This window comes from Capnocytophaga sp. oral taxon 338 str. F0234 (assembly GCF_000192225.1).
Lineage (GTDB): Bacteria > Bacteroidota > Bacteroidia > Flavobacteriales > Flavobacteriaceae > Capnocytophaga.
The window spans coordinates 515,455-615,677 of the sequence record NZ_GL872413.1 but is presented as its reverse complement, the minus strand read 5'-3'; the positions used below and the strand labels follow the sequence as shown (position 1 = coordinate 615,677).

The following is a 100,223-nucleotide window of genomic DNA, read 5'->3' as shown; positions in this document are numbered from 1 at the left end:
AGGAGACCTCAGAGGTGGGCTTTGCCCGAAAGGTGGTGGACTTCACCCCCATCCGCCAGATAGCGGAAGTAACCGCCCGTGCAGGTATTGGTATGATTATCGTACAACATACTACCCTTCTGGGGATCAAGGGGAATATAGATACCCTTAACAAGGAGGACATCATTACCTTAGTACTCACACGCTTTTCCTTTCTCTCCCTTGAGGAACTCTATAAGGCTTTTCAGCTGGAGCGTTACAGTGCCCTGGGGGTGCCTACCCCTCATTACAACCTGATCAATGCCCCTTACATTAGTCAGGTACTACAGAAATATTGCCAATGGTTACAACAGATACGTATGACTCACCAACTACCTATTCACAAGGAGAAGCCTACAGAAGAGAAAGCGCCCTTGAGTGATGAACATTTCCTAAACTGTGTTAAAGAGGCACGGGAGCAGTACTTAAAGGAAGGTACGCTCCCCTTCTTTTCCGCATGGCTTTTTGAAGGTTTGCAAAAAAGAGGCTATGTAGAGGAGTTCTCCCCTGAGGAGAAAGCACTCCTTAAAAAGCGCTTTTGTGAGGAGCGCCTCCGGCAACATGCCTACAAGTACCGCTTTGTCTTCTCCACCCCACAGACCCAAGAGCTCTCCCTTAAGCAGGAAGTCGCTCTAAAATATCTCTTTGAGAAAAAAACTTTCTTAAACAATGAAGGGGAAAAAGTGAAAAGTGAATAGTGAAAAGTGAAAAGTGAAAAGTGAAAAATAGAGTTATTCATCTTTAAAAATTAATCATTAACTATGTTTGTAACTACTGAGATCGCTGCTGTGGTAGCACAAGCCACCGGTCTATCTTTTGAGGCTTATCAGGCAGATAAGCGCTCACTTAAGCATGTTCATGCACGATTGCTCTTTGTATACTTATGCAAAGAGAAAGGGCTTACTCGTAAAGAGATAGCCTTGTTGCTACATCGTTCCCCAAGAAGTATCACTCGCCTGATTGCCACCTGTCGGAGTGAAATCAAATACAATGCCCCTTTCCGTAAATTACTGTCAAAAGTGAAAAATAAAGTCGCATGAGCGAGCAAGAAAATGAAAAATATAGCCAGCGAGTGCCCACAGCTGGGTATGTGGGTGAAAAATGAAAAGTGAAAAACGAAAAATAGTTATTCATCATTAAAAATTAATCATTAGTTATTTTTTATCTTTTTACTTTTTTTTCTTAATTTTGCCCCAAAGTAAGAAGCAGTTATGAGTACACGGCGTTTTAAGTCTTTCATGGATAGAGGTCTGTATTGGAAGGACAATGCGGGCAGGCTTAAGGTGCCTTTGCTGTACTGTTTTAGTAGGCTTTTTCCTTACGGGGTTCTACTTTTTTCTTTTCACCTGTCTTTTTCACAGTCTTTACCCATTTGGGAACATCGGGTATTGCCTTACAACCGCTATACCATAGGTCAGGACTTCTATGAGATGAATGCTCCTATAGAGGTGGACACCGATGGTGCTGTGCTCTTCTCTGCCGAGAAAGACCAGCTCTGTGCTCTGCATAACCTTGAGGTAGAAGAGCTTTTCAAAGGGGAGAATGTGGGTACTTTCCAGAGGAAATACTCAGTGGGAGGGCAGTTGTTCTATGGTTTTGACCGAAGCCTATACACGGGAGGTGATCGGCAATCCCTACAATCCACGCAAGTGGGCTTTACAGGGGCACACTATACGCAGTTTTTCCTTATCAATAAGAAGGTTTACTTCACTGCCATTTCTCCTTCTGGGCAGCAGTATAAGCTCATCCGCTGGGATGGTCACCACTTTCATGAGGAGCTCAAGAGCAGTACCCCCCTGTACACGGTGGAGGTGAAGGGCAAGGCATATCTGCTCTCCTATCACAGTACGGGCACCTCTCTGAAGCCTTTGGAGGATAAGGCACCTCAGAGGGATTATCCTTTCTTTTTCACTGCCCAATATTTCAACTCCTTAGATGATTTCTACTTCACCGATGAGGAACATGAGGGGCTTTTCCATTACAGCTATGGGAAGACCTCCCGCCTGCTTCCACCGAGCAAAACCGAGGTTAGGAATCCGGGACGTTACTACCTCTACACGGATGGTAATGGGCTTACTGTATATGATTTGGCTCAAGAGGGGAAACCTATAGGACGGACTTCTGAACTGAAATCAGCTTATTATAAGGCTTTTTCAGCAGAATCCCAGAGCCTATACTTAGCAGGCAACGGTCAGCTCTCAAGGCTCTTTACCTTTTTGCGCTGCTATCCCCGCCTATACAATGGTACCAATAGCGATGGGCTGCGTACCATTGTCCAGACCCCAGAGGGGAAAATATGGGTAGGTTCCGCTAATGGTGGCTTCTCCACTGTAGATGACAAAGGTACCCATGAGAGTTCTCTTAGAAGCCTACAGATAAACTATGGGGGAACCGTCATAGGCAAAAAGGTGCTGCTCAACACTTATCATAAGGGGTTATACCTCTTTGAAAATGAACATAAGTTTGTAAGGGTCAATGATACCCTACTCTCCCTCCATAACTATGTAAGCCAAAAGGACATTCTCTACAGTTGTGCTCAAGGATATGGCATCGCTTACAAGGCGGTGCAAGACCTTCAGGACAGACGAATTCCCTGGAAGCTCATTGACCATCGGCAAGGCTTGACCTTAACCCAATGCCAGAGTATCTGCGAGGATCCCTTTGGAAACCTCTGGACGATATCCATGCAAGGGGTGGGCATCTATGCTCCTGAGCAGGACAAAGCCTATACACTCCACTACGACAAGGATAATTTTCCCATTAGGGGGGCTTGCTTATTCATGGATAAGGAGAAAACCCTCTGGTTCGGCAGTGAAAAGGGACAGCTCTACTTCTGGAAGGGAAAGGGCAATCCGCTGGAGGCAACCGCGGGTGATTTTGCCTTGCTACGCCATCCCTTGCTCTTGGGTAACAATCGCCCTATCATCTTTTTGCACCAATGGCAGGATTACTTAGTGGTAGGGGTTACTAACAAAATTTTCTTGGTAGACCTTAAGAGTTTCCACCAAGGACAACCGGCTAAGGTCAAGTACTTACCTCCCCTTGTCATGGGCTTGGAGACTCCTCTGGAGCGTGCTTGTGTACTGACCGATGAGCGGGATAACAGCCTTTGGTTTGCCTCCTCCAATATGCTTTTCCAGTGGGATATTGCCAAGTGGCTTACCCTACCCACCTTTCCAGTGGAACCCTCTATCTCCATCAGTACGGGCAAAGCCGAAGTAAAGGGTCGTGCCGATGATCCCATTGTGCTGGAAGCCAACCAGAATTCCTTTGATATCCACCTGCACTATCAGAGCAAGGATAACCTTCCCCGCTTTCTGGTAGCGACCCTTAAGGACAAAAACGAGAAAGCTCCTATAGAGCAAGGAGTTCTCCTCTCGGATACTGAATATCGCTTTCAGAACCTTTCCCCTGGCAACTACACCTTTTCGGTGGTGATGTGCCAAGCCGACGGCTCCTATACCCGCTATGAGTTCCCACTGAACATCAAGAAATACTTCTGGCAGGATACCTACTTCTGGTTGGTAGTTGTGCTTATCCCTGCCGCTACAGGGCTATACATGATATGGAATATGCGCAAGATAGATAGGCAAGATAAGGAGATTATGCTCCTGAAACTCAATAGCCTCAACAAGCAATTCCGACCCCATTTTATGCTCAATGCACTCAATAGCTTAGGGGCAGAGCTCTATGACAAGCCTCATGCCGAGCGTATCCTCTCCTATATAGGGGAGAATATTTCCATTATACATCATTTTTCACAGGGACAAACCACCTTCATTCCTTTCTCCCAAGAGTGGAAGCTCACGGAGAACACCATTGCCATTCAGCGGGAGATATTCCTACCGAACCTACAGGTACAGGTGGAGAATGCAGGGGCTATTCCTGATGATTTCCTGCTGCCTATGGGCTTGCTCCAGGTGATTGTGGAGAACTCTCTTCTACATGGCTTGCGGCACCGTTCCACTCCTCCTCAGATTCTGCGTATTGCTTTCTGGGAACGTCCTGTTGCCTACGGGATCAGCATCAGCGATAACGGCGTAGGAGTAACTCGCTCTAAGGAATATGCAGGTTTGCAGCGACATGGTACCGGACTGAAGACCCTGCAGCGCATTCTAAATATCCTTAATAAGCACTTTGACCATGCCATTACCATTACCATGGAGGACAAGAATCCTAACGATGAACAATATCCAGGCACCATCACCATTATACAACTGAAAAAAGGCATTGATTATGAAAAAATCAACTTATAAATACCTTGTCATAGAGGACGATAGAAACATCTGGAAGAATATCACCGCTCGCATGCAACGCTACTTGCAATGGCAACCGATTCCCTTTACCGATAGTCTGCCTGAGGCAATCGCCCTAATAGATGCACAAAAGCCCGACCTCATCTTCTCTGATTGGAGTATACGCGGAGGCAATGCCTATCCTATCCTTAGCCATATCCATAAGAAGACTTACTACACGCCTTACATCATTTTCTTTACCGGATACCAAGGAGAAAATCCTGAGATTCCTCAAGTGGTCTTCAATGAATTTCCTCTGGTAAAGAAGTACTTAGTCAAGCCCATCTTCCAGAACCTCACCGAACACCTTCAGCAGTATGTCCTTGAGGCAGAAGCTCTCGCCGATGGACAACAGGAAGCCCCTGTGTTTATTGAAAACTACCTCAAACAACAAGTACGTATTCTCCCTCATGAAATCCTCTGTTTTCTGCAGGATGAGGAGAATCCTCGCCTAAAAGTGCTCCATACTTTATCCGGCGGACAAATACACCTAAAACAGACTTGGGAGGAGATACATCACTTCTGTAGTGAACACCATCTCTCCACCTTCGTGGCTCATACACGAAAAACAGTCGTCAATCGTGCTTACATCATTCGCATAAATAAACCTTTTATTTGGCTCGAAGGAGGACTGAAGATACAGGTCTCCCGAGAACAATGGCAACTCTTATAAGTGAATAGTGAACAGTGAATAGTTAAAAATTTTCACTTTTCATTTTTCGTTTTTCCCTTATTAAGGGGGGTGGACACTTCTCAATCCTTTTTTTCTTGACATAGCTACAAAAATGTTGTACCTTTGCAGCGTCAATAAAATCATTAGTGTTGTATTAATTCTTTCTTTTTAAACAAATCATTATCATGAAAGATACCATCCTTACCCTTTTGAGTGAGAAATTTCCTTCTATAGCTCCTGAGCGATTGGAAGGAGTTGCCCAAAGCCTCTCTGACCAGCATCCAGATATGCATCAGGTGCAAGCCCTAGTAAGCAAGCTCACCTTAGAACAGCTTAGCAGCTTTCTCACCCCTACCCCAGTAGCTACTGAGATTCCCTCCAAGGAGCAGCCTTCCCTTACGGAAAATTCCGAGGTACCTACCGTGGCTCCCATTCCTGTATCTTCACAGAACACAGCCTCTCTTACCCGACTTGTGGAGCAGTCCGTTCTCAAAGCCATTACTGCCTTCGAGCAGCGCCTGAGCCACTTCGAGAGACAACAGAGTGAACAACAACGGTTACAACAATTACAACAGGTGCTTTCCTCCTGTCAGGACGACACCTTTCGCCAGCAGAGCCTTAAGGATTTCTCCCGTATGCACTTTGCCTCCCCTGAGGATTTTTCTCAGTATCTCTCCGGTAAGCAATCCGATGTTCTCTCCGCTAATCAAGCCTTAAGTAACCGCTCTCTCGCCCAGAACCATGCCCCTCTCTTTGCTCGTGAGCCCAAGAGTGGCATCTCTCCTTCGGTTACCCTCTTCATTGAGCAACAACAAGCTGAAAACCTTCCTCTAAGAGGTAAAAAACTTTAATCCAGCAAAAGATTTATTATTTTTCATTTTTCACTTTTCATTTTTCATTTTTCACTAATTATGTTTTCCATTTCATTTTCTTCTGATGCGCCAATCACAGGTGCATTCTCTCATCTGCTTGCGGATATTCCCGGAGGCGTAACACTCTCTTCAGAGGTTTTAGGTGGCGCCTATCTTAAGGCTGGGACTCCTATTGGTAAAGACACTGCAGGGCGCTATGCGGTATGCAAAACTGCCCAATTATCAGCACAAGCAACCTCAGCGGCGACCTCCTTACAGGTAAGGAAAGGACATCATTTCCTCCCTGGCGATTATATTGCTTCCGATAGCTCCAACGGAAAGAAAATCAAGTCCATAGATAAGAGCAATCCTGCTTATGACCTGCTTGTACTTCAGGAAGCTATCTCTGTAGAACTGAGCAAGAACACCCCACTATTTGCCTCCAAAGGAGAAGATAAGATTCCTAAGGTAACCCCCAGTGCGTTAGTTTCTGCCACGCTCATCGTCCCTCAGAGGAGTAATCTCTTCTGTGCCGCAACGCTCATCGGTGTTGTCCGTGAGGAGCTTATCCCTCCCATCCCTGAGTCCTTCAAAGAACACCTCAGAGGAATCTTCTTTATTTAAGTAAAGAGTAAGATTTTTCACTTTCCTGTTCGCTCACACAACTTTACTGTTCACTGTTCATTTTTCATTTTTCACCCACATACCCAGCTGTGAGCACTCGCTGGCTATACTTTTCATTTTTCATTTTTCACTTTTCACTTAACTACATTTTTCATTTTTCATTAATTATGAATACTTCTCTTATGATTGGTCTGAACCAGACCGACTTACAAGCGGTAGTACGCTCTTATAGTTTGGAGAATTACTACTACCCTACTTTATTCCCTTTGCGGGAAACCTCTCTGCTTTCTTGGCGTATGCTACAAGCACAAGCAGGACTAAAAATTGCCGGAGACCTCATTGCCCGCGGCGCCTCTATTCCTAAGAAGGTACGCAAGGCAATAGCCCGTATCGGGGGCGATATTCCTAAAATTTCCATTGCTCGGGAGAAAAATGAAGATGATCTCACCGAATACGACCTTATGGTTGCGGCGGCGGCTCAGAATGCAGACCTTACTACCCTTGTGGAGTTCTGGGCAGATGATACTCAGTATTGCTGGCAAGGAATCGCTTCCCGTGCCGAATGGATTGCCTTACAACAAATCTCCTTAGGAAAGGTGGTACTCTCCCCTGAAAACAACTTTTCCGTTGTCTCCCAATATAATGTGGATTACCAAATTCCCAGTGAACAGAAAATTGGGGTAGAAGCTCCTTACAATGGCACCAATGGGAAACCTCTGAGTAAGGACATCCCTCGCGCCTTGAGGATTGGCAAGGAAAAACATGGGGTTACCTACAAGTATGCCTTCATGAATGCTGATACCTTCCTTAAGTTCTCCTCCCAAGAGGAAGTCATCAAGAAGTGTGCCTCCTACTCCCTTTCCCTTACAGGACTTTCCGATACTCCTGACCTACTCTCTGTTAATGCTTATTTAGCCAAGCATACCGAGACCTATCGCGGACTCCAGATTATCGTCATTGATCAAGAAATTACCCTTGAACAAGCCAATGGTAATGCTAAAACGTCCAATCCCTTTGCGGATAATGTGATTCTCTTCAGCGAAAGCAAGGTACTGGGAGCCACCTATTGGAAAGCCCCTATTGACCTAAAAATGCAAGGCTCCAATGCCCTGAAGGTACTCCACGGACACACCCTTATCAAGAAATATTCTGAGGAATCCCCTGTGCGTGAGGTAACCGAAGCGGTGGCTAACCTCTTCCCCGCTTGGAATCTCGCCTCTCGTTCTACTCTTATGCAAGTGGATAACACCTCTTGGAGAATCAACTAAATAGTGAACAGTGAATAGTGAATAGTGAATAGTAAAGTCGCGGGAGCGAGTATGTGGGTGAATAGTGAAAAAATTTTCGTTTTTCATTTTTCATTTTTCACTTAACTACGTTTTTCATTTAATTTGTTATGTCCAATTTAGAATATCTATCTCGTTGTTTAGCTCCCTTAGGGCTTAGCCCAGAGCAAGTAGAGCTCGTCTTGCTTAAGGCACATCTTGCCCCTCACACCTCCATTGAAATAGACCGCTGTGATCGTGCTATGTATGAGCATTTTTCGCTATTGCTTGCTCCTGCCTCCCAGAAGGTCAGCGAGGGAAGTTATTCTCAGTCATGGAACATGGAGGCGATTAAAGCCTTTTACACTGCTCTCTGCCATGAATTGGGTGAGAAAAATGTCCTATTTCCTTCCCATGCCCCCACTCTGAGAAATAAATCCTACCTGTGGTAGAAAATAAAGTGAATAGTGAATAGTGAACAGTGAATAGTATAGCCAGCGAGTGCTCACAGCTGGGTATGTGGGTGAAAAATTTTTCATTTTTCGTTTTTCATTTTTAACTTAACTATGCTTTTCCCTCATTATCTTTTTCTCTGTACCTCCTCTTTTTCTTCACAACAGGCTGACGGCACTTGGAGCGAGAGCACCCCTTCGCTTTCCTTCGTGTGTCGCTGCCGTGAGGAGGCTAATAGCAAGGGACAGGAAGTACCCATTGCCAATACCCTATATCACCATGTGCAAAGTGCCAATGCCTCTTTTCGGCGCTTTGCCTCAGTGGTATATCTCCCAAAAGGAACACCTAAAATCCCTATAGGAACCACTATTATGGTTTGTAATGATGCTCAAGGAACAGAGGTTCGTCTGCAAGCCAATGTCCAAAAATACGACCAAGGTCAGCTTCATTGCCGCCTGTGGACGTAGTCAGTGAACAGTGAATAGTGAACAGTGAATAGTGAACAGTGAACAGTGAACAGTGAATAGTGAACAGTTAAAAGTATAGCCAGCGAGTGCTCACAGCTGGGTATGTGGATAAAAAATTTTTCACTTTTCGTTTTTCGTTTTTCACTTAATTTGTTTTTCGTTTATTATGACTTTTAATATAGAAACCCATCTCTACCAGCTTCTTACACAAGCACATCTAAAGGAGCGCACACACCTCTCTGGAGGCATTTATCTGGGAAATGACCGTCCTGATGACTCCTCTTTGGAGGATATCATCCTACAGTGCCCCCAATGCCTGTATAAGCAAAAGAAAGCCACTCCACCCGCTCCTGCCCAGCCTTTCTTTACAGGAGAGGCACAGATTATCATCTATGTGCCTGATAAGCGCGTGCGAATGGGAAGACTTGGAGAGCAATACATCTCCCCACGCCTTCGCCTGCGGAACCTTTGTGAAGCCATTGCGGTCATCCTGCGCTCCTCCCACTTGGAAGGGGTTACCTTTACCCTCTCAAGGCAAACCCTTACCCCTCTCCCTCAGATAAGACAACACGCCGCTACTCTTTACCTGAACTTTTTAACTCAAGGAAAAGAATAATTTTTAATGATTAATGATTAATAACTATTTTTCATTTTTCACTCAAAACATGGCAAAGCCTCTGCAATTGTGTCTCCAGCACCTCATTGGGAAGAGATCTTTGTTGGCTTAGCTGTATAAGATGTGTAATAGCTTGCCTTAGTAGCGCTCTTGCTTGGTTTGTTTCTCCAAATTGCTTGTACAGCAGGGCTAAATTACAGCATGACTCCGTGTAAATCCTCACAAAAGGAATATGCAATCTCAAACAACCTTCTAAATGGCTGGTAAGCACCTCTGCCCTGTATAGTGCTTCCTTGCTATAAGCAAGTGCATTGGCATAATCCTGCCTTTCAAAACTCTCTTGAGAAAGAGAGGTAAGCTCCTCCCAGTACCTCTGGAGGTGGCACATACAATAATCACTCATTATTTTCTAGTTTTAAGAAGTTATCCGTTTATGAGTGCAAATATATAAAATATTTTTAGACTAACCAATAAATTTATTTTAGACAAGCCTAAATTATACTTAAAAAATAATTTTCTAAGATTTTTTTCACCCACATACTCGCTCACACGACTTCATTTTTCACTTTTCTCTGTTTACTTTTAACTATTCGCTGACTATACTTTTCATTTTTCACTTTTCACTATTCAGTTTCCTAATGCTCTCTTTTTTAGAAAAATACCGTCCTTTTGCCCTTGCCACAGAACGCAAAACAGGCATATCCCATTTGTTTATCTTAGCACAAGCTGCCTTAGAAACAGGCTGGGGGGCACATGCTCCGGGCAATATGTTCTTTGGCATCAAAGCCACTGCCACAACCCCTGCCGATGCACGTCAGTTATTAAAGACCGTAGAGATACTCCCTACCCGTAAGGCTACCTTCCCTCAGGTGCTCTCCATTACTGCCTTACCCAATGGCACTTATCGCTATGTAGTGCGCGATTGGTTCGTAAAGTACCCTACTCCAGAGGCTTCTTTCACTGCCCATGCCCAGTTATTGATGAAAAATCCCCGCTATCGCCAAGCAATGAAATACAAAAGCGACCCCTTCCGCTTAGCGCAAGAAATCGCTCGTGCTGGCTATGCCACCGACCCCAATTATGCCCAAAAACTGATCAAAATCCTTAAGACTTTCATGAGTCATTAATCATTAAATTCGTATCTTTGCTCCCTAAATTGCCCTTTGAGAAAAAAATAAAAGTGCTTTTCGTTAAAAGCACAAGAGAATTAGCATCCCAATCCTAATGAAATATCAAAACATCCTCGAAGAAGAACTCAAAAATAAAGTAGGACACGACTATTTTGCCGCCTATAACCATACCGACATCATCGAGCGCATTGATTTTGCCGTCGCTCACCCCGAAACCTTCTTCGGGCAAAAACACTATTTCCTATGGGCAGAAGCCAAACGCGCCAACTTTGATATTTATAAAGCCCTCGCTCAGCTTGTCCTTACCATCGGCAAAGCACGCACCTTCGAGCGATTATTGCCTCCCAATTACCTCGGCGTATTCAACAGCCAGCTCATCGCCTTTATCCCCTATTGGGAAGTACAAGATATATTCACTCAAAACGATTTCAATTGGAGTGTTACCCCCTCCGACCACAACACCGCCGAGTTCGAGCAAGTGTACAATCGCGTCAAAAACATCCTTGAGCGCAACGCTTATCACTTCCGCTTTGGAACCGACGACAAAGAACTACACACCTTCATCAAAGAAAATTTTGTTATAGGGAAAACAAGTACCAACAAAATACAAATCACCAAAAACAATTTCATCACCATTTATAATAAATGGCTACAAATAGTCAAACCAACCATTCAATTTACACGTTGGGAAGAAGCTAAAAAAGACCAAATTTTAGATGCCGATTTCTACCTTGCCGACCTACTCTCTTCAGAAAAACCATTCTCTAAAAGAAAATCTGAAAGTAGTGCTCGAAAACAACAAATATCGTATGGTAGTCTTCAAAGATAAATACGATGATGATGTATTCAAAACCCTCGGGTTTTCTGATAACCAAAAAGCACATCACCAATTCTGGAATCACTACCAACGTCCCCCACGCGAAGAATACTGGGAGTACATCCTCAACCGTCGCGACCTGCTCGTTTCACAAGATATGCGCGAACGACAAGGCGCCTATTTCACCCCTCCACAGTGGGTAGAACTCTCTCAGCAATACTTAGCCGAAGTCTTTGGAGACGATTGGCAAGAAAATTATTATATCTGGGACTGTGCCGCTGGCACTGGTAATCTATTGGCAGGGCTCTCTTATAAACACAACATCTGGGCAAGCACCCTTGATGATGCCGATGTAAGAGTAATGAAAGACTTTGCCCAGTCAAACACACTCCCCCTTTTGGATAACCACATCTTCCAATTTGACTTTCTAAACGACGAGTTCAACAGCGAAAAACTCCCCGCCGACCTCCTTGAAGTCCTTAACGATGAACAAGAACGCAAAAAACTTATTATCTATATCAATCCTCCTTATGCTGAAGGAGATACTTTTATAGAAAATAAAAATATAAGACGAGGAGTTGCTATTTCAAAAATTTACAGTGATTATAAGAAGGAATTAGGAGAAGTCGTAGCAGAACTCTTTATACAGTTTTTAGGACGTATTTACAAAGAAATTCCCAATTGCATTATAGCCTCATTTAGCACCTTAAAATATTTGAATTCACCTAAGTCTACTAATTTCAGAATGTTCTTTCAGGCTAAAGCAGAAAAAGGATTTATCATCAAAGGAAATACTTTTGACAATGTTAGAGGTGAATTTCCTGTAGGTTTTATTATTTGGAATCTACAAAAAAAAGAAAAAGTCCGACAAATTAATTGTGATATCTATGACGATAATGCTCACTTTATTGGGACAAAAATATTTGCTACTTATGAAAATAGAAAATATTTAAATGATTGGCTGAAACTATTTAAAGATAAAGAAGAAAGCAAAATAGGAGTACTTGGATTTGTAGCTAATGATTTTCAAAATCAAAAATTAGTCTTTATCACTACAAATGGAAGAGGACATCATCAAATCTATATAACCGAAAAAAACTTAATCCCCTTAGCTATCTATTATGCTGTACGCCACCATACGGAGCACTCTTGGATAAACCACAACGACCAATTCCTATACCCAAAAGACGGCTGGCAAACTGATACTAATTTCCAAACCAACTGCCTTACTTATACCCTCTTTCATAGTAAAAATCGCATCTCAGTATCTCAATACCCAAGCAATAAAGAAAAAGTGCCAGCGGAGGCGCTCCGCAATCATTGGATACCCTTTACCGAGCAAGAAGTCAATGCCCCTGCACGCTTCACCTCCCACTTTATGACCGATTTCATTGCAGGAAAGCTCGGTGGGCAAGCCTCTGAAGAGCACAACCTCTTCACCCTCGCAGGTGAAGAAAACCCACACCAAAATACAGCTCTTGTACCTATAGCCCCTCTCCAATTCACCCCCGAAGCACAAGCAGTGTTTGAAGCAGGAAAAGCCCTCTGGCAATACTACTTCACCCAGCCCAACGCCAATGCCAACGCCTCCCTCTACGACATCCGAGAACACTTTCAAGGACGTAATGACAAAGGCAAAATGAACAACAAAAGCGAGGACGAAACCTATAATCGCCTCATCGTTACCCTACGCCAAGCTCTTGCTCGCCTCGCCCAAGCGATAGAACCCAAAGTATACCAGTATCAATTCCTTCTATAAAGAAAAATAACTAATTTTTAATGATTAATGATTAATGATTATTAGCAATTTTTCACTTTTCATTTTTCACTTTTCACTTCCTCTAATTCCTTTCCCATGATTTTTTTCCATCGTATGGGGTATATCCCTATAGGACTTATCTTAGTCTTTTTGTTCCTTACCTCTTGTAGAACCTTGCATAGAAAACATTTGCAAGAGGTAAAGCGCAGCGAAAAGGATAGCCTCTCTGAACTTATTACCCTCAAGAGGGATACCTCTTTCTTCTCCTTTTTATGGGAGCATCTTGATATAGAATTACAAAGCCAAACAGATAGTACCGGACAAAGTAAGCCATTGTTTCTAACTACCTTACATCAGGACAATGGTACTACCCTCGTTGTACAAGGGGGGAGTCTACACCTGAAAGCCTCTCTTGGGCAGGTAAGCAAGAGAGATCACCTCTTTCATAATAACCTTGTTCGCCATCATAACCATCTCACCCAGCAGTATCGCCAAACAAAGGAAATAATCCAAAGGCGAACATTCCCCTTCGCCTGGTTATGGCTTCTTCTCTTATGCATCGGAGCAGGCACTTGGTTTGCCCTTAGAAGGCGTTTCTATTAAAGAAGAAACCGTTATTTTTTTAATTTCATTTTTGCTATATAGAACCCGTCAAAGCCTTCAGTAGCGGAAATCATCCTCTCTTCTACTAAAGAAAAATCACTTCCTTTGCTACTTTGCAAAAAGGCTTGTACCTGTAAGTGATTTTCGCTGGGTAGCACTGAGCAGGTGGCATAGACTAAGGTACCTCCTTCCCCTACAAGGGAGCTGTACTGCTGGAGGATTTCCCTTTGGGTAGTGCGTATCTGGTCAAGGAATTCAGGGGTGAGCTTCCACTTGGCATCAGGGTTACGGCGTAACACTCCCAAGCCTGAACAAGGAGCATCAATAAGTACGGCATCAAAGGCGCCACGATGACGCTTAAGGTACTTAGGCTCAATAAGGCGGGTCTCTATATTGAAAGCCCCATTGCGCTTAGCTCTGCGTGAGAGTTCTTGGAGCTTCTGTGGGTAGAGGTCCATCGCCACAAGCCTACCTTTACCTTGCATAAGAGCAGCCAAATGAAGGGTCTTCCCTCCTGCTCCCGCACAACAGTCGGCTATTTTCAGGGATTTTCCCTTATCCAAGTCCTGTAAAAGCAAGGGTGCCACACGTTGAGAAGAAGCGTCCTGTAGCTCAAAAAGCCCCTGTTTGAAAGCATCTGTAAGGAACAGATTCGCACGCTTGGCAAGAACTAAAGCATCGGGAATTCCTCTTAAGCGCTCTGTCTCATATCCCTGTGCTAAAAGAATCTTCTGGAGTTCTTCAGGGGTAGTCTTTAAGGTATTGGCACGCAGTACGACAGGAGCTATCTGGTTCAGTGCATGAAGTTCAGCACTCCAGGCTTCCTCGCCAAGTTCACTTGCCCCTAAAGTATCTAGCCAATCCGGAACTGACTCCCGATACTTACGCTCATGGGAAAGTTCATCAAAACGTCCCTTAATGCGCCGCTCAGGAGTCCCCTCAAAGTACCATTCTGGCAGAGAAATACCTCGCAATACTGCCCATACGGCGAAAACACGCCTTGAACTCTGCACCGTATAAGGAACTTTCTCTGTGGCTATCTCACTATAGAGTCGTAAGTATCGTACCAGTTCATAGAGCGTTTCAGCAATGAAAGCCCTATCCTTACTTCCCCAACGCTTATCCCGCTTGAGGAGCCGCTCAATCACCTTATCGGCATAAAGCCCTTCGTTATTTATCTGCATGAAGCCGTCCACTACGGCATCCACTAAGTTTCGGTGTAATCTCATTTAAGTGAAAAGTGAAAAATGAAAAATGAAAAATTGCTAATAATCATTAATCATTAAAAATTAATCATTAGTTATTGTTCTCTTCGCTGGTGCGAGCAGGGAAGTGAAAAACGAAAAATATAGCCAGCGAGTGCTCACAGCTGGGTATGTGGGTGAAAAAAGTCATTAATCATTAAAAATTAATCATTAATCATTAGGTTATATTCTTCTCCCAAGAGCTCCACCCAAGCACAGAGTACCCTCTGGGCAAGTCCCTTAGAACGTAGGTACTCACTATAGCTTTTGAAGAATTCCTTGGGGTAACTATCAAAAACAAAGAAGGTGCTCTCCGTCCTAAGTCCATGACGGATAGCTATTTCTCCCAGACAGATATTAGGCAGGGTATAGACAAACACCGCCGGAGAGGGGTAATACTCCTTAGGATTCTCTATAGAAGCTTGGTGCCTAAGGTCAGTATCCAAACTCGCTGAACGATTAGCAAAGAGCAAGGCAGTTGCCGATTTCTGCTCAGGAGAAAGTCCTCCTAAAAGGCATTCTACCCCCAAGAATGCCAGCTTACTGAGGTTGTCCATCTTAAAAAACTTAGGATAGTCCAGTTCCAGATGCTTATAAGCCCCTTTGGCAAAAGTGGCAAAATCAGTTCCTAATCTCTGAAAAACAAAAGAACCATTCACGATAATGGTTCCTTTATATATCTTACATTCCAAATGATTAACTATTTAAACGGTTTGAAATTCCTGCGTAAAATCAGAATAATCTTCTATCTTAAAAGCTCTGATATCTCTAACAGATAAGCAAAACTATGTTACCCTCTTAAGCGCTTCTATTGCCCTAAAAAGCACTCTTAAATCTCCTTCTGTAGCATAATACTTCCCTGTATCCACTTATCTTTCCCTGTTAATTGAGGAGATATCCATACTCGTTCTCCTATCTTAAACCTACTTTTCATAGTTTTTTACTTTTCTTTTACCCTAAAGCATCTGCTCCAGAGACAATTTCAAGGATTTCATTGGTAATAGCAGTTTGTCGGGCTTTATTATAAGTAAGAGTAAGTTCATCTCGCAGAGTGCTGGCATTATCAGTCGCCTTGTGCATAGCGGTCATACGTGCCCCGTGCTCAGCAGCAATGGAGTCACGAATTGCCTTGTATAACTGCAACTTAAGACTCTTAGGGACAAGCTCCTCTACAATCTGAGAGACAGAAGGCTCATAGATAAAGTTCGTAGGGGAAGCTGTCTCTTCCTCCTTAAGGGACAAAGGTAAAAGCACTTCCTGAGTAAGTATCTGGGTAGCTACATTCTTAAAACTATTATACACCAAGACAATACGGTCATACGCTCCACTCATATAGGCTTGTATAAGCTCACTGGCAAGAGTTGCTACCTTCTGAAAATCTAATTGGTCATAGAAACCCTCACAGAAACGCACCACCTTATCCGTTTTCTTAAGAAGATCATTTCCTTTCTTTCCTATGGTTATTAGCGAAACTTCTTTGTCCTTGTTCTCTTCCAAAAGAGAAAGTGTATGCTTGATAACTACCGAATTGAATGCTCCACATAAGCCCCTATCGGAGGTGATAGCCACAAGGAGTATCTTCTTCTCTTCTTCATGAGGCAGATATACAGAGAGGGTACCTACGGCATCCTTGAGGGACACTAAGAGCTCCTCCAAGGTTTGAGCATAAGGTTTCATCGCTGCAATTACCTCCTGTGCTTTCTTGCTCTTAGCTGCAGAGACCATCTTCATAGCACTGGTTATCTGCATAGTGGAGTTAATGGAGTTAATTCGGTTACGGATTTCTTTAAGGTTCGCCATAGCTTTTCTTACCTAAATTTTTGTGCGCACAAAAATACAAAAATAAAATAAAAGGTAAAAGGTAAAAGGTAAAAAGTTTTATAAGCCTTATATTTTTTTAGTCTCCCCAGCACATCAAAGCCAAAAGTAGTACCCTATGATGGAGATAAAGAGTATACTAATGACATTGAGCCAAAAACCTGCCTTGAGCATCACCTGCTGCGGAAGCTTTCCTGTACCAAAGGCTATTGCATTAGGAGGGGTAGCCACAGGAAGCATAAAGGCACAGGAGGCTCCTATCCCAATAATCATAGCCAGCCCTATAGGATTCATCTGTAACTCCTCTGCTATGGAAATAAAGATAGGGACAAGCAACGCCGCACTCGCCGTATTGGAAGTGAATTCGGTAAGAAAGACGATAAATGTTGCCACCAACAAGCCTATAAGGAAGTAATGTTGTCCTTCTATCAAGAACACAATAGCATCCACCATCGCCTTACTTGCGCCTGAGGAGGTCAGCACAGCGCTAAGGGTAAGCCCTCCTCCAAAAAGCAAGAGCACTCCCCAATCCGTATGCTCTTGTACCTGTCTCCACTTCACTACATCAAAGGTACATACCAAAGCGGCAGCTACCAAGGCAATGATACTATCAAAATCCCCCATCTTACCAATGCCAAAGATAGAGGCTATCAGAGGATTCAGTTGTGTAGAGAAAATCCAACAGAGTGCGGTAAGAACGAAGATAATAATGGCTCCCCATTGCTTTGCCGTTAAGGGTTGTTGTTCCTCAGCAGTTTTCTCTATCTTAATCGAAAGCTTAGGACGAAAGATGATGTACAATACAAGAATCACTAAAGGGAGCAAGCCCGCCACCACAGGCATTCCATACCATAGCCATTGCTGGAAGGTAATGCCTAAGTTGGATGAGACAATCGCATTAGGCGGACTCCCTACCAAGGTACCTATCCCTCCTATGCTGGAAGAATACGTAATCCCCAATATAACAAACCAATAGGTGCGTTTATTCTCTTGATAGGGTAAGCTCTTAAGCAAGCCTATCCCCAAGGGAATCATCATAGCTGCCGTTGCAGTATTGCTGATCCCCATGGAAAGCCCCGCCGTTACCAAGAACAAAAGTAATAGGGCTACCCAAAACTTCCCTCCCGCCAGGGAAAGTACTTTGTGGGCAATATACTTATCCAACCCCTGCACACTGAGTGCTGTGGCTAAGGCAAAGCCTCCAAAGAATAAAAAAATGGTAGGATTGGCAAAGTGTTGTAGTGCTGGCTTGGTCTCCACCAAACCCAATACAATTGCCAGAATAGGCACCATCAGAGCGGTGATGGTGATGTGTATCGCTTCGGTAAGCCATAGAATGGCTACCAATGCCAATAAGGCGATTCCCTTATTAGTCTGTGGCTCATACGGAAGCCATAGCATAAGCCCAAGAGCCACCAATACTGAAAAAAGAAGAATCCCTGCTCTTCTTGCTATAAACAAATGGTTTTTCATAAGGATGAATGTTTATTATCTTAATTAAGACCTTTATGTCCGACAAAATTACATCTTTTTCTTGAAAAACCAAAAAATTATTTATTAAAATTTTGGAGAAGAGGGTATTCTTATTCTGTTCTCTATTCTCAAAATACACCCCGTTTCTGTTTCAAAACGCTCCATTCTTTCAATATAGTTCCGATGTATTGTTTTCTTATTGGCTATATAAGCTGATTTTATATTGTAGTTAGCTGAATTATAATTCTCTCTAAAATATTCTATGGTAGTTCTAAGTTGTAATGCCGCCTTTTTTATAAAATCACTCGCATTTCTTAACTTGCTATCTTTCAGTTCTACAAAAATAACATTTGTTTCATAGCAAAGCATTCCATCACAACTATTATCCTTTGTACCCTTTTCCCGTAGGATTTCAATACAATTATCAATCGCTATAAAATTAATTCTTTTTTGCTCCTTATTTTCCACAATAGCAATCCAATTATTTTTATTTTCCTCATCAAGGTAGGAAGGGTTTTGTGTTCCTTTATCACACAATCCAAATTCTATCTTAACCGTAAACCTTAGCTTCCCACTTGGTCATGGATCACCTCTCCATCTTGGCAGTATTTTCTAAGGGTCTGTTCAATAAAGTTCTCTACTTCTTTATGGTAACTATGTGGATAAAGCAAGTGTATGTTCGCTCCTGCATCCAAAGTAAAGCATACAGGCACTTGAGTGCTCATGCGGTAGTACCATATCTGCTCTATAGCGGCTAAGGTATTAGGACGCATAAGCAAGTAATAGGGGTCGGAGGTCATCATCATAGCATGTAGGGAGAGTGCCTCACTCTCTACTAAAGAGGTAAAGGCAAGAAGGTCTCCCTCACGTAGGATATCCTTAAGTTGCGCTATATGTTGCCTTGCCTGCACAAAACGAGCCTCTGCGTAAGGATGCCCTTGCATAAGCCTGTGCCCCATAGAACTGCTCACTGGCTTTTGTCCCTTGTCAATAAGCAAAATAGCATCCTGATAGGTATCAAATACCTCATGTACATCTCCTATAGGCACTCCGTAGAAATCGGAGCTATCGGCAACCGCAGGATGTTCTCCCCAGATTACCACGCTTCCGGTAATACTCCTGCAAGCACTCCCTGAACCTAACCGCGCCAGAAAGGACGCCTTTTCATAGAAATATAGCTCACTCATCTCAGGAGAAAATAAGCGCTCTATCTTCATCAAACACATTGCTAAGGCTGCCATCCCACTCGCAGAAGAAGCAATACCACTACTATGAGGAAAGGAATTGTGAGTGCGTACGATAAAGTAATAATCCCGAAGAAAAGGCAAGTAGTTGCGAATACGCGTAAAGAAAGTCTCTATCTTAGGTAGAAAATTATCCTTAGGCGTCTCATCAAAATAAAAGTCTATCTGAAAACTCGTAGTAAAGTCCGTTCGCGGTGCTATCTCTATAACGGTCTCCGTATAGGAATGGGTCAAGGTAAAACTAATAGAAGGATTCATAGGGAGCTGCCCCTCCTTCTTGCCCCAGTACTTAACTAAGGCTATATTACTCGGTGCCCTATGTCGCACTTGGGCAACATCTACCTTTTGGGTATAAGGCTTAGGTATAAATCGGTCTACTAACAAGGTTATTTATTTTTATTGGAAAATATCTCTTTATTCTTTCAAATATACGTAAAATTTCAGGAAAAACAGGTCGCTCTCCTAATCAAATTCTCTAACAGACTACCTATTGCTGTTTTTCCTTTGCAAAGATATAAATTATTTTTCAATTATAAGAAAAGAAAAAGCGAGCAATGAAAAATTCATTGCTCGCCCTTTGGATCACTAAAATTCTTTTATCACCCTTTAGCCTTCAACGGCTAACTCTTAATAACTATAATTGTAAGTGGATTTTGAGATTTCTCTTCCATCCTGTGTTGTAGTCTCGGTTACTTTGGTAGGATACCCTTTGTCATCCACTTCATATTCATAGGTTGTTTTACTAGGTGCTATGACATGAGTCATATCTTTCATCTGATTAGTTACGCTCTTAAGAGCTTGTTGGGATTTGGCACCTACCCTTGTGGGAACCCCTATATTTGGATCAAGCGTATTATTCAAATAGTCGAACACCGTACTGCGCTCAGGTTCTTTCACTGCAGGGTCATACTCATAGGTTCTCTCTACACTGTGATTTACCTTCCCCCCGTTTCCTTTTTCCTCTAAAGTTTTCTCTACTATACCTCCTTTAAGGGTATAAGTAGTACGTGTGAAAAGAGTATTAACACTCGTATCATCGGGATTTCCTTCGGTAGCCACTACGGTATTGGCATCAGGGTAGGTATATTTTACCTCACGCAAATCCTCCTTATAAACCTCTGCGGAGAGTCTGCCTTTCTTATATTCAAAATCTACCGTCTTGGTAGTGGTGCTCCCATTGACAATCTCAACCGTTTTCTTCATGTGAGTAATCTGTCCTTCTCCATTATAGGAATACTCCATAGTAGCCTTCCCACGACTATCTTGGTAAACAATCTTGTTAGGGCGTGTCTCACCCTCTGAATAGGAAATCTCCTGAGTAATTTTCTCTGAAGGCACCTCTTGACCTGCGCGAATGGTCTTTTTCTCTACTTTAGTAACAAGTCCTTTGTCATTGGTGGTATAAAGTGTCTTCACTTGGTTGAACCTGTCCTGACCTGTGGTTTTTTCTTTAGGAGTTACCACAGAACTTTGAGGATCATCATCATTGCTTTTGCTGCAAGCCACTCCTATAAGAGCTATACTTGCACATAGAAAAAATTTCTTCATAATATGATTATTAAGTTATAAGATTACAGTATTTATTGCTTATTGCAAGATTATTCTCTTTCACGATGCAAAGATATGCTTTTTATTCTTCCCTACCATAAAAATATCCTTCTCAGGACATGAAATGTATGTTTTTATGCACAAACAGAAGAAATGTTAAAATAAAAAAGAAGTGAAAAAGTAATCTATTTTTCATTCCTTATTCTTAGAAAATATTTATCAATAATGAAAATGTTCGCTTTCGCCCATCAGTGGGTGTCTTTTCTCTATCAATGGCACCTTGGTGAGGGTAAGGAAGGTAACATAAGTGAACAGTCCAAAGAAGAACACTACGCTCCCTATCTCTCCTATGCCTATACTCCATTGGTCGCCCACAGTAGCAGGCATAATCATATTATAGAAATCCAAATAATGTCCGGCAAGGATTACCACCGACATAATACCTATCACCCATGGCTTGCGCTTGATATCTGAATCTACCAAAATAAGCAATGGCAAAAGAAAGTTAATAGCAAGCATACCCAATACCACGGGCTCAAAATCATTCAACCGTGTGATGAAATAGGTAACCTCCTCAGGAATATTGGAATACCAATACAACATATACTGGGAGAACCAAAGATATGCCCAGAAGATAGAGAACCCAAAAAGATACTTAGCTAAATCATGTAAGTGACTATCATTCACATGTTCTAAGTAACCTTGTCCTTTAAGGGTGATCGTAACCAAGATAAGCGCTGCTATAGAAGCGGTGATAAAGCTACTGAACACATACCACCCAAATAAGGTACTGAACCAATGAGGGTCTAACCCCATAATCCAGTCCCATGACATCATGGATTCAGTAACTAAGAAGAACACCAAGAAACCTGCTGACCACTTAAATGCCTTCACAAAAGGACGATTATCGCTTGCCTGGTCTTGTGCTTTAGAAAGCCTACGAGTAATTTGTCGGTAGCCTATCCATCCTAATAGATATATGGCAGTTCTTATAAGAAAAAAGGGTACATTCAGATAAGCTGTTTTGCCCTGTATCACCGTATCATGCGCTACCACTTGCGGATCCATCCAGATAAAAAGATGATTCAAATGAAGCCCTGAAAGCACCAATAGAACAAAGAAAATAAGTGCCCCCACAGGCAAATAGCCTGTGATTCCTTCCATCACCCTAAAGAGGATGGGTGCCCATCCCGCCTGTGCAGCTCGGTTAATGGCATAGAAAGCCAACACCCCTAAGCTTATAAGCATAAAGAATAAGGCTGCTACATAAAGCGCCGCCCATGGCTTATTCTTCAATAGTTGTAATACATGTTCAGCGTGGGCAGCATCTCCTCCTGCTGGTACTCCCAATGCCTCCACTGTGCTCGGCGCAGCTATAAAGCTATAGCCAATACCTAAAAGCCCCACTACCATACTGAGGATGGCTACTAATTTGATTTTTCCTGAAAACGAATACATAATTTCTTCTTCTATTAAGTGGGTTATTTATTTAAGAGTTTATTACGAAGTTCTTCTACATATAAGGCTACTTGCCAACGCTCCTTCTCAGTAATCTGAGAGGCATAAGACCCCATAGCATTACGCCCGTGATAAATCACATAGTAGATACTCCCCTGTGTGATTTCTCTATCCTTATAGTTAGGAACTCCTAAGTATTTCTCACGTTTCACTAAGATTCCTTGTCCATCTCCTTCTGAACCATGACATACCATACAATAGATGTTATATAGGGCAGCCCCTTCCTTAAGGTGATCTTTTATCGCTAAACTATCGGCAAGGAGCGGATTCTTTAGGTTTGCCTTAGCATCCTCATAGCCCTCATTGGTATTAGGATACGCAAAGGGCATCCACCCTCGCTTGATGGTATTCTCTGGAGGGAGCTGTGCCTCCATATTCCCCTTGAAGGCTGTATTGCCCTGGGGAATCTCCTGATAGGTCTCATAACCCACAGGAAAGTACATATCGGTATCTGCCATATATTGGTAGTTCGGCTTATCCTTGTGAAAACAAGAAGTAAGCGAAAGACCCCCTACCAATAGGGCAAGTATATATATCTTTTTCATATCTCAATGGCTTTTTTGTCTGCTATTTTTACCTCTATGGCACCTGTCTCTTCCAAGAACTTTACAAGCTCTTGCTCATTGCCTGTACTTTCCACTTCCATTAGAAAATGGTCATCGGTAGTACGTGGGTCAGGATTCTCTGCCTTCTTATAAGGGTATAACTTACTGCGCATATAAAAACTGATAACCATAAGGTGCGCTGCAAAGAAAATGGTCATCTCAAACATTACAGGAATAAAGGCAGGCAGGTTATCTATATAGGTGAAATTAGGCTTTCCTCCTATATTACGTGGCCAGTCATCTATCATAATGTACTTCATCATCAATACAGCCACTACAAGCCCTATACAACCATATATGAAGGAGGCTATAGCAAGGCGAGTATGCTTAAGTCCCATCGCTTCGTCCAATCCATGTACCGGAAACGGTGTATATACCTCCTCTATCTTGAGGTTCACTCCTCGTACTTTCTTTACAGCGTCCAAAAGAACGTCATCGTCATTATAGATTGCTTGTACTACTTTCTTATTCATAACTAATGGGAATTATTTGGGTTCGCTTCTCTTAATTTTTTATACTTCTCTCCAGAGGATTTCAGGATGGATTTTACTTCGGCTTGCGCTATCACTGGGAAAGTACGCGCATACAAAAGGAAAAGCACAAAGAAGAAACCTATGGTACCTGCATACACCCCTATATCAACAAAGGTAGGAGAAAACATTGTCCATGAGGAAGGTAGGTAATCCCTATGCACAGAGGTTACTATAATCACAAAACGCTCAAACCACATCCCTATATTCACTACGATGGATATACAGAAGGAGAAAAGAATACTACGACGTAACTTCTTTATCCACATGAACTGTGGTGAGAACACATTGCAGGACATCATCATCCAATATGCCCACCAGTAAGGACCTGTAGCTCGGTTAAGGAATGTATATTGCTCATATTCTACCCCAGAATACCAAGATACAAAAAGCTCTGTAATATAAGCACATCCTACAATAGAACCGGTAATCATTACCACCAAGTTCATCAGTTCAATGTGCTGAAGGGTGATATAATCCTCCAAATGGCTTACCTTACGCATGATAATAAGCAATGTATTCACCATAGAGAACCCTGAGAATATCGCCCCTGCGACAAAGTATGGCGGAAAGATCGTGGTATGCCAACCTGGGATTACTGAGGTGGCAAAGTCAAAGGATACAATGGTGTGCACTGAAAGCACCAAGGGGGTTGCCAAGCCAGCTAATACTAAGGAAACTTCCTCAAAACGCTGCCAGTCCTTCGCCCTTCCACTCCAACCAAAACTCACCAAGCTATATATCTTCTTCTGAAAAGGTTTCACCGCCCTATCTCGCAACATAGCAAAATCAGGAAGCAAACCTGTCCACCAGAATACCAAGGATACAGAAAGATAAGTGGAAATAGCAAATACGTCCCATAACAAAGGCGAATTAAAGTTTACCCACAAGGAACCAAACTGATTCGGGATGGGCATTGTCCAGTAGGCAAGCCACGGGCGACCCATGTGGATAATCGGAAAAATACCCGCCTGAACTACTGAGAAGATCGTCATCGCCTCCGCTGAACGGTTAATAGCCATCCTCCATTTCTGACGGAAAAGTAACAATACGGCGGAAATAAGTGTACCGGCGTGACCGATCCCTACCCACCATACAAAGTTGGTGATATCCCATGCCCAACCTACGGTCTTATTAAGTCCCCAAACGCCTATCCCAGTGGATACCGTATAGACAATACAGCCCAAACCCCACAAAAAGGCACTTAAGGCTACAGAGAATACTATCCACCACAGACGATTGGCTTTCCCCTCCACAGGGCGCGCAACATCCACAGTAACATCATGGTAGGTCTTATCTCCTACTATTAGCGGATTTCGTATAGGTGCTTCGTAATGCGATGCCATATTTTTTAATTATCAATTGTTAATTATTAATTATTAATCATTAATCGTTATAAATTAATCATTAATCGCTGTTTCTTACTTTTACTTGATAGAATACATTAGGACGGGTACCTATGTGCTCTAATAGGTGGTACATACGCTTATCCTCACTTAAGGCTACAATAGGATCCTCTGGATTGTTCATATCTCCAAAAGTCATCGCTCCTGTACCACAGGCGGAGGAACAAGCACAAGCATCATTGAACTCACCTACTTTTACCTCACGATTCTCACGCTTAGCACGAAGAATAACCGCTTGAGTCTCCTGAATACAGAAAGAACATTTCTCCATGACACCACGAGAACGTACCACTACATCAGGGTTGAGTACCATCTTACCATAGTCGTCATTCATGTAATAATCAAATTCATTATTATTACTATATAGGAACCAATTGAACCTACGTACCTTATAAGGACAGTTGTTCGCACAGTAGCGTGTACCTACACAACGGTTGTAAGCCATGTGATTCTGTCCCTGTACCCCATGAGAGGTTGCCCCTACAGGACATACGGTCTCACAAGGAGCATTATTACACTGCTGGCACATCACAGGCTGGAACACCACTTGCGGATTGTCCGAAGGGGTCTCCATCTCTGAAAAAGTGGTAAGAGCAGCGCCTAATCCTTTTATCCCTTCTACCTTCTGAAGGTCTCCATCGAAGGTCTCTTCTGAAGAATAATAACGATCAATACGTAACCAATGCATATCGCGGGAACGCCTTACCTCACTCTTCCCTACTACAGGCACATTATTCTCAGCATGACAGGCTATTACACAAGCGCCACACCCTGTACATGCATTCAGGTCTATCGCCAAGTTAAAGAAATGACCCGTACTGTGGTCATATTCTTTCCACAAGGTTACGGAGGTGGCTTTCACTTCCTTATGATCTAAGGAGACTTCTGGTTTCTTGTTCCATTCTTTAGCATCCTTCGTGATAAATTCCTCTAAGGTTGCCTCCTTAATGATGTCACCACGACCCATAAGGGTATTGTGAAGCTGTACGCAAGCATATTCATGAGTGCCTTCTGCTTTCCTAATAGAAGTAACGGGCTGTACGTTGTTGTAGTTGTTGTAAAGGGTGTAAGCATTCACTCCTATTTGCATCTCTTTCTTCATGCCTGCCTTTCTTCCGTAACCAAAGGCAAGCCCTACAGAACCTTTTGCCTGTCCTGGTTGGATCAGAACAGGTACCTTAAGCCTTACCTCTCCTACTTGAATCTCAGCATAGTCTCCATCCAAAGCACCATTAGCTACATGCCAATTCTTGATGCCAAGTTCTTTAGCATCACTGGCGGACATGGTAAGGTAGTTATCCCAGGTTACACGGGTAATAGGGTCTGGCAATTCCTGCAACCAAGGATTATTAGCTTGTTGTCCATCACCAAGCCCCGTATTGGTATATAGCGTGAGTTCAAATCCTTCTTGAGAAGCTGCGGTAAGGGCTGCCAGCATAGGCGCTGTATCCAAAATAAGTGATTTCTCTGACCTCTTCACTTCCTCATAAGAATAAAAACCATCATGTTGAGCTTTCTCCCAAGCATAACCATCCTTAAGTAGGTTTGTCTTCCAGTAATTCTTTAAGTATTCATAATAATTAGCATCCTTACCACTCCACTTAAGCAAAGCTTCTTGTAATTGACGGGTGTCAAAGAGTGGACGAATAGTGGGTTGCATAAGGGAATAATACCCCTCCTTCATGCAGATATCTCCCCAAGATTCCAAGTAATGAGGCGCTGCAGCAAGGTAAGTGGTCTTTAAGGCGGTCTCATCTCCACGAAGTGAAAAAGCGACTGAAGTTGCCACTTTGCTAAGACCGGTTTCAAAAGCCTTTGCATCAGATGCGGATAGGGTATATAGCGGATTCACATTAGCAGTAATAAGCACCCCTACTTTGCCCGCATTCATATCGGTTAGGAGCTGCTTGAGATCAGCAGCATTTCCTTGACGGATATACACAGGAGTTTCATAACACAAAGCAACACTATGGAGTACCTCCTCGTTGATTTCAAGCACGAGACTTTGCGCATTCACGTCCTGAATTCCAGTTACCACGACCGCCTTACCAGCGGCTTTTTGGGCTTGCTCAGCAGCTTTTTTCACGGCTGCATCAGCACGCTCAGGTAAGTTCCCCCCTACGGTCTTCCCTGTAAGATACCCATAGAACTTAGCTAAAGCGATCTTTAGCTCGGAAGGCTTTAGGGCTATACGTACATCCGCATTAGCACCAGAGAGCGACATATTACTCTCAAACTGGTAATGTTTGGACATCTTGCCTTCCTTAGTAGGAATACGTCCCTTAGCATAATCCTCTTCATACCCTCCTTGCCAATCGGCAATGAAATCTGCTCCAAAGGAAATAATCACTTCCGCCTTGGAAAAATCATAATCCGCTAAGGCACGAACGCTATATTTCTTTTCAAAAGCAAGTACCGCTGCTTCCTCTGAAACAGCATCATATTGTACGTGCTTGGTATTGGGATATTTTTCAGTAAATTCTTTAATGATTCCTTCTGTAGAGGGACTAGCAAGAGTACCGGTTAAAAGGACGATTTGCTTTCCCTGTGCTTGTGCCTCATTTAGGGCTTTCATCACAGCACTATCAAGGGTATCCCAAGTGATATTCTCTGATCCCCGCTGTGGGTTTCTGGCTCGCAGACTATCATACAAGGAAAGTACGGAAGCCTGTACACGCGCATTCCCACAACCACGATAGGTTGCTTCTCGGTTATTCTCCACTCGGATAGGGCGCCCCTCACGGGTCTTCACCAGTACAGAAGCAAAGTCAAACCCATCCGCCATAGTAGTAGCATAGTAGTCTGGAATTCCTGGACGTATCTCCTCGGGCATTACCACATAAGGAATTGCCTTATGTACAGGTCCTTCACAGGCAGCCAATGCTGCTGCTGCTGTGGTGAATCCTACATACTTGAGAAAGTCCCTACGCGTGGTGGAGGATTCCTCCATCACCTCCTTGTTGGATAAAAATTCGTGCTCGCCTGAATAGAGCGTAGGGAGCTTATCCACAAACTCATTCTGATGAATTTGCTCTACCACAGGATTCTCTGTATCCAATTCCTCTACACTTCTCCAATATTTTTTTTCTGATGACATAAATTTCAATGATTAATGGTTAATGATCAATGATTAATGATTAATGATTCCATAATTAATTATTATCGGCGTTAATCATTAAACATTATTAGTAGTGGCACTTACCACATTCTAAACCACCGAGTTCAGCGATGGTGAGTTTTTCTTTACCATATTTCTTAGCCAATTGCTCATGTATCTTTTCATAATAAGGATTGGCATCATCTACATTGGTAGTACGGTGACAGTTAATACACCAGCCCATAGTAAGGGGAGCATGTTGCTCAACCACTTCCATCGTTTGTACATCTCCATGACACTGTTGGCAAGCAATATTAGCTGCGGTAACATGTTGAGAGTGATTAAAGTACACATGGTCAGGAAGGTTATGAATACGTGTCCATTTCACAGGCTTCTGTACCCCTGTATAGCGAGCATTTTCAGCATCCCAGCCTACAGCATCATATAGCTTTTTAATTTCCCCATCATAGAACTCTTTAGTATATTCAGCCGTTACAGGTCCGGTATATTCATCAATCGTTTTATGGCAGTTCATACACACGTTAAGCGAAGGAATCCCTGCAGTCTTGGAAGTACGTGCTGCTGAGTGACAGAACTTACAATCTATCTGGTTATCTCCCGCATGGATTTTGTGGGAGTAATGAATCTCTTGAATAGGCTGGTATCCTTGGTCTATCCCCACTTGCATGAGGTAGCCAAAAGCAAAATAGGTAGAGGAGAAGAAAAGCACAACAATAAGCGTCCCTACTATAATTTTGTTCTTGACAAATATATTCCACAAAGGATAGTACTTACTCTGCTTGAGATACGCTTCACTGTTATTCTCCTTAGCTAATTTACGAATTTCTCGGTTGGACTTTATAATCACAAACACGAATACCAAGAGCAATACCACACAGCCAAGAAGCAGTACCAACATAAGGGAGCCTTTACCTTTTTCCTTAGCAACAGGAGCCGGCGTATCACCACCGGAAGTAGCCGTGCCTGCGGTAGCTTGGTCTGTAGCTGGAGCCGCTGGAGTAGCTGCAGCCTCTGCCTTGCTGGGGTCTGTTACATAAGCAAGTACATTGTCTATATCTTGATCGGAAAGGATCGTCTCATAAGCGAGCATAGGTACCTTATTATACTCCTCAAAAACGGCTACAGCGTCCTTATCACCTGCATCAATTAAGGTTTTACTATTCTTAATCCATTTGTGCAACCATTCAGCAGACCTCTTTTCAGTGATCCCCCCAAGAGGAGGTCCCACCAGTTTCCCTTCTAACTTATGGCAAGCGGCGCAGTTGGCTTTGAACAAGTCCTTCCCTTTCACCGGGTCGCCTGAAGCCTCTTGTCCAAATAAGTATATAGGAAAAAACACTGCCAAAAGCCATATCGCCCGCAGTGCATTCCCCTTATGGTTCTTACTCTTTTTCATATAAAAAAGCTATTTAAAAATGAAAAATTATCTTCCTTCTATAGTGCATCCCTAATAAAATACTTTTAGGTATGTTATCACGGTGCAAAAATATAACATCTTAATGAAATTAAAAAAAAATTTTATTTATTAGACTTAATTTGTAAAAAGTCTAAATAATAATAGAGAAGAAGGTCTTTTTTTAATAATAAATGACATTCGCTGGCTATATATTATCTTTCACTCTTCACTCACATACTCGCTCACGCGACCCATTTTTCACTTTCCACTTTCCACTTTTCACTAAAAATTCGTACCTTTGTCCCTGTATAATTAATGATTCATTCTTATGATAAAAGAAAGTCTTAACAATGCCTTTTCTTACGAGGCTTACAAAAACCTTATGGATAGCCTCCTTTTACAAGGAAAAACCACCGGAACCGACCAATCCGAGTTCATGGTCTCTCTCACCAAACTCAATCGCCAACGCATCAAACGTATAGATAACACCTTAGAACTCACTGAAGAACAACAGGCTTTCTTTGCCCATATCACAAAGGAACAAACATGGCTGGTCATCTCCGAATGCTGGTGTGCCGATGCCGCTCAGATTCTCCCTGTACTGGCTAAAATCGCACAAAGCAACCCCCTTATCCACTTAAGAATTGTCCTCCGTGATGATAACCATGACCTTATGAGCCAATTCCTTACCAATGGAGCCATGGCGATTCCTATCCTTATCATCTTGGACAGCAATACCCTTGAGGTACTCCATGTGTGGGGACCTCGCCCAAAAGTGGCTACTCAAATGGTGGAAACCTACAAAAAAGAACATGGAAAGCTCTCTCCTGAATTCAAAGAAAACCTACAAAAATGGTACAACCAGGATAAAGGACAAAGCATTATCAATGACCTTATAGAACTCCTTAAATAAACGCTTATGAAGATGATCATTTCTCCTGCAAAAACTTTGAACTTCATTTCTTCTCTTCCTGTAAAAGAAAACTCTCAACCCATCTTCCAAAAGGAGGTTGCTCAGATACACAAGGTTTTAGAAGAGCTCTCCCCTAAGGAACTATCCAAGAAAATGAATATCTCCATGAGCCTGGCACAGCTCAACTGGGAACGCAATGAGGATTTCTCCCTCCCTCACACGGTAGAAAATGCCCGTCAGGCAATCTTCGCTTATGCAGGTACCGTATATGAAAATCTTGACGCCTACAGCCTTAAAAAAGAAGAGATCGAACAGCTACAGTCCTCCCTACGAATCCTCTCTGGGCTCTACGGACTGCTCAAGCCCTTAGACCTCATTGCTCCTTATCGCTTGGAAATGAATGTAAAACTCCTCGTTGGAAAATCACGTAACTTATATGATTTCTGGAAAAAGAAGATTACCCTCGCCCTCAAGGAGGAACTCCATGAGGGAGAACTCTTTGTAAACCTTGCCAGCACAGAGTATTTCAGAGCTATTGACTCCCAAAAGCTCAAAGCAACCATCATAACCCCTGTCTTTAAGAACTGGAAGGATGGTACGCTCAAAACCATTGTTTCCTATTCCAAAAAAGCACGCGGACAAATGGTACGCTACATTGCCCAGAATAAGATTACCTCTGTAGAGGAACTCAAAGGATTCCATACTGATGGATATTGCTTTGACCCAAAATACTCTAAGGATAACGAACTGGTCTTCATCAAATGAAATAAATCATTAACCTTTGCTTTTTAAGTTATGCACAAAGCTGGATTTATTAATATCATTGGAAACCCTAATGTAGGGAAATCCACCCTCCTAAATGCCCTTGTAGGGGAAAGGCTCTCTATTATTACCGCTAAGGCACAAACCACCCGCCATCGTATCTTTGGAATTGTCAGCGGAGAGGATTTCCAAATGATTTTCTCCGATACTCCTGGCATCATCAAGCCAGCCTATCAACTGCAGTCCTCCATGATGGATTTTGTAAGGGATGCCTTCGAGGATGCAGATATCCTTATCTATATGGTGGAAATAGGCGAAAAAGATCTCAAGGATGAGGAATTCTTCAAGAAAATAAATGAAGCTAAAGTCCCTATTCTGCTACTGGTGAACAAGATAGACCGCTCTGATGAACCTTCTGTAAAGCAAGCCCTCTCCTACTGGCAAGAAAAAGTCCCAAAAGCGGAAGTATATCCTATCTCTGCCTTGGAGAACTTCAATGTGGAACCTCTCTTCCATCGCCTACTGGAACTACTCCCACCCTCCCCGGCTTTCTATCCTAAAGACCAGCTTACCGATAAGCCTGAACGATTTTTTGTCAATGAAACCATCCGTGAAAAAATCCTTCTCAACTATAAGAAGGAAGTCCCTTATTCAGTAGAGGTGGAAACGCAAACCTTCTCCGAAACGGAACATATCATCCGTATCCGAAGTATCATTATGGTAGAGCGGGATAGCCAAAAGGGAATCCTCATCGGACACAAGGGAGAAGCTCTCAAAAAGGTAGGTATCCAAGCCCGATATGATCTGGAAAAATTCTTCGGTAAGCAAATACACTTGGAACTCTACGTGAAGGTTAATAAGAATTGGCGCTCTGACCTCAAACAGCTTAAGCGCTTTGGATATACACAGTAAAACAAAAAATAGCTCCTAGAAGAACAAGGCTCCTTTTTAAAAAATAGAATCCCTAAAATACTTTTTAGGCGCTGCTTTGTTATTCAATTATTTTTACTACTTTTGTGCTGTCTTAGCTCTTAAACTTAACACATAAGCGTATGTTTAAGGGAATAGGGCTTATATCCCTTGAAAACTAAAAAATTTCACTGTTTATCTCTCATTATTGAATTTAATTATTGATTCTTATGTTTATACAAATACTCTCTTATTGCCTACCTGCAGTGATCGTTGCTGTGATGGCTTACTTCTTCTTTCTATTATATTTCAAGAATGAAGACAAAAAACGCCGTTGGCACCTTATCAAAGACCTTCAAAAGGAAGCACTCCCCTTGCGACTACAGGCATACGAACGCTTAGTATTACTCCTTGACCGTACAAGCCCTCAGAAGCTCGCCCTACGTGTGGCTCCTGCCTCCTCTGATAAGCAAGCCTATGAACTGCTCCTGATTGAACACATCAATGCAGAGTACGAACATAACATCACCCAGCAGATTTTCGTAAGTGAGAACCTGTGGAATGTCATCCTCCTTAGTAAGAATGCTACCTTACAAATCATCCACAAAATCGCTTCCGACCCTGCCATTACCGATGCTATTAAGTTACAAGAAGCCATTATCTCTGAATTCGTGAACAAACCCACTCCTTCCAATAATGCTATCTCTCACTTAGTCAATGAAGTAAATAATACTATCGGCTAATTTAAAACTTTCAAAAACTAAAATTCATACTCCTAAAAGCATATATTTTGGGAGTATTTTTTTATTTATAATATTTTATACTTTTTTTAAAATCCCTATTGTTTTTCACACTTTTTTATTATAATTTTGTAGCAGGAAAACACCTTTACTAAAGAAAGAAGTATTAAAATGATTGTTAACATACATTAATCTTGCTCATTATGAAAAAGTTGATATACCTATTCCTTGTTATGGTAAGCTTGGTTGCCTGTCATAAGGATAATAAAAATAACAATGACGAAACTTCCCCATGCTGTGGAGAGCCTTTTGAAGATTTTACTTTTTATGCAGATAAAAAGTATGAGGATTTTTTAGCAAATGCAACCTTGCATAAAATTGCTAAAACAGGTGAGATTTTAGATACTAAAATAGGCAAAGGATATGGAAAGTCTTTTTATAAGCCTATTAGAAATACCAATTATATAGGTTATTCCTTCTCAGTAATTAATGACATAAAAAGAAAACTGGGTAAGCGAGAAGAATTATATCGGTTAGAAACTCCTGACCAAGTGATCAATATCACCATCAAAGGAGAGTTTCTCTCTAATAAAAGATGTTGTGCTGTCCCTGAGGTTCAAGAAGTACTCCTCAATGGGAAAAAATGGGAACAGAAAAATGATACCTCTTTGGACAAATGGGAAGATCTTGTAGAAAACAAAAATCCAATAAAAAGAACATATTATATCCTCAAAGGGGATAATATCTTAAAGAAAAATGCAAATTCTAAAAAATAACACCTTAGGATGCTATCCGAAAAGTTTCCGGACGGTATCCTAAAAAATATATATGGATACAGTCATCAAAAAAGAAAAGAACAATGATACAACTATTAGATGACATTGTTATGCGAGGTATCTTGGGAAAAATTGTCTCAAGATTATTTTAGTAAATCCTCTTCATGGATATATAACAAATTGCAGGGAAGAGAGGATAATGAAGGAGAAAGAGGCTTTACAGAGCCAAAAAAAATTCAACTCCAAGGTGCCTTATATGATAGCTGAGCACATCCGCCGTGCAGCAAACGGTATTCAGTAGTCATGAACTGAATTTTATTTAACACCTGAAGCCCTCCACAAGAGGGCTTTTTCATTACAAACCAATGGCTTAAAACAATTAACTATGCTAACTATTGATAATTCAAAAACATTCGTACACTTGCACCACCATTAGAACAAAGTAAAATCTTTCATTACTCATTTTTCACTTATTAGAGGGTGGACACTTCTCAATCCTTTTTTTCTTGACATAGCTACAAAAAAGTTGTATCTTTGCATCGTCATTAGAACAAAGTAAAATCTTTCATTACTCACTTTTCACTTTTCACTTTTCACTTCCAAAAAGTAGTGTCCAGTAAGTACCACTATGTCCTATTCCCACCTCATTTACTCTATCATTCATAATATTAGCACAATGGGCAGGGCTTTTCATCCATAGTTCCATCACCTGTTGTGGGGTAAGGTTACCTTGTGCTACGTTTTCTGTATAGAAGCTCCATCGGTAACCTGCCTTTCTTAGGCGTGCCCCTGGACCATCGCCATTAGCACTATAATGATCCAGCTTCCCTCGCCGTGCCATATCCTCACTATGAGCCTGGGCAACCTCCGAGATTCGCTTACTCCACTTCACTTGAGGAACTGCTTTGAAGGGGGTAGCTCCACAATCACATACCTTACTCCGATATTGGTTCACCAAGCGCACAATAGTGCTTGCCTCTGTGGAAGGTTCTTGAGCATTTGAAGGGGTGCCCGATTTAGAACATTGCATAAAAAACAATGCACTTATTAATAAAATCATTTTTTTCATTTTTCACTTAACTATGTTTTTCATTTTTCCCTCTCTTGCAGGTATTCAGCAACTTTAGCTCGTGCCCATCATTTTTCACTTTTCACTTTTCACTTTTCCTTTATTAGGTCTTGACCATTTTGGTTTTTCCCCAAGAGCAGGAATTTGAGAATCCGCTGCCTCTACCGTTACCGGTTGCGGATGTGTCTCAAAAGGTTTTTGCATACGCATTCCCAGTGCCTCGAGCATGTGCATATCCTCCTTAATATCGGGATTGGGAGTAGTCAGAAGTTTATCTCCAGCAAAAATAGAGTTAGCACCCGCAAAGAAGCATAAGGCTTGCCCTTCTCGGCTCATGTGGGTACGCCCTGCCGAAAGACGTACTTGGGAGTGAGGCATCACGATACGTGCCGTAGCTATCATACGTACCATCTCCCATATATCCACCGGTGGCAGCTCCTCAAGGGGGGTACCCGCGATAGGAATTAAGGCATTGATAGGCACTGATTCTGGTTGGGGATCAAGGCTGGAAAGGGTAACGAGCATCTTTGCCCTATCTTCCAGACTCTCGCCCATACCTATGATGCCACCGCTACAGATCGTAATATTGGTCTTGCGCACATTATCAATAGTCTTAAGACGATCTTCATAACTACGTGTGGTTACTATTTCCTTATAATAGTCCTCAGAGGTATCCAAGTTATGATTATAGGCATAAAGCCCTGCTTCTGAAAGGCGCTTTGCTTGATTTTCAGTAAGCATTCCTAAGGTACAGCACACCTCCATATCAAGCTTATTGATGGTACGTACCATCTCCAATACTTGATCGAATTCAGGTCCATCCTTTACATTGCGCCAAGCAGCTCCCATACATACACGTGAACTCCCAGAGGCTTTGGCTCGTAAGGCTTGCGCCTTCACTTGAGAAATACTCATCATAGGCTCTATCTCCACATCGGTATGGTAGCGGGAGGACTGAGAGCAGTAGCAGCAATCCTCCGAACACCCCCCTGTCTTGACCGAAAGCAAGGTAGAAACCTGTACCGAATTAGGGTCATGGTACTGCCGGTGAACAGTAGCCGCTTGATAAAGCAAATCCATCAGAGGTTTGTTATAAATAGCCATGATTTCCTCCGAAGTCCAGTTATGTCGTATTTCATTCATCTGTTCTTCTCTTTTGAAATGTTACAAAGGGCAAAAGTACAAAATTTAATGAGTATTGAGTACTGATTAATTGTTAATTGTTAATCGCTAATCTTTATTTCCTTGATGATTAGTAGGTTATCTTTCCTACATAAAAAGCATCTCTTACAACCCACTCTTGACTATTGTTCACTTTTCACTTTTCGTTTTTCCCTCTCTTGCAGGTATTCAGCAACTTTAGCTCACGTCCACCATTTTTCACTTTTCACTTAACTATGTTTTTCACTTTTCACTTTTCGTTTTTCATTATTATTTGTACCTTTGCCGGAAATTCTTAAAGCTTATAATCTCTTTCAGAGAAATGAAACTAACTACTTTAGGCTGCCATAGTGCTTCCCCTCGGGAGAAGGCTCGTACTACCGCTCAGCTCTTGGAGATGCGCGGGCACCTCTTTCTTATTGATTGTGGGGAGGGGACTCAAATGGCACTCAGACAATCCAGCACCAAGTTTGCCCGCATTAAGCATATCTTCATCTCCCACCTGCATGGTGACCACTTCTATGGTTTGGCTGGACTCATCTCTACCTTTCAGCTTCAGGGTAGGGAAGCAGAATTGCATATCCACGCCCCAAAAGGGGCTAAAGAAGCGATGCTCCTACTGCTGAAGGTCAGTGGAGCTCACATGGTATTCCCCCTACACTTTCATGAGTTAGAGAGCCAGGAAAGTGAGGTGATTTTTGAGGATGATAAGCTCTCGGTAACTACCATCCCCCTTGACCACCGTATCTATGCCAATGGCTTCTTCTTTAAGGAAAAAAACAAGGAACGCAAGCTAAATGTAGATGCCGTACAAACCCTCGGAATTGATGTATGTTATTACCAAAATATCAAAAATGGCAAGGACGTTATCTTGGATTCCGGTGAGCGTATCCCTAATGAGATGCTGAGCTTCCCTCCTGCTCCCCCAAAAAGTTATGCCTTCTGTAGTGATACCCTGTACCACCCTGAAATAGTACCTATTATCAAAGGAGTACAAGTACTCTACCATGAAAGTACTTTCCTTGAGGACAACCGTGCCTTAGCAGAACGCACCAAGCATTCCACTGCCCTACAAGCCGCTCAAATAGCCAAAGCTGCAGAAGCACAAACCCTTATTCTGGGACATTACTCCTCTCGCTATAAGGACAAGAGGGTCTTCCAAGATGAAGCTAAAACCCTTTTTACCAATACCCTCCTGAGTGAGGACGGAAAAGAATTCAATTTCGAATAGCAAATTAAATGTACTAACTATACTCATATACTCGCTCACGCGACTTTACTTTTCATTTTTCACTTTAAATAAAATGTTCTATCAACTAATAAAAACAGCGCATTCCCTCACCGCCTATATCGTACTGGTGATGCTCCTATTTGCCACAGTCAATGCTCTTTTTGGGCTCCTACAGAAACGCTCTTATAACAAAACAGACCTACGCATACACCTCTTTGCACTCATTTTCACCCATATACAAGTTACTTTAGGAATGATCCTTTACTTTGTAACACCGCTCTTTCAAAATTGGAGTAGCATGGGAGCGGGAGTGATGCAGGATGCTTACCTGAGAAAGATGCTTGTAGAGCATCCTTTCGGTATAGTAGCAGTAACCCTTGTTACCATAGGCTGGGTACTACACAAAAAGCAGAAGACCAATGTGGGCGCTTTCAAGCGTATTTTTATCTTCTATGGATTAGGATGGCTCCTTATCTTGGGAGTGCTTCCTTGGAAAACTTGGACAACTGGATTTTAATGATGGAAGAAACCGTAAAAACCTACACCGTTAAGGAGGCTAAAGCCCGTATGGAACGCTTCTGTGCTTATCAGGAACGATGCCATAAAGAAGTATTGGCTAAGCTCCGCCAAATGCGTATGATTCCTCAGGCTATAGATACTATTATGGCTTACCTCATTAAGGAGAATTACCTCAATGAAGAACGTTTCGCTCGAAGCTATGCAAGGGGCAAATTTCACTTTAAAAAGTGGGGACGGGTACGCATTACCCACGAATTAAAAATACGAGATATCTCCCATTATAATATCCAATGTGCTATGGAGGAAATAGAGGAGGAGTACGAAGAAACCTTCGATACCTTAGCTGAGAAAAAAGCCCGTACAATCTCTGAGAAAAATATCCAAAAAGCCCGCCGTAAGCTCGCCGATTACCTCCTCTACAAAGGATGGGAATCCTCATGGGTATACCAAAAGGCAGTAGAGCTCTTCCCTTATGAACGTTAATCCCTTATTCCCCTATCCCAATATCCACACCCACAAGGCTCGTAATAGTCTTCAAGTACAGAACCTCTTCCCTGAGGATACGCCGCCCCAACAGGGTGTATTCTCAGTGGGCATTCATCCTTGTTATATAGTGGGAGATGGTACCGAGCAGTGGGAAAAAGTACTTGAGCATGCCACGCATCCCCTTTGTGCTGCTATAGGCGAATGTGGCTTGGATAAGCGTGCTTCCGCTCCCCTCTCCCTGCAGGAGAAAGTATTCCGCTGGCATATCTCCCTTGCCCAACAGCTGCATAAGCCGCTTATTATTCATTGTGTAAGGAGTTACGGGGAGATTATTAGGCTACGAAAAGAGACAGGAGCTACAGGACTGTGGATACTCCATGGCTTCCGTAAGAGCGAAGCTCTGGCACACCAGCTCTTAGGAGTAGGAATTAAACTTTCCTTTGGTACCGCCTTACTCCATGACACTCGCCTACAACACTTAGCAAAAATCCTCCCTCGTGAAGATTATTTCCTTGAGACAGATGAGGATCCCACTCCCATTGAGGAGGTTCTTACCTTCCTCCACAGCAAGTCCTAATCTGACCTATTGCCTCTCTATTCCTTAGAAAACAAAAGTGCGAGATTTTGCAAGAATCTCGCACCCCTTCACTATTAATTGTACAATCTCTTTTAATAAGTATACTCTTCAGTCATTATATGCTCTTCTACGCTTCCTTTGACCTCGTATTCTTTTCGGGTTGTAGGATACCCCTTATCATTGTAGGTATACTTATAAATATACTTCTGCTTAGATTCCTCTTTATTCTCAGCTTTAGAAGTAATCTCCTTTGTAAGGATATTATTGCGAGAACCTTCTGAAGTCATAAAATAGGAGGGAGTTAGTATTTTTTTCAAATTTGAAAAGGTAGGGTTCTTCTTATCATCATAAGTATATGTTCCTTCTTCTTTAAGAGAAGTACTTTCTGTTTTTCTATGTATAAGGTTTCCTCCTTGGATAGTAAATACACTCGTTAATGTATTTACATACTTTTCTTTACCATCCTTGAACTTAGTATAGTTCTTTTCATTAACAGTAACACGTTCTCCACTATGAACAAAATCCTTTTCATTATATTGGGTTACTTCCTCTTCTCGACCCTCCTTTGAGTATTTCATAGGAGTTGCTAAAACCTCCCTGATAAGGCGGTCTCCTTCATAGGAATAAGTAGTTACTGTAGGCTTGCCTCCTCCTGCATAAGTTACAGTCTTTTTAGTCAGTTTACCACTTTCATACTCGTATTCCTCTGTATAAGCTTGTCCGTCTCCTTCATAAACACTCTTTGTAGGAAGGTCTCCATTATAGGAGAAGGTTTTTACAGTTTTCTTTTCAACCGTTTCCCCATCTCTTCCATAAAATTCTTTAACTATGGAGAGTATCTTTCCATCTTGAATATTAAAGGTTTCTTTGGAGAGTTTTTTCTCTTTCCCATCCTTATAAGTGATTTCCTTAGGGTAGGTTCCCTCGGGTATTGTGGGACTTTCATCATTATTACTCTTGCTGCATCCTACAAAAGCAGCAATTGCCATAAGGCTTAGAATTACTTTTTTCATATAATTTAATTTAAGTTTCAATAGGCAAAATTAAGAATTTTCTCAGGATCTTATAGTTAATATACAGTTAAATTATTTAAGTAAGTGATTAAGTAAGTTATTATTAGGAAACTTCATTTTTCTGGTCGTTTTGAAATTTTATAGGTTCATTTTATATTTCTGTTCTGGTTTTCTTATACTTTCTATAAGAATAAAAAATAGGTATTGTGGGCGCCTATAGGGATAGATAGCCTTTGCCTTCACTCAAGGAAAAACAATCCTTTCTCGGTGAGAAAAGCACACTTTCTAAAGATACAAAAAAATCTAAAATTCATAGAAAAAGAAAAAAAATAATCCATAATTATTTACTATAAATCATTTATTATTCGTATTTTTGTGCACTAATTATTTTTTAATGAAAAAATTCTTTTTACTTGCCTCTGTAGCCCTCTTTGCATCTTGTGGCTCTCAAAATCAAAAGAAAAACAGCTCTCAAGAGCACGGACTTGATCTCTCCGCTATGGATACCTCGGTGCGCCCGCAGGACGATTTTTACAATTTTGTCAATGGCTCTTGGATGAAAACAGCTCAAATTCCTCCGGATAAAACCTCCTGGGGCTCTTTCGCTATGCTCCGTGAAATTACGGATGAAAACTGCCTTGTCCTATTGGAAAACCTCCTTAAGAAAAATTATCCTATAGGCTCTGAAGGACAAAAGATTAAAGACTTATATGAGTCCTATCGTGACTGGAATCGCCGTAATGCGGACGGACTCACCCCTTTGCAAAAGCAGTTTGACCAAATTAGCCAAATACAATCACTCGCTGACCTACAACGATATCTTGAAGAGGATACTTGGCGGGGAGGAAACCCTATCTGCCCTTGGGGAGTCGGTGCCGATAAGAAAAACTCCCAGCAGAATGCCATTTACCTCGGTGGCTTCTCCTTAGGAATGGCTCGTGATTACTACCAAAAACAAAGCGAAAGCAATGCCAAAGCCCTATCTAAGTATCAGGAGTACCTCACCGCTCTCTTCTCACTGATCAAGGAGGAACACCCCAAGGAAAAAGCAAAACAAATCATTGACTTTGAAAGCCGTATCGCTCAGCTCATGTTCACCAATGAGGAGCGAAGAAACCCCAACATTACCTATAATCCCCTTTCCTTACAGGAACTCTCTACCCTGGTGAAGAACCTCAACCTACCCCTCTATCTAAGGAACGTGGGAGTCTCCACCGATAGAGTGATTGTAGGGGATATCCGCCTTTACAAAGAATATGACAATTTCGTTAATATGGCTCATCTGCCGCTGCTTAAGGATTACCTCAAAATACAGCTCATTGCCAGTAATACCCATACCCTTAATGAGGAGTTGGATAACCTCTCCTTCCGCTTCTATAGCACCACCCTTAAGGGAATCAAAGAACAACGTCCCATGAACAAACGTGCGTTAGGAGTTATCAACGGGTTATTAGGAGAGGCTTTCGGTAAGCTGTATGTAGAGAAATATTTCCCTCCAAAAGCCAAGGAAGAAATGGTTTTGCTTATCGGTTACCTTAAAAAAAGCTTTGCCACACACATCAAACAAGCCTCTTGGATGTCACAACAGACCAAGGATAAAGCCTTAGTGAAATTGGAAAAAATGGGAGTAAAAGTAGGCTATCCCGATACTTGGACGGATTACTCCAAGCTCGTGATAGAACCCGCCTCCCGTGCCTCCTATTTTGAGAATATAGCTCACATGCGCTCCTGGAAATACCAAAAAAGCTTAGCCGATGTAGGCAAACCCGTGGATAAATCCCGATGGAGAATGAACCCACAGAATGTTAATGCCTACTATAACCCACAAGGGAATGAAATTGTTTTCCCAGCAGCGATTCTACAGAAACCTTTCTTTAGCTTTGAAGCAGACCCCGCCGTGAACTTCGGAGGGATTGGCGCCGTTATCGGTCATGAAATGACTCATGGCTTTGATGATAGTGGGGCTGAGTTCGATGCCTACGGAAACCTCGAAAACTGGTGGAGCCCCGAGGATAAGGCTAATTTCAAAAAAGGTACCCAAGCCCTCGCTGCTCAGTTTGACAAATATGAACCTGTAAAAGGACATTTTGTGAACGGCACCTTCACCAGTGGAGAGAATATCGCCGACCTTGATGGGGTGAACATCGCCTTCGATGCTCTCCAGCTCTACCTCAAGGATCATGGGAAAGTAGGTAAAATAAGCGGCTTTACCCAAGAACAACGCTTCTTTATCTCTTGGGCTACTGTATGGCGCGCTGTGGCAAGGGAAAAATATCTTATTAATCAAGTAAAAACAGATCCTCACACCCCACAGGCTATCCGTGCCTACGCCCCTCTGGTGAATATTGACGAATGGTACAATGCCTTCAACGTAAAAGAAGGCGACCGCCTCTATAAAAAACCAGCAGAAAGGGTGAAAATTTGGTAGGATAAAATAGATAAAAGGTGAAAAAGTTTCCCCTAAGCTGGCACGAACTTGCAGTTCGCACCAGCTTACTTAACCCTCCAACTTTACAACCAACTGAGTAATTAATCATGAATCATTAACCATTAATCATTAAAAAATCGTATCTTTGTGCGTTTAATATTCTTTTATGAAGAAGATACTCCTATTAGTCCTGAGTATACTCACTACGGGCTATCTCTTTGCACAAACCGATACTTCTGGCAGAAGCCTATACCGTGCTACCCCTGAGAAGAAAACCGCTCTAAAGCACACCAAACTCAGGGTAGATTTCAATTTTGCTAATCAAACCATAAGCGGAGAAGAATGGCTCACTGCAGCCCCCTTCTTCTATCCGTCCGATAGCCTTATCCTAGATGCTAAGGCAATGCTTATTCACAAGGTAGCCCTCGATCAGCAGGGCAAGCAACAACCCCTCCCTTATCACTATAAGAACGATGTACTCCGTATCAAGCTCCCAAAAACCTACCAAAAAGGGGAAACTTATACCGTATATATAAAGTATACCGCTCAGCCCGAAAAAGTAACTGAAAAGGGAAACCTTGCTATTACCGACACCAAAGGGCTTTACTTTATCAATCCTCAGAACAATCCCGAAGGACCAATGCGCCAGATATGGACGCAAGGGGAGTCCGAAAGTTCCTCTTGCTGGTTCCCCACCATTGACAAGCCTAACCAGAAAACCACCCAAGAAATAGAAATGACCGTACCCGATAGCTTCGTAACCCTCTCCAATGGACTGCTGAAAAACTCCCAGAAGAAAGGCAACTTACGCACTGACCATTGGGTAATGGACAAGCCCCATGCCCCTTATCTCTTCTTCATGGCAGCCGGTGAGTTTACGATAGTTAAGGATACTCCTTGGCGCGGCAAAGTACCCGTGGAATACTATGTGGAGAAAGAATACGAACCCCTTGCCAAGCGAATTTTTGGTCATACCTCCCAGATGCTCACTTTCTTCTCTGAGCGATTTGGCTATGACTATCCGTGGGCGAAATATGCTCAGATCATCGTGCGTGACTTTGTCAGTGGTGCTATGGAGAACACCACCGCAGTAAGCCATGCCGAGAGTGCTTACCAAGGTGCCGATGCACTGAATGACCAAAACTATTGGGAGCCAATAATCGCCCATGAACTGGCACATCACTGGTTTGGCGATCTGGTAACTACTGAAAGCTGGGCAAACCTTACCGTGAATGAGTCCTTTGCCAATTATAGCGAATACCTCTGGATCGCTCACAAATATGGCAAGGACGCTGCTGACTATCATCTGAGCAACAATACCCTTCAGTATCAACATCGTGATGATGACTTTGTGAAGGACTTAGTACGCTTCGGCTATGAGGTACGTGATGATATGTTTGACCTAGTCTCCTATAACAAAGGAGGAGCCATCCTGCACATGCTCCGCCGCTATCTCGGCGATGATGCTTTCTTTCAAGGAATTACCGACTACCTGAAAACAAACGAATATGGAACGGGAGAAGCACACCAACTGCGTTTGTCTCTTGAGAAAATAAGCGGAAAAGACCTAAGCTGGTTTTTTAATCAATGGTATTTCTCCCATGGAAACCCTACGGTGAAAGTAGAAAAACAATATGATGCCTACAAGAAGCAACTCTCTGTAAGGATTCTCCAAACACAGGATGAAAAGCTGTACTTCCAATTCCCTTTGGATATAGATATCTACCAAGAGAATAAAGCTACCCGCCATACCGTATGGGTGAAGGCAAGAGGGGAGAATACTTTTAATTTCCCCATAAGCAAGGCTCCTGATTTAGTCAATATCAACCCTGAAGGGGTGATCCTTATGGAAGAACAAGACCCAAAAACAGTTAAAGAATACCTCTACCAAGTGCAACATGCCCCAGATCTAAAGAGTCGTATGCAGGCAATAACAGCACTTGGGGAGTCAGAAGGGAAGGAAGTCCTCTTGGCTGCCCTCCATGATCCCTATTTCAAGGTACGCAATGCGGCTCTGGAACGCCTCTCTGACTATCCGCTTAGCCGAAAAGAGTTGGCTCAGGTAAAGAAACTCGCTACTTCCGATCCTGAAAACTTGACCAAATCGGCAGCTATATGGCTTTTGGCAGGCTCCAAAGAGAACAAACACTATGCCTCTCTCTATGAAAAAGCCCTGAACATCCCCTCAGGTGCGGTAAAAAATGCAGCCCTGAATGCCATAGCCCGTACCAACCCCAAGCAGGCTAAGAATTTCTTGGAAAAGGCAAACCCTAAGGATTTGGATATTGATGAACTTTCAGGTCTAGCGGGAGTAATTGCTGATAACCAGATGCAGCAGTATCTCCCTACTCTGATGCCTTATTTAGTCAATTATCCCTTCCTTGAAGAAGATAATCCCCAGATAGCCACTGATTTCAAGAAAGCCTACCTTTGGGCGATGAGCTTGGACAATAAGGCGCTGGTGGAACTTATGCAGAAAGCCCTCAAGGACTTTACCCAAGAAGAAAATGGCGAAAAAGTAAAACATGCTCTTTGGAAAGTCATAGATTTGGGCATTGATCAAAAGAAAAAACTCCCTGATACTGCTGCTATAAAGGAGCAAATCCAAATGCTGGAGGAGCTAAAGAGTAAGATAAAGTAATGAAGAATGCCAATAATGACCAAATGCTCATCTATCAATCTGAAGATGGGAGTATCAAAATAGATGTTCGTTTTGAACAAGACACTGTCTGGCTAACCCAAGCTCAGATGTGTATGCTCTTTGGACGAGATAAGTCCACAATTTCCAGACATATAAAGAACGTATTCGAAGAGGGAGAGTTGGATATCTCATCAGTTGTTGCAGAATATGCAACAACTGCCACCGATGGAAAAGTTTACCAAGTAGATTATTATAATCTTGATGTCATTATTTCTGTAGGTTATCGAGTAAAATCTCAGCAAGGTACCCAGTTCCGTATTTGGGCAACCCAGCGACTGAAAGAATATATTATCAAGGGATTTGTCCTAAATGATGAGCGGTTTAAGACAGGATCGTCTTATAACTACTTTAAAGAACTCTTAGGGCGTATCCGTGAAATACGTCTGTCAGAAAAGCTCTTTTATCAACAAATAAAGGACATTTATGCTACCAGTATTGACTATAACCCTTCGGATAAAATGACAATAGCATTTTATAAGGAGATACAAAACAAGTTGCTTTGGGCAGTAAGCGGTAAGACAGCTGCTGAATTGCTTTTCTATCGTGCCAATGCGCAACTTCCTATGATGGGACTAACCTCTACAGAAAAAGAAGGAAAAGTAACCAAATCCGATGCTCTTATCGGAAAAAACTACTTAAATGAAGAGGAAATTACTATGCTGAAACTCATTGTAGAACAGTTCCTTGCCTATGCAGAGGCACAGGCACTGGCCGAGAAGCCTATGTATATGCGAGACTGGATACAGAAACTCCGCTTAGTACTTACTATGAATGAGAAGAATATTCTTGAACATGCAGGTACTATCTCTCACGAATTAGCCGTAGAGAAAGCAACTCAAGAATATACGCGCTATAAGGAACATCAACGAGAGATAGAACATTTTCAGAGCATTAAGCAATTGGATCAGGATATCAAGCATATAGTAGCAAGTAGTAAAAGGAAAAAATAGCCAATGAATATTCAAGAAATCGACGCTCAAAGCCTACAAAAAGCCTATCAGCTTTTTGAGAGTGGAGCTATTGAACAGATAGAAGTAGGTACTACCAAAGGATTATGCCAGATACATCACTATCTTTTTGAGGGTTTGTATGATTTTGCAGGGAAGATACGCCACCTGAATATTAGCAAAGGCGGTTTTCGCTTTGCCAATGCAATGTTTCTACATGCTATCCTGCCTGTAATAGACCAAATGCCTGAAAATACTTTTGAGGAAATTATAGCTAAATATGTGGAGATGAATATAGCCCACCCTTTTATGGAAGGAAATGGGCGCTCTACTCGTATTTGGCTGGATATGATACTGAAAAAGCACTTAGCAAAGGTGGTGGATTGGCGATTGATACCAAAAGAAGCCTATCTACAAGCAATGGAGCGTAGCCCTATCAACGATTTGGAATTGCGCTTTCTGCTGCAACCTGTTCTTACGGATAAAGTAAATGACCAAGAAGTGATTTTCAAAGGTATAGAACAGTCCTATTATTATGAGAGTTAGCAATAAAGAGAGATATGGAGTATGGCATACCGATAAAGTACCACCAAGATTCTTGTCAGTAGTTGAGTTGTAGCGTAAGATTATGTAAGTGAGGTAAAAAACCTCTAGATCCTGACCATTAACCAAAATGACCCTTATGAAAAAAATATCCCTTATTCTCTTAGCCTTATGGCTTTTTGCCTGCAAGCAAACATCCCCTATCACCGAGCAACCTATCAGCCCAGAGATAGAGGCAAAGCTCTATGAGCTCCTCAAGAGGGTACCCTATACCTCCAATGAATATCCTGGATTAGAGTTTTTCTATAGTAATGTAGCAGATATACCCACTCATTTAGATCCTGTCTTTGGGAAGGTGGATATTTCTCTACTCCCAAAAACAGCAGAGTTCAATCCCTATATTTTGGAATATTTTTCCAATGATCTGATAGAGAGTGACCATCTTACCCAAGCAATACACGAACTCTCCCCAGAGGAACTGGCTCGCTATTTTGATGTGTATATCTCGGCTATTGACAACCAATATTTTACAGGAGAAAAAGGAAAAAAGACAAGTGATGAGCAAGGGGCTGTCTATGTTCCTTTCAAGCAGGTAACCTATTTGCTCAAGGACGGGGTATGGAGCAAAGGCGCTTCTTTCTCCGCCTCTACGAAAGAAGAAGCTGCCACTCTTATGGATAACCAAATAAGCTATTGGAAGGGAATCATCGCTCCTTATGAAGATGTATGTCAAGTGGAGAACCCCAATAACTTATCTCAGAGAATCGTTAGCTTGGGAGCATATGACTTAGAGCAGCTCCACAGTTGCGACCTTAATGAGGATGGACAGGAAGATTACCTCTTTTCCTTTGCCGAACGGGAAGGAGTCGCTGAAGCCCACCGAAGAGTGGTAATCCTACTCAGTGGAGAGGAAATGCACAAATATAGACTCTTGATAGCCCCTAATTTCTGTTATAAGGACTGGCCTCTCCACCGAATCGTCTGCAAAGGAGCGTACTTTACCTTGGAGTTCAAGGGAGACAATTTTGTAGCAGAAGCTTATATTTCCTTCAAGTACAACAAATATGCGAATAATTTCCTACTCCATCGCTATGGATATATTGACCTAAGCGGAGGGGACGAAGAGCCCAAAAGGGAAGTACAGCTCACCTCCAAGGACTTTGGAGAGGTTTTCTTTCAAGATTTTTATATAGAAGAATTTGATCACATGATTGATAGCCAATTCTCGGAGGAAGAGGAAGAATAAACATTTCAACGATTGGATAGAAATATTGAAAAAATAATAATATTTTGATTTCTTTATTTAATTTTTTCTTTGTAACTTTGCTCTTTAAAACAAGAAATTATGGCGACAACAACAATACAAGCAACTATTAATAATGTGGATATTCCACTATTTCAAGCTCTTTTTGAGAAGTTTAGAGTCAAAACGACTATAATAGAGACTTCAAAAACATATCCCATAGAAAAGGCTACTCCTAACAAGGAGACCATAGAAGCAATAGAGGAAGGAAGGCAATTGATTGAAAAACATAAAAAAGGGCTTGTTAAAGGACATAAAAGTGCTGAAGAATTGTTCAACGAAATCTTATCAGAAGATGAATGACATAGAAGAACAAGAGGAACATTTGTATGAATTATATTACGCTACAATATTCAAAAAAGAACTTAAGAAGTTTAAAAAACAAGCTGAGAAGATTAAGAAGATATTAGCTGTTGTAAAACTATTAGAAAAGGGAGGCGTCTCTGAGATTCCTAAAAAGATGAAGCCTCATATGTTGATAGGACAATATCAGGGATGCTTAGAGTGCCATATAGAAGGAGATTTACTCCTTATATGGCAGCAAGATGATGAAGAAATGGTAATTGTTTTGGAACGATTAGGCTCGCATTTGGAACTTTTCAGTAAATAGAAAAATTCAAAGCTAACAACTAAAAACTCAAAAAATATGAACAAAATCAGTTTTTATTCTTGCCTCGCCCTTCTGGTGGCTTGTGGCAATCCTTCTAAAAAAGACAACATGAAAGAAACAACTACCGACAAGGGTCTAGACCTTACGGCTATGGATACCTCCGTACGCCCGCAAGATGACTTCTACAACTTTGTCAATGGGGGATGGATGAAAACCGCTAAAATCCCTGCCGACAAACCTTCTTGGGGAACCTTTAACATGCTCCGTGAAGAAACCGACCAGCAGTGCCTTACCATTCTGGACAACCTCCTCAAGGAGACCTATCCTTCGGGCTCTGAAGGACAAAAAATCCAAACCATTTACAAAACGTATATGGATATGGACGCCCGTAACAAAGCTGGACTCTCCCCTCTGGAACCCATCCTTAAAAAAAATAGAGGCAATCAAAAACCTTGCTGACTTGCAGGCTTACCTCGAAGAGGCTACTCCACTGGGAGAAAACCCTGTATGCGGATGGGGAGTCTATGCCGATATGAAGGACTCTAACCAAAACGCTATCTACCTAAGTAACTTCTCTTTAGGTCTTGGTCGGGACTACTACCAAAAAGAAAATGAAAGTAATACGGAAGCCATTAACAAATATCAGACCTTCGTAGCGGATATCTTCAAGCTCCTTGGTGATCCTGCTGCCGATGAAAAGGCTCAGAAGCAAGTGGCTTTCGAAAAAAACCTTGCCAAACTCATGCTTACCAATGAGGAAGACCGCGACCCGAACCTTAGCTACAATCCTCAGACCATGGCGGAACTCTCCAAGCTCGTGAAAAACCTCAATATCCCTGCCTTACTCAAAAAAGTAGGAGTCAATACCGATAAGGTGATCGTAGGAGAAATACGCTTGTACAAGGAATATGACAAGTTTGTCAACGAAAAGAACTTGCCCCTACTGAAGGATTATCTCCGTTATAACTTAGTGGCGAGCAATGCAGGAAATCTAAATGGAGCTTTGGACGAACTTTCCTTTAACTTCTATAGTAAGTACCTCCGCGGACAGCAAGAACAACGACCTATGAACAAGCGTGCCCTTTCGCTTATCAATGGGGTAGTAGGAGAAGCCTTCGGTAAACTCTATGTAGAGAAATATTTCCCTGCTAAGGCTAAAGAAGAAATGATAACCCTTATAGATTACCTTAAGAAAAGCTTCGCTGAGCATATCAAGAACGTTACTTGGATGAGTGACGAGACTAAGGAAAAAGCCCTCCATAAGCTCAGTACCTTTAAGGTAAAAGTCGGCTATCCTGATAAATGGGAGGATTATTCTAAACTTTCTCTCTCCCCTGACGCTTCTCTCTTTGAGAACTTACAACAAGTGAACAAATGGAGCTACCAAAAAGAATTGGACAAAATAGGCAAACCTGTGGATAAAACCAAGTGGGAAATGACTCCCCAGACTGTGAATGCTTATTACAACCCTCTCTATAACGAAATCGTATTCCCCGCAGGCATCCTTCAGCCTCCTTTCTTTAACTTCGAAGCAGATCCTGCAGTGAACTTCGGAGGTATAGGTGCTGTCATTGGTCACGAAATCACTCACGGATTCGATGATAGTGGTGCCCAATTCGATGCCGATGGCAACCTACAAAACTGGTGGACTCCTGCCGATAAGGAAAACTTTGAGAAGGTAACCAAGGCTCTGGCAGCTCAGTTTGACAAATATGAACCTGTAAAAGGAATCTTCGTGAATGGTACCTTTACCAATGGGGAAAATATCGCTGACCTTGGCGGGGTGAATATCGCTTTTGATGCCCTCCAAATGTATCTCAAAGACCATGGAGCAGTTGCCGATATCAGCGGATTCAGTCAAGACCAACGCTTCTTCCTCTCTTGGGCTACCGTATGGCGTACCCTCTCCACCGATCAGTATATGACCAATCAGGTCAAGACAGACCCTCATACTCCAGGCTACTTCCGTGCCTTCGCTCCACTAACTAATGTAGATGCTTGGTACAAAGCCTTTGATGTAAAGGAAGGAGATAAGCTCTACCGTAAGCCTGAAGATCGTGTGAAAATATGGTAATTCCCTTCTTAAAATAAAAAATATAGCCAGCAAGTGCCCACAGCTGGGTATGTGAATGAGTAAAAGGTAATAGTGTTTTACCTTTTACTTTTTCATTTATAAATGAAAAATATAATACCTTTCAAATAATTAAAAGGAAATGAAATCCTATCTTACCTCAACAGTAACGGACTTTATTGATGCACCTATTGCATTGGTATATAGCTTTGTTACAGATAATAGTAATTTTCAATGGCGAAAGGAAGTTAAGGATATTGAGCTATTGGAAGATAGTTTTATTGAATATTACAAAGCAGGAGGACATACGCTCTTCAGTAATATTCAAAAGATAGAAAACGAGTATTATGCCTTTACGATGCAGCACAAACTATTTATTGGAGAATGGGAAGGAAAGTTCGAATCTTTTAAGGGAGGTACTAGAATTTACTTCCAAGAGAAAATCTATATTAAAAATTTCTTTTTAAGGCTTATAGCTCCTCTTTTTTGGAACTTGAAGCACATACAACAAAACTACATTATTGCACTAAAACAGGAAATATATGCAAACAAATAAGTATTTATCGCTATGGCTCCCGATAATGGGACTACATGCCTTGCACCAAGTAGAAGAGAGTATTTCTTTTTGGCAATGGTATATTAATTTCTCTCACAAAATACCCACTTGGTTACAGCTTCCAAGAGTCTCTGAGAATGCACTTTTAGCAAATGACCATCCTGAATATTTTGTAGGAGTTTCTATAGGACAACTCGCTTTAGTAGCGCTAGTAGCCCTCTTGTGTCGCAAGAGCGAAAAAACTACGAGAATCGCTCTTGGGATATACCTTATAGGACTTAGTTTCTTTCTGGTATGGCATATTTTGGTAAGCTATTTCACCCACTCTTATTCCCCTGTAATGGTAACCTGTCTCATAGGCGTATACCTCATCCCAAAATGGAGTTATCAAGTAATGAAAAAATAATAATACTTTGTCTTGCATAGTACTATTTTAATTCGTAATTTTGCGGGGTAATTCAATTCACTTTTATCATGAAAAAAATAAACTTCAAAATGGGTTGGCTCGCTTGCCTTTCCTTAATGGTGGCTTGTGGTAATTCCAACAAAAAAGAGAACGCTAAGGAATTCCCCGAAAAAGGTCTTGAGCTCTCCGCTATGGATACTTCCCTTCGCCCAGGAGATGACTTCTATAACTATGTTAGTGGTAGCTGGATGAAAACCACTAAAATCCCTGCTGACAAACCTGCTTGGGGTTCCTTCTATATGCTCATGGAGAAAACCGATGAGCAATGCCTTTCTATCCTTGATGACCTCCTTAAAAAGGAATACCCTCAAGGAAGTGAAGGAGCTAAAATACAAATCCTCTATAAGGAATATATCTCTTGGGATAAGCGTAATGCTGACGGACTTAAGCCTTTAGAGATGTATTTTCAAAAAATTGATGCGATACACTCCTTAAATGATTTGCAAAACTATTTGCAAGAGACTACCTCTAAAAGGGCAAATCATATCTGTCCCGTAGGCGTATATACCGATATGAAGAACTCCAAAATGAATGCGGTATATTTAGGGAATTTTGCTCTGGGGTTGGGTAAGGATTACTATCAAAAGGAGAATCCTAGCAATACCGAAGCCTTAGCTAAGTACCAAGACTATGTAACGGATATTTTTAAAATCCTAAAGGATCCCTTTCCTCAGGAAAAAGCAAAGCAAATCGTAGCCTTTGAAAAGAATATTGCCAAATACATGCTTACAAGTGAAGAAGAGAACAATCCAAATCTCAGCTATAACCCAATAACAACAAAGGAATTAAGTACCTTAGTAAGGAACCTTAACTTACCTCAGTTGCTTGAAAAAGTGGGAGTTCATACCGAGAGGGTTATCCTCACTGAAATAGGTCTCTATAAGCATTATGATACTTTTATTAATGAGAAAAATCTACCCCTGATTAAGGACTATCTCAAGTACAAATTGGTTACTCTTAACAGTAACTACCTCACCCAAGAGCTCAATGACCTTACTTTTAATTTCTATAACAAATACCTCATGGGACAACAGGAGCAACGTCCTATGGACAAGCGCGCCCTGGAACTAATCAACGGAATTCTTGGAGAGGCTTTCGGTAAGCTCTATGTGGAAAAATACTTCCCTGAAAAAGCTAAGGAGGAGATGCTTACCCTGATAGATTATTTGAAGAAAAGTTTTGCCCAGCACATCAAGAATGTAACCTGGATGAGTGATGCTACTAAGGAAAAAGCGATGGAGAAGCTCCACAAATTTTCTGTAAAGGTAGGTTATCCTGATAAGTGGGAGGATTATTCTAAACTTACTATGAACCCTGAAGTATCTCTCTTTGAGAATATCACACAGGTAGCTCAGTGGGCTTTTCAAAAAGCCTTGGACAAAGTAGGAAAAGAAGTGGATAAAACCAAGTGGGTGCTTCCTCCTCAAACCGTCAATGCTTATTATGACCCTACCAACAATGAGATTGTTTTCCCTGCAGGAATCCTTCAACCTCCTTTCTTCAGTTTTGAGGCAGATCCTGCCGTGAACTTCGGAGGAATTGGTGGGGTAATCGGTCATGAAATGACCCATGGATTTGATGTTAGTGGGGCTGAGTTTGACGCCGATGGCAATCTACAGAACTGGTGGGCACCCACTGATAAGGAAAACTTCCAAAAGGCAACCGAAGCACTCGCTAAACAATATGACCAATATGAACCCGTTAAGGGAATCTTCGTCAATGGTACCATGACCAATGTAGAGAATATCGCTGACCTCGGAGGAGTGAATATCGCTTTTGATGCCCTTCAGATGTATCTGAAAGACCATGGAACCGTAGGAAAGATTAGTGGCTTTACCCAAGAGCAACGCTTCTTCCTCGCTTGGGCTTCTGTATGGCGTACCCTCTCTACCGACCAATATATGACCAACCAGGTAAAGGTAGACCCTCACTCCCCTGATTACCTTCGTGCCTTCGCTCCACTAACCAACATAGATGCTTGGTACAAAGCCTTTGATATAAAAGAAGGCGATAAGCTCTATCGCAAACCTGAACAACGTATCAAAATCTGGTAATTCTTTTTCAGTGAAAATCACCTAAGCGTGTTGTTTTTCCATTTATGAGGCTGCCCGAAAAGGGTAGCCTCTTTTTTATCTCCCTTGATTGCCTCTCCTATTATTCTGATAAGAAGCACAGATAAACCTACTTTAGAAAACCATAAGACTTTATATGAGTTTGTATACATTCATTTTTTATCATTTTATCAATTCTTGGGAAAAAATAATTAAGAATATATCTTCTATAAGAAAATCGCTCGTTTTTATGATAGTTCATACAACCTTATTTTTAACCTTCCATCTTCATTATATACTATAAAAAACACTACAAAAAGCTCTTTTTGCCAAAAACATTTTTATATACAGATTTTTTGTGTTATTTTCTTAAAATATTGTTTTTTATCTTTTTTTATTATAACTTTGGGGCAGAAAACAACCAAGATAATTTCTAATCATTATACTATGACCCGATTTTTACTCTTTGTGTTGGCTTTAGGGCTTCTTGCCTGCCAACGTGAAGGAGAGTTTAATTAATTCTATTTGATCATGAAAAAATATTTATACTTTCTACTGGCTATAGCGACTCTCTTAAGTTGTCACAAGGATAACAATAAGGAGAAAGGAAGTTTTACATGTTGTGGTGCACCCTTTAAATATTTCTATCTCAAAGTAGATAAAAACCTTGTGAATGAGGATTTTACACCAAAGTTCTCTCTCACAAAAATAACTAATGTTGGAAATGAAAAAGTAGAACTTAGGGACTTTAAGAGGCTAGATAGCACTGTCATTTTCGAGTTCGCTGCAATTTATGATCTTGAGAGGTCTTTGATAGAAAGAAGTGAAATCTATGACCTTAAAACTACTAACCATAAAGTGGCAAGAATTACTATTACAGGACAATTCAAAAGCATACCTAACTGTTGCAATACTCCACAAATTAATAAAGTGCTCCTCAATGGCAAGGAATGGGTTCCTGAAAAAGACCCCAAACATGGGTATAATATTTATACCTTACAAGAAAACCAGCTCAGCGAATCACCTGCTAACCCTAAAGTAGAATAATTACTCGTTCCTTATAATGCTAAAGAATCTCCTAAAACAAAATAGATCATAAGAAGGAAATATCAAAGGACACATCCTTAAAACATGTGTCCTTTTTTTGTAAAAAATTGCTTATTATTCATTGCTCATTCATAATTTCTTTGTAATTTTGTACTAATTTTTCACCTTTTCATTTGATTGAATACAAATCTTTTCTTTATGAAAAAAAATATCTACACAAAAATGGCTTGTATTGCCTCTCTCTCCCTCATGGTAGCCTGTGGCAATTCCTCTAAAAAGGAAGAAGCTAAAGAACTCCCCGAAAAAGGACTTGACATCACGGCTATGGATACTTCCGTTCGCCCACAAGATGATTTCTACAACTATGTGAACGGTAGCTGGATGAAAACCGCTAAAATCCCTGCCGATAAAACCTCTTGGGGCACTTACTACATGCTTGATGAACAAACAGAACAACAGTGCCTCTCCATCCTGCAAGACCTCCTGAAAAAAGAATATCCCAATGGCAGTGAAGGACAAAAAATTCAAACCCTTTACAAACAATACATTGACTGGGACACACGTAACGCACAGGGCATCAAACCTATTGAAGGACAACTCTCTAAAATAGAGGCAATTAAAACCCTCTCCGACCTGCAGAAATACTTAGAAGAAGCTACCCTTATAGGAAATAATCCCATTTGCAACTGGAATGCATACGCCGATATGAAGGACTCCAATATGAATGTGGCTTATCTGGGACAATTTAGCCTCGGTATGGGGATTGATTATTACCAAAAAGAAAGCCCCAGCAACAGTGAGGCGCTCGCTAAGTATCAGGAATTTGTAGCTAATGTATTCAAGGCTATTAAGGAAAAAAATCCCCAAGAAAAAGCTCAAAAACAGGTAGCTTTTGAAAAGAGTATTGCCAAACTTATGCTTACCAATGAGGAAAATCGTGATCCTAACCTTAGCTATAACCCTCAAACGATGGAGGAACTATCCAAACTGGTAAAAAATATCAATCTCCCTGAATTCTTCAAGAACGTAGGGATGAACGAGAATAAGGTTATTATAGGAGAAATGCGCCTATACAAGGATTATGATAAGTTTATCAACACCAATAACCTGCCCTTGCTTAAGGACTATCTCAAGTACATGTTGACCCTTAGTAATCTCTCTTCTTTGAACCAAGAGTTGGATACCCTCTCTTTTGAATTCTATAACAAATACCTTCGTGGACAACAAGAACAACGCTCCATGGATAAGCGTGCCTTTGCAATGATTGATAACACCTTAGGAGAAGCCTTTGGAAAGTTATACGTGGAAAAATTCTTCCCTGCTAAGGCAAAAGAAGAAATGCTCACCCTTATTAGTTACCTTAGAAAGAGCTTCGCTCAACATATCAAGAATCTATCTTGGATGAGTGAGGAAACTAAAGAAAAAGCCCTTGTAAAGCTCGAAAAACTCAATGTAAAAGTGGGATATCCTGACAAATGGAGAGACTATTCTAAGATGATTATTGATCCTAATGCTTCCCTTTTTGATAACTTCCAACATATCTCTCAATGGTACTATCAAAAGAACTTAGCTGAAGTAGGTAAACCGGTAGATAAAACAGAATGGGGAATGACCCCTCAAACAGTGAATGCTTACTACAGCCCTCTTTACAATGAAATTGTATTCCCTGCTGCTATCCTACAGGCTCCTATGTTCAGTTTTGATGCAGACCCTGCCGTAAACTTCGGAGCTATTGGAGGAATTATCGGTCATGAAATGACCCATGGCTTTGATGATAGTGGAGCTGAGTTTGATGCCGATGGAAACCTACAGAACTGGTGGACTCCTGCCGATAAGAAAAACTTTGAAAAGGCAACTGAAGCACTCGCTAAACAATATGACCAATATGAACCTGTAAAAGGAATCTTTGTAAACGGTACTTTTACCAATGGGGAAAATATAGCAGACCTTGGGGGTGCTAACATCGCCTTCGATGCATTACAAATGTACCTCAAAGACCATGGACAGATAGGTAAAATTAGCGGGTTAACCCAAGAGGAACGTTTCTTTATTGCTTGGGCTACCGTATGGCGCTCCCTTACCACTGACAAGAACCTTACCAATCAAATAAAAACAGACCCTCACTCCCCTGATTATTTGCGTGCCTTTGCTCCGTTAACCAATGTAGATGCTTGGTACAAAACCTTTAATGTAAAAGAAGGAGATAAGCTTTACCGAAATCCTCAAGACCGTGTGAAAATCTGGTAACAGAACCTTTTAAACAACTCTAAAATAAGAGAGAGGCTGCCCTTTTCGGACAGCCTCTTTCTTATATCGCAAAATAAGGTTTAAAATTTAAAAAAATATTTTTATAAAATAGTTGTTTATGATTTAAAAAAACGTATTTTTGCAGTACTGCTAACAGTAACTGAACAGACCAATAAAATAATATAAAATGAAAAAAGTAATTTTTTTTGGCAACCGCAATGGCTTTAATTGCTTGCCAATGAGAAAGCGAAGAAATACCTTCCCCTCTTAAGCCTACTTCTAAAGAGGAAGTAGGGCAGATAAATGCCACTGATAATCCCTCTCTTAAATGGGTAGCACTGACTGAAAACTACTATATCTCTGAAAAAGAAACCCTGGATTTAGCCTTAAAATTTGCTCAGCAAATACAAAGCAAAGAAGAAAAACAGGGTGTTAGCCTGTTTTCCAAAGGAGATATCCTTAAGGTTGAAAGTATCAAAGCAGTAAAAAATTCTTCTAATTATAGTACTTTCTATAGATAGGTTTCCTTATGATATAAAAGTTATAACTAACATTTATTAATGAATAGAATCATGAAAAAAATAATATATTTACTCATTGCCATGCTAATGTTTTCTGCATGTCGCAAAGACAATCACAAAGAAGAAGAGTTTCTCATTTGCTGTGATACTCCTTGTTTATCGGTAAAACTACAAATAAAGGAGAACTTAATTCCTGAGGATTTATTAGAAAAAGTAGCCATTTATGAAAATACTTCCGAAGGAAAAGTGAAAGCTAATATAGTATATAACTTTAAAAAGGACGGAAAAGAGTATAAAATAAAATATTTAAAAAAGGACGGATATGTAATTTTCTCTTTTTATGTTTTGCATGATATAAATAGAACTTTTGGAGATCGTATCATTAAATTCTCTTTAGAGATTCCAAATAATAAGCCTATTGCTCTTACCTTTAAAGGAAAATACTATTCTATCCCTGGCTGTTGTTCAGCACCTAGTATCAATCAGGCTTTCCTCAATGATAAGGAATGGAAACCCTTAGAGGAGTATATGAATGCTACATATGAATATCATTATATCCTCCCTGAAAAAATGCTTGAAAAAGAAGAAGCAAAATAATATTTACTTGAGTTACAGAGAGCTGTCCGAAAAGTTTTTAGGATAACCTCTTTCTTATATCGCAAAATAAGGTTTAAAATTTAAAAAAATATTTTTATAAAAATAGTTGTTTATGATTTAAAAAAACGTATTTTAGCAGTACTGCTAACAGTAACTGAACAAACCAATAAAATAATATAAAATGAAAAAAATGATTTTATTTTGGGCAACCGCAATGGCTTTAATTGCTTGCCAACGAGAAAGCGAGGAAATACCTCCCCCTCTTAAGCCTACTCCTAAAGAGGAAGTAGGGCTGATAAATGCCCCTGATGATCCCTCTCTTAAATGGGTTGCACTGACTGAAAACTACTATATCTCTGAAAAAGAAGCCCAGGACTTAGCTCTAAAATTTGCTCAGCAAACACAAAGCATAGAAAAAAAACAGGGTGTTAGCCTGTTTTCTAAGGAAGATGCCCTTGAGGTTGAAAGTATTATGACGGTAAAGAATACTTCTAATTATAGTACTTTCTGTAGAGCAGTTACCTCAGAACAAAACGATTTGTACATAGTAAACTTCAAAAATAGCAAGGGTTTTGTCCTTACGTCAGCTGATAAACGCATCCCGGGAATATTTGCCTATAGCGACAAAGGACACTGGGAGGAAAATACTTCAAATCCTATACAAAAGATTCTTTACGAACAACTCTTGCAATATATAGACCTCAATCGCTCTCTTTTTGAAGAAAGGAAAGATAAATTAGCACAGGAAGCCTTGGAATCTTTTACCAAAGATTTGCCCAAACAGGAAAAAGAAAGGCTTTTTAAGAAATACTTTGATGAAAAGGGAAAATTAAAGTCAAACATAGCAAGAAGTGTAAGTTTTGACCCTGATGATCCTGATTGTATCCAAGGAACTGACTATGAGGTTTTTTATGATGATTGGGAACTTGTTAATGAAACAAATGTTTTGCTTAAAACTGAATGGGATCAAATAGGAGGTTATAACTCAATTGTTAAAAATAATAATTGCAGTTCGGGAAGAACCCCCGTAGGTTGTGTGGCTGTAGCCGTAGGACAAATTATGGCTTATCATAAAAAACCAGCTGTTTTCAATGGCAGACTAATACACTGGGATGAAATGACTGCAAGCCCTTCCATAAACTTCGTTAGCTTACAAGGAAGAGAAGATATTCAACATTTATTAGCCGATTTAGGAAATAAAGAGTTTTTGAGTATTAATTATACTTGTGATAGAAGTGGAGCTTCAGATGAAAATGCATTGAGTACCTTTAAAAAATTAGGATATGCGAATGCTATACTTTCTGATAAATACGATATAGAAAAAAACCTTTTGGCTAATAGACCTGTGTATATATCCGCTGTTGATAAACCAAGATATGATAGAACTCGTGAGGGACACGCTTGGGTTATTGATGGGTATAAAAAATATAGAGCAAGCTGGAAAGAAGTTATTTATGTAGAGTGTAGGGAAAAAATATACAAAAGTTATGTGTATGTTTCTTTAATACATCATAATTTAGGCTGGGGTAGTGGTTCCAATTTGTGGTATCGCCCTGAACTTACTCATAGTAATTCAAAGAAAGTTTTTGGAAATTATCCTAAAATGGATAGGTTTCCTTATGATATAAAAGTTATAACTAACATTTATTAATAAATAGAATTATGAAAAAAATAGTATATTTACTCATTGCCTTGCTAATGTTTTCTGCATGTCGCAAGGATAATCACAAAGAAGAAGAGTTTCTCCTTTGCTGTAATACTCCTAATTTATTGGTAAAACTTCAAATAAAGGAGAACTTAATTCCTGAGGATTTATTAGAAAAAGTAGCCATTTATGAAGAAACTTCTGAAGGGAAAGTGAAAGCTAATATAGTTTATAACTTTAAAAAGGACGGAAAGGAGTATAAAATAAAATATTTAAAAAAGGACGGGTATGTAATTTTCTCTTTTAATGTTTTGCATGATATGGATAGAACTTTTGGAGATCGTATCATTAAATTCTCTTTAGAGATTCCAAATAATAAGCCTATTGCTCTTACCTTTAAAGGAAAGTACTATTCTATCCCTGGCTGTTGTTCAGCACCTAGTATCAATCAGGCTTTCCTCAATGATAAGGAATGGAAACCCTTAGAGGAGTATATGAATGCTACATATGAATATCATTATATCCTCCCTGAAAAAATGCTTGAAAAAGAAGAAGCAAAATAATATTTACTTGAGTTACAAAGAGGCTGTCCTTTTCGGACAGCCTCTCTCTTTATCTTGGAAAATCAAAACTACCCACCTCTCACGCACTCATTTCTCTTCTATAATAGGGTATAATACCCAGAGCCTGCTAATTCTATACCCTCTAAATCCATTCGACTACTCTCTATATTTAGCCACAAAGTCCATAAGTGCATTACGGTCGGAATCAAAGTTAAAAACATCATAAACAGTAAAGAAATTGCCCTTATCCGCACAAAGTGTGTAAAGATGTTTTGCCATTTGTAGCTTATCAAAGCTATATAAGGCAAGGATAGGTTTTATCTGAGCACAGGTATATGCAGTATTGCGCTGTTGATTAATGAAAGCAGTTCGGTCACTATCAAAGTGAAACTTACTAAGCGCTCTGTAGAAATTAGCGTACACATCATCGGGCATCACCTGCAGGTGAGGATTCCCTCCTATAGAATGTCCTGCTTGATAAGGGTTATTCCAAATATCATTCCAATCCCCTCCATACCATTGTTTTTCAATAGGGTATACGGCAAGTTCATACAAGCCATACTGTACAAAATAATCCAATACTGTACGGCTATTTTGCTGAGCCATTAGGGTAGTTTGGTATACTAAGAATCCATTTAGATAGATAGAAAGAGGTACCGCTCCTGAACGCACATCAAAAAAGCGAAACTTCCCTGTATAACCACTTATTTGCTGGTCTGCTAAAGTTACTGTGAAATAACCATTATCAGGAATACGCAAAAATACTTCAGAATAGCCATAAGGAGCAGGATTCCATTGATATTGTCCAGGGGAAGTCCTATACTGTTGTAAGTTAGGGCGCTTATACTCCCCTCCTTGTATATCTAACTGAATATGAACCGAATTAATATCAGATGCTTTCGCTTCATTACGAAGTAACTTTCCTATTTTCCCTGCCTCTTGAGCAAAAAGCCCCTGTGTAAGAAGCAAGCAAACTATGGTTATTATTCTCATTTTTCTTTTCTTTTAAAAATATTACTTAAAAGAGAAAGCAATATGTATGCCAAAATGATAAGTGCAAAACCCGCTTCCCTCAAACAAATCAATAGGAGCAAGGATAGGAGCAAGAAAAAATATTTAAGGGCATTCCTTCTTAAGGAAAAATCCTTGAATTTCAGAGAGAAGAGAGAGAGATTACTATTGAGCAAATAGCAGCTTAACACCGTTATTAGAAGCGTCCCCCAAAGCGGAAGTGCCTTTATATAAATAGCTTCTTTGACAATAAATCCCAAAGAAATGATAAAGAGCGCATTAGCAGGAGTTGGCAAGCCTATGAAAGATTCGCTCTGGCGAGTATCCAAGTTAAACCGAGCCAAGCGATACGCTGAAGCCAGCGTTATCAGATAGCCTACAAAAGGCACGTAAAAATGGACTATATCTCCGTAAGGTGCTGTATCATAGCTAATAAGCCAATACATTACCTGCCCAGGCACCAAGCCTGAAGTAACCAAATCGGCAAGAGAATCCAGTTGCAATCCTAAAGGAGAGGAAACCCTAAGCCAACGTGCCACAAAGCCGTCAAAAAAGTCAAAAACAATCCCTAAGAAGAACCAATACAATGCCCAATCAAAGGCTTGGGAAATAGCATAACGCAGGGCAATAATACCACAAAAAAGATTCAAAAGGGTAATGAAATTAGGGAGTAATTTCTTCATTATACTAATTTTTTATATCGGAATTATACTTTACAATGTCTCGCATCACAATGCAGCACAGTCCTTCTTATAGCTATTTGCTTATAGAGGTAGTCCCCTACTCCTGTAACCTTCCCTAAAAAGAACAAGGGCAGGAAAAGCCAAAGAATCGGTAAGCGTAAGACAATCCTACAAAGGGTATCATAACCATAACGCCATTTGCCAACTAAGGAAGCCAATTGCTTCTGGGCTAAAGAGAGATCAAAACAAGGGTCTGTAATAGAAGTATCTCTAAGAGGTTTTAGTTCCACCCATCTAAGCCAGTCCCATCGCCTTATCCACGAAGCAAAACGAGTACATTTGGGGCAGTAGTTATCATAGAGGACAAGCATATACTAACATTTGTTGTCATCCAAATAATCAGCCGTACCATTCCCATTACAATCAGGGAAAGTAATAGTTCCGTCCTCATGGTGTCGGATTTCATCAATGGAAGGGATACCATCCCCATCATGATCATATCTTTCTGTCTTGATGAGCTTTATCTCAAAAATTAAAGGTGAATAGGCAGCAACTCCCGAAGAACCGGAGAAATAACCTATTCCAGAAGGCATAAAGAAAATTCCCATCCCTCCATCGGTGGGAGCCACTAAAGTACCATCCCCCTGTGGAATAGCTTTCCCTGTGGAAGAAGCCTTGAGGGTAGCCACCGCTTCACGAAAACCTATGATGGTTCCCCCTACATAAGCACTCGCACGAGTACCTAATAAGTCCATCCAATTCCTCTGAGAGAACTGCATAGAATTATCAAAGGATTTATTCTTAAGAGTAAGCCCATTATATAACACATACGAATGGTCTGCTATCGTTGCCTGTTCCCCTACTCCTTCCTGAAGAATAAGATAGTACATAGTATTCTCTATATAATTCCCATGCTGGTCAGGTACTTTAAGTACCTTCTTCTTTAGGTTGGGATTATTCCAAAGAGAAGTTTTCCCTGCATTCGCCTTAGCGATAGTATCCAATACGAAATTCTTTTGGCTATCTAATTCACAAAAATGTGTTTTGAGATAACGTTGGATATCTCGGTCATTTTCAGGAATCACCTCGGACATCTCGCGTAACTTATTACCATCATCCCCGCTTTTCTTACAGGAAAATAGGCTTACCATGGCAAGGGCAAGCAATAACATAGCTTTCTTTATCATCTTTTGAAAAATAAATACTTAAATTTGGGTGCAAGTTACGAAAAATTCTTGTATTTTTGCATGGCTTTTTCAAACAAATGAATATTATTTTTGCAATGTGCTAATTATCAAATACTTAACACGGTCTTATAATGACTACCGAACTCCATTCCCCTCTATGTCAAAAAGCTACATTCTTAACTTTGAGACAGACCTGGAGAAATGCTGGCATTATTGGGAATACCATTACCCTTCCATTCTATGCAACTCTAAGGATTCCTGCCCCATACGGAAGTTAAGGTGATTTTTTGGGACTCAGCCCTAATCTGTCCAAGAGAAAAACTTTAAAATAATAACGCTTAATGAGAATAGACAAATACTTATGGTGTGTACGTTATTACAAAACACGCAATATAGCCACAGAAGCCTGCAAGAAAGGACATATCCGCATCAATGGAGAAGCTGCTAAAGCCTCCAAAGAGGTATTCCCTCAGGATAAGATACAAATACGCAAGGATCAAATTACCTATGAAATTGTAGTGAATGACCTCCCAGAATCACGCGTAGGAGCAAAACTTGTAGACCTATACCGAACGGATAACACCCCCCCTGAGGCTTTTGAACAAGCACAGGCTCAACAACAAGCTCAAGAATATTACCGAAAGAAAGGAGAAGGTCGCCCTACAAAGAAAGACCGCCGAGAACTCGAACAGTTCTTAGAGAATGAATAATTACTCAAACCCTTTACTATGACTATTATACTAAATCAAGAGCAGATAGCTCACAAAATCCGTAGAATCGCTTACCAAATATATGAAGCAAATATCCACGAGGAACATTTTATCCTTGCTGGGATTGAAAAGAATGGCTATATATTGGCAGAAAAGCTCTATCAAGAACTTAAAAGTTTCTGTCCTATTCCTATAGAACTATGTAAGGTCATTGTGAATAAAACTAATGTACTCGCCCCTGTTACTACCTCTCTACCTGTGGAGGCTTATACCCATCAGTCTGTGGTATTGGTGGACGATGTATTAAGTACAGGAGCTACCCTCATTTATGGGGTAAAGCATTTCTTGGAAGTGCCTTTAAAACAGCTCAAAACGGCGGTCTTGGTGAATCGTAACCATAAGAAATTCCCTATTAAGGCGGACTTTAAGGGCATCTCCCTTTCCACCTCCTTACAAGAACATATAGAAGTAAGTTTTGAAGGTGCTCCTGTGGCATATCTCCAATAAAAATAGTGATTATGTTAGTGAGTTTACTCCTTATTTTTATCCTGCTGAATTCCATTATCAAACTCAGTTTTTGGAAACTGTGGCAGGTTACCTTATTCGGATTGATTGTAGGAGGGTTCCTCTGGCGGGTATATGATTTTGCCTCAGAACAATCCCAAGTAACTCTTGATCAAATGCTCTCCAATATCAAAATTCTCAGTGATATGGCGGTTTTGGTTACTATAGAGTCAGCCATAGGAATTCTTTTCTGCTTTGTCGCGCTAAGGGATTACTATCAGAATAGAGAAAGCAGATGGACACAGGTGTTAAGGTGGTTCCCTGGTGTACTCATCTTCCCTTGTCTATTCTATGGGCTTGCACAGGCTTTTTTCTACTTCTCCGGAGTGGATTTCCAGACAATAACCTTCATTATTATAGGGATGACCCTGTTCTTTATCATAGCAGGAGCTAAAGCTATCGCATGGGCGCTTCCAGAGAGGGACTTGCGATTGGAAGTACATTTTTTGATGAGTATTTTTGTAACCCTTTTAGGTCTCGCTTTGACTGCCAGTGGGCAAATTATCTATGTACCTAAAAGTGAACCTTTAAACATCCTTCTACTCAGTCAGATATTTCTTTTCTTTATAGCACTTTTCTCTTTGGGCTTCTTCCTAAATAAGTTCTATTGGATATGGAAAAGCAAAAGGAACAAATCCTCAAAATAATTATCTTCTTATAAGAACAATACAGAAAACACCTACCACTATAATAATCTTAAGCAAGTTTCTTAAGAAGGCATAATGTACCTCCGTCCTACTCTTCCAAAGAATAGGGATAAAAACACTAATAAGCAGGATAGCCGCAAGTATAAAATAATACTTCATAGCTCCTGTATCGGGAAAAGCGGTGAGAAAGTAAATGCAAATGAGAGTAAGCCCTATAAGAACTGAAATAAGCTGCTTGGAACTCTTCTCCCCATAGTCCGTAGCAATGGTATGATAGCCTAAAGCAAAGTCCCCCTTGATATTCTGGAGGTCTTTTACAAAGTCCTTTGCCAAAAGTAGATAGTACAAGAAGGCAGCATGTACAAATATAATCTTTTGAAAATTATGATAATAAACAAAGATAGCAAAGAAAGGTATAATAGAGAGTATTCCTGATACAATATTACCTACCAAAACTATTTTCTTCAATCGGTGGGAGTAGAACCACATCATAAAGATATAAATAGAAAAAAAAAGTACTGCACGGAAGGATACATAACTTGCCACAATCACCGAAAGGAAGTTAAGGATAAAGTAGAGTGTCAGTTGGGTATTCTGCCCTACTAAGCGCTGAATCATAGCGCGTGTAGGTTCATTAATCAAGTCCTTCTCTTTATCATAAAAGGCATTAATAATATATCCTCCTGCCACAGCTAAGGCTCCTGCTAGCACAATAACAAAAAGATGCCTGTCAAAGAGTACTTGCCTTATCGGACGCTTGGAGAGGATAAAGATAGCCGTCAGGTATTGGGCAATACATATCATGAGAATATTATATCCCCTAACTACAGAAAAAAGCCCTAAAAACTTTGAAAAAGGAAACATGAATTATTGATGAATTGTTGATGATCTCATGATGAGCCTTTGGCTTGCAAAAGTAAGAATGATTTTTTAGAAAAACAAATTTTAAAAACAAATATACACACTGCACCCACTCACTCTTCATCTTAAAAAAAATTAACAAAAGTTAAAGTTTTGTGTATTTTTCAGAGAGTATATACCAGCTAAGTAAAAATTACTACTTTTACACTCATTTTCAAAACATACATAAAAAGTGCATACCCGAACTGAACGTTATAATCGCAGGAAACTTATCTCTTCCTATTTTTCTGTTACTCTGAGTATTACTCTGGTATTATTTCTCTTGGGTATTTTGGGATTTCTAATGATTAATGCCAAGAACTTTACCGATAACTACAAGGAGAACTTAAGTATGTCCATTTTCCTAAAGGATACTGCCAAAGAAGCAGATATACAACAACTACAGAAAGAGCTCTCTGTAGCTGAATATACTAAGAAGATAAGCTTTATTTCCAAAGAAGAAGCAGCCCAATCCTTCAGTGAAGAATTAGGAGAGGATTTTATTAGTGTTATAGGAGATAACCCCTTGCAAAATTCCTTCGACCTAAACCTAAAAGCCGATTATGTAAATCCTCTGAAGATGGAAGAGATTAAAGAAAATATCTTACAGAATGCCTCTGTGAAAGAAGTATACTATGATAAGGCTTCCGTGAAGAAGATACACAGTAATATCCAGAATGTTAGCCTAATTATACTGAGCATTTCTATTATCTTTACCTTTGTAGCAATGCTCCTTATCAATTCCTCCATACGGCTTTCCGTATATTCCAAACGGTTTATTATCAAGACTATGCAACTGGTAGGGGCTACTAAAGCTTTCATTCGTCGCCCTTTTGTGATTACCAATATATGGTTAGGACTCTTAAGTGCTATACTCGCATGTATAGCCCTTACAATATGCTTGTACTATCTAAATCAATCATGGCCTGAGCTGGATATCTTCACTCGTACGAACGATTTTATTCTCGTATTCGGAGGACTGTTCATTATAGGAATATTCATCAGCTGGATCAGCACTTATTTTGCTGCACAACGCTTCTTGAACCTACATACAGACGAACTCTATTACTAATGAGAATGTAAAGAAGTAAAAATTAGAATTCAAATTTAAAAACTAAAAAAGTGATTTTTAAGAAGAAAAACTACTTGTTAATGCTCCTTGGTTTGGGGCTTATAGCTGTGGGCTTCCTCACTATGAGTGGAGGAGGTAGTGATGACCCAAAAGTCTTTAATCCTGCTATTTTTAGCTTCAGACGTATCAGCCTTGCTCCTGCCTTAGTTCTCTTAGGCTTTGGAGTAGAAATATTTGCCATTTTGTATACGGACAAAGAAAAAGAAAGCTAATGGACTTACTACAAGCGATTATCATTGCCATTGTGGAGGGACTCACCGAGTACCTTCCTATTTCCTCCACAGCTCACATGATCTTTACCCGTGAGCTAATGGGCTTACCCGAAGACGATTTCTTCAAGATATTTGCCTTATGTATACAGTTTGGAGCTATTTTGGCAGTAGTAACCCTCTACTGGCGTAAGTTTCTGGACTTTAGTAAATGGCAGTTCTATTTGAAATTAATCTGTGCCGTACTACCTGCCTTAATACTGGGTAAGCTCCTTGATGATTATATAGATTCTGTCATGGGAGCCCCTGTATATATTGCTATAATGCTTATCGTAGGGGGGATTGTCCTACTTTTTATAGATCGTTTCTTTCAGCACCCAACTATATTACATGAGAAGGATATCTCTATTAAGAAAGCGGTCATTATTGGTCTGTGGCAGTGCTTGGCTATGATGCCTGGCACAAGTAGGTCAGCCGCTTCCATCATTGGAGGTATGCAACAGAAACTCTCTCGGGAACTTGCCGCAGAATTTTCCTTTTTCCTTGCAGTACCTACGATGCTCGCTGTAACGGTATATTCCTTATTCTTAAAGCATTATCAGGGAAGTGGAGAATCTCTAAAGGGATACCAGCTCCTTGCAGATAACTCCGATAAGCTTTCCATGTTCCTCATTGGCAACATTGTGGCTTATATTGTGGCAATCCTTGCTATCAAGGGATTTGTGAACCTAATCAAGAAGTATGGCTTCTCACTATGGGGATATTATCGCATTATAGTAGGAGGGATTCTGCTCATTTTTCTGTTGAATAAATAAATCCTCATAAGGGAATTCATCATTAAGCCTTTTATTATGAAGTATCTATTATTCTTTCTTCCTTTTTTAGGATATGCTCAAGCAATAGACCTAAGCTTATCGCTCAATCCTAGGGAGAAATATTACCAAAATATCCTCTCAGAAGTCTCATCAAAACAAGAAATTGAGGGGGCTCAAGTAGAAACAAAAGCTCGTAGTGAGGTACGCATACGCTATACAGTGGGTAGGGAAGATAAGATGATCTACCCTATGAGCCTTCACTATGAACAAGCCTCCCTACAGATGGAGACAAAAGTGAATGGCCAGGTAATGCCACTGGGAAAGATTCCTGATTATACCAACCAAGCAGCCAAAGAACTTTGCAAGCAACCCCTTAAGGGAGAACTTAGTACTAAAGGAAAAATAGTAAAACTCTCGGAAACAAAACCTCTTATAGAACGTGCTATGAAGCACCTCGAAAAGAAACAACCTAAGGATGCCCCCTTAACCTCTTTTGAAAAACAACAAGTACAAGCTCAGTTGGAAGCTGCCTTCTCAGAGACCACTTTACAGTCCAATCTCTCCAATGTACTCTCTGTCCTACCTCGTCAAAGAGTTCATGTAGGAGATAGCTGGGAGATATCCTCCTTCCTCTCCAAAGAGATGAATGTAAATATAAAAACTCAATACACTCTTATGGAGGCAACAGAACAATCCCTTTATATTCAAGGAAAGGCAAAAATAGCAACCAACAAAGAAAAAGTAATCCTCCAACAGGGACAATATGTCTTCTTCACTATGAATGGAGAAATTATCATTCACATTTGGCTTGACCCTTCTTCCCGATGGATACAGAAAGCCTCTGCAGAACAAACCCTCAAAGGAGAAACAGAAGTAGAAGGGGATCTCTCTCATCAGAAAGGAAAAGTGATTCCTTTTGAGAGCAAATCGGTTATCAAAGTAAATATTCAATAACAAAAAAATGAAAAAATAACTTTTCTTTTCCCACTTTTCACTTTTTACTAACAGTTAAATTGAAAAAAAAACAATAATTTAGCAACCTGATTTAAATACAAACAAATATTTTGAGATTATGAGTGTTGACATTAGTCATATTAATGAAAAAATAGAGCGAGAAAGCGTATTCATAGAAGCACTTAGCTCAGAGATGTCCAAAGTAATTGTCGGACAAAAACACATGATAGACACCTTGCTTATAGGGCTTTTAGGTCAAGGACACATCCTTTTAGAAGGGGTGCCAGGTCTTGCGAAAACCCTTTCTATCAATACTCTTGCCAAAGCGGTGCATGGCTCCTTCAGTAGAATCCAGTTCACCCCTGACCTACTCCCTGCCGATGTAATAGGTACTATGACTTATAACATAAAGCAAAATGAATTCTCCATAAAAAAAGGACCTATTTTTGCAAACTTCGTACTTGCTGACGAAATCAACCGTGCCCCTGCTAAAGTACAATCAGCCCTCCTTGAAGCAATGCAGGAAAGCAAGTAACCATAGGCGATACCACCTTTGTCCTTGATAAACCTTTCCTTGTAATGGCTACACAAAACCCCGTAGAACAGGAAGGTACTTATCCTCTTCCTGAAGCACAAGTAGACCGTTTTATGCTTAAGGCTGTTATAGACTATCCCAAATTGGACGAGGAACAGTTTATCATGCGCAATAACCTTTCTGGAGAACAAAAACCCGTAAATCAGGTAGTAAGCCTAGAAGAAATATTGCATGCCCAACAGGCTGCCAGAGAGGTTTATATGGATGAAAAGATAGAAAAATATATCCTTGATATTGTCTTCGCTACCCGTTATCCTGAGAAATATAATCTCCCTGACCTTAAGGGACTGATACAGTTTGGGGCTTCTCCTCGTGGAAGTATCAATTTGGCGATTGCAGCTAAATGCCATGCCTTCATTCGCCGCCGTGGCTATGTGGTACCAGAGGATGTGAGAGCCGTAATCTTTGATGTACTACGCCACCGTATAGGCATCACCTATGAAGCAGAAGCTGAGAATATTAATTCTGTAGAAATCATCAATAAGATTATCAATACAGTAGAAGTACCTTAAAAAGAATTTCTTAAATAAGACTCCCTTTCATCTGGAAAGAGAAAGGTACTGATTGCTTCACAAGTTACTGGATTAATCCTTTCAAAGGAAAAACATCTAAAATTAGCTATATTTAAGTGACTATAATGTATACGAAAATATAAAAATTTGTTGGATGTTTTATCTATTTTTACTAATTTTGCAGTGCCATTAAATTCCAAAGAACAAGAAAATTATTTTGTTATGGAGTTTTTAAATAAATATTTTGTAGAGATCTGCTTAAAGAAATTTGCGGACTTTCGCGGACGTGCCAGAAGAAAAGAGTATTGGATGTTTACCTTATGCACAGTCATTCTTCTTGTGGGAATAGATGTTTTAGGTATTATTCTATCAGGACTCTCTCCTTCTTTAGGGGATATTTTTATGGTATTGGTAGGCATCTGTATACTAATTGTCATTCTACCTAGTATTGCTATCTCTGTGCGTCGAGTACATGATTGTGGGAAGGATTGGTGGTATATCCTTATCCCTATTTATAACCTTATTCTTATGTTTACAGAAGGTAACAAAGGAGAAAATGCTTACGGTGCTGACCCTAAAGCAGGTGAATGATAAATTTTTATAATAATATTTGTTTAATTCATTTATTTATCTTAAATTTGCCTGTCAAAAAAGCGGAAACCGAAAAGCTAATAGAGTAGGTGTAAAAAAGTACACAACATGGAGCAATTTAACAAGTATTTTGTAGAAATTCTTACAAAAAAGTATGCTGACTTTAAGGGAAGGGCGAGAAGAAAAGAGTATTGGATGTTTTTCCTATTTACTTTTATTATTTTCTTTATCCTTGGCTTTTTAGCAGGAATGTTAGGTGCCATCTCCCAGACATTAGGAAGCATATTTTCAGGAATCATGGGGCTAGCATATCTTGCTATCTTAGTTCCTAATATTGCTATTTCTGTACGTAGGGTGCAAGATTGTGGAAAAGATTGGTGGTATATCCTCATTCCTATCTATAATCTTATCCTAATGTTTACAGAAGGTGATAAAGGAGAAAATGCTTACGGTCCTGATCCAAAGGCAGGAGAATAAGCTACAAAAGTAACCGTACAAACCGTCTCATAAGGGACGGTTTTTTTATCTTTAAAAAGAATCGTTTTTTATACAAATGATCGCATTTGACCCTATCTATACATATCCTGTGCCTGAAAATCATCGTTTCCCAATGGAGAAATATGCCCTTTTACACGAACAACTCCTCTGGGAAGGAGTGGTACAGAAGCAGGACTTCTTCTCTCCTAAGAAAGTATCTTTTGCTAGTGCTACCCTTGTACATAGTCCACAATATGTAAAGGATTTTATAGGATTAACCCTTGATGAGCGTACCCGTATTCACATAGGTTTTATACAGAGCCAGCAGCTTGTGGATAGAGAACTCACCTTAGTACAGGGAACCATTGATGGTGCCTTGTATGCATTGGAGGATGGAATTGCCTTCAACATAGCAGGGGGTACTCACCATGCTTATTCCAACCGAGGCGAAGGTTTCTGTATGCTTAATGACCAGGCTATAGCAGCGGCTTATCTGCTCCAATATAGGAAGGCAAAGCGTATTCTTATCATTGATCTAGATGTACATCAGGGAAATGGTACCGCAGAAATATTCTCACATACTCCTGAGGTTTTTACTTTTTCCATGCATGCCAAAGGTAACTATCCCTTTGTTAAGGAACAATCCGATATGGATATTGAATTGGAAGATAAAACCACCGACACAGTATATCTTTCCCTCTTGAAGGAGGCACTTACTAAGCTCTTTGAGAAGCATCAGCCTGATTTTGTCTTTTACCAATCGGGGGTGGATGTGTTAGAGAGTGACAAATTAGGAAAGCTGAATCTCAGTATAGAAGGATGTGCTGAGCGTGATAAGCTCGTATTTGAGCAATGTAAAAAAAGACAAATCCCTATACAATGTAGTATGGGAGGAGGCTATTCTCCAAGATTATCCATCATCCTTACAGCACATACAAATACTTTCAAAGTAGCTAAACGTGTTTTTGATATTTAATTTCAATTTTTAAAGAAAAAATTGTACCTTTGCCCAATATTAAGAGAAAAGTAAAGAACTCAGAATTAAAAACTCACAACTTATATGATAGCAACAGACAAACTTTCCCTTGGAATACTTTTCCCTATAGAAGCCTTTGAAGGACCTATCCCTCGCATGAACAAAGAGGAACAAATCAGTCTTGCTCTACAAGCAGAAGAATTGGGTTTTGATACACTCTGGGTAAGAGATGTACCTCTCTTCGATCCCAATTTCCGAGATGTTGGGCAAATATATGACCCCTGGGTATACTTATCCCATATAGCAACCCTCACTAAGAATATTAAGATAGGTACCGCCAGTATGGTACTTCCCTTACGACATCCTATCCACTTTGCCAAAGCAGCCGCTAGTGTGGATTGCCTCTTCCCTAACCGATTGCACTTAGGAATAGCCTCTGGAGACCGTGCTATAGAGTACCCTGCCTTCAATAAGCCTTATGAGAATCGCAGCATAGATTTTATGCGACAAATGGAGACCATCCGTACTTTCTGGAAAGAAGATTTCCCAAAATATGATACTCCCTTTGGAAAATTGCAAGGAGAAGCCGATGTAATTCCTAAACCACTGAACAGAAATATCCCTATGTACATCACTGGGCATGCAGGAGGTATTAATCTAGACTGGATAGCCCAGCATGGAGATGGTTGGATATATTATCCTCGAGAGTTCGCCTATACCAAGAATATCATCCAGAACTGGAAAGAAACCCTCAAAAAGCATAACCAGCCTAATAAGCCTTATATACAGCCTCTGTATATTGACCTTGTAGAGAATCCTGATGCTGAACCTATCAATATAGAACTCGGCTTCCGCTTAGGGCGCAGTTATCTCCTTGACCTGCTACAGACTTTACAATTCATGGGAGTAAGTCATGCTATTTTCATTCCTAAGTTCTGCTCCAGACCTATGAATGAGGTATTAGAAGAAATTGGCAAAGAAGTACTTCCCTATATTAATGAAGACTAAGAAGGATGAAACTTATCATTATTCATGGACCCAACCTTAACCTGTTAGGGAAAAGAGAACCTTCCGTATATGGAGAAGGCACCTTTGAGTATTTTTATCAAGGGTTATGCAAGGATTATCCTGAAGTAGAATTCTCTTTCTTTCAGTCCAACCATGAGGGAGCCCTTATAGATAAGCTTCATCAAGTAGGTTTTTCCTATGAGGGAATTATTCTCAATGCAGGAGCCTATACCCATACCTCAGTAGCTTTGCAGGACGCTATCCGTAGCATTACGACCCCTGTGGTAGAAGTGCATATTTCCAATACTTTTGCACGAGAGACTTTTCGGCATCATTCTTTTATCTCCCCTGTAGCTAAAGGTATTATTATAGGTTTTGGAATAGAAGGCTATCGGCTTGCTGTTGAAAGTTTTTTACAAAAGAAATAAATTATTGAATATTTACAACCTATGAAGATAACCTTAGCCATTCTTGCCGCTGGACTTGGATCCCGCTTTGGGGCAGATAAGCAAATAGAACCCATCCACCAGCGTGCCATTCTATTGGATTACTCCATCTATGATGCTCTTAGAGCAGGCTTTGATGAAGTTGTTCTCATTATTCGTAGTGAGATAGAAGCGATGATGAGGGCGCATTTCAAGGACAGATTCCCAAAAGCAAAAATCTCTTTTGTATTTCAGGATAGGCTTACTCCCAAATACTTAGAGCGTAAGAAGCCTTGGGGAACAGGACATGCTCTTTTGTGCCTAAAGGATAGTGTGAAAAATCCTTTCCTTATTATCAATGCTGATGATTTTTATGGAAAAGGAGCCTTTTCCATGATGGCTGAGGCTTTGCGTAAAAAAGAGGAAGGTGTCTTCTACTCTGCTGGATATAAGTTGGGGAATTCTTTGAGTGAAAATGGAACTGTTTCACGAGGTATTTGCTCAACAGATGATAAGAATAACCTTATAGAAATACAAGAGCATACCAAACTTCGCAAGAGTAACCCCCATGAAGCCATTGATGAGGCTACGGGAAATCTATTTCCCCTCTCTACTTTTGTCTCTATGAACTTCTGGGGATTTACCCCAGATATCTTCCAGATAGGAATTCCTCTTTTTGAAACCTTTATTAAGGAAAACAAAGAAAACCCTACTGCAGAGTTCTATATTCCTACCTTAGTAAGTGAAGCTAAGCATCAAGGATATGTGATAAGAATACTCCCTACCGATGAGGTTTGGTTTGGCATGACTTATCGGGATGACCTACCTTTGGTAAAAAAGGAAATAGAAACGCTTACTGAAAAAGGGATATACCCTAATGAGGTATAGGCTAAAATACTATATCTTGTCCTTTATCTTTATAATTTGATCAATGATTTCCTGAGTAGCCTGCGGATGAGCAAGTTTTTTGAAGTTTTCAGAGAGTTCTTCCCTTTTCTGTGCATGCTGGTGTAACTCATCAAGAAGAGAGAGAAATTGTGTTTGTATAGCTGTTTCTTTAAGTAAGAGTGCAGCATTCTTATCCACTATAGCTTGTGCATTTTTCCTCTGGTGATCTTCAGCTACATTAGGAGAAGGAATAAATATAACAGGTTTCCCTACGACCGCCAATTCACTTACAGTACTAGCCCCTGCACGAGAAATAATAACATCAGCAATGCTAAAAGCAGCTTTCATATCTTCAATAAAAGGCACAATACGCACCTCTTGAGACTCCCTTCCCTTATATTCTTCATAGTAGAGCTTTCCACACTGCCATAGCACCTGTATCTTTCTTTCTTTAAAATCCGTCAGATAAGTATCTACTAATTCATTTATTTTTCGAGCTCCTAAGCTTCCTCCTAAGACTAAAAGCGTAAAGACAGTTGGATCAAGAGAAAAATGAGCAAATGCATCTGTATCCTTATTCTTGAGTTGTATTAAGTCCTCCCGTATGGGGTTCCCTGTAAGGAAAATTGGTGTATGGGGAAAAAATCGCTCCATCTGTTCATAAGCAACAAAGATACCCTTGGCTCCCTTGTAAACCCACTTATTGGTTATTCCGGCATAGGAATTCTGTTCTTGAATAAAATAAGGTACTCCAAGCCACTGTGCCGCCTTAAGAGTAGGTGCTGAAGCATATCCTCCTGTCCCTATGACTACATCGGGCTGGAAGTCCTTAATGATCTTACAGGCTTTCCACAAACTATACAGTAGCCTAAAAGGGAAGAACAAGGTATCCAGACTTATCTTACGCTGGAGTCCCCGAATAGGGAGTCCCACTATGCGATACCCTTCCTGAGGCACCTTTTGCATCTCCATTTTTCCTTGTGCTCCCACAAAAAGAAACTCTGCATTAGGATATCTCCTCTTAAGTTCATTAGCAATAGCTATGGCAGGATAAATATGCCCTCCTGTACCTCCTCCTGAGAGGATAAACTTTTTCATTTTTTATTCTATTTTGGTGCAAAGGTACGCAAATCTTCACAAAAAGCAATATTATTTAAGCGTTTGCTTAATACTGCTGTTGATAGCCTTAAAAACTTCACTGTCTTGATGAGGTACACAGTCCTGTACCCAATACCACCAAAAATAACCACCCACGTAGTTCTTTACATATTTGGGCATTGCATAATAGTACTTTGCTCTTTGTACTTTGCTCTGTATAGGGTATTTTTTATAATCATTATTGCCACATTCCCCTATCCCTAATTTCACATTCGGGAAGATAGTTTCCAGATTATTAAATACCTTTTGCCAATTAGGCTGGTAATTGCCGTTATCATCTTCGTAATAGCTTACCAGTACATAATCCAACTGTTTTTTCATATCTTCGGGAATATATCTTTTTAGCCAATCCTCCATCGTTACCTTTTGGTCACCTGGCTTAAAATAGTAGCTCACAAGCACTGTTTTTGCATTTTTACTACGAATAAACTTATAAGCAGCATAGGCTTTAGCGGCAACAAACTGAGGGTCGTCCCCCAGCCAACCTTCTCCGTTAATTTCATTGCCCACTTCCCAAAAATCGGTATATGTCGAGAGTTCCTTATATGAATCCTGAAACCTCTTCAGATAACTCTTCACACTGGTATATCCCTTCATATCTTCTGAATCGGCAGGAGTTGCCATCACATAAGCCACTTGGTGAATAGCTGAAAAAAGCGGTTTATAATCTGCTATTGCGGTACCCTTAGACATCACAATGCGCACCGTAGGCTTCACAGGCATTGCCTTGATAGCCTCTACAATCTGCTGAACAGTAACCCCCGATTCCTCCCAACTATCATCTATAGTAATACCATACAAATAGGCATTGGTAGGCTTATCAGGGGTAGGTTTGTCTGGAATTGGCTTATCAGGAATAGGTTTATTAGGATCTGATTGAGAAACTCCGTCATTATTTTTATGGCAAGCTATAAAAGCGATTGCCATACATAAGTATAATATTCTTTTCATTTGTTAATAATTCTATTTTGAAAGCACAAAGGTACTATTTTTATTGCAAACTACTACAAATTTAAAAGGTCACGTCCTAAAAAGGTTGTTCAAAATATCATATAAATATAATAATCCTTTAAAATTCAACATTCTCATAATATTGACAATCCTCCAATACATTACCAAATTTAAGAATAGGGCATAAAAAAAATACGCTTGAAGGCGTATTTTTATTGGGATTGTTATTTCGTAGCGGGAGTTGGACTCGAACCAACGACCTTCGGGTTATGAGCCCGACGAGCTACCTACTGCTCTATCCCGCGATTTATGGGTGCAAAGGTACAACCTTTTTTTTAATTACCAAAATAAATTGATGTTTTTTATTCTCTATATAACCTTTTGGAAGACAAGACTTTATCAAAAAGTAATTTCTAATAAAGTTTCTTTTGCCAAAAAGCACTTATTCTACTGTCACAGATTTCGCTAAATTACGAGGCTGATCTACATTACAACCACGCATAGTAGCTATATAATAAGCGAGAAGTTGCAAAGGAATAACACTAAGGATAGGTGAGAATAATTCATCCACTTCCGGAATCTCTAAGATATGGTCAGCTATATGACTCATTTGAGTATCTCCTTGAGTTACTATCGCTATGATTTTTCCTTTACGCGCCTTGATTTCTTGTGCATTGGAAACTACCTTTTCATAATGTCCCTTAGAAGGGGCTAAGAATATAACGGGCATATTCTCATCTATCAGAGCAATAGGTCCATGCTTCATTTCAGCAGCTGGATAGCCCTCTGCATGGATATAGGAAATTTCCTTAAGCTTTAGAGCTCCTTCCAAAGCCACTGGAAAATTCAATCCTCTTCCTAAGTAAAGGCAATTAGAGACATCCTTATATTTCTTAGCAATTTCTATTACCTTTTCCTTAACCATTTCAAGAGTTTGTGCTACCAGGTCAGGGATCTGAGAGAGCTGCATACAGAGTTTCTTATAGGTATGTGGATTTATAGTTCCCTTTTTGTGTCCTAAATGCAATGCTAAGAGGGTCAGTACTGTAAGCTGTGTAGTGAAAGCCTTAGTGGAGGCTACACCTATCTCAGGACCCGCATGAGTATAAGTTCCTGAATCCGTAAGGCGCACGATGGAAGAACCCACTACATTACAAATTCCATAGATAAAAGCCCTTTTTTCTTTGGCTAACTTCAGTGCTGCTAAGGTATCTGCCGTCTCTCCTGATTGGGATATCGCAATCACTATATCTGAAGGATTGATCACAGGATTACGGTAGCGAAACTCAGAGGCATATTCTACCTCCACAGGAATACGTGCTAGTTCTTCAAAAAGGTATTCTCCTATCAATCCTGCATTCCAAGAAGTACCACAGGCTACTATAATAATGCGATCTGCATTAAGAAATTGTCTAAGATTATTATTAATACCTGATATTTTAGTAGTACCATCCTCTAGTAGACGACCTCGCATAGTATCATGAATGGATTGAGGTTGCTCAAAAATCTCTTTAAGCATAAAATGCTCATAACCACCCTTCTCTATAGCATCCAAATTAAGTTTAAGTTCTTGTACAAAAGGATTTACTTCCTTGTTATCCAATATTTTACGAACCTCTATATCCTTATTAAGTTCAATAACAGCCATTTCTCCGTCTTCCAGATATAAGGCATTCTTGGTATATTCAATGAAAGGAGAAGCATCGGAGGCTATATAGAACTCATTTTCTCCTATACCTATCACCAACGGGCTACCCAAGCGGGCTACCACCATCTTAGTGGGATTATCCTCCTCCATTACAGCAATGGCATAAGCTCCCACTACCTCAATAAGGGCATAGCGCACCGCTGTTTCAAGATCTACCTGCTCCTTATTCTTAAGGTACTCTATAAAGTTCACCAATACTTCTGTATCAGTTTCCGAATGGAATGTGAATCCTTCCTTCTGTAATCGTTTCTTGATACTTAGATAGTTTTCAATGATACCATTGTGTACTATAGCTAATTTTCCAGAATTAGACAGATGAGGGTGTGAGTTAACGTTACTAGGTACCCCATGAGTTGCCCAACGAGTATGTCCCATACCGTAACAGGTATGAGTTGCCTCACTTCCTTCTTTGGAGGCTTTTTCTTCCAAGTCAGAAACTTTTCCTTTGGTTTTAGTACAGACAAACTTCCCCGCATTCACAATAAAACCGGCACTATCATACCCCCTATATTCTAAACGCTTAAGACCATTAATGATAATGGGATATGCATTCTTATTTCCTATATATCCTACAATTCCACACATATTTTTATTATTTCTAAATATTCCTGAATTAAGTGCAAAGTTACAATTTTTTTTTTATTTACAAAGTTCTTACTATTTTGCTTACCTTTGCACCAATGTTAAATGAAAAACAAAAAGTGAGGAATGAAACTCTATTTTTCACCATTATCTTATTAAACAACTGAAAGTGAGGAAAGTACTAAATAATTTCTGGATGTTCGTAGCACGCTTAGTATTGCGTAATCGCTATGTATTTCTTGCTCTTTTTGCAGGAATTACCATTTTTTTAGCATCACAATGGAAGAACATCCGTATGACCTATTCCGAAGCAAACATGCTTCCCGAAGACAACCCTATTAGTAAGGAATATGAACAATTCCTAAAGATTTTTGGAGAAGAAGGAAACTTAGTGGTTATTGGAGTAGATAGTAAGGCTATTGAAACACTTGAAAAGTTCAATAAGTGGAATGCCCTTGCCTCTGATTTACAGAAATATCCTCAAGTGGAAGGTGTACTCTCCCTCAATACTATTAAAGAGTTGGTCAAGGATACTGTGAAAGAGGCTTTTGTAACTCATGATTTCTTCCCTAAACAGATAAAAAATCAAAAGGAATTAGACACGCTCACTCACAAGCTCCTTACACAGACCCCTGTGTATGAAGGACTTCTATTTAACCAAAAGAGAACTACCTTACGTATGGCGGTCTCTTTACGCAAGGATATTGTTAATACTGCTATTCGTAAGGATTTTATTCTTAAAGACCTCAGACCCTTAATAGAAAAATATCAAACTGAGCTACAAACTCCTTTGTATGTTTCAGGGATGCCCTATATACGTACCCTAAGCACTGAGGTTATTACAGGAGAGATAGGACTTTTCATAGGAGGAGCCCTACTGGCAACCTGTTTAGTGCTACTCTTCTTCTTTCGTTCTTTTCGTGCTATGTTTATCTCCCTCTGCTGTGTACTGGTTGGGGTAATGTGGGCATTCGGTTTTTTAGGACTTTTCCATTATGAGATTACCATACTCACTGCTGTTATTCCTCCTCTGGTCATAGTTATTGGGGTACCAAATTGTGTTTTTCTTATTAACCGTTACCAGCAAGAAATACAAAAGCATGGCTATAAGGCAATGGCTCTTCAGCGAGTAATTACCAAAGTAGGGAATGTTACCTTGCTAACCAACCTAACTACAGCAGCGGGCTTTGCTACTTTTATCATTACAGAAAGTAAAATACTTAAGGAATTTGGTATTGTCTCTTCCATCAGTATTATGTGCTTATACGTAATCTCATTATGCCTTATCCCTATCATCTATAGCTTTATGCCTATTCCAAAAGAGAGGCACCTGAAACATTTGTCCAAACAATGGATAGGAGGGCTCTTGCAAACTATAGAGCAGATTGTTAAGAAACATCGTTTTGCTACTTTCTCCGTAGCTGTTGCTCTTCTTGTAGTAAGTATTATTGGAATATATCGTATACATATCTCAGGAAGCATTATTGAGGACATGCCCAAGAGTGAAACATTCTATGACGATATTCTTTTCTTTGAAAAGCAGTTCGGAGGGATCATGCCTCTGGAAATTACGGTAGATACAGGACGAAAAAATGGTGTTATGCGCCCTAATACCCTACAGAGTATGGCTAAGTTAGAAGAATTCTTAGAAGATATACCTGAAATATCTCAACCCATTTCGGTAGTCAGATTAGTAAAATATGCTCGACAAGCTTTTTATAATGGAAAGGCTTCGTATTTTGATCTCCCTACCGCTCAAGAGCGCACTTTCTTACTTTCCTATATTAAGAATTCAGGAGGCAAGTCCGATATGCTTCATAGTATTGTAGATAGCACAGGACAGATAGCCCGTATTACTGTTTTTATGAAGGATATTGGCACCGAGAAAATGCATCATATAGAGGAAGCTATTGCTAAACAAACTGACAAACTCTTCCCTAAAGATCAATACACTATTCGCCTTACAGGAAAGGCTTATATGTTCACCAAAGGAACAGATTACTTAGTAGGGAACCTTATCCAGTCCTTACTCCTTACCATTGGGATTATTGCCTTAATGATGGGGTATATGTTTCGTTCGTTTAAAATGGTAATTATCTCCTTGATTCCTAACTTATTACCTCTACTTATTACGGCAGGAGTCATGGGGTATGCAGGGATTCCTCTGAAACCTTCTACTATTTTAGTATTTGGTATTGCTTTCGGTATTTCTATTGATGATACTATTCATTTCCTTGCCAAATACCGTCAAGAACTGATTTACCATAATTGGAAAGTAAAACGCTCAGTATATGCTGCTTTACAGGAAACAGGGATTAGTATGTTCTACACTTCCATAGTGTTATTCTTTGGCTTTTCTATCTTTACACTCTCCCGTTTTGGAGGCACTAAGGCACTGGGTGGACTCATCTCAACTACTTTACTCTTTGCCATGGCAAGTAACCTTATCCTACTCCCTTCCTTATTAATAGCTTTGGAAAAAAGTATTGCCAACAAACAAACACTTAAAGAACCTAATATAGATGTCCTTGGAGAAGATGAGGACGAGGAGTCTACTAACACGGAAAAAGACAAGAGAATATGAACCCTTATATACGTACTTTTCTAAAATATTTCCTACAGGGGGTACTTATCATAGGTCCTCTTAGCACAACTATTTGGATTATCTGGTCTATTTTTTATAGTGTGGATAATCTTATCCCTCATATTTCAGAGCGCTTCCCTGGTCTGGTCTTTGCTATTATCGTAGTAGGGACTACTATCATTGGCTATCTGGGGAGTCGTTTTCTTGCTGGGAAACTCTTAGTAGAGGGGCTGAACTATATTCTGGAGCACACCCCTGGCGTAAAATTCATCTACAAAACCATCCGTGAGGTAATAGGTTCTTTTGTAGGAGACAAACAGAAATTCTCCACCCCTGTATGGGTGAGAGTACAGGAGAATCCAGAGATATGGCGCATAGGATTTCTCACTCAGGAAGATATGTCCTTTGCTTCACTTTCTCAGATGGTGAGTGTGTATCTGCCTCATTCGTATGCCATATCAGGCTGGGTGATAGTGATTCAAAAAGAAAATATAAAGCCTGCTGAGGGTTTCTCTGCCAAACAGGCTATGGAGTTCGCTGTCAGTGGAGGAACTGTAGGAATGAAAAATGAAAAGTAAAAAACAAAGAATAAAAGCCATGAGAATAGGAATTATTGGAGCAATGGAAATTGAAATTCAGCTCCTTAGAGCACAAATAGGCAATCCTGCTCCTACCACCTTACATCAGTATAACTTCTATGAAGGAACTATAGGAGCTCATCAGATAGTAGTACTCCTCTGCGGTATTGGCAAGGTAAGTGCTGCGGTAGGAACCTCCCTTTTGATAGACCATTTTTCTCCTGACCTTATCATCAATACAGGTACTGCCGGAGGCTTGCAGCACAGTAAGGTATTTGACATAGTACTTGCCACTGAAGTACTCTATTATGATGTAGATATAACTGCCTTTGGCTATGCTTTAGGACAGCAAGCACAGATGCCTAAGGGGTATCTCCCTGCTAAAGAATGGTTCACCAAAGCACAAGAAACGATTAAAAAACACTCCTCCCAGCTTCACTGTGCCCCTATTGTTAGTGGGGACTCTTTTGTAAGTAAGCCTCAAACACGCCAATGGATAGAATCACACTTCCCTGAGGCTCTCGCAGTGGAAATGGAGGCAGCAGCTATTGCCCAAACTTGCTATTTGCTTAATACTCCTTTTCTCATCCTACGTGCTGTATCGGACAATGCAGGGGAAGGGAATACCATTTCATACGATACTTTCGTCAAGCAAGCCGCTACCCTATCGGCAAAAATGAATACTGATTTTATAAAACAAATTTAAATATGAAAACCTTTGGACTTGTTCTCTCAGGAGGAGGGGTTCGTGCCTTAGCCCATGCAGGAATCCTCAAGGCTTTAGAAGAGCATGAGCTCAGACCCTCTATTATTTCAGGTACTAGCGGAGGTGCCCTTATAGGAGGATTGTATGCTTCAGGAGTTTCTCCTGAAGAAATGAAAGACTTTTTTAAGAGTACTCCTCTTTTCAAATTCTCTATGTTCTCCTTTGGAAAAATGGGCTTAGTAGATAGTGATAAGTACCCTGCCCTTTTCAAAAAGTTTATCACTTGTCAAACTTTTGAAGAACTTTCCATCCCCCTTATCGTCACTGCAACCAATCTCATTAGTGGAAAGGCTACCTATTTCAGTCAGGGAAAGCTTATAGAACCCCTTATTGCTTCTTCAGCATTACCCCCTTACTTCTCTCCTGTAAAGATAGATAAAGACCTCTACTGTGATGGAGGATTGCTTAATAATTTCCCTATTGAACCTCTAAAAGGAAAATGTGAAATCCTCATAGGAAGCTTTGTTAATCCTCTGGGGCAAGTCAGCGAAAAAGAACTCAATAGCCCTATCAAATTCCTACAACGAATCTATAACATTACCTTAGATGGATCCTACAGCCGAAAATTCAAAAAATGTGATTATATCTTCCTCCTTCAGCTCAATAATATAGGAGTGTTGGATGTTAAGCTCATTGATAATGCCTTTGATTATGGATACCAACAAGCCTTCAAGCAAATAGATACCCTTAGACGATTGATAAGTGAATAGCTAAAAAATTTGTACCTTTGCACGCCCAAAACAAATTACACTTCCATAAACTATTGAATTTTAATGAATCAAGTATATATCACCAAAGCAAGTAAGTATTTGCCTAATGCTCCTGTTAACAATGAGCAAATGGAACTTTTCTTAGGAAAGATACAGGACTCCACCTCCAAAGCAAAGCGGATTGTACTGAGGAACAATGGTATACAAACTCGCTATTATGCCCTTGACCCACAGGGTAATCCTACCCATACCAATGCATCGCTTACTTGCCTTGCCATAGAAAATCTCTTTGATAATCATTTTTCTCTTAAGGATATAGAAGTGCTCTCCTGTGGCACCTCCACCCCTGACTGTTTACTGCCTTCACATGCAGCTATGGTACATGGATTGTTAAAGGGACAATCTGTGGAATTAAACTCTTCTGCTGGGGTATGCAATTCAGGTATGAATGCCTTGAAGTTTGGTTATCTTTCTGTAAAAGCAGGCAATAGTATAAATGCCGTATGCACAGGTTCCGAAAGGGTCTCTGCATGGTTACGTTCGGATAAGTATGAAACAGAAATACAATCTCTCATTCTCTTGGAAGAACATCCTATTATAGCTTTTCAGAAGGACTTCTTACGCTTCATGCTCTCCGATGGAGCAGGAGCTTTCCTTTTGGAAAATGTACCTCATCCTACAGGCACTTCCCTCCGCATAGAATGGATGGAAGCTTTCTCCTATGCCCATCAGTTAGAAGCCTGCATGTATGCAGGAGGAGAAAAACAGGCAGATGGTTCCCTTAAAGCATGGAGTGATTATACCCCTGAACAATGGTTAGAACAATCTATCTTTGCCATCAAGCAAGATGTAAAGCTCCTCAATGAGAATATCTTACTCAAAGGGGCAGAAAGTATGCACACTGCCTTATGCAAACATGCGCTCTCTGCCGATGAGGTTACTTATTTCCTCCCTCATATTTCTTCTAACTACTTTAGAGAACGTTTATATGAGCAACTTAAAAAAGTAGGAATCAATATTCCTTTAGAACGCTGGTTTATGAACCTAACAAAAGTAGGTAATGTAGGAAGTGCCTCCCCTTACCTCATGCTTGAAGAACTGATGAATTCAGGGAATCTCAAACAAGGGGATACTTTGCTGCTCTCTGTTCCTGAAAGTGGGCGCTTTTCCTATTCTTATGCCTTTTTAAGAGTAATGTAATCATGAATGAAATGTACCAGATTTATCCTGAAAAACGCTATCGGAGAACATTGACTATCTTAAAGCAATTTGCCCCTAAGGATACCCATATATTGGACTTAGGAGTGCGTAATCCGTTCTCTGAAGTGATGGAAAGAGAAGGTTATACGGTAACCAATACCTCTGGTGAGGATTTGGATCTTTATCCTGAAAAACTAACACAATACAAAAGTGATTTTGTAACTGCTCTGGAAATATTGGAGCATCTGGTGAATCCCTTTGGAGTGTTACAGCATCTCCCTGCCCAAAAACTCTTGGTAACCGTCCCCTTACGACTATGGTTCGCCTCTGCTTACCGTAATGACAAAGATCCTCGTGATTGCCATTATCATGAATTTGAAAGTTGGCAACTGGATATGCTCTTAGAGAAAACAGGCTGGGAAATCAAGTATCGTGAAAAATGGACACACCCTACTGGAAAATTAGGGTTCCGCCCCCTATTAAGATACTTCGTGCCAAGATACTATGCTGTATATGCCGAAAGGAAAATATAGTTTTAAGAAAGACTCTTTTTCGGAATCTTCACAAATCAGATTTTCGACTTGTAAAAGATAGTTTATTTAAAAAAAAATAGTACTTTTGCACCCTAATTTAAAAGTGAATTTATATGAAAAGAATACTTTTTAGTATGGCACTGGCACTTGTTTCCTTAAGTGCTTTTGCACAAACGTATAAGAATGAAGCTAAGCTTAACATTCTTAATGTAATAGCAGTTCCTTCTATAGAACTTGGCTATGAATATTACCTAGATGATAACCAATCCGTAGATGGAGAAATCTTTTTTATTGACCGCTTTTCTTATTTTCCAAAAGATGGAGGTAAGTTCAATGCTACCAGTTTTAAAGTAGGATATAACTATTACTTTGATTCCACTGATGCAGTAGGTATTTACCTAAATCCTTTTATAAAAGTTCGTGTAGGAAAATATACCGATAAGGACGATGTAGAAACCAAAATGGGTGCTTTTATCATTGGAGTAGGTGCTGGTTATGCATGGGTATTCAATAGTAAGTTTGTGGTAGCTCCTTATGCAAATATCGGTCGTAACTTCAGCGGACCTGTCAACGAAAAATTCTGGGCAGTAGAGCCTAATGCTGGGGTTCGCTTAGGATTCCGTTTCTAATTTATAACTTTGTTTTATACTCAGAGAGGCTGTCCGAAAAGGGTAGCCTCTCTCTTGTTCATCCTTCACCTTAATTTATGGCTTCTACTACAATTCTTTCATTCTTCATCTTTTCTCTTAGGATAGCCTCTATCCCCTGCTTTAAGGTGAGTTTGGACGAAGGACAACCATTACAAGCCCCTTGCATGAGTACCTTTACCACCTGAGATTCTTTATCATAACTAACAAACTGTATATTTCCTCCATCACTGGAGACTGCAGGTTTTATATATTGATCTAAGATGGCAATAATCTTTCTGGAATAAATATCATTTAAAGTAGGTAACCCCTTAGGTCTGTCCCCGTCTTCTACTATCACCCTCACCACAGGTTTTCCTGCCATAAGGTATTGGCGAATGAATTCTCTAAGTTCCATCATCACTTCTTCCCATAATATTTTGGGTTGGCGAATAACAGAGATATAATTACTATCAAAAAAGACTTCCTTCACATAAGGAAACTTAAAAAGTGCTGCTGCCAAAGGAGATTCAGCAGCCTCTTGAGCAGACTTGTATTCATATACACGGCTAACGAGTTTCTTATTAGCTACAAATTTCATTGCCATAGGATTAGGAGTACTCTCCACATAGATAGTAACAGGGATTTTACGCAGAGGAACCGCCTCTTCAGGTATATTATCTATGAGTATAGGAGCTCCTCTTCTAAGATAAGCCTCTACTTGAAGTGCTACCTCTTGGGCAACATCATCCCATTCCACAATAGGAAGGGCTTCTAAGGCAATAAAATTAGCCGAGATAAATACTGTCTTTATAAAAGGAATAGCTAAGAGTTCCTTCGCTAATGGACTATTCTCAGCTTGTTCTTCTGTGGTAAACTGGTAGCTCCCTTTAACAAGAATAACAGGAGCCTCAAGCTTTATAATTGCCGGATTAGTGGTTCTTTGTATGTCCAATCTCATGATTATCTAAAGTTATTTATTTTATAATAACTACTGCTTTCTGTAGGAGCAAATTATTAGGTAGGGAGACTTTCTCCCCTGTAGCGGTTTTCAGCAAGGTATAGAAAGAATTAATATCTTTTATCTCTGCTTCTAAAGGGAAATCTTTATCCATGATACGGATCCTATCCCCTATCTTAAAAGGAAAGGAGAAAAATACAATAATCCCTGCCGTTACATTACTCAGTATAGACCATTGGGCAAAAAATGCTACCCCAATTACAGTAAGTATGGAGGAGATAAAGAGAAATATCTGGTCAGGCTTTACTCCCCAAATGGAAACTACCACTACAAAGAGTAATCCCCATAAAAGAAAATCTATATACTTCTTGACCAATTGAATACGTACTTTAGGGAAATCGGACTTTATCCCAAAACGCTTCACCAGGGAATCCGAAAAACGCTTGAGAAAAAAGAATATAAACAAGGTGATCACCGTAGCAATGATATGCCCATACTTCTCTGTAGCAAAATCAAAAATCATAATATGAAAAAATTAAGGGTGAATACTTTTACTAATTGTATCAACGTCCATATCCTTCTCTAGAAGCTGTTCAGAATTCTTAAAGCCTTATCTATGGAAGTAATCTTATCAAAGGTGATGATCAGGCGCAATCCGTTACGTGTTTCTTTTTCATTGAGGTGGCACTTATCTGAATTAAGCTGTACAAAACTCAATACTTTTTGAAAAATATCACTCTGATAGAATTTGCTTTGTTGGTCTGCTATAAAGTAGCCAAGCATTTTCCCTTGCTTCATTACAAGCCGTTCTATGCCCATTCGTGTAGCTACCCACTTGATGCGAACAGAATTAAGTAGGTCTTTTGCTTGTTGTGGCAAAGGACCAAAACGGTCTATTAATCGGTTCTCATATCTGGTAAGTTCCTCTTCACTCTTGAGATTACTTAACTCATTATACAAGTTAAGCCTTTCGGTAATACTATTGATATAATTATCTGGATAAAGTAACTCAAAATCACTATCCAACTGAGTATCGGTAAGGAATACTTCTGTTTGAGAGGTATCTGTATAGAGGGAGGCAAATTCATTTTCCTTGAGTTCCATTACGGCTTCTTGTAGGATTTTTTGGTAAGCATCAAAACCTATATCATTAATAAAGCCACTCTGTTCTCCACCAAGCAGATCTCCTGCCCCTCGTATCTCTAAATCCTTCATAGCAATCTGAATACCACTTCCTAAATCGGAGAACTGAGCAATAGCTTGGATACGCTTACGGGAATCCTCCGGTAATTCCGAAAGATTAGGGGTGATAAAGTAGCAAAAAGCCTTTTTGTTACTGCGCCCCACTCTACCTCGCATTTGGTGAAGGTCAGAGAGTCCAAAATGCTGAGCATTATGAATAAATATAGTATTAGCATTAGGAACATCCAAACCACTTTCTATAATGGTAGTGGCTACTAAAATATCATAATCTCCATTGATAAAAGCAAGCATGACTTCCTCAAGGGCTTTTCCCTCCATTTGTCCATGTCCTATTCCTATCCTTGCATCAGGAACAAGGCGCTGAATCATTCCTGCCACCTCCTTAATATTCTCCACTCGGTTATGGATAAAGAATACCTGTCCCCCTCGTTGCAATTCATAAGAAATAGCATCGCGGATTGCCTCCTCACTGAAAGTGATTACTTGGCTTTCAATAGGGTAGCGATTAGGTGGTGGAGTGGTAATTACTGAGAGGTCACGAGCAGCCATCAGGCTGAACTGTAAGGTACGCGGGATAGGGGTGGCTGTAAGGGTCAATACATCTATATTCTCACGTAAGGTTTTAAGCTTATCCTTGACGGCTACGCCAAATTTCTGTTCTTCATCAATGATAAGCAAACCTAAATCCTTATATTTCACTTTCTCATTCACAATTTGGTGAGTGCCTATAAGAATATCTATCTTTCCTAAAGCCAAATCAGTTAATACTTGGTTCTTCTCCTTAGCAGTACGAAAACGATTGAGATATTCCACCCGTACAGGAAGCCCCTTAAGGCGGTCGCAGAATGTCTGGTAATGCTGGAACGCCAGGATGGTAGTAGGTACCAATACGGCTACTTGCTTACTGTTATCCACAGCTTTGAAGGCAGCACGTATAGCTACTTCCGTTTTTCCAAAACCAACATCTCCACACACTAACCTATCCATAGGACGGGCACTCTCCATATCCTGCTTAACTTCAAGGGTTGCCTTACTTTGATCAGGGGTATCTTCATAGATAAAAGAGGCTTCCAGTTCCTTCTGTAGGAAAGAATCTGGAGCAAAAGCATATCCTACGGATTCCTTACGCTTAGCATAAAGTTGAATAAGATTAAAGGCAATTTGCTTGACCCGTGCTTTAGTCCTCTGTTTAAGGGTTTTCCAGGCAGAACTACCCAGCTTATAAAGCTTAGGAGGAGCTCCATCCTTACCATTATACTTACTGATTTTGTGTAGGGAATGAATACTCACATACAGGACATCCCTATCCCCATAAATGAGCTTAATAGCTTCCTGTTGCCTTCCATCCACCTCTATTTTTTGCAAGCCAGCAAACTTACCTATCCCATGATCAATATGTGTTACATAGTCTCCTATAGTCAACTGATGGAGTTCCTTAAGGGTAATGGCTTGCTTCTTAGCATAGCCATTTCGGATATTGAACTTATGATAACGTTCCAATATCTGGTGGTCAGTATAACAGTTGATTTTATCTAATGTATCCGTAAAGCCCATAGCAAGAGGAAATTCAATAAGTTCACAGGGCACCTGTTCATGTAGTTCCTCAAAGATATCCAAAAAACGCTGAGCCTGTTGAACACTTACACAACAAATATAGTTGCTGTATCCTTCATTATATTTTTCCTTAAAGTGCTGTATGAGCAGTTCAAAGCGCTTATTAAAGGAGGGTTGTGTGCGCATGGCAAAGAAAACCTTCTCTCCCTTTTCCTCTTGGGGAAAATGAGGATTAATCTTAATGACATACCGCCTTTCAAACTCCTTAAGCAACTCCGTTGCTTCAGAGAAGAGTTCCTGAGGAGGCAAGTGCGCAATGGTATTATTAAGCGTCGCAAAGGTCTCCTGTGCCTTCTGGTACATCTTTTCCCACTTAGGAACAAAAAGTTCAAAATCTTGAGTAAAAATCAGAGTATTCTCAGGCAAAAGGGACAGAAAAGAGGTTCGTTGCTCCCCTGCCAATTTGTTTTCTATATTAGGAATAATCACCACAGAGGGTACCTGCTGAATGGAAAGTTGTGTTTCCACATCAAAGCTACGGATGCTCTCTATTACATCCGAAAAGAATTCAATGCGGTAAGGAGTATCATTGGAGAAGGAAAAGACATCCACAATCCCTCCTCGTACGGAGAATTCCCCAGGTTCACTTACAAAATCTACTCTGTTGAACTGATATTCAAAGAGTACTTCATTCAGAGTATCCAATGAAAGTTGCTCTCCCACCTTAAGGGTAAGGGTATTCTTTTCCAATTGCTGCCGGGTCAGCACCTTCTCAAAAAGAGCTTCACTGTAGGAAACTACTACCTTTGCTTCCTTTTGTATATGAGAGAGTACCTCAGCGCGCAGAAGCACATTAGCATTATCTGTTTCCTCTGTCTGATAAGGACGACGGTAACTACTGGGAAAGAAAAGCACCTGATCTTGCCCTAGAAGCAGCTCCAAATCATTGAGTAAGTAAGCGGCTTGCTCCTTATCATCTCCTACAAAAAAGAGAGTTTGCTTTGTTTGTTTAAAAATCTCTGAAAGAACAAAAGAGATAGCTGATCCTACAATACCCTCCATATAACAGGGTATTTTCCCTTTTATGTGTTGAGACAACTGCTTGTAAGATTCTCCCTCCCAAAAGGAGGTAAGAAGTAGTTCTTTACTCATCTTATAAAGTATTCCTGACCAAAAGGCAAAAGTACAACTTTTCCAATGAATAACGAAAAATGGAAATAGAAAATTCGCAAAATGAAATAAATTTTATTTTTCTCAACTCCAGAGCGTATGAATTGCTTTGGTACTATTTTTTTAGCCTCATTTTCCTCCTATAAGACGAACTCCTCCAAAGAACCCTCTGGTACTAAAGTTTTATCTATAAGAATAATAGCATCTGTTTCAGGTGTATTACAACACAGTATTTCTCTATCTTTCTGTTTGTTTTCTTTGTGACAAGCCCCAAGAGACAAGATCACAACTAATAAATATATTATTTTTTTCATGATATATTAATTTACTTTGGTATCGAAAAAATACATTTTTTAAAACAAAAAAATAAACTTTTTGTGATTTTTTATTAAATATTTAATCTCTTTCTATTCCATTAAAAACTAAATAAGAAGAGTCTCATTTTTTATCTAATTTAAACCAACTATAAATTAGGTAGTTTCTCCCATTTTTTGTTGTAAAGAATTATAAAACATTGTACCTTTGTGGCATTATTACGTAAATGATTTAATTCATTCATTTTTAGAAACTTATATATTAAAGAATATGCGAATATTTAAAACATCCGTTGCAAGAAAAGTGGCGATGGCTTTATCGGCATTTTTTCTTATTCTTTTCTTGGTGATACACTTGGCAGTGAACTTCATGTCAGTGTTGAGCGAAGATACTTTCAACATGCTTTCTCATTTTATGGGAACCAATCCTCTTATCCAGTTTGCTTTGCAGCCTGTACTTTTATTAGGGGTGATTTTTCACTTTGTAATGGGGTTTGTCCTTGAACTCCAGAACAAAAAAGCACGTGGTAATAATCCTTATTACAGTTACAATGGAGCTGCCAATGCCTCTTGGATGTCCCGTAATATGATTATCACAGGAATCATGATTCTTCTTTTCCTTGCCCTTCACCTATATGACTTTTGGGTAGGCGAAATGAACTACAAGTACATTCAAGGATATGCTCCTGATGAAACCCGTTACTATGGAGAGCTTGTAGAAAAGTTCCATTCTCTTTGGCGTGTTATCCTCTATGTGTTAGCTTTTGTTTTCCTCTGCTTACACTTGCTTCACGGATTCCAATCCGCTTTCCAATCCATGGGTTGGAAGGATGACAAACGCAAAAAATTCATCAGTTGTTTAGGAAATTGGTATTCCTACATCATCTGTGGAGGCTTTATTTTTGTAGCCCTTTACCATTACATTAACTCTTTAATATAACACCTTATGAGTACATTAGATTCTAAAATACCAGAAGGTCCTCTTGCGGACAAATGGACAAAATATAAAGATCATATCAACCTTGTAAACCCTGCTAACAAGCGTAATATTGATATTATTGTAGTAGGTACAGGACTTGCGGGAGGGTCTGCTGCTGCTACTTTGGCTGAACTTGGTTATAATGTAAAAGCTTTTGCTTACCAAGACTCTCCCCGTCGTGCTCACTCTATTGCTGCACAGGGAGGTATCAATGCTGCTAAAAACTATATGGGAGATGGTGACTCTACCTACCGCCTTTTCTATGATACTGTGAAAGGAGGTGACTATCGTGCCCGTGAAGCCAATGTATACCGCTTAGCAGAAGTCTCTGGGAATATTATTGACCAATGCGTGGCACAAGGAGTGCCTTTCGCACGTGATTACGGTGGACTCTTGGACAACCGTTCTTTCGGTGGGGTACTCGTTTCTCGTACCTTCTACGCTAAGGGACAAACAGGACAACAGCTGCTTTTAGGTTGTTATGCGGCTATGAACCGACAAATAGCCCGTGGTAAAATAGATATGTATAACCGTCATGAAATGCTTGACGTGGTAATTGTAGATGGTAAGGCTCGTGGAATCATAGCTCGTAACCTCGTAACAGGAGAAATCGAACGTCACTCCGCCCATGCTGTGGTAATCGCTACTGGAGGGTATGGTAACGTATATTTTCTTTCCACCAATGCTATGGGTTGTAATGCTACAGCAGCTTGGAAAATACACAAGAAAGGTGCTTTCTTCGCTAATCCTTGCTTTACTCAAATTCACCCTACTTGTATCCCACGCTCAGGAGACTACCAGTCTAAGCTAACCCTTATGTCCGAATCCTTACGTAATGATGGACGTATTTGGGTACCTAAGAAAATGGAAGATGCCATTGCTATTCGTGAAAAACGTAAAAAACCTACCGAAATACCTGAAGAAGACCGTGATTACTACTTGGAACGCCGCTATCCTGCTTTCGGTAACCTTGTACCTCGTGACGTAGCTTCTCGTGCCGCTAAAGAACGTTGTGATGCTGGTTATGGAGTGAATGAAACAGGGGAAGCTGTATACCTTGACTTCTCCTCTGCTATCGAACGTTACGGACGTGAACAATGTAAGATCCATGGTATAGAAAACCCTAGCAAAGAAGAAATTACCAGTCGTGGAGAAAAAATCATTGAGGCTAAGTATGGTAATCTTTTCCAAATGTACGAAAAGATTGTAGCAGAAAATCCTTACAAAACCCCTATGATGATTTACCCAGCCACTCACTACACTATGGGAGGTATCTGGGTGGATTATAACCTAATGACCACTGTACCTGGACTTTATGCCATAGGAGAGGCTAACTTCTCTGACCATGGTGCTAACCGATTGGGTGCTTCTGCCTTAATGCAAGGCTTGGCAGATGGCTATTTCGTATTACCTTATACCATAGGTGACTATCTTTCTGCGGATATCCGTACCGGAAAAATCCCTACCAACTCTCCTGAGTTTGATGAAGCAGAACGCGTAGTGAAAGAACGCTTAGCTCACTTTATCAATAACAAAGGAACCCACTCCGTAGATTACTTCCACAAGAAGCTCGGTAAGGTGATGTGGGACAAAGTAGGTATGGCTCGTAATGCAGAAGGTCTTAAACAAGCCATCCAAGAAATACGCGAAATCCGTGAAGAGTTCTGGCGCGATGTAAAAGTACCTGGAGAACTCACTGGTATGAATGTAGAACTGGAAAAAGCTAATCGTGTAGCCGACTTCCTTGAACTGGGTGAACTCTTTGCTAAAGATGCCTTAGAGCGCAACGAATCTTGTGGTGGACACTTCCGTGAAGAGTATCAAACTCCAGAAGGGGAAGCCCTCCGTGATGACAAAAACTATGCATACGTAGCGGCTTGGCAATACACAGGTGATCCTACTGAGATAATTAACACCTACAACCCAAGCGAAGAGGTATTACACAAAGAACCTTTAGTATTCAAAGATATAGAACTCAAACAACGTAGTTATAAATAAGAAGATATGGCAACAATGAACCTAACACTCAAAGTGTGGCGACAGAAAAACTCTCAAGAGAAAGGTCGCATGGTAGAATATAAAGTCAATAACATTTCCGATCACATGTCTTTCTTGGAAATGTTGGATATACTGAATGAACAACTTATAGAGCAAGGAGAAGAACCTATCGCTTTTGACCATGACTGTCGTGAAGGTATCTGTGGTATGTGTTCTCTCTTTATCAATGGAGAAGCTCACGGACCTGACCGAGGGATAACTACCTGCCAACTACACATGCGTATGTTCAAGGATGGTGATACCATCACTATTGAACCATGGCGTTCTACAGCTTTCCCTGTAATCAAAGACCTTATGGTGGATAGAAGTGCTTTTGAACGCATCCAACAGGCTGGAGGGTACATCTCCGTCAATACCTCTGGTAATACACAGGATGCTAATGCTATTCCTATTCCTAAGCGCGATGCTGACCGCTCTATGGATGCAGCCGCTTGTATAGGTTGCGGAGCTTGTGTAGCCACTTGTAAGAATTCCTCAGCAATGCTCTTTGTCGCTGCTAAAGTATCTCAGTTCGCCCTACTCCCTCAAGGACGGGTAGAGGCTACCGAACGTGTACTTAACATGGTTAACCAAATGGAACATGAAGGTTTTGGTAACTGTACCAATACTGGCGCTTGTGAAGTAGAGTGTCCTAAGGGTATCTCCTTGGAGAATATCGCAAGATTGAACCGTGAATACCTCAAAGCAAGTATTAAATAGTTCACTATCCTAACCTTGGGATTCATTTATAATCTAATAAAGAGGCTACCATTTTTGGATAGCCTCTTTTATTATTTATCATTAAGCCTTTTATGCTTCTTAAAAGGGATTCCCTTGCATATCAGATAAGAATGATAGCTATTGGAAATATCATTCTGCCATTGAGGAAGTATTGAGGAAGTAATAAAATAATCAAAAAAACTCTATTATTCCCCTTGGATGTTCTGCCCTCGTATAAGCAAGGAACAATATTATAGGAGTAAGTACCAAAAGTGAGAAATAATGAAAAATTTTCATGCTTACTTATTTTACATTCTTTCAGGCACTTGAATACCTAATAGATCAAACCCTGTAGCTATTACCTCTCCTACCTTAGAGGAGAGATGGTATCTTAAAGCTCGTTTCAAGAAATCTTCTTCTCCAAGGATAGATAAATTCTGATAGAAAGAATTAAACTCCTTAACCAGATCATATACATAGTTAGCTATCAAAGCAGGGTTATAGGTGGTCGCTGCATTCTGTATTACCTCTGGAAAAATCATAAGTAACTTAATCAACTGTTTCTCTTTAGAATGTAGCGGGATATATACTGGTGATATCTCATAAATTCCTTTTCGCATAATAGAGCGTATACGAGCGTATGTATATTGGATAAAAGGTCCTGTGTTCCCTTGAAAATCAATAGACTCTTCCGGATTAAAAGCTATTTTCTTCTTAGGGTCTACTTTAAGGATATAATATTTTAAGGCTCCCAAGCCTATAATATGGTAGAGTTCTTGTTTCTGCTGCTCGGTGTATCCCTCTAATTTGCCAAGCTCTTGAGAGAGCCCTTGAGCCACAGAAACCATTTCCTGCATAAGGTCATCAGCATCTACCACCGTTCCTTCACGACTTTTCATTTTCCCATTAGGGAGTTCCACCATGCCATAACTCAAGTGATAAAGGTTCTTTGCCCAGCTATAACCTAACTTTTGTAAAATAAGGAAGAGTACCTTAAAATGATAATCCTGTTCGTTTCCTACCGTGTAAATCATCCCGGTAATATTAGGAAAATCATCCTCTATGCGCTTAGTAGCCGTACCAAGGTCTTGGGTGATGTATACAGAGGTACCATCGGAACGGAGTACTAGTTTCTCATCCAAACCTTCCTCAGTAAGGTCTATCCATACAGAACCATCCTCTTTACGATAAAATACACCTGATTCCAAACCTTTCTGGACAATATCTTTACCTAAAAGATATGTTTCGCTCTCGTAGTAATTTCGGTCAAAACTTACTCCTAAATTATGATAAGTAACCTCAAAACCATCATATACCCATTGGTTCATTTGCTTCCAAAGAGCAAGGATTTGAGCATCGCCCTTCTCCCAACGGCGAAGCATCTGTTGGGCTTGCTGAAATATAGGAGCTTGTCTCTCTGCTTCCTCTTTACTTTTCCCTTGTGAAACAAGTTCTGCAACTTGCTCCTTATAGGCTTTATCAAAGAGTACATAATACTTTCCTACGAACTTATCTCCCTTGATGCCTGTGCTTTGTGGTGTCTCTCCATTACCAAAGAGTTGCCAAGCAAGCATGGACTTACAAATATGGATACCGCGATCATTGATAATCTGAGTTTTATACACTCTTTTTCCTGTAGCTTCCAATATTTTTGCCATAGAGAAGCCTAAGAGGTTATTACGAATATGACCTAAGTGAAGAGGTTTATTCGTATTAGGAGAGGAATATTCCACAATCACTGCAGGGGCATCTGCTGTTACAGGGATCTTACCATAGTCCTTTTGGGATAATATACTATTGAAAATGCTCAAAAAGTAGCTATCCATGATAGTAAGATTCAGAAAACCCTTCACTACATTATAACCAACTATAGGAGTCCTCTCTTTCAAATAAGCCCCTAACTTCTCTCCTATTTCCTGAGGATTAGCTTTAATATACTTAAGTAAGGGAAAAAGAACAAGGGTAAAATCTCCTTCAAATTCCTTGCGTGTCTGCTGGATTTCTATATTATCTATAGTCACTCCATAAAGTTGCTTTATTCCTTCTTTACTGTTTTCTAATAGAATATCCTGTAACATTTCTCATGTATTTATTAAGTGGCAAAGGTACAAAATAATTTTTAGTTTCGTTTTTTTAGTTTCGTTTTTTTAGTTTCCTCCTACCTCCTTACAAATGGAGTTCTTTTATCTCTTTAATGCTATAAGTGAATATATGCAAAGTAATACCAAAGCATTCGTATGATCAAGGCTTTCTTACTTAAAACCAAATTATCTATTATAATCATTCTTTTTATCCTATTAAAACCCAACCTTATTACATTTTTTAGATTTTGGTAAATTATTTTGTTGTTATAATATAAAATTGTAATTTTGCTCGTCTAAAAATATATTTTATATTATATAAATAATATACTTATGTTACTTACTTTAGCTTCTCTAAAAACAGGACAAGTCGCTATTATTGAAGGATTTACCCCTGAATGTCGACAAGAGGTACGACAACGCTTGTTGGACTTAGGCTTTGTACGTGGTTCCAAAATATTTGTGGAGAATATAAGCCCTTTGGCTGACCCTATAGCATATAATATTCATAATACCCAAATTGCCCTCCGCAAAGAGGATGCCCTTTGTATATTAATTAGCTTATCCCTATGAAAAATACTTGTGATACTTGTGCTCTAAACCCTTCAACTTCCCTAAAACCCTTAGGAGAGGAGACAGGAACTTTTGATTATACTATTGCTTTGGCTGGTAATCCTAATACTGGGAAGAGTACTGTGTTCAATGCTCTTACCGGTCTGCGCCAACACACGGGCAATTGGCCTGGAAAAACAGTTACCCGTGCTGAGGGAAGTTTTCTATTCCATGACTTACGTTACAAAATAATTGATCTCCCTGGCACATATTCGCTACTTTCTACCTCTGAAGATGAGGAAGTAGCACGGGATTTTATTCTCTTTGGTAAGCCTGATGTAACCGTGATAGTGGTAGATGCAAGTCGCTTAGAGCGAAACCTAAGTCTTACCCTTCAAATATTAGAAATTACAGATAAAGCAGTGCTTTGCCTAAACTTAATGGATGAGGCTTCCCGACATCATATTAGCATAGATACACGTACTCTTTCACGGGATCTGGGTATTCCTGTAGTAGCTACCAGCGCCCGTACCAGAGAAGGTATTGATGATTTACTTCTTGCCATTGAGGAGGTAGTAAGTGGTAAGTTCCAAACTAAGAAAAAAACATTTATAGAACTCCCTAAACAGCACATTGAAGCTATTGCACAATTAGAGCAAATACTTAACAAACTGAACCCTACACTCCCTAATACACATTGGCTAGCTATGCGCCTTATTGAAGGTGACCAAAGTATAAAAAAAGGAATAGCCGAAGGTTCTTTTTCGGAAAAAAACAATCCTGAAGAACAAAAGCATCTACTACACATCGCTCAGAAGTACCATCAACTATTAGGCGACAACTACCGTAATGATTTAGTAGAAGCTATTTATGCACAAGCCTCTGCCCTGACAAATGCTTCAGTGAGTACAGACCTCTCTGCTCGCTCTTTCCGCATAGATCGTGCCATTGATAGGATAGTAACTCATAAGTTTTGGGGATTTCCTATTATGTTCCTTCTATTGGCTATAGTATTATGGATTACTATTACAGGTGCTAACTACCCATCAGAACTACTTTCCGATTTTTTTGTAGGTTGGTTATATCCTCTGCTGAAGAGTGGCGCTGAGACTTTGCATTTTCCATGGTGGCTTAGCGGTTTCCTTATTGATGGCATCTATCTGGCTACTACTTGGGTTATTTCAGTGATGTTACCTCCTATGGCTATTTTCTTCCCTTTATTTACCCTTTTGGAGGATTTTGGCTACCTACCACGTGTAGCTTTCAACTTAGATAAGCTCTTTCGCCGGGCAGGAGCACATGGCAAGCAAGCCCTTACGATGAGTATGGGATTTGGCTGTAATGCTGCAGGAGTCGTGGCAACACGTATTATTAATAGTCCACGAGAGAAACTTATTGCTATTATTACTAATAACTTTTCTCTCTGTAATGGCAGATGGCCTACCCAAATACTCATTGCTACCCTATTCATTGGAGCATTGGTACCCAAACAATGGTCTGGTACTGTATCCATGCTCGCTGTAATAGGAATTGCAATATTAGGAATTATCTTTTCATTTTTCACATCGTGGTTACTGAGCAGAACTTTGCTCAAAGGAGAGTCCTCTTTCTTTGTATTAGAACTCCCTCCTTATCGTCCTCCACGTTTCTTTCAAACTCTTTATACCTCTCTTATTGACCGTACCCTCATTGTACTGTGGCGTGCTATCGTATTTGCAGCTCCTGCAGGAGCCATAATATGGCTCATTTGTAATATACAAATAGGCAGTCAACCCATAGCCTTATGGCTTATACATGGCTTAGATCCTATAGGTATATTCATAGGACTTAACGGAGTGATTCTCTTGGCATACATAGTAGCCATTCCTGCCAATGAGATCGTTATCCCCACTATACTAATGCTTACCACAATGTTATTAGGTCAAGCTACCGCAGGCGAAGCAGGTGTACTGGTGGAGGCTAGTACCTCCGAAATAGACACCTTACTACATGCGGGGGGCTGGAGCCTATTAACTGCTATTAATCTGATGCTATTCAGCTTATTACACAACCCTTGTAGTACTACTATCTATACGATTTATAAGGAGACTAATAGTAAAAAATGGACGCTCATTGCTACCTTTTTACCTGTACTATATGGGGTATTGGTGTGTTTTTTACTAAGCAGAGTGTGGAAAATAGCCTTTTAAGAACTCGTTTTCTTTTTTGGGTAAAAAAGTGGATGTTTTTAGTGCTCTCATTAATAATATACTATTTTTTAATAAGACAGAATTTTACAAAGTTTAAGAGACTTGAATCAAAATACAAAACTATAACATATTAAAATGTAACCATGAGAAAAATCATTACAAGTGTAGCTATCATGAGTTTGCTCACCGCATGTGGTGAAAAACCAACACAAGAAAAGGCGGATTATGCAGTGATCTCAGGAAAGGTATCCATTCCTGAAAACCAGAAAATACAGCTCATTCTTAACAACGAAGTTCTTAAGGAGATTCCTGTCGGCACCGATGGCTCTTTCCGAGATACCATACGTCCTATAACAGAGAATCATTCTTACTATCTCTTTGAGAATCCTACTCTATTAGTTCCTCTTTATTTAGATAATGAGACTAATATAGAACTCTCTCTTAATCAAGACCTCTCCAAAGTAACCTTATCCGGTACGCAAGCAAAGCAAACACAATACCTAATAGAGAGAGAACTCTTTGTCAATAATAAAATATTTAGATCCGATGGGGCACTTTTCAAGCAGGAACCACAAGTCTTTAAGCAAAGCCTTAAATCTCTCTTCAGTGAACTTGAAACAAAGCTAAAAGGCTATGGATTAGAGGAAGATTTCGTAAAAAACCAACAAAAATGGATTAAGTATAAATATATAGGAGCATTGACAGAATATCCTGATTCTTATGACTATTTCTTAGGTAAGCAACCCACACTTCCTGAAGATTTCTATGCAGAAAGAAATGAAATAGATTTTGATAATGCTCATCAATACAATAAACGTGTTTAAACTTTTTTGAGGAACTTGGAGATAAACCCTAATAGG

General features: G+C 40.2%; 96 protein-coding genes, 1 tRNA gene and 3 pseudogenes. 67 read left to right on the top strand and 33 right to left on the bottom strand.

All coding sequences use genetic code 11. The features are described from left to right. The 10 genes from HMPREF9071_RS02910 to HMPREF9071_RS02865 all read left to right on the top strand — a co-directional run. The coding region (locus HMPREF9071_RS02910) for a hypothetical protein (protein WP_009745065.1) at positions 1-716 on the top strand (716 nt) is incomplete at its 5' end. 63 nt (positions 717-779) lie between these two features. Then, the gene (locus HMPREF9071_RS02905) at positions 780-1,058 is read left to right on the top strand and encodes a helix-turn-helix domain-containing protein (RefSeq protein ID WP_009745064.1); all 279 of its coding nucleotides are present in this window, start codon (positions 780-782) and stop codon (positions 1,056-1,058) included. A gap of 171 nt (positions 1,059-1,229) precedes the next feature. After that, positions 1,230-4,274, top strand: a complete 3,045-nt coding sequence (locus HMPREF9071_RS02900; protein ID WP_253908250.1) for a histidine kinase — start codon at positions 1,230-1,232, stop codon at positions 4,272-4,274. Beyond that, a complete protein-coding gene (locus tag HMPREF9071_RS02895; protein WP_009745062.1) occupies positions 4,255-4,986 on the top strand; it encodes a response regulator in 732 nt (243 codons plus the stop codon). Before HMPREF9071_RS02900 ends, HMPREF9071_RS02895 begins: the two co-directional genes overlap by 20 nt. A 185-nt stretch (positions 4,987-5,171) precedes the next feature. Next, positions 5,172-5,837 (top strand): hypothetical protein, encoded by a 666-nt coding sequence (locus HMPREF9071_RS02890; RefSeq protein ID WP_009745061.1) that lies wholly within the window; start codon positions 5,172-5,174, stop codon positions 5,835-5,837. Between the two features lie 60 nt (positions 5,838-5,897). Continuing rightward, positions 5,898-6,461: a hypothetical protein gene (locus tag HMPREF9071_RS02885; protein ID WP_009745060.1), complete on the top strand. Its 564-nt coding sequence runs from the start codon at positions 5,898-5,900 to the stop codon at positions 6,459-6,461. A 167-nt stretch (positions 6,462-6,628) separates the two neighbouring features. After that, positions 6,629-7,729, top strand: a complete 1,101-nt coding sequence (locus HMPREF9071_RS02880; protein ID WP_040357946.1) for a major capsid protein — start codon at positions 6,629-6,631, stop codon at positions 7,727-7,729. Between the two features lie 128 nt (positions 7,730-7,857). Beyond that, positions 7,858-8,178, top strand: coding sequence for a DUF6706 family protein (locus HMPREF9071_RS02875; protein WP_009745058.1), 321 nt, complete (start codon positions 7,858-7,860; stop codon positions 8,176-8,178). A gap of 114 nt (positions 8,179-8,292) precedes the next feature. After that, positions 8,293-8,646, top strand: coding sequence for a hypothetical protein (locus HMPREF9071_RS02870; protein WP_009745057.1), 354 nt, complete (start codon positions 8,293-8,295; stop codon positions 8,644-8,646). A 166-nt stretch (positions 8,647-8,812) separates the two neighbouring features. Next, positions 8,813-9,262 carry a hypothetical protein gene (locus HMPREF9071_RS02865; protein WP_009745056.1) on the top strand — a complete coding sequence of 150 codons (450 nt, stop codon included), beginning with the start codon at positions 8,813-8,815 and terminating at the stop codon, positions 9,260-9,262. A gap of 31 nt (positions 9,263-9,293) precedes the next feature. On the opposite strand, the gene HMPREF9071_RS02860 is transcribed toward HMPREF9071_RS02865, so the two are convergent. Continuing rightward, positions 9,294-9,665, bottom strand: a complete 372-nt coding sequence (locus tag HMPREF9071_RS02860; protein WP_009745055.1) for a hypothetical protein — start codon at positions 9,663-9,665, stop codon at positions 9,294-9,296. Between the two features lie 235 nt (positions 9,666-9,900). On the opposite strand from HMPREF9071_RS02860, the gene HMPREF9071_RS02855 reads away from it, so the two are divergent. From HMPREF9071_RS02855 to HMPREF9071_RS02845, 4 genes are all read left to right on the top strand, one after another. Then, positions 9,901-10,389, top strand: a complete 489-nt coding sequence (locus HMPREF9071_RS02855) for a glycoside hydrolase family 73 protein (RefSeq protein WP_009745054.1) — start codon at positions 9,901-9,903, stop codon at positions 10,387-10,389. A gap of 97 nt (positions 10,390-10,486) precedes the next feature. Continuing rightward, entirely contained in the window at positions 10,487-11,221 is a 735-nt protein-coding gene (locus HMPREF9071_RS12350; protein WP_009745053.1) for a hypothetical protein, read from the top strand. Then, positions 11,178-12,968 (top strand): hypothetical protein, encoded by a 1,791-nt coding sequence (locus tag HMPREF9071_RS02850; RefSeq protein WP_216698036.1) that lies wholly within the window; start codon positions 11,178-11,180, stop codon positions 12,966-12,968. The genes HMPREF9071_RS12350 and HMPREF9071_RS02850 overlap by 44 nt, the downstream gene beginning before the upstream one ends. Before the next feature lie 96 nt (positions 12,969-13,064). After that, positions 13,065-13,571 (top strand): hypothetical protein, encoded by a 507-nt coding sequence (locus HMPREF9071_RS02845; RefSeq protein WP_040357942.1) that lies wholly within the window; start codon positions 13,065-13,067, stop codon positions 13,569-13,571. 11 nt (positions 13,572-13,582) lie between these two features. Here the strand turns inward: HMPREF9071_RS02845 and HMPREF9071_RS02840 are convergent, their stop codons facing one another. The 14 genes and pseudogenes from HMPREF9071_RS02840 to HMPREF9071_RS02780 form a co-directional block, all read right to left on the bottom strand. Beyond that, positions 13,583-14,800, bottom strand: coding sequence for an RsmB/NOP family class I SAM-dependent RNA methyltransferase (locus tag HMPREF9071_RS02840; RefSeq protein ID WP_009745050.1), 1,218 nt, complete (start codon positions 14,798-14,800; stop codon positions 13,583-13,585). Positions 14,801-14,979: 179 nt separating this feature from the next. Beyond that, positions 14,980-15,507 (bottom strand): hypothetical protein, encoded by a 528-nt coding sequence (locus HMPREF9071_RS02835; protein WP_040357940.1) that lies wholly within the window; start codon positions 15,505-15,507, stop codon positions 14,980-14,982. 12 nt (positions 15,508-15,519) lie between these two features. Next, positions 15,520-15,683, bottom strand: a pseudogene (locus tag HMPREF9071_RS12655) (virulence protein); the annotation flags it as partial. A gap of 83 nt (positions 15,684-15,766) precedes the next feature. Beyond that, a complete protein-coding gene (gene atpG / locus HMPREF9071_RS02830; protein WP_009745048.1) occupies positions 15,767-16,615 on the bottom strand; it encodes an ATP synthase F1 subunit gamma in 849 nt (282 codons plus the stop codon). 114 nt (positions 16,616-16,729) lie between these two features. Continuing rightward, positions 16,730-18,106 (bottom strand): DASS family sodium-coupled anion symporter, encoded by a 1,377-nt coding sequence (locus tag HMPREF9071_RS02825; RefSeq protein WP_009745047.1) that lies wholly within the window; start codon positions 18,104-18,106, stop codon positions 16,730-16,732. 84 nt (positions 18,107-18,190) lie between these two features. After that, the gene (locus HMPREF9071_RS02820; RefSeq protein WP_009745046.1) at positions 18,191-18,643 is read right to left on the bottom strand and encodes a hypothetical protein; all 453 of its coding nucleotides are present in this window, start codon (positions 18,641-18,643) and stop codon (positions 18,191-18,193) included. A 26-nt stretch (positions 18,644-18,669) separates the two neighbouring features. Then, positions 18,670-19,734, bottom strand: a complete 1,065-nt coding sequence (locus tag HMPREF9071_RS02815; RefSeq protein ID WP_009745045.1) for a diphosphomevalonate/mevalonate 3,5-bisphosphate decarboxylase family protein — start codon at positions 19,732-19,734, stop codon at positions 18,670-18,672. Positions 19,735-19,977: 243 nt separating this feature from the next. Beyond that, the gene (locus tag HMPREF9071_RS02810; protein ID WP_009745044.1) at positions 19,978-20,898 is read right to left on the bottom strand and encodes a hypothetical protein; all 921 of its coding nucleotides are present in this window, start codon (positions 20,896-20,898) and stop codon (positions 19,978-19,980) included. Between the two features lie 219 nt (positions 20,899-21,117). Further along, positions 21,118-22,356, bottom strand: a complete 1,239-nt coding sequence (locus tag HMPREF9071_RS02805; RefSeq protein WP_009745043.1) for a hypothetical protein — start codon at positions 22,354-22,356, stop codon at positions 21,118-21,120. A gap of 23 nt (positions 22,357-22,379) precedes the next feature. After that, complete coding sequence (locus HMPREF9071_RS02800) at positions 22,380-22,961, bottom strand: cytochrome c (protein WP_009745042.1); 582 nt, start codon at positions 22,959-22,961, stop codon at positions 22,380-22,382. After that, on the bottom strand, positions 22,958-23,494 hold the full coding sequence (locus tag HMPREF9071_RS02795) for a DUF3341 domain-containing protein (protein WP_009745041.1): 537 nt from the start codon (positions 23,492-23,494) through the stop codon (positions 22,958-22,960). Before HMPREF9071_RS02795 ends, HMPREF9071_RS02800 begins: the two co-directional genes overlap by 4 nt. A 2-nt stretch (positions 23,495-23,496) precedes the next feature. After that, positions 23,497-24,897: an NrfD/PsrC family molybdoenzyme membrane anchor subunit gene (gene nrfD / locus HMPREF9071_RS02790; protein ID WP_009745040.1), complete on the bottom strand. Its 1,401-nt coding sequence runs from the start codon at positions 24,895-24,897 to the stop codon at positions 23,497-23,499. Between the two features lie 61 nt (positions 24,898-24,958). Next, a complete protein-coding gene (locus HMPREF9071_RS02785) occupies positions 24,959-28,054 on the bottom strand; it encodes a TAT-variant-translocated molybdopterin oxidoreductase (protein WP_009745039.1) in 3,096 nt (1,031 codons plus the stop codon). Positions 28,055-28,142: 88 nt separating this feature from the next. After that, positions 28,143-29,471, bottom strand: a complete 1,329-nt coding sequence (locus HMPREF9071_RS02780; RefSeq protein WP_009745038.1) for a c-type cytochrome — start codon at positions 29,469-29,471, stop codon at positions 28,143-28,145. A gap of 328 nt (positions 29,472-29,799) precedes the next feature. Here HMPREF9071_RS02780 and HMPREF9071_RS02775 point away from each other — a divergent pair, with 328 nt between their 5' ends. From HMPREF9071_RS02775 to HMPREF9071_RS12650, 6 genes are all read left to right on the top strand, one after another. Then, entirely contained in the window at positions 29,800-30,384 is a 585-nt protein-coding gene (locus HMPREF9071_RS02775) for a thioredoxin family protein (RefSeq protein WP_009745037.1), read from the top strand. Between the two features lie 6 nt (positions 30,385-30,390). Next, positions 30,391-31,149, top strand: coding sequence for a peroxide stress protein YaaA (gene yaaA, locus HMPREF9071_RS02770; protein WP_009745036.1), 759 nt, complete (start codon positions 30,391-30,393; stop codon positions 31,147-31,149). 30 nt (positions 31,150-31,179) lie between these two features. Then, on the top strand, positions 31,180-32,058 hold the full coding sequence (era, locus tag HMPREF9071_RS02765) for a GTPase Era (RefSeq protein ID WP_009745035.1): 879 nt from the start codon (positions 31,180-31,182) through the stop codon (positions 32,056-32,058). A 227-nt stretch (positions 32,059-32,285) separates the two neighbouring features. Then, positions 32,286-32,798 carry a hypothetical protein gene (locus HMPREF9071_RS02760; protein WP_009745034.1) on the top strand — a complete coding sequence of 171 codons (513 nt, stop codon included), beginning with the start codon at positions 32,286-32,288 and terminating at the stop codon, positions 32,796-32,798. A 200-nt stretch (positions 32,799-32,998) separates the two neighbouring features. After that, positions 32,999-33,571, top strand: a complete 573-nt coding sequence (locus HMPREF9071_RS02755) for a hypothetical protein (RefSeq protein ID WP_009745033.1) — start codon at positions 32,999-33,001, stop codon at positions 33,569-33,571. 99 nt (positions 33,572-33,670) lie between these two features. Then, entirely contained in the window at positions 33,671-33,838 is a 168-nt protein-coding gene (locus HMPREF9071_RS12650) for a DUF5053 domain-containing protein (protein ID WP_009745032.1), read from the top strand. Positions 33,839-34,157: 319 nt separating this feature from the next. Here HMPREF9071_RS12650 and HMPREF9071_RS02745 read toward each other — a convergent pair whose 3' ends face one another. Both HMPREF9071_RS02745 and bioB read right to left on the bottom strand, forming a co-directional pair. Then, complete coding sequence (locus HMPREF9071_RS02745; protein ID WP_253908249.1) at positions 34,158-34,631, bottom strand: CAP domain-containing protein; 474 nt, start codon at positions 34,629-34,631, stop codon at positions 34,158-34,160. A gap of 84 nt (positions 34,632-34,715) precedes the next feature. Further along, positions 34,716-35,783, bottom strand: coding sequence for a biotin synthase BioB (bioB, locus tag HMPREF9071_RS02740; RefSeq protein WP_009745030.1), 1,068 nt, complete (start codon positions 35,781-35,783; stop codon positions 34,716-34,718). Between the two features lie 340 nt (positions 35,784-36,123). Here bioB and HMPREF9071_RS02735 point away from each other — a divergent pair, with 340 nt between their 5' ends. From HMPREF9071_RS02735 to HMPREF9071_RS02720, 4 genes are all read left to right on the top strand, one after another. Beyond that, positions 36,124-37,032, top strand: a complete 909-nt coding sequence (locus tag HMPREF9071_RS02735; RefSeq protein ID WP_009745029.1) for a ribonuclease Z — start codon at positions 36,124-36,126, stop codon at positions 37,030-37,032. Between the two features lie 73 nt (positions 37,033-37,105). After that, the gene (locus HMPREF9071_RS02730) at positions 37,106-37,549 is read left to right on the top strand and encodes a hypothetical protein (protein WP_009745028.1); all 444 of its coding nucleotides are present in this window, start codon (positions 37,106-37,108) and stop codon (positions 37,547-37,549) included. Positions 37,550-37,551: 2 nt separating this feature from the next. Next, positions 37,552-38,034, top strand: coding sequence for a regulatory protein RecX (locus tag HMPREF9071_RS02725; protein WP_040358205.1), 483 nt, complete (start codon positions 37,552-37,554; stop codon positions 38,032-38,034). Then, entirely contained in the window at positions 38,024-38,614 is a 591-nt protein-coding gene (locus HMPREF9071_RS02720) for a TatD family hydrolase (protein ID WP_009745026.1), read from the top strand. Before HMPREF9071_RS02725 ends, HMPREF9071_RS02720 begins: the two co-directional genes overlap by 11 nt. Positions 38,615-38,706: 92 nt before the next feature. On the opposite strand, the gene HMPREF9071_RS02715 is transcribed toward HMPREF9071_RS02720, so the two are convergent. Next, positions 38,707-39,627, bottom strand: coding sequence for a wall associated protein (locus HMPREF9071_RS02715; RefSeq protein ID WP_009745025.1), 921 nt, complete (start codon positions 39,625-39,627; stop codon positions 38,707-38,709). Positions 39,628-40,021: 394 nt separating this feature from the next. On the opposite strand from HMPREF9071_RS02715, the gene HMPREF9071_RS02710 reads away from it, so the two are divergent. The 13 genes and pseudogenes from HMPREF9071_RS02710 to HMPREF9071_RS02650 all read left to right on the top strand — a co-directional run bounded on the left by HMPREF9071_RS02710 (position 40,022) and on the right by HMPREF9071_RS02650 (position 56,597). Continuing rightward, the gene (locus HMPREF9071_RS02710; RefSeq protein WP_009745023.1) at positions 40,022-42,055 is read left to right on the top strand and encodes a M13 family metallopeptidase; all 2,034 of its coding nucleotides are present in this window, start codon (positions 40,022-40,024) and stop codon (positions 42,053-42,055) included. A gap of 166 nt (positions 42,056-42,221) precedes the next feature. Beyond that, positions 42,222-44,696 carry a M1 family aminopeptidase gene (locus HMPREF9071_RS02705; protein WP_009745022.1) on the top strand — a complete coding sequence of 825 codons (2,475 nt, stop codon included), beginning with the start codon at positions 42,222-42,224 and terminating at the stop codon, positions 44,694-44,696. After that, on the top strand, positions 44,696-45,706 hold the full coding sequence (locus tag HMPREF9071_RS02700; RefSeq protein ID WP_009745021.1) for a virulence RhuM family protein: 1,011 nt from the start codon (positions 44,696-44,698) through the stop codon (positions 45,704-45,706). Before HMPREF9071_RS02705 ends, HMPREF9071_RS02700 begins: the two co-directional genes overlap by 1 nt. Before the next feature lie 3 nt (positions 45,707-45,709). After that, entirely contained in the window at positions 45,710-46,249 is a 540-nt protein-coding gene (gene fic / locus HMPREF9071_RS02695; RefSeq protein ID WP_009745020.1) for a protein adenylyltransferase Fic, read from the top strand. A gap of 136 nt (positions 46,250-46,385) precedes the next feature. Beyond that, positions 46,386-47,492: a hypothetical protein gene (locus tag HMPREF9071_RS02690; RefSeq protein ID WP_040358204.1), complete on the top strand. Its 1,107-nt coding sequence runs from the start codon at positions 46,386-46,388 to the stop codon at positions 47,490-47,492. Positions 47,493-47,591: 99 nt separating this feature from the next. Further along, positions 47,592-47,852, top strand: coding sequence for a hypothetical protein (locus HMPREF9071_RS02685; RefSeq protein ID WP_009745018.1), 261 nt, complete (start codon positions 47,592-47,594; stop codon positions 47,850-47,852). Continuing rightward, the gene (locus tag HMPREF9071_RS02680) at positions 47,845-48,159 is read left to right on the top strand and encodes a type II toxin-antitoxin system YafQ family toxin (protein WP_009745017.1); all 315 of its coding nucleotides are present in this window, start codon (positions 47,845-47,847) and stop codon (positions 48,157-48,159) included. The genes HMPREF9071_RS02685 and HMPREF9071_RS02680 overlap by 8 nt, the downstream gene beginning before the upstream one ends. A 36-nt stretch (positions 48,160-48,195) precedes the next feature. Further along, a pseudogene (locus HMPREF9071_RS02675) lies at positions 48,196-50,233 on the top strand (M13 family metallopeptidase). Between the two features lie 139 nt (positions 50,234-50,372). Then, positions 50,373-50,786 carry a hypothetical protein gene (locus HMPREF9071_RS02670; RefSeq protein ID WP_009745014.1) on the top strand — a complete coding sequence of 138 codons (414 nt, stop codon included), beginning with the start codon at positions 50,373-50,375 and terminating at the stop codon, positions 50,784-50,786. Beyond that, positions 50,773-51,192: an HXXEE domain-containing protein gene (locus tag HMPREF9071_RS02665; protein ID WP_009745013.1), complete on the top strand. Its 420-nt coding sequence runs from the start codon at positions 50,773-50,775 to the stop codon at positions 51,190-51,192. Before HMPREF9071_RS02670 ends, HMPREF9071_RS02665 begins: the two co-directional genes overlap by 14 nt. 68 nt (positions 51,193-51,260) lie before the next feature. Next, positions 51,261-53,306, top strand: a complete 2,046-nt coding sequence (locus HMPREF9071_RS02660) for a M13 family metallopeptidase (protein WP_009745012.1) — start codon at positions 51,261-51,263, stop codon at positions 53,304-53,306. 528 nt (positions 53,307-53,834) lie between these two features. Next, positions 53,835-54,350 (top strand): hypothetical protein, encoded by a 516-nt coding sequence (locus HMPREF9071_RS02655; protein ID WP_009745010.1) that lies wholly within the window; start codon positions 53,835-53,837, stop codon positions 54,348-54,350. Between the two features lie 198 nt (positions 54,351-54,548). Continuing rightward, positions 54,549-56,597 (top strand): M13 family metallopeptidase, encoded by a 2,049-nt coding sequence (locus HMPREF9071_RS02650; RefSeq protein WP_009745009.1) that lies wholly within the window; start codon positions 54,549-54,551, stop codon positions 56,595-56,597. Between the two features lie 61 nt (positions 56,598-56,658). Here HMPREF9071_RS02650 and HMPREF9071_RS12210 read toward each other — a convergent pair whose 3' ends face one another. After that, the gene (locus HMPREF9071_RS12210) at positions 56,659-56,907 is read right to left on the bottom strand and encodes a hypothetical protein (RefSeq protein ID WP_009745008.1); all 249 of its coding nucleotides are present in this window, start codon (positions 56,905-56,907) and stop codon (positions 56,659-56,661) included. A 262-nt stretch (positions 56,908-57,169) separates the two neighbouring features. Between HMPREF9071_RS12210 and HMPREF9071_RS02645 the strand changes: the two genes are divergently transcribed. From HMPREF9071_RS02645 to HMPREF9071_RS02635, 3 genes are all read left to right on the top strand, one after another. Further along, complete coding sequence (locus HMPREF9071_RS02645; RefSeq protein WP_117601726.1) at positions 57,170-57,715, top strand: hypothetical protein; 546 nt, start codon at positions 57,170-57,172, stop codon at positions 57,713-57,715. A gap of 181 nt (positions 57,716-57,896) precedes the next feature. Further along, positions 57,897-59,366 (top strand): C10 family peptidase, encoded by a 1,470-nt coding sequence (locus tag HMPREF9071_RS02640; RefSeq protein WP_009745006.1) that lies wholly within the window; start codon positions 57,897-57,899, stop codon positions 59,364-59,366. An 11-nt stretch (positions 59,367-59,377) separates the two neighbouring features. Next, positions 59,378-59,923, top strand: a complete 546-nt coding sequence (locus tag HMPREF9071_RS02635) for a hypothetical protein (RefSeq protein ID WP_009745005.1) — start codon at positions 59,378-59,380, stop codon at positions 59,921-59,923. Between the two features lie 156 nt (positions 59,924-60,079). Here HMPREF9071_RS02635 and HMPREF9071_RS02630 read toward each other — a convergent pair whose 3' ends face one another. From HMPREF9071_RS02630 to HMPREF9071_RS02615, 4 genes are read right to left on the bottom strand one after another with little or no spacing between them, the layout of a single operon-like run. Next, entirely contained in the window at positions 60,080-60,916 is an 837-nt protein-coding gene (locus HMPREF9071_RS02630; protein ID WP_009745004.1) for a DUF4476 domain-containing protein, read from the bottom strand. Then, the gene (locus HMPREF9071_RS02625) at positions 60,913-61,617 is read right to left on the bottom strand and encodes a phosphatidylcholine/phosphatidylserine synthase (protein WP_009745003.1); all 705 of its coding nucleotides are present in this window, start codon (positions 61,615-61,617) and stop codon (positions 60,913-60,915) included. Before HMPREF9071_RS02625 ends, HMPREF9071_RS02630 begins: the two co-directional genes overlap by 4 nt. Positions 61,618-61,640: 23 nt before the next feature. Next, positions 61,641-61,988 (bottom strand): DCC1-like thiol-disulfide oxidoreductase family protein, encoded by a 348-nt coding sequence (locus tag HMPREF9071_RS02620; RefSeq protein ID WP_009745002.1) that lies wholly within the window; start codon positions 61,986-61,988, stop codon positions 61,641-61,643. Positions 61,989-61,991: 3 nt separating this feature from the next. Next, on the bottom strand, positions 61,992-62,804 hold the full coding sequence (locus HMPREF9071_RS02615; protein WP_009745001.1) for an FKBP-type peptidyl-prolyl cis-trans isomerase: 813 nt from the start codon (positions 62,802-62,804) through the stop codon (positions 61,992-61,994). Positions 62,805-63,145: 341 nt separating this feature from the next. Between HMPREF9071_RS02615 and HMPREF9071_RS02610 the strand changes: the two genes are divergently transcribed. The 3 genes from HMPREF9071_RS02610 to HMPREF9071_RS02600 are packed head-to-tail and all read left to right on the top strand — an operon-like array spanning position 63,146 to position 64,725. After that, entirely contained in the window at positions 63,146-63,514 is a 369-nt protein-coding gene (locus tag HMPREF9071_RS02610; RefSeq protein WP_009745000.1) for an RNA-binding S4 domain-containing protein, read from the top strand. 18 nt (positions 63,515-63,532) lie between these two features. Next, entirely contained in the window at positions 63,533-64,021 is a 489-nt protein-coding gene (locus tag HMPREF9071_RS02605; protein ID WP_009744999.1) for a phosphoribosyltransferase family protein, read from the top strand. 11 nt (positions 64,022-64,032) lie between these two features. Next, positions 64,033-64,725, top strand: a complete 693-nt coding sequence (locus HMPREF9071_RS02600; protein WP_009744998.1) for a hypothetical protein — start codon at positions 64,033-64,035, stop codon at positions 64,723-64,725. Here the strand turns inward: HMPREF9071_RS02600 and HMPREF9071_RS02595 are convergent, their stop codons facing one another. After that, complete coding sequence (locus tag HMPREF9071_RS02595) at positions 64,726-65,589, bottom strand: geranylgeranylglycerol-phosphate geranylgeranyltransferase (protein WP_009744997.1); 864 nt, start codon at positions 65,587-65,589, stop codon at positions 64,726-64,728. It abuts the gene before it with no gap. Positions 65,590-65,818: 229 nt separating this feature from the next. On the opposite strand from HMPREF9071_RS02595, the gene HMPREF9071_RS02590 reads away from it, so the two are divergent. The 11 genes and pseudogenes from HMPREF9071_RS02590 to HMPREF9071_RS02540 all read left to right on the top strand — a co-directional run bounded on the left by HMPREF9071_RS02590 (position 65,819) and on the right by HMPREF9071_RS02540 (position 74,207). Further along, a complete protein-coding gene (locus tag HMPREF9071_RS02590) occupies positions 65,819-66,697 on the top strand; it encodes an ABC transporter permease (protein WP_009744996.1) in 879 nt (292 codons plus the stop codon). A 50-nt stretch (positions 66,698-66,747) separates the two neighbouring features. Beyond that, entirely contained in the window at positions 66,748-66,969 is a 222-nt protein-coding gene (locus HMPREF9071_RS02585; RefSeq protein WP_040357935.1) for a DUF3098 domain-containing protein, read from the top strand. Beyond that, on the top strand, positions 66,969-67,781 hold the full coding sequence (locus HMPREF9071_RS02580) for an undecaprenyl-diphosphate phosphatase (protein WP_009744994.1): 813 nt from the start codon (positions 66,969-66,971) through the stop codon (positions 67,779-67,781). The genes HMPREF9071_RS02585 and HMPREF9071_RS02580 overlap by 1 nt, the downstream gene beginning before the upstream one ends. 36 nt (positions 67,782-67,817) lie before the next feature. Continuing rightward, entirely contained in the window at positions 67,818-68,735 is a 918-nt protein-coding gene (locus HMPREF9071_RS02575; protein ID WP_009744993.1) for a DUF6263 family protein, read from the top strand. A gap of 118 nt (positions 68,736-68,853) precedes the next feature. Beyond that, positions 68,854-69,842: pseudogene (locus tag HMPREF9071_RS02570) on the top strand (AAA family ATPase). A gap of 222 nt (positions 69,843-70,064) precedes the next feature. After that, positions 70,065-70,433: a DUF805 domain-containing protein gene (locus HMPREF9071_RS02565; RefSeq protein ID WP_040358196.1), complete on the top strand. Its 369-nt coding sequence runs from the start codon at positions 70,065-70,067 to the stop codon at positions 70,431-70,433. Positions 70,434-70,541: 108 nt separating this feature from the next. Continuing rightward, a complete protein-coding gene (locus tag HMPREF9071_RS02560; protein ID WP_009744989.1) occupies positions 70,542-70,910 on the top strand; it encodes a DUF805 domain-containing protein in 369 nt (122 codons plus the stop codon). A gap of 76 nt (positions 70,911-70,986) precedes the next feature. Further along, a complete protein-coding gene (locus HMPREF9071_RS02555; protein WP_009744988.1) occupies positions 70,987-71,886 on the top strand; it encodes a histone deacetylase in 900 nt (299 codons plus the stop codon). Between the two features lie 84 nt (positions 71,887-71,970). Continuing rightward, positions 71,971-72,894, top strand: coding sequence for an LLM class oxidoreductase (locus HMPREF9071_RS02550; RefSeq protein ID WP_009744987.1), 924 nt, complete (start codon positions 71,971-71,973; stop codon positions 72,892-72,894). Positions 72,895-72,899: 5 nt separating this feature from the next. Further along, a complete protein-coding gene (gene aroQ / locus HMPREF9071_RS02545; RefSeq protein ID WP_009744986.1) occupies positions 72,900-73,322 on the top strand; it encodes a type II 3-dehydroquinate dehydratase in 423 nt (140 codons plus the stop codon). Positions 73,323-73,343: 21 nt separating this feature from the next. Next, a complete protein-coding gene (locus tag HMPREF9071_RS02540; RefSeq protein WP_009744985.1) occupies positions 73,344-74,207 on the top strand; it encodes a sugar phosphate nucleotidyltransferase in 864 nt (287 codons plus the stop codon). A 9-nt stretch (positions 74,208-74,216) separates the two neighbouring features. Here HMPREF9071_RS02540 and murG read toward each other — a convergent pair whose 3' ends face one another. The 4 genes from murG to glmS form a co-directional block, all read right to left on the bottom strand. Beyond that, complete coding sequence (gene murG, locus HMPREF9071_RS02535) at positions 74,217-75,305, bottom strand: undecaprenyldiphospho-muramoylpentapeptide beta-N-acetylglucosaminyltransferase (RefSeq protein WP_009744984.1); 1,089 nt, start codon at positions 75,303-75,305, stop codon at positions 74,217-74,219. A gap of 51 nt (positions 75,306-75,356) precedes the next feature. Next, the gene (locus HMPREF9071_RS02530; protein ID WP_009744983.1) at positions 75,357-76,292 is read right to left on the bottom strand and encodes a membrane protein; all 936 of its coding nucleotides are present in this window, start codon (positions 76,290-76,292) and stop codon (positions 75,357-75,359) included. Positions 76,293-76,548: 256 nt separating this feature from the next. After that, positions 76,549-76,621 (bottom strand) — tRNA-Met (locus HMPREF9071_RS02525). A gap of 137 nt (positions 76,622-76,758) precedes the next feature. Then, entirely contained in the window at positions 76,759-78,609 is a 1,851-nt protein-coding gene (gene glmS / locus HMPREF9071_RS02520) for a glutamine--fructose-6-phosphate transaminase (isomerizing) (RefSeq protein ID WP_009744982.1), read from the bottom strand. 193 nt (positions 78,610-78,802) lie between these two features. On the opposite strand from glmS, the gene HMPREF9071_RS02515 reads away from it, so the two are divergent. From HMPREF9071_RS02515 to HMPREF9071_RS02485, 7 genes are all read left to right on the top strand, one after another. Continuing rightward, positions 78,803-81,190 (top strand): RND family transporter, encoded by a 2,388-nt coding sequence (locus HMPREF9071_RS02515; protein WP_009744981.1) that lies wholly within the window; start codon positions 78,803-78,805, stop codon positions 81,188-81,190. Then, entirely contained in the window at positions 81,187-81,768 is a 582-nt protein-coding gene (locus tag HMPREF9071_RS02510; RefSeq protein ID WP_009744980.1) for a DUF502 domain-containing protein, read from the top strand. Before HMPREF9071_RS02515 ends, HMPREF9071_RS02510 begins: the two co-directional genes overlap by 4 nt. A 19-nt stretch (positions 81,769-81,787) precedes the next feature. After that, complete coding sequence (locus HMPREF9071_RS02505) at positions 81,788-82,474, top strand: 5'-methylthioadenosine/adenosylhomocysteine nucleosidase (RefSeq protein ID WP_040358194.1); 687 nt, start codon at positions 81,788-81,790, stop codon at positions 82,472-82,474. Positions 82,475-82,476: 2 nt separating this feature from the next. Continuing rightward, on the top strand, positions 82,477-83,244 hold the full coding sequence (locus HMPREF9071_RS02500; RefSeq protein WP_009744978.1) for a patatin-like phospholipase family protein: 768 nt from the start codon (positions 82,477-82,479) through the stop codon (positions 83,242-83,244). 63 nt (positions 83,245-83,307) lie between these two features. Then, complete coding sequence (locus HMPREF9071_RS02495; protein ID WP_009744977.1) at positions 83,308-84,444, top strand: beta-ketoacyl-ACP synthase III; 1,137 nt, start codon at positions 83,308-83,310, stop codon at positions 84,442-84,444. Between the two features lie 11 nt (positions 84,445-84,455). Further along, complete coding sequence (locus HMPREF9071_RS02490; protein WP_040358192.1) at positions 84,456-84,977, top strand: methyltransferase; 522 nt, start codon at positions 84,456-84,458, stop codon at positions 84,975-84,977. 113 nt (positions 84,978-85,090) lie between these two features. After that, the gene (locus HMPREF9071_RS02485) at positions 85,091-85,606 is read left to right on the top strand and encodes a DUF3575 domain-containing protein (protein ID WP_009744975.1); all 516 of its coding nucleotides are present in this window, start codon (positions 85,091-85,093) and stop codon (positions 85,604-85,606) included. A gap of 70 nt (positions 85,607-85,676) precedes the next feature. Here the strand turns inward: HMPREF9071_RS02485 and HMPREF9071_RS02480 are convergent, their stop codons facing one another. The 4 genes from HMPREF9071_RS02480 to HMPREF9071_RS12205 form a co-directional block, all read right to left on the bottom strand. Continuing rightward, on the bottom strand, positions 85,677-86,564 hold the full coding sequence (locus HMPREF9071_RS02480) for a NifU family protein (RefSeq protein WP_009744974.1): 888 nt from the start codon (positions 86,562-86,564) through the stop codon (positions 85,677-85,679). Positions 86,565-86,580: 16 nt separating this feature from the next. Further along, positions 86,581-87,087: a mechanosensitive ion channel family protein gene (locus HMPREF9071_RS02475; protein WP_009744973.1), complete on the bottom strand. Its 507-nt coding sequence runs from the start codon at positions 87,085-87,087 to the stop codon at positions 86,581-86,583. Between the two features lie 59 nt (positions 87,088-87,146). Continuing rightward, a complete protein-coding gene (mfd, locus tag HMPREF9071_RS02470; protein ID WP_009744972.1) occupies positions 87,147-90,473 on the bottom strand; it encodes a transcription-repair coupling factor in 3,327 nt (1,108 codons plus the stop codon). Positions 90,474-90,631: 158 nt separating this feature from the next. Further along, positions 90,632-90,805, bottom strand: coding sequence for a hypothetical protein (locus HMPREF9071_RS12205; RefSeq protein WP_009744971.1), 174 nt, complete (start codon positions 90,803-90,805; stop codon positions 90,632-90,634). Positions 90,806-91,076: 271 nt separating this feature from the next. On the opposite strand from HMPREF9071_RS12205, the gene HMPREF9071_RS02465 reads away from it, so the two are divergent. From HMPREF9071_RS02465 to HMPREF9071_RS02455, 3 genes are read left to right on the top strand one after another with little or no spacing between them, the layout of a single operon-like run. Beyond that, positions 91,077-91,745: a succinate dehydrogenase cytochrome b subunit gene (locus HMPREF9071_RS02465; protein ID WP_009744970.1), complete on the top strand. Its 669-nt coding sequence runs from the start codon at positions 91,077-91,079 to the stop codon at positions 91,743-91,745. Positions 91,746-91,751: 6 nt separating this feature from the next. Further along, entirely contained in the window at positions 91,752-93,782 is a 2,031-nt protein-coding gene (locus HMPREF9071_RS02460) for a fumarate reductase/succinate dehydrogenase flavoprotein subunit (protein WP_009744969.1), read from the top strand. Between the two features lie 6 nt (positions 93,783-93,788). Then, entirely contained in the window at positions 93,789-94,541 is a 753-nt protein-coding gene (locus HMPREF9071_RS02455) for a succinate dehydrogenase/fumarate reductase iron-sulfur subunit (RefSeq protein WP_009744968.1), read from the top strand. Positions 94,542-94,849: 308 nt separating this feature from the next. Here HMPREF9071_RS02455 and argS read toward each other — a convergent pair whose 3' ends face one another. Then, positions 94,850-96,619 (bottom strand): arginine--tRNA ligase, encoded by a 1,770-nt coding sequence (argS, locus tag HMPREF9071_RS02450; RefSeq protein WP_009744967.1) that lies wholly within the window; start codon positions 96,617-96,619, stop codon positions 94,850-94,852. A 336-nt stretch (positions 96,620-96,955) separates the two neighbouring features. Here argS and HMPREF9071_RS02445 point away from each other — a divergent pair, with 336 nt between their 5' ends. From HMPREF9071_RS02445 to HMPREF9071_RS02435, 3 genes are all read left to right on the top strand, one after another. Then, positions 96,956-97,195, top strand: coding sequence for a FeoA family protein (locus HMPREF9071_RS02445; RefSeq protein WP_009744966.1), 240 nt, complete (start codon positions 96,956-96,958; stop codon positions 97,193-97,195). Then, a complete protein-coding gene (gene feoB / locus HMPREF9071_RS02440; protein ID WP_009744965.1) occupies positions 97,192-99,363 on the top strand; it encodes a ferrous iron transport protein B in 2,172 nt (723 codons plus the stop codon). The genes HMPREF9071_RS02445 and feoB overlap by 4 nt, the downstream gene beginning before the upstream one ends. A 143-nt stretch (positions 99,364-99,506) precedes the next feature. After that, positions 99,507-100,187 carry a hypothetical protein gene (locus HMPREF9071_RS02435; RefSeq protein WP_009744964.1) on the top strand — a complete coding sequence of 227 codons (681 nt, stop codon included), beginning with the start codon at positions 99,507-99,509 and terminating at the stop codon, positions 100,185-100,187. Positions 100,188-100,223 lie beyond the last annotated feature (36 nt).

What these genes read in the sequence shown, in the direction of transcription:
- HMPREF9071_RS02690 (WP_040358204.1), top strand. Translation starts at nt 46,386, where the DNA reads ATGAAAAAAATATCCCTTATTCTCTTAGCCTTATGGCTTTTTGCCTGC.
- HMPREF9071_RS02885 (WP_009745060.1), top strand. Translation starts at nt 5,898, where the DNA reads ATGTTTTCCATTTCATTTTCTTCTGATGCGCCAATCACAGGTGCATTC.
- nrfD (WP_009745040.1), bottom strand. Translation starts at nt 24,897, where the DNA reads ATGGCATCGCATTACGAAGCACCTATACGAAATCCGCTAATAGTAGGA.
- HMPREF9071_RS02800 (WP_009745042.1), bottom strand. Translation starts at nt 22,961, where the DNA reads ATGAAAAAGATATATATACTTGCCCTATTGGTAGGGGGTCTTTCGCTT.
- HMPREF9071_RS02735 (WP_009745029.1), top strand. Translation starts at nt 36,124, where the DNA reads ATGAAACTAACTACTTTAGGCTGCCATAGTGCTTCCCCTCGGGAGAAG.
- HMPREF9071_RS02760 (WP_009745034.1), top strand. Translation starts at nt 32,286, where the DNA reads ATGTTTATACAAATACTCTCTTATTGCCTACCTGCAGTGATCGTTGCT.
- HMPREF9071_RS02460 (WP_009744969.1), top strand. Translation starts at nt 91,752, where the DNA reads ATGAGTACATTAGATTCTAAAATACCAGAAGGTCCTCTTGCGGACAAA.
- HMPREF9071_RS02805 (WP_009745043.1), bottom strand. Translation starts at nt 22,356, where the DNA reads ATGTATTCGTTTTCAGGAAAAATCAAATTAGTAGCCATCCTCAGTATG.
- mfd (WP_009744972.1), bottom strand. Translation starts at nt 90,473, where the DNA reads ATGAGTAAAGAACTACTTCTTACCTCCTTTTGGGAGGGAGAATCTTAC.
- argS (WP_009744967.1), bottom strand. Translation starts at nt 96,619, where the DNA reads ATGTTACAGGATATTCTATTAGAAAACAGTAAAGAAGGAATAAAGCAA.
- HMPREF9071_RS02755 (WP_009745033.1), top strand. Translation starts at nt 32,999, where the DNA reads ATGAAAAAGTTGATATACCTATTCCTTGTTATGGTAAGCTTGGTTGCC.
- HMPREF9071_RS02875 (WP_009745058.1), top strand. Translation starts at nt 7,858, where the DNA reads ATGTCCAATTTAGAATATCTATCTCGTTGTTTAGCTCCCTTAGGGCTT.
- HMPREF9071_RS02680 (WP_009745017.1), top strand. Translation starts at nt 47,845, where the DNA reads ATGAATGACATAGAAGAACAAGAGGAACATTTGTATGAATTATATTAC.
- HMPREF9071_RS02630 (WP_009745004.1), bottom strand. Translation starts at nt 60,916, where the DNA reads ATGAGAATAATAACCATAGTTTGCTTGCTTCTTACACAGGGGCTTTTT.
- HMPREF9071_RS02775 (WP_009745037.1), top strand. Translation starts at nt 29,800, where the DNA reads ATGATAAAAGAAAGTCTTAACAATGCCTTTTCTTACGAGGCTTACAAA.
- HMPREF9071_RS02710 (WP_009745023.1), top strand. Translation starts at nt 40,022, where the DNA reads ATGAAAAAATTCTTTTTACTTGCCTCTGTAGCCCTCTTTGCATCTTGT.
- HMPREF9071_RS02550 (WP_009744987.1), top strand. Translation starts at nt 71,971, where the DNA reads ATGATAGCAACAGACAAACTTTCCCTTGGAATACTTTTCCCTATAGAA.
- HMPREF9071_RS02555 (WP_009744988.1), top strand. Translation starts at nt 70,987, where the DNA reads ATGATCGCATTTGACCCTATCTATACATATCCTGTGCCTGAAAATCAT.
- feoB (WP_009744965.1), top strand. Translation starts at nt 97,192, where the DNA reads ATGAAAAATACTTGTGATACTTGTGCTCTAAACCCTTCAACTTCCCTA.
- HMPREF9071_RS02445 (WP_009744966.1), top strand. Translation starts at nt 96,956, where the DNA reads ATGTTACTTACTTTAGCTTCTCTAAAAACAGGACAAGTCGCTATTATT.
- HMPREF9071_RS02685 (WP_009745018.1), top strand. Translation starts at nt 47,592, where the DNA reads ATGGCGACAACAACAATACAAGCAACTATTAATAATGTGGATATTCCA.
- HMPREF9071_RS02595 (WP_009744997.1), bottom strand. Translation starts at nt 65,589, where the DNA reads ATGTTTCCTTTTTCAAAGTTTTTAGGGCTTTTTTCTGTAGTTAGGGGA.
- HMPREF9071_RS02725 (WP_040358205.1), top strand. Translation starts at nt 37,552, where the DNA reads ATGGAAGAAACCGTAAAAACCTACACCGTTAAGGAGGCTAAAGCCCGT.
- HMPREF9071_RS02895 (WP_009745062.1), top strand. Translation starts at nt 4,255, where the DNA reads ATGAAAAAATCAACTTATAAATACCTTGTCATAGAGGACGATAGAAAC.
- HMPREF9071_RS02615 (WP_009745001.1), bottom strand. Translation starts at nt 62,804, where the DNA reads ATGATAAAGAAAGCTATGTTATTGCTTGCCCTTGCCATGGTAAGCCTA.
- HMPREF9071_RS02870 (WP_009745057.1), top strand. Translation starts at nt 8,293, where the DNA reads ATGCTTTTCCCTCATTATCTTTTTCTCTGTACCTCCTCTTTTTCTTCA.
- HMPREF9071_RS02825 (WP_009745047.1), bottom strand. Translation starts at nt 18,106, where the DNA reads ATGAAAAACCATTTGTTTATAGCAAGAAGAGCAGGGATTCTTCTTTTT.
- HMPREF9071_RS02635 (WP_009745005.1), top strand. Translation starts at nt 59,378, where the DNA reads ATGAAAAAAATAGTATATTTACTCATTGCCTTGCTAATGTTTTCTGCA.
- HMPREF9071_RS02860 (WP_009745055.1), bottom strand. Translation starts at nt 9,665, where the DNA reads ATGAGTGATTATTGTATGTGCCACCTCCAGAGGTACTGGGAGGAGCTT.
- fic (WP_009745020.1), top strand. Translation starts at nt 45,710, where the DNA reads ATGAATATTCAAGAAATCGACGCTCAAAGCCTACAAAAAGCCTATCAG.
- HMPREF9071_RS02715 (WP_009745025.1), bottom strand. Translation starts at nt 39,627, where the DNA reads ATGAAAAAAGTAATTCTAAGCCTTATGGCAATTGCTGCTTTTGTAGGA.
- HMPREF9071_RS02600 (WP_009744998.1), top strand. Translation starts at nt 64,033, where the DNA reads ATGTTAGTGAGTTTACTCCTTATTTTTATCCTGCTGAATTCCATTATC.
- HMPREF9071_RS02490 (WP_040358192.1), top strand. Translation starts at nt 84,456, where the DNA reads ATGTACCAGATTTATCCTGAAAAACGCTATCGGAGAACATTGACTATC.
- HMPREF9071_RS02855 (WP_009745054.1), top strand. Translation starts at nt 9,901, where the DNA reads ATGCTCTCTTTTTTAGAAAAATACCGTCCTTTTGCCCTTGCCACAGAA.
- HMPREF9071_RS02560 (WP_009744989.1), top strand. Translation starts at nt 70,542, where the DNA reads ATGGAGCAATTTAACAAGTATTTTGTAGAAATTCTTACAAAAAAGTAT.
- HMPREF9071_RS02500 (WP_009744978.1), top strand. Translation starts at nt 82,477, where the DNA reads ATGAAAACCTTTGGACTTGTTCTCTCAGGAGGAGGGGTTCGTGCCTTA.
- HMPREF9071_RS02655 (WP_009745010.1), top strand. Translation starts at nt 53,835, where the DNA reads ATGAAAAAATATTTATACTTTCTACTGGCTATAGCGACTCTCTTAAGT.
- HMPREF9071_RS02795 (WP_009745041.1), bottom strand. Translation starts at nt 23,494, where the DNA reads ATGAATAAGAAAGTAGTACAAGCAATCTATAATGACGATGACGTTCTT.
- HMPREF9071_RS02620 (WP_009745002.1), bottom strand. Translation starts at nt 61,988, where the DNA reads ATGCTTGTCCTCTATGATAACTACTGCCCCAAATGTACTCGTTTTGCT.
- HMPREF9071_RS02650 (WP_009745009.1), top strand. Translation starts at nt 54,549, where the DNA reads ATGAAAAAAAATATCTACACAAAAATGGCTTGTATTGCCTCTCTCTCC.
- HMPREF9071_RS02845 (WP_040357942.1), top strand. Translation starts at nt 13,065, where the DNA reads ATGATTTTTTTCCATCGTATGGGGTATATCCCTATAGGACTTATCTTA.
- HMPREF9071_RS02700 (WP_009745021.1), top strand. Translation starts at nt 44,696, where the DNA reads ATGAAGAATGCCAATAATGACCAAATGCTCATCTATCAATCTGAAGAT.
- HMPREF9071_RS02745 (WP_253908249.1), bottom strand. Translation starts at nt 34,631, where the DNA reads ATGATTTTATTAATAAGTGCATTGTTTTTTATGCAATGTTCTAAATCG.
- HMPREF9071_RS02435 (WP_009744964.1), top strand. Translation starts at nt 99,507, where the DNA reads ATGAGAAAAATCATTACAAGTGTAGCTATCATGAGTTTGCTCACCGCA.
- HMPREF9071_RS02640 (WP_009745006.1), top strand. Translation starts at nt 57,897, where the DNA reads ATGAAAAAAATGATTTTATTTTGGGCAACCGCAATGGCTTTAATTGCT.
- HMPREF9071_RS02575 (WP_009744993.1), top strand. Translation starts at nt 67,818, where the DNA reads ATGAAGTATCTATTATTCTTTCTTCCTTTTTTAGGATATGCTCAAGCA.
- HMPREF9071_RS02890 (WP_009745061.1), top strand. Translation starts at nt 5,172, where the DNA reads ATGAAAGATACCATCCTTACCCTTTTGAGTGAGAAATTTCCTTCTATA.
- HMPREF9071_RS02565 (WP_040358196.1), top strand. Translation starts at nt 70,065, where the DNA reads ATGGAGTTTTTAAATAAATATTTTGTAGAGATCTGCTTAAAGAAATTT.
- HMPREF9071_RS02785 (WP_009745039.1), bottom strand. Translation starts at nt 28,054, where the DNA reads ATGTCATCAGAAAAAAAATATTGGAGAAGTGTAGAGGAATTGGATACA.
- HMPREF9071_RS02515 (WP_009744981.1), top strand. Translation starts at nt 78,803, where the DNA reads ATGTTCGTAGCACGCTTAGTATTGCGTAATCGCTATGTATTTCTTGCT.
- HMPREF9071_RS02455 (WP_009744968.1), top strand. Translation starts at nt 93,789, where the DNA reads ATGGCAACAATGAACCTAACACTCAAAGTGTGGCGACAGAAAAACTCT.
- HMPREF9071_RS02580 (WP_009744994.1), top strand. Translation starts at nt 66,969, where the DNA reads ATGGACTTACTACAAGCGATTATCATTGCCATTGTGGAGGGACTCACC.
- HMPREF9071_RS02480 (WP_009744974.1), bottom strand. Translation starts at nt 86,564, where the DNA reads ATGAGATTGGACATACAAAGAACCACTAATCCGGCAATTATAAAGCTT.
- HMPREF9071_RS12650 (WP_009745032.1), top strand. Translation starts at nt 33,671, where the DNA reads ATGACATTGTTATGCGAGGTATCTTGGGAAAAATTGTCTCAAGATTAT.
- HMPREF9071_RS02905 (WP_009745064.1), top strand. Translation starts at nt 780, where the DNA reads ATGTTTGTAACTACTGAGATCGCTGCTGTGGTAGCACAAGCCACCGGT.
- murG (WP_009744984.1), bottom strand. Translation starts at nt 75,305, where the DNA reads ATGAAAAAGTTTATCCTCTCAGGAGGAGGTACAGGAGGGCATATTTAT.
- HMPREF9071_RS02865 (WP_009745056.1), top strand. Translation starts at nt 8,813, where the DNA reads ATGACTTTTAATATAGAAACCCATCTCTACCAGCTTCTTACACAAGCA.
- HMPREF9071_RS02810 (WP_009745044.1), bottom strand. Translation starts at nt 20,898, where the DNA reads ATGAAGAAATTTTTTCTATGTGCAAGTATAGCTCTTATAGGAGTGGCT.
- bioB (WP_009745030.1), bottom strand. Translation starts at nt 35,783, where the DNA reads ATGAATGAAATACGACATAACTGGACTTCGGAGGAAATCATGGCTATT.
- HMPREF9071_RS02540 (WP_009744985.1), top strand. Translation starts at nt 73,344, where the DNA reads ATGAAGATAACCTTAGCCATTCTTGCCGCTGGACTTGGATCCCGCTTT.
- HMPREF9071_RS02465 (WP_009744970.1), top strand. Translation starts at nt 91,077, where the DNA reads ATGCGAATATTTAAAACATCCGTTGCAAGAAAAGTGGCGATGGCTTTA.
- HMPREF9071_RS02505 (WP_040358194.1), top strand. Translation starts at nt 81,788, where the DNA reads ATGAGAATAGGAATTATTGGAGCAATGGAAATTGAAATTCAGCTCCTT.
- HMPREF9071_RS02485 (WP_009744975.1), top strand. Translation starts at nt 85,091, where the DNA reads ATGAAAAGAATACTTTTTAGTATGGCACTGGCACTTGTTTCCTTAAGT.
- HMPREF9071_RS02670 (WP_009745014.1), top strand. Translation starts at nt 50,373, where the DNA reads ATGAAATCCTATCTTACCTCAACAGTAACGGACTTTATTGATGCACCT.
- aroQ (WP_009744986.1), top strand. Translation starts at nt 72,900, where the DNA reads ATGAAACTTATCATTATTCATGGACCCAACCTTAACCTGTTAGGGAAA.
- HMPREF9071_RS02660 (WP_009745012.1), top strand. Translation starts at nt 51,261, where the DNA reads ATGAAAAAAATAAACTTCAAAATGGGTTGGCTCGCTTGCCTTTCCTTA.
- HMPREF9071_RS02605 (WP_009744999.1), top strand. Translation starts at nt 63,533, where the DNA reads ATGACTATTATACTAAATCAAGAGCAGATAGCTCACAAAATCCGTAGA.
- HMPREF9071_RS02730 (WP_009745028.1), top strand. Translation starts at nt 37,106, where the DNA reads ATGTTCTATCAACTAATAAAAACAGCGCATTCCCTCACCGCCTATATC.
- atpG (WP_009745048.1), bottom strand. Translation starts at nt 16,615, where the DNA reads ATGGCGAACCTTAAAGAAATCCGTAACCGAATTAACTCCATTAACTCC.
- HMPREF9071_RS02495 (WP_009744977.1), top strand. Translation starts at nt 83,308, where the DNA reads ATGAATCAAGTATATATCACCAAAGCAAGTAAGTATTTGCCTAATGCT.
- era (WP_009745035.1), top strand. Translation starts at nt 31,180, where the DNA reads ATGCACAAAGCTGGATTTATTAATATCATTGGAAACCCTAATGTAGGG.
- HMPREF9071_RS12205 (WP_009744971.1), bottom strand. Translation starts at nt 90,805, where the DNA reads ATGAAAAAAATAATATATTTATTAGTTGTGATCTTGTCTCTTGGGGCT.
- HMPREF9071_RS02780 (WP_009745038.1), bottom strand. Translation starts at nt 29,471, where the DNA reads ATGAAAAAGAGTAAGAACCATAAGGGGAATGCACTGCGGGCGATATGG.
- glmS (WP_009744982.1), bottom strand. Translation starts at nt 78,609, where the DNA reads ATGTGTGGAATTGTAGGATATATAGGAAATAAGAATGCATATCCCATT.
- HMPREF9071_RS02900 (WP_253908250.1), top strand. Translation starts at nt 1,230, where the DNA reads ATGAGTACACGGCGTTTTAAGTCTTTCATGGATAGAGGTCTGTATTGG.
- HMPREF9071_RS02840 (WP_009745050.1), bottom strand. Translation starts at nt 14,800, where the DNA reads ATGAGATTACACCGAAACTTAGTGGATGCCGTAGTGGACGGCTTCATG.
- HMPREF9071_RS02720 (WP_009745026.1), top strand. Translation starts at nt 38,024, where the DNA reads ATGAACGTTAATCCCTTATTCCCCTATCCCAATATCCACACCCACAAG.
- HMPREF9071_RS02530 (WP_009744983.1), bottom strand. Translation starts at nt 76,292, where the DNA reads ATGGCAATCGCTTTTATAGCTTGCCATAAAAATAATGACGGAGTTTCT.
- HMPREF9071_RS02665 (WP_009745013.1), top strand. Translation starts at nt 50,773, where the DNA reads ATGCAAACAAATAAGTATTTATCGCTATGGCTCCCGATAATGGGACTA.
- HMPREF9071_RS02610 (WP_009745000.1), top strand. Translation starts at nt 63,146, where the DNA reads ATGAGAATAGACAAATACTTATGGTGTGTACGTTATTACAAAACACGC.
- HMPREF9071_RS02880 (WP_040357946.1), top strand. Translation starts at nt 6,629, where the DNA reads ATGAATACTTCTCTTATGATTGGTCTGAACCAGACCGACTTACAAGCG.
- HMPREF9071_RS02645 (WP_117601726.1), top strand. Translation starts at nt 57,170, where the DNA reads ATGAAAAAAATAATATATTTACTCATTGCCATGCTAATGTTTTCTGCA.
- HMPREF9071_RS02705 (WP_009745022.1), top strand. Translation starts at nt 42,222, where the DNA reads ATGAAGAAGATACTCCTATTAGTCCTGAGTATACTCACTACGGGCTAT.
- HMPREF9071_RS02510 (WP_009744980.1), top strand. Translation starts at nt 81,187, where the DNA reads ATGAACCCTTATATACGTACTTTTCTAAAATATTTCCTACAGGGGGTA.
- HMPREF9071_RS02625 (WP_009745003.1), bottom strand. Translation starts at nt 61,617, where the DNA reads ATGAAGAAATTACTCCCTAATTTCATTACCCTTTTGAATCTTTTTTGT.
- yaaA (WP_009745036.1), top strand. Translation starts at nt 30,391, where the DNA reads ATGAAGATGATCATTTCTCCTGCAAAAACTTTGAACTTCATTTCTTCT.
- HMPREF9071_RS02475 (WP_009744973.1), bottom strand. Translation starts at nt 87,087, where the DNA reads ATGATTTTTGATTTTGCTACAGAGAAGTATGGGCATATCATTGCTACG.
- HMPREF9071_RS12350 (WP_009745053.1), top strand. Translation starts at nt 10,487, where the DNA reads ATGAAATATCAAAACATCCTCGAAGAAGAACTCAAAAATAAAGTAGGA.